The sequence below is a fragment of the Kitasatospora sp. NPDC048296 genome (assembly GCF_043201815.1).
Lineage (GTDB): Bacteria > Actinomycetota > Actinomycetes > Streptomycetales > Streptomycetaceae > Kitasatospora.
Genome location: NZ_JBICZB010000006.1, coordinates 57672 through 173014 on the forward strand (window position 1 = coordinate 57672; position 115343 = coordinate 173014).

The 115343-nt window shown below is 71.8% G+C and carries 105 protein-coding genes (1 of these 105 only partly in view); 69 read left to right on the forward strand and 36 right to left on the reverse strand.

The window, feature by feature from the left end; translation table 11 throughout:
* The 8 genes from murG to ACGF12_RS06745 all read left to right on the forward strand — a co-directional run.
* A protein-coding gene (gene murG, locus ACGF12_RS06710; protein ID WP_380609295.1) for an undecaprenyldiphospho-muramoylpentapeptide beta-N-acetylglucosaminyltransferase crosses the window boundary here: on the forward strand, positions 1–914 show its 3' portion. It extends 193 nt beyond the left edge of the window; the window shows 914 of its 1107 coding nt (coding positions 194–1107); its start codon lies off the left edge, out of view; its stop codon occupies positions 912–914.
* Entirely contained in the window at positions 907–1683 is a 777-nt protein-coding gene (locus ACGF12_RS06715) for a cell division protein FtsQ/DivIB (protein ID WP_393026476.1), read from the forward strand. The genes murG and ACGF12_RS06715 overlap by 8 nt, the downstream gene beginning before the upstream one ends.
* 364 nt (positions 1684–2047) lie before the next feature.
* Entirely contained in the window at positions 2048–3268 is a 1221-nt protein-coding gene (gene ftsZ / locus ACGF12_RS06720) for a cell division protein FtsZ (RefSeq protein WP_393026479.1), read from the forward strand.
* Positions 3265–3996: a peptidoglycan editing factor PgeF gene (gene pgeF / locus ACGF12_RS06725; RefSeq protein WP_393026482.1), complete on the forward strand. Its 732-nt coding sequence runs from the start codon at positions 3265–3267 to the stop codon at positions 3994–3996. The genes ftsZ and pgeF overlap by 4 nt, the downstream gene beginning before the upstream one ends.
* Complete coding sequence (locus ACGF12_RS06730; RefSeq protein ID WP_393026485.1) at positions 3996–4805, forward strand: YggS family pyridoxal phosphate-dependent enzyme; 810 nt, start codon at positions 3996–3998, stop codon at positions 4803–4805. Before pgeF ends, ACGF12_RS06730 begins: the two co-directional genes overlap by 1 nt.
* Positions 4806–5109: 304 nt before the next feature.
* Positions 5110–5730 carry a cell division protein SepF gene (locus ACGF12_RS06735; RefSeq protein ID WP_393026488.1) on the forward strand — a complete coding sequence of 207 codons (621 nt, stop codon included), beginning with the start codon at positions 5110–5112 and terminating at the stop codon, positions 5728–5730.
* Positions 5731–5828: 98 nt separating this feature from the next.
* Positions 5829–6110, forward strand: a complete 282-nt coding sequence (locus ACGF12_RS06740; RefSeq protein WP_030282903.1) for a YggT family protein — start codon at positions 5829–5831, stop codon at positions 6108–6110.
* Between the two features lie 59 nt (positions 6111–6169).
* Positions 6170–7510 (forward strand): DivIVA domain-containing protein, encoded by a 1341-nt coding sequence (locus ACGF12_RS06745; RefSeq protein ID WP_393026491.1) that lies wholly within the window; start codon positions 6170–6172, stop codon positions 7508–7510.
* Between the two features lie 343 nt (positions 7511–7853).
* Here the strand turns inward: ACGF12_RS06745 and ileS are convergent, their stop codons facing one another.
* Complete coding sequence (gene ileS, locus ACGF12_RS06750; protein WP_393026494.1) at positions 7854–10985, reverse strand: isoleucine--tRNA ligase; 3132 nt, start codon at positions 10983–10985, stop codon at positions 7854–7856.
* 639 nt (positions 10986–11624) lie between these two features.
* Between ileS and ACGF12_RS06755 the strand changes: the two genes are divergently transcribed.
* The 4 genes from ACGF12_RS06755 to ACGF12_RS06770 all read left to right on the forward strand — a co-directional run bounded on the left by ACGF12_RS06755 (position 11625) and on the right by ACGF12_RS06770 (position 14370).
* A complete protein-coding gene (locus tag ACGF12_RS06755; protein WP_387620579.1) occupies positions 11625–12089 on the forward strand; it encodes a TraR/DksA family transcriptional regulator in 465 nt (154 codons plus the stop codon).
* A 163-nt stretch (positions 12090–12252) separates the two neighbouring features.
* Positions 12253–12900, forward strand: coding sequence for a signal peptidase II (lspA, locus tag ACGF12_RS06760; protein WP_387620636.1), 648 nt, complete (start codon positions 12253–12255; stop codon positions 12898–12900).
* 68 nt (positions 12901–12968) lie between these two features.
* The gene (locus ACGF12_RS06765) at positions 12969–13907 is read left to right on the forward strand and encodes an RluA family pseudouridine synthase (RefSeq protein WP_393026497.1); all 939 of its coding nucleotides are present in this window, start codon (positions 12969–12971) and stop codon (positions 13905–13907) included.
* Position 13908: 1 nt separating this feature from the next.
* Positions 13909–14370, forward strand: coding sequence for a GNAT family N-acetyltransferase (locus tag ACGF12_RS06770; RefSeq protein ID WP_393026500.1), 462 nt, complete (start codon positions 13909–13911; stop codon positions 14368–14370).
* Positions 14371–14480: 110 nt separating this feature from the next.
* Here ACGF12_RS06770 and ACGF12_RS06775 read toward each other — a convergent pair whose 3' ends face one another.
* Positions 14481–15500 (reverse strand): mechanosensitive ion channel family protein, encoded by a 1020-nt coding sequence (locus tag ACGF12_RS06775; protein WP_393026503.1) that lies wholly within the window; start codon positions 15498–15500, stop codon positions 14481–14483.
* Positions 15501–15627: 127 nt separating this feature from the next.
* Here ACGF12_RS06775 and ACGF12_RS06780 point away from each other — a divergent pair, with 127 nt between their 5' ends.
* On the forward strand, positions 15628–18411 hold the full coding sequence (locus ACGF12_RS06780) for an alpha/beta fold hydrolase (protein ID WP_393026506.1): 2784 nt from the start codon (positions 15628–15630) through the stop codon (positions 18409–18411).
* The gene (locus ACGF12_RS06785) at positions 18408–19262 is read left to right on the forward strand and encodes an ABC transporter permease (RefSeq protein WP_393026509.1); all 855 of its coding nucleotides are present in this window, start codon (positions 18408–18410) and stop codon (positions 19260–19262) included. The genes ACGF12_RS06780 and ACGF12_RS06785 overlap by 4 nt, the downstream gene beginning before the upstream one ends.
* A 6-nt stretch (positions 19263–19268) precedes the next feature.
* Here the strand turns inward: ACGF12_RS06785 and ACGF12_RS06790 are convergent, their stop codons facing one another.
* From ACGF12_RS06790 to ACGF12_RS06855, 14 genes are all read right to left on the reverse strand, one after another.
* Positions 19269–20363 (reverse strand): MBL fold metallo-hydrolase, encoded by a 1095-nt coding sequence (locus ACGF12_RS06790; protein WP_393026512.1) that lies wholly within the window; start codon positions 20361–20363, stop codon positions 19269–19271.
* Positions 20364–20448: 85 nt separating this feature from the next.
* Complete coding sequence (gene ppc / locus ACGF12_RS06795; protein WP_393026515.1) at positions 20449–23160, reverse strand: phosphoenolpyruvate carboxylase; 2712 nt, start codon at positions 23158–23160, stop codon at positions 20449–20451.
* Between the two features lie 34 nt (positions 23161–23194).
* Positions 23195–24055, reverse strand: a complete 861-nt coding sequence (locus ACGF12_RS06800) for a DUF6282 family protein (protein ID WP_393026518.1) — start codon at positions 24053–24055, stop codon at positions 23195–23197.
* Positions 24048–25829, reverse strand: a complete 1782-nt coding sequence (locus ACGF12_RS06805; RefSeq protein ID WP_393026521.1) for an isocitrate/isopropylmalate family dehydrogenase — start codon at positions 25827–25829, stop codon at positions 24048–24050. Before ACGF12_RS06805 ends, ACGF12_RS06800 begins: the two co-directional genes overlap by 8 nt.
* Positions 25826–26602, reverse strand: a complete 777-nt coding sequence (locus tag ACGF12_RS06810) for an alpha/beta fold hydrolase (RefSeq protein WP_393026523.1) — start codon at positions 26600–26602, stop codon at positions 25826–25828. Before ACGF12_RS06810 ends, ACGF12_RS06805 begins: the two co-directional genes overlap by 4 nt.
* Positions 26599–27534: a hypothetical protein gene (locus ACGF12_RS06815; protein WP_393026525.1), complete on the reverse strand. Its 936-nt coding sequence runs from the start codon at positions 27532–27534 to the stop codon at positions 26599–26601. Before ACGF12_RS06815 ends, ACGF12_RS06810 begins: the two co-directional genes overlap by 4 nt.
* 37 nt (positions 27535–27571) lie before the next feature.
* Complete coding sequence (locus tag ACGF12_RS06820) at positions 27572–29002, reverse strand: FAD-binding protein (protein WP_393026528.1); 1431 nt, start codon at positions 29000–29002, stop codon at positions 27572–27574.
* A 113-nt stretch (positions 29003–29115) separates the two neighbouring features.
* The gene (locus tag ACGF12_RS06825; protein ID WP_393026530.1) at positions 29116–29706 is read right to left on the reverse strand and encodes a YciI family protein; all 591 of its coding nucleotides are present in this window, start codon (positions 29704–29706) and stop codon (positions 29116–29118) included.
* Between the two features lie 105 nt (positions 29707–29811).
* A complete protein-coding gene (locus ACGF12_RS06830; protein ID WP_387620537.1) occupies positions 29812–30801 on the reverse strand; it encodes an NAD(P)H-dependent flavin oxidoreductase in 990 nt (329 codons plus the stop codon).
* A gap of 415 nt (positions 30802–31216) precedes the next feature.
* Complete coding sequence (locus ACGF12_RS06835; RefSeq protein ID WP_393026534.1) at positions 31217–32257, reverse strand: LysR family transcriptional regulator; 1041 nt, start codon at positions 32255–32257, stop codon at positions 31217–31219.
* 131 nt (positions 32258–32388) lie between these two features.
* On the reverse strand, positions 32389–33042 hold the full coding sequence (locus ACGF12_RS06840; protein WP_393026537.1) for a TetR family transcriptional regulator: 654 nt from the start codon (positions 33040–33042) through the stop codon (positions 32389–32391).
* 83 nt (positions 33043–33125) lie between these two features.
* The gene (locus ACGF12_RS06845) at positions 33126–33824 is read right to left on the reverse strand and encodes an HAD family hydrolase (RefSeq protein WP_393026540.1); all 699 of its coding nucleotides are present in this window, start codon (positions 33822–33824) and stop codon (positions 33126–33128) included.
* Positions 33825–33850: 26 nt separating this feature from the next.
* Complete coding sequence (locus ACGF12_RS06850) at positions 33851–35092, reverse strand: oxidoreductase (RefSeq protein ID WP_393026543.1); 1242 nt, start codon at positions 35090–35092, stop codon at positions 33851–33853.
* 56 nt (positions 35093–35148) lie between these two features.
* On the reverse strand, positions 35149–36111 hold the full coding sequence (locus ACGF12_RS06855) for a ScbA/BarX family gamma-butyrolactone biosynthesis protein (protein ID WP_393026546.1): 963 nt from the start codon (positions 36109–36111) through the stop codon (positions 35149–35151).
* 234 nt (positions 36112–36345) lie between these two features.
* Here ACGF12_RS06855 and ACGF12_RS06860 point away from each other — a divergent pair, with 234 nt between their 5' ends.
* Positions 36346–36993, forward strand: coding sequence for a ScbR family autoregulator-binding transcription factor (locus tag ACGF12_RS06860; RefSeq protein WP_393026549.1), 648 nt, complete (start codon positions 36346–36348; stop codon positions 36991–36993).
* A gap of 166 nt (positions 36994–37159) precedes the next feature.
* On the opposite strand, the gene ACGF12_RS06865 is transcribed toward ACGF12_RS06860, so the two are convergent.
* Positions 37160–38446, reverse strand: a complete 1287-nt coding sequence (locus tag ACGF12_RS06865) for an MFS transporter (RefSeq protein WP_393026552.1) — start codon at positions 38444–38446, stop codon at positions 37160–37162.
* 122 nt (positions 38447–38568) lie between these two features.
* On the opposite strand from ACGF12_RS06865, the gene ACGF12_RS06870 reads away from it, so the two are divergent.
* A complete protein-coding gene (locus tag ACGF12_RS06870; protein WP_393026555.1) occupies positions 38569–38946 on the forward strand; it encodes an ArsR/SmtB family transcription factor in 378 nt (125 codons plus the stop codon).
* 103 nt (positions 38947–39049) lie between these two features.
* On the opposite strand, the gene ACGF12_RS06875 is transcribed toward ACGF12_RS06870, so the two are convergent.
* Positions 39050–40813 (reverse strand): IS200/IS605 family accessory protein TnpB-related protein, encoded by a 1764-nt coding sequence (locus ACGF12_RS06875; protein ID WP_393026558.1) that lies wholly within the window; start codon positions 40811–40813, stop codon positions 39050–39052.
* A gap of 94 nt (positions 40814–40907) precedes the next feature.
* Here ACGF12_RS06875 and ACGF12_RS06880 point away from each other — a divergent pair, with 94 nt between their 5' ends.
* Positions 40908–41486, forward strand: a complete 579-nt coding sequence (locus ACGF12_RS06880; RefSeq protein WP_393026561.1) for a dienelactone hydrolase family protein — start codon at positions 40908–40910, stop codon at positions 41484–41486.
* A 110-nt stretch (positions 41487–41596) separates the two neighbouring features.
* On the opposite strand, the gene ACGF12_RS06885 is transcribed toward ACGF12_RS06880, so the two are convergent.
* Complete coding sequence (locus ACGF12_RS06885; protein WP_393026563.1) at positions 41597–42043, reverse strand: Lrp/AsnC family transcriptional regulator; 447 nt, start codon at positions 42041–42043, stop codon at positions 41597–41599.
* Positions 42044–42136: 93 nt separating this feature from the next.
* On the opposite strand from ACGF12_RS06885, the gene ACGF12_RS06890 reads away from it, so the two are divergent.
* The 3 genes from ACGF12_RS06890 (at position 42137) to ACGF12_RS06900 (ending at position 44114) form a co-directional block, all read left to right on the forward strand.
* Positions 42137–42961 (forward strand): LLM class flavin-dependent oxidoreductase, encoded by an 825-nt coding sequence (locus ACGF12_RS06890; RefSeq protein WP_393026566.1) that lies wholly within the window; start codon positions 42137–42139, stop codon positions 42959–42961.
* On the forward strand, positions 42958–43395 hold the full coding sequence (locus ACGF12_RS06895; RefSeq protein ID WP_393026569.1) for a nucleoside deaminase: 438 nt from the start codon (positions 42958–42960) through the stop codon (positions 43393–43395). The genes ACGF12_RS06890 and ACGF12_RS06895 overlap by 4 nt, the downstream gene beginning before the upstream one ends.
* A 176-nt stretch (positions 43396–43571) precedes the next feature.
* On the forward strand, positions 43572–44114 hold the full coding sequence (locus tag ACGF12_RS06900) for an SMI1/KNR4 family protein (RefSeq protein ID WP_393026572.1): 543 nt from the start codon (positions 43572–43574) through the stop codon (positions 44112–44114).
* A gap of 8 nt (positions 44115–44122) precedes the next feature.
* On the opposite strand, the gene ACGF12_RS06905 is transcribed toward ACGF12_RS06900, so the two are convergent.
* The gene (locus ACGF12_RS06905; RefSeq protein WP_393026574.1) at positions 44123–44440 is read right to left on the reverse strand and encodes a DUF6191 domain-containing protein; all 318 of its coding nucleotides are present in this window, start codon (positions 44438–44440) and stop codon (positions 44123–44125) included.
* 90 nt (positions 44441–44530) lie between these two features.
* Here ACGF12_RS06905 and ACGF12_RS06910 point away from each other — a divergent pair, with 90 nt between their 5' ends.
* Positions 44531–44914 (forward strand): VOC family protein, encoded by a 384-nt coding sequence (locus ACGF12_RS06910; RefSeq protein WP_393026577.1) that lies wholly within the window; start codon positions 44531–44533, stop codon positions 44912–44914.
* Between the two features lie 303 nt (positions 44915–45217).
* Positions 45218–45784, forward strand: coding sequence for a lytic polysaccharide monooxygenase auxiliary activity family 9 protein (locus ACGF12_RS06915; RefSeq protein WP_393026580.1), 567 nt, complete (start codon positions 45218–45220; stop codon positions 45782–45784).
* A gap of 88 nt (positions 45785–45872) precedes the next feature.
* Here ACGF12_RS06915 and ACGF12_RS06920 read toward each other — a convergent pair whose 3' ends face one another.
* Positions 45873–46277, reverse strand: coding sequence for a nuclear transport factor 2 family protein (locus tag ACGF12_RS06920; RefSeq protein ID WP_393026583.1), 405 nt, complete (start codon positions 46275–46277; stop codon positions 45873–45875).
* Positions 46278–46420: 143 nt separating this feature from the next.
* Here ACGF12_RS06920 and ACGF12_RS06925 point away from each other — a divergent pair, with 143 nt between their 5' ends.
* Complete coding sequence (locus ACGF12_RS06925) at positions 46421–47257, forward strand: MerR family transcriptional regulator (protein WP_393026586.1); 837 nt, start codon at positions 46421–46423, stop codon at positions 47255–47257.
* Between the two features lie 68 nt (positions 47258–47325).
* Here the strand turns inward: ACGF12_RS06925 and ACGF12_RS06930 are convergent, their stop codons facing one another.
* Positions 47326–47673 (reverse strand): VOC family protein, encoded by a 348-nt coding sequence (locus tag ACGF12_RS06930; protein WP_393026588.1) that lies wholly within the window; start codon positions 47671–47673, stop codon positions 47326–47328.
* Positions 47674–48063: 390 nt separating this feature from the next.
* Complete coding sequence (locus tag ACGF12_RS06935) at positions 48064–48936, reverse strand: helix-turn-helix domain-containing protein (protein WP_393026591.1); 873 nt, start codon at positions 48934–48936, stop codon at positions 48064–48066.
* 141 nt (positions 48937–49077) lie between these two features.
* On the opposite strand from ACGF12_RS06935, the gene ACGF12_RS06940 reads away from it, so the two are divergent.
* Positions 49078–49827, forward strand: a complete 750-nt coding sequence (locus ACGF12_RS06940) for a dienelactone hydrolase family protein (RefSeq protein ID WP_393026594.1) — start codon at positions 49078–49080, stop codon at positions 49825–49827.
* A 297-nt stretch (positions 49828–50124) separates the two neighbouring features.
* On the forward strand, positions 50125–50550 hold the full coding sequence (locus ACGF12_RS06945; protein ID WP_393026597.1) for a hypothetical protein: 426 nt from the start codon (positions 50125–50127) through the stop codon (positions 50548–50550).
* 10 nt (positions 50551–50560) lie between these two features.
* Here ACGF12_RS06945 and ACGF12_RS06950 read toward each other — a convergent pair whose 3' ends face one another.
* The 3 genes from ACGF12_RS06950 to ACGF12_RS06960 are packed head-to-tail and all read right to left on the reverse strand — an operon-like array spanning position 50561 to position 52536.
* Positions 50561–50956, reverse strand: a complete 396-nt coding sequence (locus tag ACGF12_RS06950; protein WP_393026600.1) for an Imm50 family immunity protein — start codon at positions 50954–50956, stop codon at positions 50561–50563.
* The gene (locus ACGF12_RS06955; protein ID WP_393026603.1) at positions 50949–51677 is read right to left on the reverse strand and encodes a DUF397 domain-containing protein; all 729 of its coding nucleotides are present in this window, start codon (positions 51675–51677) and stop codon (positions 50949–50951) included. The genes ACGF12_RS06950 and ACGF12_RS06955 overlap by 8 nt, the downstream gene beginning before the upstream one ends.
* A gap of 10 nt (positions 51678–51687) precedes the next feature.
* Entirely contained in the window at positions 51688–52536 is an 849-nt protein-coding gene (locus ACGF12_RS06960) for a helix-turn-helix domain-containing protein (protein WP_393026606.1), read from the reverse strand.
* Positions 52537–52725: 189 nt separating this feature from the next.
* Between ACGF12_RS06960 and ACGF12_RS06965 the strand changes: the two genes are divergently transcribed.
* From ACGF12_RS06965 to dnaE, 10 genes are all read left to right on the forward strand, one after another.
* Positions 52726–53088 carry an ATP-binding protein gene (locus tag ACGF12_RS06965; protein ID WP_393026609.1) on the forward strand — a complete coding sequence of 121 codons (363 nt, stop codon included), beginning with the start codon at positions 52726–52728 and terminating at the stop codon, positions 53086–53088.
* A 17-nt stretch (positions 53089–53105) separates the two neighbouring features.
* The gene (locus tag ACGF12_RS06970; RefSeq protein ID WP_393026612.1) at positions 53106–53339 is read left to right on the forward strand and encodes a hypothetical protein; all 234 of its coding nucleotides are present in this window, start codon (positions 53106–53108) and stop codon (positions 53337–53339) included.
* 156 nt (positions 53340–53495) lie between these two features.
* The gene (locus ACGF12_RS06975; RefSeq protein ID WP_393026615.1) at positions 53496–53951 is read left to right on the forward strand and encodes a hypothetical protein; all 456 of its coding nucleotides are present in this window, start codon (positions 53496–53498) and stop codon (positions 53949–53951) included.
* A complete protein-coding gene (locus tag ACGF12_RS06980; protein ID WP_393026618.1) occupies positions 53884–54564 on the forward strand; it encodes a hypothetical protein in 681 nt (226 codons plus the stop codon). The genes ACGF12_RS06975 and ACGF12_RS06980 overlap by 68 nt, the downstream gene beginning before the upstream one ends.
* A gap of 68 nt (positions 54565–54632) precedes the next feature.
* Complete coding sequence (locus tag ACGF12_RS06985; protein ID WP_393026621.1) at positions 54633–55844, forward strand: hypothetical protein; 1212 nt, start codon at positions 54633–54635, stop codon at positions 55842–55844.
* A gap of 134 nt (positions 55845–55978) precedes the next feature.
* Positions 55979–56338 carry a hypothetical protein gene (locus ACGF12_RS06990; protein ID WP_393026624.1) on the forward strand — a complete coding sequence of 120 codons (360 nt, stop codon included), beginning with the start codon at positions 55979–55981 and terminating at the stop codon, positions 56336–56338.
* A gap of 80 nt (positions 56339–56418) precedes the next feature.
* Positions 56419–56550, forward strand: coding sequence for a hypothetical protein (locus ACGF12_RS06995; protein ID WP_393026627.1), 132 nt, complete (start codon positions 56419–56421; stop codon positions 56548–56550).
* Positions 56547–57788, forward strand: coding sequence for a hypothetical protein (locus ACGF12_RS07000; RefSeq protein ID WP_393026630.1), 1242 nt, complete (start codon positions 56547–56549; stop codon positions 57786–57788). The genes ACGF12_RS06995 and ACGF12_RS07000 overlap by 4 nt, the downstream gene beginning before the upstream one ends.
* 84 nt (positions 57789–57872) lie before the next feature.
* A complete protein-coding gene (locus tag ACGF12_RS07005; protein WP_393026633.1) occupies positions 57873–58973 on the forward strand; it encodes a hypothetical protein in 1101 nt (366 codons plus the stop codon).
* 180 nt (positions 58974–59153) lie between these two features.
* On the forward strand, positions 59154–62687 hold the full coding sequence (gene dnaE, locus ACGF12_RS07010) for a DNA polymerase III subunit alpha (protein ID WP_393026636.1): 3534 nt from the start codon (positions 59154–59156) through the stop codon (positions 62685–62687).
* Positions 62688–62950: 263 nt separating this feature from the next.
* On the opposite strand, the gene ACGF12_RS07015 is transcribed toward dnaE, so the two are convergent.
* From ACGF12_RS07015 to ACGF12_RS07025, 3 genes are all read right to left on the reverse strand, one after another.
* The gene (locus ACGF12_RS07015) at positions 62951–63829 is read right to left on the reverse strand and encodes a hypothetical protein (RefSeq protein WP_393026639.1); all 879 of its coding nucleotides are present in this window, start codon (positions 63827–63829) and stop codon (positions 62951–62953) included.
* A complete protein-coding gene (locus ACGF12_RS07020; RefSeq protein WP_393026641.1) occupies positions 63765–64142 on the reverse strand; it encodes a hypothetical protein in 378 nt (125 codons plus the stop codon). The genes ACGF12_RS07015 and ACGF12_RS07020 overlap by 65 nt, the downstream gene beginning before the upstream one ends.
* A gap of 645 nt (positions 64143–64787) precedes the next feature.
* Positions 64788–71579: an RHS repeat-associated core domain-containing protein gene (locus ACGF12_RS07025; RefSeq protein ID WP_393026644.1), complete on the reverse strand. Its 6792-nt coding sequence runs from the start codon at positions 71577–71579 to the stop codon at positions 64788–64790.
* A 550-nt stretch (positions 71580–72129) separates the two neighbouring features.
* Here ACGF12_RS07025 and ACGF12_RS07030 point away from each other — a divergent pair.
* Complete coding sequence (locus tag ACGF12_RS07030; protein WP_393026647.1) at positions 72130–75747, forward strand: ricin-type beta-trefoil lectin domain protein; 3618 nt, start codon at positions 72130–72132, stop codon at positions 75745–75747.
* A 91-nt stretch (positions 75748–75838) separates the two neighbouring features.
* Here the strand turns inward: ACGF12_RS07030 and ACGF12_RS07035 are convergent, their stop codons facing one another.
* Positions 75839–76726 (reverse strand): LysR family transcriptional regulator, encoded by an 888-nt coding sequence (locus tag ACGF12_RS07035; protein ID WP_387620463.1) that lies wholly within the window; start codon positions 76724–76726, stop codon positions 75839–75841.
* Between the two features lie 71 nt (positions 76727–76797).
* Here ACGF12_RS07035 and ACGF12_RS07040 point away from each other — a divergent pair, with 71 nt between their 5' ends.
* The 6 genes from ACGF12_RS07040 (at position 76798) to ACGF12_RS07065 (ending at position 83369) form a co-directional block, all read left to right on the forward strand.
* Positions 76798–77685 carry a dihydrodipicolinate synthase family protein gene (locus tag ACGF12_RS07040; RefSeq protein WP_393026651.1) on the forward strand — a complete coding sequence of 296 codons (888 nt, stop codon included), beginning with the start codon at positions 76798–76800 and terminating at the stop codon, positions 77683–77685.
* A gap of 114 nt (positions 77686–77799) precedes the next feature.
* Positions 77800–78828 (forward strand): aspartate-semialdehyde dehydrogenase, encoded by a 1029-nt coding sequence (locus tag ACGF12_RS07045; protein WP_393026654.1) that lies wholly within the window; start codon positions 77800–77802, stop codon positions 78826–78828.
* Between the two features lie 276 nt (positions 78829–79104).
* A complete protein-coding gene (locus ACGF12_RS07050; RefSeq protein ID WP_393026657.1) occupies positions 79105–80391 on the forward strand; it encodes an NYN domain-containing protein in 1287 nt (428 codons plus the stop codon).
* A gap of 90 nt (positions 80392–80481) precedes the next feature.
* Positions 80482–81483 (forward strand): ABC transporter ATP-binding protein, encoded by a 1002-nt coding sequence (locus ACGF12_RS07055; protein ID WP_393026660.1) that lies wholly within the window; start codon positions 80482–80484, stop codon positions 81481–81483.
* A 241-nt stretch (positions 81484–81724) separates the two neighbouring features.
* Positions 81725–82534, forward strand: coding sequence for an ABC transporter permease (locus ACGF12_RS07060; RefSeq protein ID WP_393026663.1), 810 nt, complete (start codon positions 81725–81727; stop codon positions 82532–82534).
* Positions 82535–82589: 55 nt separating this feature from the next.
* Positions 82590–83369, forward strand: a complete 780-nt coding sequence (locus ACGF12_RS07065) for a hypothetical protein (protein ID WP_393026666.1) — start codon at positions 82590–82592, stop codon at positions 83367–83369.
* A gap of 93 nt (positions 83370–83462) precedes the next feature.
* Here ACGF12_RS07065 and ybaK read toward each other — a convergent pair whose 3' ends face one another.
* The 3 genes from ybaK to ACGF12_RS07080 all read right to left on the reverse strand — a co-directional run bounded on the left by ybaK (position 83463) and on the right by ACGF12_RS07080 (position 86367).
* Entirely contained in the window at positions 83463–83957 is a 495-nt protein-coding gene (gene ybaK / locus ACGF12_RS07070; RefSeq protein ID WP_393026669.1) for a Cys-tRNA(Pro) deacylase, read from the reverse strand.
* A 16-nt stretch (positions 83958–83973) separates the two neighbouring features.
* A complete protein-coding gene (locus ACGF12_RS07075; RefSeq protein WP_393026672.1) occupies positions 83974–84702 on the reverse strand; it encodes an LON peptidase substrate-binding domain-containing protein in 729 nt (242 codons plus the stop codon).
* Positions 84703–84789: 87 nt separating this feature from the next.
* Positions 84790–86367 carry an oxidoreductase gene (locus tag ACGF12_RS07080; RefSeq protein ID WP_393026675.1) on the reverse strand — a complete coding sequence of 526 codons (1578 nt, stop codon included), beginning with the start codon at positions 86365–86367 and terminating at the stop codon, positions 84790–84792.
* 91 nt (positions 86368–86458) lie between these two features.
* On the opposite strand from ACGF12_RS07080, the gene hisD reads away from it, so the two are divergent.
* The 8 genes from hisD to hisF are packed head-to-tail and all read left to right on the forward strand — an operon-like array spanning position 86459 to position 92243.
* Positions 86459–87766 carry a histidinol dehydrogenase gene (gene hisD, locus ACGF12_RS07085; protein WP_393026678.1) on the forward strand — a complete coding sequence of 436 codons (1308 nt, stop codon included), beginning with the start codon at positions 86459–86461 and terminating at the stop codon, positions 87764–87766.
* A complete protein-coding gene (locus ACGF12_RS07090) occupies positions 87763–88863 on the forward strand; it encodes a histidinol-phosphate transaminase (protein ID WP_393026681.1) in 1101 nt (366 codons plus the stop codon). Before hisD ends, ACGF12_RS07090 begins: the two co-directional genes overlap by 4 nt.
* A gap of 6 nt (positions 88864–88869) precedes the next feature.
* Entirely contained in the window at positions 88870–89463 is a 594-nt protein-coding gene (hisB, locus tag ACGF12_RS07095; protein ID WP_360505447.1) for an imidazoleglycerol-phosphate dehydratase HisB, read from the forward strand.
* Positions 89460–89612, forward strand: a complete 153-nt coding sequence (locus ACGF12_RS07100) for a hypothetical protein (protein ID WP_393026760.1) — start codon at positions 89460–89462, stop codon at positions 89610–89612. Before hisB ends, ACGF12_RS07100 begins: the two co-directional genes overlap by 4 nt.
* Positions 89613–89651: 39 nt before the next feature.
* Positions 89652–90287: an imidazole glycerol phosphate synthase subunit HisH gene (hisH, locus tag ACGF12_RS07105; RefSeq protein ID WP_393026685.1), complete on the forward strand. Its 636-nt coding sequence runs from the start codon at positions 89652–89654 to the stop codon at positions 90285–90287.
* A 20-nt stretch (positions 90288–90307) separates the two neighbouring features.
* On the forward strand, positions 90308–91033 hold the full coding sequence (priA, locus tag ACGF12_RS07110; protein ID WP_380609355.1) for a bifunctional 1-(5-phosphoribosyl)-5-((5-phosphoribosylamino)methylideneamino)imidazole-4-carboxamide isomerase/phosphoribosylanthranilate isomerase PriA: 726 nt from the start codon (positions 90308–90310) through the stop codon (positions 91031–91033).
* On the forward strand, positions 91033–91476 hold the full coding sequence (locus ACGF12_RS07115) for a RidA family protein (protein ID WP_393026689.1): 444 nt from the start codon (positions 91033–91035) through the stop codon (positions 91474–91476). The genes priA and ACGF12_RS07115 overlap by 1 nt, the downstream gene beginning before the upstream one ends.
* Positions 91473–92243 (forward strand): imidazole glycerol phosphate synthase subunit HisF, encoded by a 771-nt coding sequence (gene hisF, locus ACGF12_RS07120; RefSeq protein ID WP_393026692.1) that lies wholly within the window; start codon positions 91473–91475, stop codon positions 92241–92243. The genes ACGF12_RS07115 and hisF overlap by 4 nt, the downstream gene beginning before the upstream one ends.
* Positions 92244–92309: 66 nt before the next feature.
* Here hisF and ACGF12_RS07125 read toward each other — a convergent pair whose 3' ends face one another.
* From ACGF12_RS07125 to ACGF12_RS07135, 3 genes are all read right to left on the reverse strand, one after another.
* The gene (locus ACGF12_RS07125; RefSeq protein ID WP_393026695.1) at positions 92310–93089 is read right to left on the reverse strand and encodes a VOC family protein; all 780 of its coding nucleotides are present in this window, start codon (positions 93087–93089) and stop codon (positions 92310–92312) included.
* Positions 93090–93305: 216 nt separating this feature from the next.
* A complete protein-coding gene (locus ACGF12_RS07130; RefSeq protein WP_393026698.1) occupies positions 93306–93950 on the reverse strand; it encodes a TIGR03085 family metal-binding protein in 645 nt (214 codons plus the stop codon).
* A gap of 9 nt (positions 93951–93959) precedes the next feature.
* A complete protein-coding gene (locus tag ACGF12_RS07135; protein ID WP_393026701.1) occupies positions 93960–94541 on the reverse strand; it encodes a hypothetical protein in 582 nt (193 codons plus the stop codon).
* A 133-nt stretch (positions 94542–94674) separates the two neighbouring features.
* Here ACGF12_RS07135 and hisI point away from each other — a divergent pair, with 133 nt between their 5' ends.
* From hisI to ACGF12_RS07230, 19 genes are all read left to right on the forward strand, one after another.
* On the forward strand, positions 94675–95046 hold the full coding sequence (hisI, locus tag ACGF12_RS07140; RefSeq protein ID WP_393026703.1) for a phosphoribosyl-AMP cyclohydrolase: 372 nt from the start codon (positions 94675–94677) through the stop codon (positions 95044–95046).
* A 39-nt stretch (positions 95047–95085) separates the two neighbouring features.
* Entirely contained in the window at positions 95086–96609 is a 1524-nt protein-coding gene (locus ACGF12_RS07145; RefSeq protein ID WP_393026706.1) for an anthranilate synthase component I, read from the forward strand.
* A 20-nt stretch (positions 96610–96629) separates the two neighbouring features.
* The gene (locus ACGF12_RS07150; RefSeq protein WP_393026709.1) at positions 96630–97121 is read left to right on the forward strand and encodes a Uma2 family endonuclease; all 492 of its coding nucleotides are present in this window, start codon (positions 96630–96632) and stop codon (positions 97119–97121) included.
* On the forward strand, positions 97118–97723 hold the full coding sequence (locus ACGF12_RS07155) for a TIGR02234 family membrane protein (protein ID WP_393026711.1): 606 nt from the start codon (positions 97118–97120) through the stop codon (positions 97721–97723). The genes ACGF12_RS07150 and ACGF12_RS07155 overlap by 4 nt, the downstream gene beginning before the upstream one ends.
* A 138-nt stretch (positions 97724–97861) precedes the next feature.
* Positions 97862–98134: an HGxxPAAW family protein gene (locus ACGF12_RS07160; protein WP_393026713.1), complete on the forward strand. Its 273-nt coding sequence runs from the start codon at positions 97862–97864 to the stop codon at positions 98132–98134.
* Between the two features lie 90 nt (positions 98135–98224).
* Positions 98225–98665, forward strand: a complete 441-nt coding sequence (locus ACGF12_RS07165) for a DUF2752 domain-containing protein (RefSeq protein ID WP_393026716.1) — start codon at positions 98225–98227, stop codon at positions 98663–98665.
* Positions 98666–98888: 223 nt separating this feature from the next.
* A complete protein-coding gene (trpC, locus tag ACGF12_RS07170) occupies positions 98889–99695 on the forward strand; it encodes an indole-3-glycerol phosphate synthase TrpC (protein ID WP_393026718.1) in 807 nt (268 codons plus the stop codon).
* A 9-nt stretch (positions 99696–99704) separates the two neighbouring features.
* A complete protein-coding gene (trpM, locus tag ACGF12_RS07175; protein WP_355673186.1) occupies positions 99705–99854 on the forward strand; it encodes a tryptophan biosynthesis modulator TrpM in 150 nt (49 codons plus the stop codon).
* Between the two features lie 52 nt (positions 99855–99906).
* Entirely contained in the window at positions 99907–101157 is a 1251-nt protein-coding gene (trpB, locus tag ACGF12_RS07180; protein ID WP_393026721.1) for a tryptophan synthase subunit beta, read from the forward strand.
* A gap of 2 nt (positions 101158–101159) precedes the next feature.
* Entirely contained in the window at positions 101160–101972 is an 813-nt protein-coding gene (trpA, locus tag ACGF12_RS07185; protein WP_393026724.1) for a tryptophan synthase subunit alpha, read from the forward strand.
* 274 nt (positions 101973–102246) lie between these two features.
* Positions 102247–102492 (forward strand): hypothetical protein, encoded by a 246-nt coding sequence (locus tag ACGF12_RS07190; protein WP_380609370.1) that lies wholly within the window; start codon positions 102247–102249, stop codon positions 102490–102492.
* 138 nt (positions 102493–102630) lie between these two features.
* On the forward strand, positions 102631–103149 hold the full coding sequence (locus ACGF12_RS07195; protein WP_393026727.1) for a MauE/DoxX family redox-associated membrane protein: 519 nt from the start codon (positions 102631–102633) through the stop codon (positions 103147–103149).
* A 51-nt stretch (positions 103150–103200) separates the two neighbouring features.
* Positions 103201–104064, forward strand: a complete 864-nt coding sequence (locus ACGF12_RS07200) for a DsbA family protein (protein WP_393026730.1) — start codon at positions 103201–103203, stop codon at positions 104062–104064.
* Between the two features lie 120 nt (positions 104065–104184).
* The gene (gene lgt, locus ACGF12_RS07205) at positions 104185–105183 is read left to right on the forward strand and encodes a prolipoprotein diacylglyceryl transferase (protein WP_393026733.1); all 999 of its coding nucleotides are present in this window, start codon (positions 104185–104187) and stop codon (positions 105181–105183) included.
* 150 nt (positions 105184–105333) lie between these two features.
* Entirely contained in the window at positions 105334–106068 is a 735-nt protein-coding gene (locus ACGF12_RS07210) for a VIT1/CCC1 transporter family protein (protein ID WP_393026736.1), read from the forward strand.
* 440 nt (positions 106069–106508) lie between these two features.
* Positions 106509–111095 (forward strand): glutamate synthase large subunit, encoded by a 4587-nt coding sequence (gltB, locus tag ACGF12_RS07215; RefSeq protein WP_393026757.1) that lies wholly within the window; start codon positions 106509–106511, stop codon positions 111093–111095.
* The gene (locus ACGF12_RS07220) at positions 111088–112548 is read left to right on the forward strand and encodes a glutamate synthase subunit beta (protein ID WP_393026739.1); all 1461 of its coding nucleotides are present in this window, start codon (positions 111088–111090) and stop codon (positions 112546–112548) included. The genes gltB and ACGF12_RS07220 overlap by 8 nt, the downstream gene beginning before the upstream one ends.
* A gap of 338 nt (positions 112549–112886) precedes the next feature.
* Entirely contained in the window at positions 112887–113759 is an 873-nt protein-coding gene (locus tag ACGF12_RS07225) for a helix-turn-helix domain-containing protein (RefSeq protein WP_393026742.1), read from the forward strand.
* Positions 113760–113807: 48 nt separating this feature from the next.
* Positions 113808–115265 (forward strand): aldehyde dehydrogenase family protein, encoded by a 1458-nt coding sequence (locus ACGF12_RS07230; protein WP_393026745.1) that lies wholly within the window; start codon positions 113808–113810, stop codon positions 115263–115265.
* Positions 115266–115343 lie beyond the last annotated feature (78 nt).

Here is a 115343-nt window from a genome sequence, read left to right on the forward strand (position 1 = left end):
AGCCCACCCCCGAGCTGATCACCGTCCCCGGCCGGCTGCGCGGCACCGTCCGGGCCGCCCAGGAGATCATCGAGCGGGTCAACGCCGACGCCGTGGTCGGCTTCGGCGGTTACGTCGCGATGCCCGCCTATCTGGCCGCCAAACGGGCCGGCGTGCCGATCGTGGTGCACGAGGCCAACGCCCGCCCGGGCCTGGCGAACAAGATCGGTGCCCGGTACACCGACTTCGTCGCCGTCTCCACCCCGGACAGCAAGCTGCGCGACTCCCGGTACATCGGCATCCCGCTGCGCCGGACCATCGCCACCCTGGACCGCAACGCCACCCGGCCGGAGGCCCGCCAGTACTTCGGCCTCGACCAGCGGCTGCCCACCCTGCTGGTCTCCGGCGGCTCCCAGGGCGCGCGCCGGCTGAACGAGACGGTCACCGCGATCGCCCCGCGGCTCCAGCAGTACGGCGTGCAGATCCTGCACGCGGTCGGCCCGAAGAACGAGCTGCCGCAGGTCGCGGACGTTCCCGGGATGCCGCCGTACCGCCCGGTGCCGTACATCGACCGGATGGACCTCGCCTACGCGGCCGCCGACCTGATGCTCTGCCGGGCCGGCGCCATGACGGTGGCCGAGCTGGCCGCGGTCGGCTTGCCCGCCGCCTTCGTGCCGCTGCCGATCGGCAACGGCGAGCAGCGGCTGAACGCCCAGCCGATGGTCAAGGCCGGCGGCGGTCTGCTGGTGGACGACGCCGAGCTGACCGCGGACTGGGTGCTGCAGAACGTGCTGCCGGTGCTCACCGACCCCCAGCGGCTGTGGGACATGAGCCGGGCCGCGGCCGAGTTCGGCCGCCGGGACGCCGACGACCTGCTGGTCGGCATGGTGTACGAGGCGATCCAGGCACACCGGGGCGGCCGGCGCCGTGGCTGACGGTCGGCTCGCCGACCCTCTGGACGAGGAGCTGGAGGGGGAGGAGTCCGCTCCCCGCCTCCGGCTCTCCCGGCGGGGCATCGTGGTGCTGAGCGTGCTCGTCGCCGTGGTGCTGGGCGGGCTGGCCTGGCTGGTGTTCTACTCCCCGGTGCTGGACGTGCGCGATGTCGCCGTCCAGGGCACGAAGGACGAGAAGCTGACGTCGGACCAGGTCCGCGACGCGGTCGGCGGGCTGGCCGGCGGCCCGCTGGCCCGGGTGGACCTGGACGAGGTCAGGCACCGGGTGGAGGCGATCCCCCGGGTGGCCAAGGCCGAGGTGTGGCGGGGCTGGCCGCACACCCTGCAGGTCAAGGTGGTGCAGCGGACCGCCGCGGCCGCCGTCAAGGGGGAGGACGGCCAGTTCACCCAGGTGGATGCCACCGGCGTGAGCTTCGCCACCGAGGCGGCTCCGCCGGACGGCGTGCCGGTGGTGGAGCTGCGGCTCAGTCAGCAGGCGAAGGACGTGTCCGGGGTGATCTCCCGCGCCCAGCTGGTGCAGGGCGCGGTGGCGGTGGCCGCCGGCCTTCCGCCGGAGATCGCCAAGCGGGCCGGATCGGTCCTCGTACACTCCTACGACGACATCGAACTGCAGCTCAGCGGGGGTGCGACGGTGCGTTGGGGGAGCCCGGAGCAGAACGACCGCAAGGCCCGGGTACTGCAGGCGCTGATGGCCCAGAAGGGCGCCAACTTCGACGTGAGTGCGCCGGAGGCGCCGGCGGTGTCCGGCTGATCCGCTAGATTCTGTGCCTGAGGGAGGGGTTGACGCCTCGAAGTGTCGGCCCGACCCTTGGTGGTCACCCCGGTTTCCATTGCCGGCCGATGATCACATAGGCTCAAAAGAAAAAGGGAAGCTCGGCGTGTTCGTTGAAACGCGTGCCCGGGGCCACCTAGTGTCCTGTGTCACCAGACTGTGTCCCTTGGAGATGTGACGGAGGCACAGGACTAACCCTAAAGGTCAAGTTTAGGGTTGGGGTCGGTGGTCGGCATTTCGGACATTCAGTCAGAAACCAGGCTCCCTACCCATCGACATCCGTCGGTACGGCCCCTCGCCCGGGCCGGGCCGACCCGGAATCTCGAGGCGAGAGGCCTTCGACGTGGCAGCACCGCAGAACTACCTCGCAGTCATCAAGGTCGTCGGTATCGGCGGCGGTGGTGTCAACGCCATCAACCGGATGATCGAGGTCGGTCTCAAGGGCGTCGAGTTCATCGCGATCAACACCGATGCGCAGGCCCTCCTCATGAGCGACGCCGACGTCAAGCTCGATGTGGGCCGTGAACTCACCCGGGGCCTCGGCGCCGGCGCCAACCCTGAGGTCGGCCGCAAGGCCGCCGAGGACCACCGCGAGGAGATCGAGGAGGTCCTCAAGGGGGCCGACATGGTCTTCGTGACCGCCGGTGAGGGCGGTGGCACGGGCACGGGCGGCGCGCCCGTCGTCGCCAACATCGCCCGCTCACTGGGCGCCCTGACCATCGGCGTGGTCACCCGCCCCTTCACCTTCGAGGGGCGTCGCCGGGCCAACCAGGCCGAGGACGGCATCGCCGCCCTGCGCGAAGAGGTCGACACCCTCATCGTGATCCCCAACGACCGACTGCTGTCCATCTCGGACCGCCAGGTCAGCGTGCTCGACGCGTTCCGCTCCGCGGACCAGGTCCTGCTCTCGGGTGTCCAGGGCATCACCGACCTGATCACCACCCCGGGTCTGATCAACCTCGACTTCGCGGACGTCAAGTCCGTCATGTCGGAGGCCGGTTCGGCGCTCATGGGCATCGGCTCGGCCCGCGGCGAGGACCGCGCCAAGGCGGCCGCCGTGATGGCGATCTCCTCGCCGCTGCTGGAGGCCTCGATCGACGGCGCCCGCGGCGTGCTGCTGTCCATCTCGGGCGGCTCCGACCTCGGCCTGTTCGAGATCAACGAGTCGGCCCAGCTGGTCAGCGAGGCCGCCCACCCCGAGGCCAACATCATCTTCGGTGCGGTCATCGACGACGCGCTCGGCGACGAGGTGCGGGTCACCGTCATCGCGGCCGGCTTCGACGGCGGCCAGCCGCCGGCGATCGTCCGCGACCCGGTGGTCAAGTCCACCACCCCCGCCTCCCCGGCCACCCCGGAGCGCCCGGCCGGCCGGCCGTCCTACGGGAGCATCGGCTCGGTGACGTCCCGTTCGGAGGGGGAGGCCCCGGCCGCCCCGTCGCGTCCGGCCGAGACCCAGGCCACCACGACCGCGACCGCCCCGGTGCCGCCGCAGGTGCAGCCGGTCCGGCAGCCGTTCGTGGAGAGCCCGGCCGAGGAGCTCGACGTCCCGGACTTCCTTAAGTGATCGATCACGCGGTACACGCGGGTGCTCACTTCGCCTTCACCGACAGGTGGGGCGGGGTGAGCACTTCGCCGTACGGGGAGCTCAACCTCGGCGGTGCCGTGGGGGACGACCCGGAGGCCGTCCGGGAGAACCGGGCGATCGCCGCCCGGGAGCTGGGGTTGAACCCGGCCGACGTGGTGTGGATGAACCAGGTGCACGGCGCCGAGGTCGCCGTGGTGACGGAGCGCCAGCCGCCGGGGGAGGCTCCCGCGGTGGACGCGGTGGTCACCGACCGGCCGCTCGCGCTCGCGGTGCTGACCGCGGACTGCACCCCGGTGCTGCTGGCCGACCCGGTGGCGGGCGTGGTGGGCGCGGCCCACGCGGGCCGGCCCGGGCTGGCGGCCGGGGTGGTGCCCGCGGTCGTCAAGGCGATGGTCGAACTGGGGGCCGAGCCGACGCGGATCACCGCCGCGACCGGCCCCGCGGTCTGCGGCCGCTGCTACGAGGTGCCGGCCCGGCTGCGCGCCGAGGTCGCCGAGGCGGTCCCGGCGGCCTTCGCCGAGACCTCGTGGGGCACCCCGGCCCTGGACGTGCCGGAGGGGGTCGCGGCCCAGCTGTCCGCGGTGGGGGTCACCGAGCTGGTGCGATCATCGGTCTGCACCCTCGAATCCGCCGATCACTTCTCCTATCGTCGCGAGCAGCGTACGGGCCGGCTCGCGAGCTATGTCTGGTTGGGCTCTGATCACTGATGACGAACGACATCTACGGACCGTTCCCGGGGGGTCCTGGCCCCTTCTTCCCGGACAAGAGCTGGCTGGGGGCCCTGACGGACGGCCAGCGGGCCCGGTTCGAGGAACTGGGGACCAACCTCGACGTGGTCGAGCGCCGGATCGTGGACGCCTGTGCGGCCGCCGGGCGCCCGCGCGAGGACGTCACCCTGATCGTCGTCACCAAGACGTACCCGGCCGAGGACACCGCGCTGCTGGCCGGACTGGGGGTGACGGACGTCGCGGAGAACCGCGACCAGGACGCCGCGCCCAAGGCGGAGCAGTGCAGAAACCTTCCTCTTGACTGGCACTTCGTCGGACAGCTGCAGACCAACAAGGTCCGCTCGGTCGTCGGGTACGCGAACCACGTGCACTCGGTGGACCGGCTGCGGCTGGTCGAGTCGCTCTCGGCGGCGGTGCTGAAGTCCGAGCGCCCGGAGCTGGGTTGCCTGGTACAGGTGGCGCTGGACAAGGAGCACGGTGAGGGCGCGCACCGCGCCGGGGTCGCCCCGGAGGACGTCGCGGAACTCGCCGACGCGATCGCCGACACGCCCGGGCTGCGACTGGACGGTGTGATGACCGTCGCTCCGCTGGCCGGTCCACTGGCCGGCGACCCGGTGCGCTCCTTCGACCGGCTGGCGGAAATCGCAACCGCCGTACGGGCGGCCCATCCGGCTGCCACCATGGTCTCCGCAGGGATGAGCGGCGACCTTGAGCAGGCGATTGCCGCCGGGGCGACACATGTGCGCGTCGGAACGGCGGTACTCGGAGTGAGGTCACCCCTCGGGTAACGTCACCGGGTAAGTAGATCAGACTGCAGGACAAAATAGGACAGAATCTAGCAGCTCTCCGGAGCGCTAGCGAACCGTGGATCGCAGCTCCGCGGCCCCTACCCACGAACCCTGACGGCGCGTCGCCTTGACGGGCCGTCGTGGGCGGACTGCGGTATCCGCAGGCGGGGCCGTGGCCCGGCCGTCGAGTCGGAGCCGGTGGTCCGCACGGAGCGAGCGAAGCGAGCGACCATCGGAAGGTGCGCGTTTCGCGAAGCAGCCACCGAGCGTCAGCGAGGTGGCCATGAGCGGAGGAGACAGGAGCATGGCCGGCGCGATGCGCAAGATGGCGGTCTACCTCGGCCTCGTGGAGGACGAGACGTACGACGGCCAGGGGTACGACCCCGACGACGACTACGACGCGGACCCCGAGCCGATCCGTACCGGGCAGCGGACCGAGCGGACCGAGGACATTCCCCGACCGGCCGCCCCCGCAGCAGCACCCGCCTCGGTCTCCTCGATCGCCCCGCAACCGGTCCCGGCGGCGGTGCCGATCCGGCAGGAGACCCCGAGGATGGCCCCCGTGTCGTCCATCACACCCGAACGCCGCCACAATCTGGAGAAGAGCGCCCCGGTGATCATGCCCAAGGTAGTGAACGAACGAGAGCCCTACCGCATCACCACGCTGCACCCTCGGACCTACAACGAGGCCCGTACCATCGGGGAACAGTTCCGTGGCGGTACCCCCGTGATCATGAATCTGACCGAGATGGACGACACCGACGCGAAGCGGCTCGTAGACTTCGCCGCTGGACTCGTCTTCGGTCTGCACGGCAGTATCGAGCGCGTGACACAGAAGGTGTTCCTGCTGTCGCCTGCTAACGTCGATGTCACGGCGGAGGACAAGGCTCGGATCGCCGAGGGTGGGTTCTTCAACCAGAGCTGACCCGGCCACGACTTTACGTGTGGATCTGATCGACAGTGGTTGGCGACAGGTGACGAGCGGCAGGCCCTAGGGCCCTGGACCGGGGAGAGGGAAACGCGATGGACATCGTGTGGGCGGTGCTCTACTACGCCCTGACCGTCTTCCTGGTGTTCCTGCTCGTGCGACTGGTCATGGACTGGGTCTTCCAGTTCGCGCGTTCGTGGCGGCCCGGCAAGGCCATGGTTCTGGTCCTGGAGGCCACGTACACTGTCACGGATCCGCCGCTCAAGCTTCTTCGGCGGTTCATTCCGCCGTTGCGTTTCGGGGGCGTGGCGCTCGACCTGTCCTTCTTCGTACTGATGATCATTGTGTATGTCCTGATCTCGCTTGTGCACCCCTAGTCGTAGGTGAGCGATGCGACAGGATGCCGGTGTGCCGACGATCACGTTGAGGTGAAGAGATGCCATTGACCCCCGAGGACGTTCGGAACAAGCAGTTCACGACCGTCCGCCTGCGTGAAGGCTATGACGAGGACGAGGTCGATGCCTTCCTCGACGAGGTCGAGGCGGAGCTGACCCGCCTCCTCCGGGAGAACGAGGACCTGCGGGCCAAGCTGGCCGCCGCGACTCGCGCCGCCGCGCAGAACCAGGCCAACATGCGGAAGGAGCCGCCGCAGGACGCGCAGCGTCCCGCCGCTCCCGTCCCGGCCGCCATATCCGGCCCGCCGGTCCCCGGCCAGCAGGGTCCGGGCGGCCCGCAGCAGATGGGCCCCGGTGGTCCGCAGCAGATGGGCCCGGGTGGTCCCCAGCAGCAGATGGGCAACCAGCCCCTCGGCCTGCCCTCCGGCGCCCCGCAGCTCCCGGCCGGTCCGGGTGTCCCCCAGCAGATGGGCGGCCCGCAGCAGCAGATGAACCAGACCATGGGCGGCCAGCAGCAGCTGGTCCAGCCGATGGGCGGTCAGATGCTCCAGCCCATGGGCGGTCCCGGTGGCCCGCAGCAGATGGGCAACCCGATGGGCCAGGGCATGGGCCAGCAGCAGATGCAGCCGATGGGCGGCCCGATGGGCGGTCCGCCGCAGCAGATGGGTGGCCCGATGGGCGGCCCGATGCAGCAGCAGGGCCCCGGCGGCGACAGTGCCGCCCGCGTCCTGGCGCTCGCCCAGCAGACCGCCGACCAGGCGATCTCCGAGGCCCGCTCCGAGGCCAACAAGATCGTCGGCGAGGCGCGCAGCCGGGCCGAGGGCCTGGAGCGCGACGCCCGTGCCAAGGCCGACGCCCTGGAGCGGGACGCGCAGGAGAAGCACCGCGTCGCGATGGGCTCGCTGGAGTCCGCGCGGGCCACGCTGGAGCGCAAGGTCGAGGACCTGCGGGCGTTCGAGCGTGAGTACCGGACGCGTCTGAAGTCGTACCTGGAGACCCAGCTGCGTCAGCTGGAGTCGCAGGCCGACGACTCGCTCGCCCCGCCGCGGATCCCCGCCACCGCGTCGCTGCCGCCGGCGGCCTCGTCGATGGCTCCGGCCGGTGCCGGTGCGATGACCTCCGGTGCACCGTCGTTCGGTGGGAACCAGCCGTCCTTCGGTGGCAGCTCGCCGTCGTTCGGTGGGCAGAGCTCCTTCGGCGGGAACCCGCCGGCGCCGAGCTTCGGCGGGCAGCCCGCCGGTGGCAACAGCGGGGCTCCGCAGATGCAGCCGGCCGGGATGACCCAGCCGATGGCGGCGGTCCGGCCGCAGCCGCCGCAGCCGATGCAGCAGGCTCCGGCGCCGATGCGGGGCTTCCTGATCGACGAGGACGGCGACAACTGAGGTTGTCGTAGCAGGGCTCTTTGAGGGCGTCCCCTTTCTGACCTTCGGGTCGGGGAGGGGACGCTCTTTTTGCGTCGGGGGTGGGAGGGGGGACGGGGAGGGCCGGATTGCGGGAGGGGCTTGCGGGTGCGGGAGGGGGGCTTGTGCTGTGCGAAGCTCCCCGTGCCCGTGCCCGTGCCCGTGCCCGTGTCGGGGCGCAGGGGCACGGGATGGGGAGGGCGCGCGGGCGTGCGGGGGTGCGGGGGAGGCGTGGGGTGCGGGGAGGGTGCCGGGAAGTGTCGAGGGTGGACAAAGCGGAACCGCCGCCCGGCTCGGGAGCGGGGCGGCGGTTCGGGTGGGGTGGTCAGGCCTTGCGGAGTTGGAAGGCGAGGCCGAGGGATTCGTCGGTGAAGGTCTCGGAGGTCCAGTCGGCCGTGCCGGCGGCGAAGTCGGTGGCGAGGACCTCTTCGGCGACGAGGGGGCCGTGTTCGGCGATGGCCTCGGCGGTCTCCTCGGAGGTGGCGCGCCAGCGGAGGACGATGCGGTCGGCGACGTCCAGGCCGGAGTTCTTGCGGGCCTCCTGGATCTGGCGGATGGCGTCGCGGGCGATGCCGAGGCGCTTGAGCTCCGGGGTGATGGCCAGGTCGAGGGCGACGGTGGCGCCGGACTCGTTGGCGACGGCCCAGCCCTCGCGCGGGGTCTCGGTGATGATCACCTCATCGGGCGACAGGGTGATCGTCTCGCCGTCGAGCTCGACGCCGGTCGCGCCGTCGGCGCGCAGTTCGGCGGCCAGGCGGGCGGCGTCGGTGGCGGCGACCGCCTTGGCGACGTCCTGCACACCCTTGCCGAAGCGCTTGCCCAGCGCGCGGAAGTTGGCCTTGGCGGTGGTGTCGACCAGCGAGCCACCGACCTCGGCGAGGGACTCCAGGGTGGTGACGTTGAGCTCCTCGGCGATCTGCGCGCGCAGGTCGGCGGGCAGCTCCTCCCAGCCCTGGGCGGCGACCAGCGCGCGGGACAGCGGCTGACGGGTCTTCACGCCGGACTCGGCGCGGGTGGCCCGGCCCAGCTCGACCAGGCGGCGGACCAGCGCCATGTGCCGGGAGAGCTCGGTGTCGATCAGGCTCTCGTCGGCCACCGGCCAGGAGGCCAGGTGCACCGAGGCCGGGGCGTCCGGGGTGACCGGGACGACCAGGTCCTGCCAGACCCGCTCGCTGATGAACGGGGTGAGCGGGGCCATCAGGCGGGTGACCGTCTCCAGCGCCTCGTGCAGCGTGGCGAGCGCGGCGGCGTCGCCCTGCCAGAAGCGGCGGCGGCCACGGCGGACGTACCAGTTGGAGAGGTCGTCGACGAAGCCGGAGAGCAGCTTGCCGGCGCGCTGGGTGTCGTACGCCTCGAAGGCCGCGTCGACCTCGCGGACCAGGGTGTTCAGCTCGGAGAGCACCCAGCGGTCCAGCTGCGGGCGGTCGGCCGGGGCCGGGTCGCCCGCCGAGGGGGCCCAGTCGGAGGTGCGGGCGTACAGGGCCTGGAAGGCGACGGTGTTCCAGTAGGTGAGGAGGGTCTTGCGGACCACCTCCTGGATGGTGCCGTGGCCGACCCGGCGGGCCGACCAGGGCGAGCCGCCGGCCGCCATGAACCAGCGCACGGCGTCGGCGCCGTGCTGGTCCATCAGCGGGATCGGCTGCAGGATGTTGCCCAGGTGCTTGGACATCTTGCGGCCGTCCTCGGCCAGGATGTGGCCCAGGCAGACGACGTTCTCGTAGCTGTTCTTGTCGAACACCAGGGTGCCGACCGCCATCAGCGTGTAGAACCAGCCGCGGGTCTGGTCGATCGCCTCGGAGATGAACTGCGCCGGGTAGCGCTTCTCGAACAGCTCCTTGTTCTGGTACGGGTAGCCGTACTGGGCGAAGGGCATCGAGCCCGAGTCGTACCAGGCGTCGATGACCTCGGGCACACGGGTGGCGGTGCCGCCGCAGTCGCGGCAGGCGAAGGTCACCTCGTCGATGAACGGGCGGTGCGGGTCGAGGCCGCTCTGGTCGGTGCCGGTGAGCTCGGTCAGCTCGGCCAGCGAGCCGACGCAGGTCAGGTGGCCCTCCTCGCAGCGCCAGATCGGCAGCGGGGTGCCCCAGTAGCGGTTGCGGCTGAGCGCCCAGTCGATGTTGTTGTTCAGCCAGTCGCCGAAGCGGCCGTGCTTGACCGTCTCCGGGAACCAGTTGGTGGCCTCGTTCTCGCGGATCAGCGCGTCCTTGACGGCGGTGGTCCGGATGTACCAGGACGGCTGCGCGTAGTAGAGCAGCGCGGTGTGGCAGCGCCAGCAGTGCGGGTAGCTGTGCTCGTACGGCACGTGGCGGAAAAGCAGGCCGCGCTCCTTCAGGTCCGCGACCAGGGCCTCGTCGGCCTTCTTGAAGAACTGGCCGCCGACCAGCGGGACCTCGGGGGCGAAGGTGCCGTCGGCGAGCACCGGGTTGACCACCGGCAGGCCGTACTTGCGGCAGGTCGCGAGGTCGTCCGCACCGAAGGCCGGGGACTGGTGGACGACACCGGTGCCGTCCTCGGTGGTGACGTAGTCGGCGTTGAGGACGAAGTGGGCGTTCTCGATCTCGACCAGCTCGAACGGGCGCTGGTAGTTCCAGTGCTCCATCTCGGCGCCGGTGAAGGACTCGCCGGTCGGCTCCCAGCCCTCGCCGAGGGCCTTGGCGAGCAGCGGCTCGGCGACGACCAGCTTCTCGTTGCCGTCGGTGGCCACCACGTAGGTGACCGTCGGGTTGACCGCGAGGGCGGTGTTGGAGACCAGGGTCCACGGGGTGGTGGTCCAGGCGAGCAGGGCCGCCTGGCCGGCCAGCGGGCCGCCGGTGAGCGGGAAGCGGACGTAGACCGAGGGGTCGACCACGGTCTCGTAGCCCTGGGCCAGCTCGTGGTCGGACAGGCCGGTGCCGCAGCGCGGGCACCAGGGGGCGACGCGGTGGTCCTGGACCAGCAGGCCCTTGTCGAAGATCTGCTTGAGCGACCACCAGACGGACTGGACGTAGGACGGGTCCATCGTCCGGTAGGCGTCGTCGAGGTCGACCCAGTACCCCATGCGGGTGGTCAGCTCGGCGAAGGCGTCGGTGTGGCGGGTCACCGACTCGCGGCACTTGGCGTTGAACTCGGCGATGCCGTACGCCTCGATGTCCTGCTTGCCGGAGAAGCCCAGCTCCTTCTCGACGGCCAGCTCGACCGGCAGGCCGTGGCAGTCCCAGCCGGCCTTGCGGGCGACGTGGTAGCCCTTCATCGTCCGGTAGCGCGGGAAGACGTCCTTGAAGACGCGGGCCTCGATGTGGTGGGCGCCGGGCATGCCGTTGGCGGTCGGCGGGCCCTCGTAGAACACCCACTCGGGGCGGCCCTCGGACTGTTCCAGGCTGCGCTGGAAGATCTTGTTGTCCTGCCAGAACGACAGGATCTGGTGCTCCAGGGCAGGCAGGTCCACCTGCGCCGGGACGGGGTTGTAGGAGCTGCTCATCGCGGGCGTCTACCTCCGGCGGATGCTGGGACTGGATCCTCCGGAGGGACGAGACGGCCTGGCCGCCCCGCGGTACCACCCTCCTTGGCCGCGATGGTGCGTTGCGGCCCTCTTGTTTGGGCTTGCTGCCGGGTCTAGTGGGCCGCCGCGGGCTGCGCGGTGGCCGTTCTTCCGGCGGCTCCGGGGTGATCTTCCCGTCGTGCACACCCCCGGGCTCGCACCGTCCCCGGGTCGCTGGTGGCTGCGTACGTCGGTACTCGTCCCATCTGCGCCTTGCAGGCCCAGTGTATCGGCCGGGCGAGTCGGTTTGTCCAAACCGTTTCCGCGGGGGTGGTTTCGGGCATGGACGGGCTGGTCGGCGGGGGTGGTTAGGCGGGGGTGAGGTGGGCACAAGTCTGTCAGCGCGCGGGGCGTGGCGGTTGGGGCGGCTGCCTGGGTGGGATCATCGCGAGGCGCCGGTATGTCATGTTGTGACCGGTTTTGATCGGGATTATCGTTCCGGCACTGGAAGCCGCCGGGAACCGGCGGCTCGATTCGTTCGTAGATGGGGTCGAAGCCATGGCTGAGAAGGCATCCGGCGCGGGTACCGCCACCAAGCGGGCACGCAAGGCCGTGGCGGCCGATCCAGGGGAGGGGACCGTGACCACTACCGCACCTCAGAACAGCACCGACATCGTCACCGCGCCGCGCGGAGCCGAATCCGTCGACCCGGCCACCCTGCCGGTCCGACCCGGCGAGGACCCGTGGACCTCGGCGGAGGTCCACGAGCTCCACGACGAGCTGATCAGCGACCTGGAGCGGCTGCGCGGCGAGATCGACGCCGCCGACGCCGCCATCGCGGGCCTGATGCGGGACTCCAACGACGGGGCCGGCGACGACCAGGTGGACGCCGGTACGAAGAACATCTCGCGGGAGAGCGAGCTGGCGCTCGCCAACAACGCCCGGGACAGCCTCGCCCAGACGGAGCGCGCCCTGGAGCGGCTCGAAGGCGTCGGCTTCGGCATCTGCGAATCCTGCGGCCAGGCCATCGGCAAGGCCCGGATGCAGGCCTTCCCCCGGGCGACGCTCTGCGTCCAGTGCAAGGCCAAGCAGGAACGCCGCTGAACCGCGCCGTCGCGGCGACGCGGGGGGTCGGGCTTGCCGTACGCTCGACCCCGTAACGTCGCCTGACGTGTCCGGAGCGGTTCCTCGACGGATTCCAGGGCGGCATCGGCCCACCACCCTCCCCCACCTCCTGCCCGGGGGAGCTCCATCGGCAGCGGAGCGGATCATCAGTACGCAAGGTTCCCCCCAGACCCGGGACGACGCCGTCCCGTACCCCGCCGATGCCGTGGAGGTGGCCGTGGCCGATCCCACCGACCCCGCGGAGGCGGCCTCGACCGACGGCGGGACGGCGGTGGAGAAGCCCAAGGGCCGGCGGCGGGTCGGCGTGCTGCTGGTCGTCGCGGTGCTCGCCTTCCTGATCGACCTCGGCAGCAAGCTGCTGGTCGTCGCCAGGCTGGAGAACCACGCCGCGATCAAGGTGATCGGCGACGTCGTCACCCTCCAGGTGATCCGCAACTCCGGCGCGGCCTTCGGCATGGGGCAGGCGCTGACCGTCGTCTTCACGATGATCGCCTCGGCCGTCATCGTGGTGATCTGGCGGATCGCCCGCCGGCTGTACAGCCTCCCGTGGGCGATCGCGCTCGGGCTGCTGCTCGGCGGGGCGCTCGGGAACCTCACCGACCGGCTGTTCCGCGCGCCGGGCGTCTTCCGCGGGCACGTGGTGGACTTCATCTCCGTCCAGCACTTCGCGGTGTTCAACCTCGCCGACTCGGCGATCGTCTGCGGCGGGATCCTCGTGGTGCTGCTCTCCTTCAAGGGCAGCAACCCGGACGGGACCGTCCACCAGCAGACGGACAAGGGCGACAAGTAGGGACCTGCCCTCCCGGTCGCAACCGCCGGCGGGAGGGGCTGGGCCGCGTTTCCGGCATACTCGTACGGGTGAGTACCGCAGCGCAGAACCGCAGCCTCCCCGTACCCGACGGCCTGGAGGGCGAGCGCCTCGACGCCGCCCTCGCCCGGATGTTCGGCTTCTCCCGGACCAAGGCCGCCGAGTTGGCCGCCGAGGGCAAGGTGACGCTCGACGGCGCCGTGGCCGGCAAGTCGGACCGGGTGACCGCCGGTTCCTGGCTGGAGGTCGAGATCCCCGCCCCCGCCGCCCCGGTGCAGATCGTGGCCGAGCCGGTCGACGGCATGCGGATCGTCCACGACGACGAGGACATCGTCCTGGTCGACAAGCCGGTCGGCGTCGCCGCGCACCCGAGCCCCGGCTGGTCCGGGCCCACCGTCATCGGCGGGCTCGCCGCGGCCGGCTACCGGATCTCCACCTCGGGTGCCGCCGAGCGGCAGGGCATCGTGCACCGGCTCGACGTCGGCACCTCGGGGCTGATGGTGGTCGCCAAGTCCGAGCGGGCGTACACCGACCTCAAGCGGCAGTTCCACGACCGGATCACCGAGAAGCGGTACCACACCCTGGTCCAGGGGCACCCGGACCCGATGAGCGGCACGGTGGACGCGCCGATCGGGCGGCACCCCAGCTCGGACTGGAAGTGGGCCGTGACGCGTGACGGCAAGGCGTCGATCACCCACTACGACCTGATCGAGGCGTACCGGGCGGCCTCGCTGCTCGCCATCAAGCTGGAGACCGGCCGCACCCACCAGATCCGCGTCCACATGTCCGCGCTGCGGCACCCCTGCGTCGGCGACCTGACGTACGGCGCCGACCCGACGCTGGCGAAGCGGCTCGGGCTGACCCGGCAGTGGCTGCACGCCGTCTCGCTCGGCTTCGAGCACCCGGCGGACGGGCAGTGGGTCGAGTTCAGCAGCGAGTACCCGGTGGACCTGCGGAAGGCGCTGGACATCATCGCGGCGGAGAGCTGACGTGCCGGTCTCGGTCCGGGTCGCCGAGGGGGAAGCGGACCTGGCGCTGGTGCGGGAGGTTCGGCGTGAGGTGTTCATCGTCGAGCAGAACGTGCCGGAGGAGCTGGAGTACGACGAGTACGACGGGACCTCGGTGCACCTGCTGGCCGTCGGGGCCGACGGGGCCGCGCTGGGGACCGGGCGGCTGATCTTCGGTGAGCACGCGCTGAAGCTGACCGGGGGCGTCGAGGGGCGGGTGCTGCTCGGGCGGCTCGCGGTGCTCGCCGCCGCGCGGGGGACCGGGCTCGGGGCCGGGCTGGTCCGGGCGATCGAGGCGGCGGGGCTTGAGCGCGGGGCCGTCGAGGTCGAGCTGCACGCGCAGGTGCAGGCGCTCGGGTTCTACGAGCGGCTGGGCTACGTGGCCGAGGGGCCGGTGTACGACGACGCGGGGATTCCGCATCGGACGATGACTCGGGTCCTGTAGACGGCCGGGAGGCTCGTGCGGGCCCGGCCTCATGCTTCGCGCGGTTCCCCGCGCCCCTTTCGGGGCGCGGGGAACTTTGTTTTCGGGGAGTGGGAGAGGGGCGCGGGGTGTCAGCCGTCGGTGGTGCGGAGGCGGGGGAGGGCGTGGGGGTGGTGGTCGCGTAGGTGGGCGATGAGGTGTTCGCGGATGTCGAAGCGGAGCTGGGCGGCGTCGTCGGGGGTGCGGGCGGTCATGGTGGCGCGGACGACGATGGTGCTGGGGGTGGTGTCGGTGACGTTGAGGGCCCACTCGGTGCCGTCCCAGAGGGGGTGCTGCTCCAGCCGGGTGTGCAGGGCGGTGCGCAGCTCGTCGACCGGGGTGGTGTGGTCGAGGTGGAGCAGCACGGCGGCGAGCAGGCCGGGGTCGCGGCGGGTCCAGTTCTCGAAGGGCTTGTTGACGAAGTAGGAGACCGGGACGATCAGCCGGCGTTGGTCCCAGAGCCGGATCACCAGGTAGGAGAGGGTGATCTCCTCGACGGTGCCCTGCTGGCCGTCCACCACCACGGTGTCGCCGATCCGGACGGTGTCGCCGAAGGCGATCTGCAGGCCGGCGAAGAAGTTGCCCAGGGTGCTCTGGGCGGCGATGCCGGCCACGATGCCGATGATGCCGGCCGAGGCGAGCAGGCTGGCGCCGACGGTGCGCATGGCGGAGAAGGTCAGCAGCATCACGGCGGCGGTGACCACGACGATCACCGCGCTGACCACCCGGCGCAGCATGCTGATCTGGGTGTGCACCCGCTGCACCCGGGCCGGGTCGCCGGTGACCGTCTCGTAGCGGCTGAGCACGGCCTCCAGGACGGCGGCCACCACCCGGACGGTGAGCCAGCCGAGCGAGGCGAGCAGGAGCAGCAGGACCAGGTGGTGCGCGCCCTCGTCGTCCTTGAGGTGGAGGATCCGCTTGAGCGGGTCGGCGGCGAGCAGCAGGGCCGTCACGACGGTGAGCTGGAGCGGGATCCGGCAGCGGCGGAGCAGTGACCAGAGCGGGGCGTCGGGGTGGCCCGCGCTGATCCGTTGGAGGGCCTGGTCGACGATCCAGCCGATCGCCAGGGTGGCGGCGACGGTGGCGAGCAGGGTGATCAGCGGCCAGAACACGGGACCTTCTCGGAGTGGGGAGAGCCGGGTGAGCCGTACGATACCGTCGCGTACCGGACTGAACCGGGCGAAAAGGGGTGGTGGCTTTATCGGACGCCTACCCGGGCGGCGGATACGATCTGCCCCCATGGAGTTCGGTGGGGCATGGCGTCGCTGGCGCGGCCGCGGCAGGTCGGTGCGGCGCAAGGTGCTGGCCGGGGCGGTGGCCCTGGTGGCGGTCGCCGGGGTCGGTACGGTGGCGGTGGCGGTGGCGTCGGGCGGCGAGCAGGCGGTTCGCCAGGAGGATCGTTTCCTCAGCATGCCGGAGACTCCCGGCAGCACTCAGCAGGTCCAGCTGGACACCTCGTTCTTCACCACCGGCAGCAGCCCGCGGCCGGCGGTCCTGCTGGCGCACGGCTTCGGCGGCTCCAAGGACGGCGAGCGGGAGCGCGCCCAGCAGCTGGCCCGGCAGGGGTACGCGGTGCTGACCTGGTCGGCGCGCGGCTTCGGGAACTCGGGCGGGAAGATCGGGCTGAACGCGCCCGACCGCGAGGTCGAGGACGTCAAGCACCTGGTCGACTGGCTGGCCCAGCGGCCCGAGGTGAAGCTCGACGGGCCCGGTGACCCCCGGGTCGGCATCACCGGCGCCTCGTACGGCGGGGCTATCGCGCTGCTGGCCGCCGCGTACGACCACCGGATCGACGCCGTCGCCACCCAGATCACCTGGTGGAACCTGGCCGACGCGCTGTTCCCGCAGGGCGTGCAGGGCTCGGCCGCGGCGGACGGCGTGTTCAAGAAGCTGTGGGCCGGGATCTTCTTCACCACCGGCGCGGCCGGGGACCTCGGGCCCTCCGGCGGGGCGCCGCGCGGCGGGGCCGGGGCCAAGCCGCAGGCGGACGGACAGGTGGGCTGCGGGCGGTTCCTGGACTCGCTCTGCCAGATGTACGACCGGGTCGCCACCGCCGGGCACGCCGATCCGGAGGCCGTCGCGCTGCTGGAGAAGTCGAGCCCGTCCTCGGTGGCGACGCAGCTCAAGGCGCCCACCCTGGTGGTGCAGGGGCAGCAGGACTCGCTGTTCCCGCTGGACCAGGGGGACAAGATCGCGAAGGCCGTGGCGGCCAACGGCGCGCCGGTCTCGGTGGACTGGTTCGCGGGCGGGCACGACGGCGGGACGGACACCAGTGCCCGGGTGGACGACCGGGTGACCGCCTGGTTCGACCACTACTTGCGGGGGCGTGGCAACGACACCGGCCCGGCCTTCCGGGTGACCCGGACCGGGGGCGTGGACTCCACCGGCTTCCAGGCCGTGCTGCGCGGGGCCTCCGCCGACCGGTACCCGGGGCTGGGCGGGACCGGTACCCGCTCGATCGAGCTGGCGGGCGGGGAGAAGTCGCTCGCCAACCCGCCCGGCGGGGCGCCGCCGGGGATCTCGACACTGCCGGGGATCGGCGCGCTGAGCCAGGCGGCCTCGCTCGGGGCCGGGCTGTCGCTGGACTTCCCGGGCCAGAACGCCGCCTTCGACTCGGCGCCGCTGGACACGCCGCTGCACCTGACCGGGCAGCCGACCGTACCGGTGACGGTGACGGCGGACCGGCCGGACGCGGTGCTGTTCGCGAAGCTGTACGACGTCGGGCCGGACGGCAAGTCGGTGCTGCCGCAGCAGCTCGTGGCCCCGCTGCGGGTGACCGGCGCCGACGCGGGCAAGACCGTGACCGTCCAGCTGCCCGCCGTGGACCACACCTTCCCGGCCGGGCACCGGGTGCGGCTGGTGCTGGCGTCCACCGACCTGGCGTACGCCTCGCCGGCCGAGCCGGCCACCTACCGGGTCGCGCCGGCCGGGGCGCTCACCGCGCCTACCGACGAGGAGCTGGTCACCGAGGCGGCGCCGCTGCCCGCGCGGACCTGGCTGCTGCCGGTGGCGGCCGTGCTGGTGGCCGCCGCGCTGGTGCTGGTGCCCGTGCTGCGCCGACGGCGTTCGGCGGCCGCCGGGCCCGGGTTCGACCCGGAACTGGCCGGGGTGCCGTTGCAGATCAGCGGGCTGAGCAAGCGCTACAAGGGCGCGCAGGACCGGTACGCCGTACGGGACCTGAGCCTCCGGGTGGAGCAGGGCCAGGTGCTCGGCCTGCTCGGACCGAACGGCGCGGGCAAGACCACCACGCTGCGGATGCTGATGGGCCTGATCCGGCCGGACGCCGGGGAGATTCGGATCTTCGGGCACCTGGTGCGGCCCGGGGCGCCGGTGCTCTCGCGGGTCGGGGCCTTCGTCGAGGGCGCGGGCTTCCTGCCGCACCTGACCGGCCGGGCCAACCTGCGCCTGTACTGGCAGGCCACCGGACGGCCGGAGGAGGACGCCCGCTTCGGCGAGGCGCTGGCGATCGCCGGGCTCGGCGAGGCGCTGGACCGCGCGGTGCGGACGTACTCGCAGGGCATGCGGCAGCGCCTGGCCATCGCTCAGGCGATGCTCGGGATGCCGGACCTGCTGATCCTGGACGAGCCGACCAACGGGCTGGACCCGCCGCAGATCCGCGAGATGCGCGAGGTGATGATCCGGTACGCGGCCGGCGGACGGACCGTCATCGTGTCCAGCCACCTGCTGGCCGAGGTCGAGCAGAGCTGCACGGACCTGGTGGTGATGGACCGCGGGCAGCTGGTGACGGCCGGGCCGGTCGGGGAGATCGTCGGCGCCGGTGAGCTGCTGATGATCGGTGTCGCCGACTCCTGCGACCCGGAGTCGGTGGTCGCCAAGGTCGGCGCGCTGGCCGGGGTCGGTTCGGCGGAGGCCGTCGAGGGCGGGCTGCTGGTGCAGCTGGACGGGCTCGCGGCGAGCGAGCTGCTGGCGGAGCTGGTGCGGCTGGGGGTGCCGGTGGAGAGCGCCGGACCGCAGCGGCGCCTGGAGGACGCGTTCCTGTCGTTGATCGGAGGTGCGGCGTGAGCGCCGTCTCGACGGACCATGCCGAGGGGTACCGGGCGAGCCGGACCCTGCCGCTGCGGGTGGAGGCGATGCGGCAGCTGCGCCGGCGCCGCACGCTGGTGATCGGCGGGGTGCTGGCGGCCATGCCGTTCGTCATCCTGGCCGCGTTCCAGATCGGCGGCACCCCGGGGCGGCCGGACCGGACCACCTTCATCGATCTGGCCACCGCCTCGGGGGCCAACTTCGCCGTCACCATGCTGTTCGTGGGCACCGGCTTCATGCTGGTGATCCCGGTCGCGCTGTTCTGCGGGGACACGGTGGCCTCGGAGGCCAGCTGGTCCTCGCTGCGCTACCTGCTGGCCGCGCCGGTGCCCAGGGCCCGGCTGCTGGCCCGCAAGTTCGCGGTCGGGCTGGCGTTCTCGGCGGCGGCGGTGGTGATGCTGCCCGCGATCGGGCTGGCCGTCGGCACCGCCGCGTACGGCTGGGGCGACCTGAAGCTGCCCGCCGGGGCGAGTCTGCCGGCCGGGCAGGCGCTGCCCCGGATCGCGCTCGCGGTGGCGTTCGTGTTCCTGAGCGAGCTGGTGATCGCCGCGCTGGCCTTCTGGCTGTCGACGGCGACGGACGCGCCGCTGGGGGCGGTCGGCGGGGCGGTGTTCATCTCGATCATCACCGGGGTGCTGGACGCCGTCACCGCGCTCGGCGACCTGCGGGAGTGGCTGCCGGCGCACTGGCAGTACGCGTGGGCGGACGCCCTGCAGCCGCAGTTGGAGTGGGGCGGCATGCTGCAGGGCGTCTCGCTGTCGCTCTCGTACGCGGTGGTGCTGCTCGCGCTGGCGTTCCGCGGGTTCGCGCGCAAGGACGTGGTGTCGTAACGCCGACTACGGCAACTGGATCGGGGTGGGCAGCAGGGCCCGGGCGGGCACCGGGTGCCAGCGGCCGTCCTCCCCGACCCGGCCGAAGGCCTGGTCGCCGAAGTGGAACGCGAAGCCGTAGGTGTGCGGCTTGCGCAGCTCGGCCAGCAGGGTCCGGCGGGCCTTCAGCACCTTGTCGACGTTGGTGTCCGGTCCGGACGGCCACTCGGGGTGGGCCACCTGGGCCGGGGTGTGGAAGGCGTCGCCGAACACCAGGATCCGCCGCCCGCCGCCGGCCGAGACGACGAAGGTGGTGTGGCCGGGGCTGTGGCCGGGGGTGATCAGCGCGGTGACGCCGGGCCACACCTGGGCGCCGTCGTCGAAGCGGCGCAGCACCTTCGACATCGGCACCATGAAGCTGTCCCAGGACGGCGCCCCGACCTTGACCTGGTGCTCCCAGAACGGCTCCCACTCGGCCCCGGCCACCAGGTAGCCGGCGCGCGGGAACGCCTTGCGCGGCGCCCGGCCCGGCGCGGTGACGAAGCCCATGCCGGTGTGGTCGGTGTGCAGGTGGGTGAAGGCCACGGTGTCGATGGTCTCCGGCCGCACCCGCAGCGCCCGGAGGGTGCGCAGCAGTGCCCCGCCGCGGGAGACACCGAGCGACGGCGGGAGCATGTTGGCGCCGAGGCCCACGTCGATCAGCAGCCGGCGGTGGCCCCGCTCGACCAGGACGCCGCCCGCCGAGGTGGCGATCCGGCCGGAGGGCGCCACCTCCTCGGGGTGCTCCGCCCAGTAGGAGGAGGGGACGGCGGGCAGGAAGCCGGTGCGGTCCAACTCCATGGCGGCGTCGACGACATAGGTGAGCCGGACGTCGCCCAGGGTGAAGGTGCGGACGGCGGACTGGTCGCCGAGCGAGCCGATCCGGTCGGAGGGCTGTGACGGCTTCCGGGGCTGGGCTTCTGCCCGGGTCCGGGCTTCTTCCCCGGCCGGCGTCCGCTCCCGGGCCTCGGCCTGGGGGAGTCCGCCGGCGAGCGGGACGGCCAAGGCCGCGCCGGCGACGACGGCGCTGCGCAGCACGCCGCGCCGGGAGGGGGCGCCTGGGTGTTCGGGTGGCTCTGTCATGGCTGGGCCTTCTTGTGTGGGAGGGGCCTTCGTGGGGAGTTCGTGGGGGGGTGGCTTCGTGGGGCCGGCTTCGTGGGGGTGGGGATCAGCCGGTGTTGCGCAGGCCGGCGGCGACCCCGTTGACGGTCAGCAGCAGGGCCCGGCAGAGCGTGCGGTCCGGCTCCTCGCCCGTGGCTGCCGCGTCCCGTTGGCGCTTGAGCAGGGAGACCTGGAGGTAGGAGATCGGGTCGAGGTAGGCGTCGCGGATCTCGAAGGTCTGCTTCAACCCCGGTTGGGCGTCCAGGAGTTCGCTTTCACCGGTGATCCGCAGCAGCTCGCTGACGGTCAGGTCGTGCTCGGCCTCGATCGCTGCGAAGACGTGCTGGAGCTCGGTGGGCACCAGCGTCTCCACGTAGTGCCGGGCGATCCGCAGGTCCGTCTTGGCCAGTGTCATCTCCACGTTGGAGACGAAGTTGCGGAAGAAGTGCCACTGTTCGTGCATCTCCTCCAGGACACCGCCGAGACCCGCCTCGCGCAGCGCCTTCAGCCCGGAGCCGACGCCGTACCAGCCCGGCACGATCTGCCGGGACTGGGTCCAGCCGAACACCCAGGGGATGGCCCGCAGGCCGTCCAGGCCGGCGCCGGAGTCCGGGCGGCGCGAGGGCCGCGAACCCAGGTGCAGGTCGGCGAGCTGGTCGACCGGGGTGGAGGCCAGGAAGTAGGCGGGCAGGTCCGGGCCGTCCACCAGCGCGCGGTAGGCCGCGTGCGCGGCGTCGGAGACCACGTCCATCGCGGCGTCCCAGCGGGCCAGTTCCTCGGGGGCCTGGCGCGGGGCGGTGTGCAGCGCGGAGGCCTGCAACGTGGCGGCGACCGTCAGCTCCAGGTTCTCCCGGGCCAGCGACGGCACCAGGTACTTGTCGCTGATCACCTCGCCCTGCTCGGTGACCTTGATCTCGCCCTCCAGGGTGCCCCAGGGCTGGGCGAGGATCGCGTCGTGCGAGGGGCCGCCGCCGCGGCCGACGGTGCCGCCGCGGCCGTGGAAGAGGCGCAGCCGCACCCCGTAGCGGTGGGCGACGTCGCGCAGTCGGCGCTGGGCCCGGTGGATCTCCCACTGGGAGGTGGTGATACCGCCGAACTTCGAGGAGTCGGAGTAGCCGAGCATGACCTCCTGGACGTCCCCGCGCAGGGCGACCAGGGCCCGGTAGGACGGGTCGGAGAGCATGTCCTCCAGGATCGTGTCGGCGGCCTTCAGCTCGTCGGTGGTCTCCAGCAGCGGCACGATGCCGATCTTGGCGATGCCGGCGTGCAGGTCGACCAGGCCGGCCTCGCGGGCCAGCACGGTGGCGGCGAAGACGTCGTCGGCGCCCTGGCACATCGAGATGATGTACGACTCGATGACCTCGGGCCCGAAGGAGTCCAGGGCCCGGCGGACGGTGTGGAAGACCCCGAGGGTCTTCTCCCCGGCCCGGTCCAGCTGCGCCGGGCCGAGCAGCCGGCGGGAGGTGAGCTCCTTGGCGAGCAGCCGCTGCCGGTAGTCGCGGGGCATGTCGGCGTAGCGCCAGGACTCCTCGTCGAGCCGGTCGAAGAGCTGGCCGAGGGCGTGGTGGTGGGCGTCGGCGTGCTCGCGCACGTCCATGGTGGCCAGTTGCAGGCCGAAGGCGGCGAGGGTGCGGATCGTACGGTCCAGCCGGCCCTCGGCGAACAGGCCGCCGCGGTGCTCGCGCAGCGAGGTCTGCACCAGGGTGAGGTCGCGCAGCAGTTCGGCGGTGCCGAGGTAGTCGCGGCCCTCCTCGTGCCTGCCGCCCTCGGCGAGCCGGTGCTTGGTGTTCACCAGCTTCTGGCGGATCGCGGTGACCTTGAGGCGGTACGGCTCCTCGGAGTTGAGCCGCTTGTAGCGGGGGCTGATCTCGGGCAGGCGGGCCAGGTCGTGCTCCAGCGAGCCGAGCAGCTCGTCGGTGGCGCCGGTGTAGCGGATGGAGTTGGAGAGCAGGCCGCGCAGCTCGTCGACCATCGCCAGGGCGTCGTTGATGCCGTGCTCGTGCTGGAGGATCAGGACGTCCCAGGTGACCTCCGGGGTGACGTTGGGGTTGCCGTCGCGGTCGCCGCCGATCCAGGTGCCGAAGGTCAGCGGCCGGGTGCCGTCGGGCAGTCGGACGCCGACCCGCTCCAGCTCGGCGGCGAGGTCCTCCAGGACGTCGCCGACCGCGTTGGCGTGCAGCTCGTCCAGGTAGTAGACGGCGTTGCGGGCCTCGTCGGTGGGCTCGGGGCGGACCACCCGCAGCTCGTCGGTCTGCCACATCAGGTCGATGGTCTCGGCGAGCCGCGCGTCGTGGCGGCGGCGGTCCGCCTCGGGGACCGGGGTCTCCAGCAGTTCGGCGATCCGGCGCAGTTTGGTGAGGACCGAGCGGCGGGCCGCCTCCGTGGGGTGGGCGGTGAAGACCGGGCGGACGTTCAGGTGCTCGACCGCCCGGGTCAGGGCCTCCGGCGCCTCCCTCGCCGCCTGCTGGACGACGCGGGCGAGGGCGGCGCCGGCCCGTTCCCGGACGGCGCGCAGTTCGCGGCCGCGGTGCACCTGTTCGGCGACGTTGGCCAGGTGGAAATAGGTGGCGAGGGCGCGGACCAGGTTGGCCGCGGTCGCCGGCCCGATGCCGCGCAGCAGTTCGGCGGTGGCCTCTCCGTCGGTGCGGCTGAGCAGGCGGACCTGCTCGACCAGGCCGAGCAGCTCGGGGCCCTCCTGACGGACCAGGGTCTCGTCGAGCAGGTCCGCGAGGTGTCGGAGGTCCGCGTGCAGCGCGGCATGGTCGGTACGGGCGTTCATGACTGCTCCTGATCGGGGAGTGTTGAAGGTCCGTTCACGGCGTCAGCAGGTTCACCGGGTTGGCCCAGGTGATGGCCCGGATCTCCCGGTTCGTCAGGCCGGCGGCCCGGAACCACTGCGTGCTCAGGTCCAGCCATTCCTTCACGTCCGGCTGGTCGGGCTGTCCGAGGTCGGAGCTGAACAGCACCCGGGGGTGGGCGTGCACCAGCTCGCTCAGGTGCCCGGCGTCGCGATGGCCCAGCAACAGGGTCAGCGCGGTGATCTCGACGTACAGGCCGGGCACCTGGGACAGGTCGGTCAGGTTGTCGGGGGTGAAGCCCGACATGGGGTGGGTCGCGTGGGTGAGGAGCAGCCGGGGCAGTTCGAGCCGCACCGCCTCGTCCACGATGCGCAGCGCCGACTCCCGGTCGCTGTGCCCGGTGGCCACCGCGACCGGCAGGTCGCGGGCCGCCCGGAGCACCTCGCGCACGTCCCGGCGCAGCCGGCCGTCGTCGTCGAGGACCGGGCGGGTCCGCCACCGTTCGGGGTCGAGCAGGGGGTGGAACGGGGTGCGGCGCAGCGGTGAGCAGTGGGTGTGGCCGACCAGGGTGGGCAGGTGGACGACCAGGCGGGCCGGGCTGTCCGGGCCGTGGGCGTAGACCGCCTGCTCCACGGCCCGGGGCCGGACCCCGCCGGCCAGCTCGTTGAGGACGAGGGTGCCGGAGACCGGCAGCCCCTCCTGGCGGGCCTCCCAGGCGCGCGCGGCGGTGGAGCTGAGGTGGCTCTTGAGCACCACCCACCCGCCGACGTCCTGGTAGGCCCGGCCCGCGCCGAGGGAGGTGAGGCGGCGGCGGTAGAGGTCGGGGCCGGCGTGGTAGTGGAGGTCCACCACCACGCTCCCCGCCGGGTCACGCATGGGACTGCTGGGCGCCGCCGTCGTCCCAGGGCTTGGCGTAGCCGTACCGGCGGCGGGCCTCGTCGAGCCGCAGGCCGGCGTCGACGGCCTCGGCGATGGCGCTCTCGGTCCGCTCGACGCGCTCGGCCCGCTCGGCGACCTCGGCGGCGTGTTCGGCGGGGACCACCAGGGCGCCGTTGTCGTCGGCGACGACGATGTCGCCGGGCCGTACGGTGACCGCGCCGATGACGACGTCCCGGCCGGTGGCGGCGAGTTCCACCCGGTTCTTGCCGCTGACCATGGTGGCGCCGGTGCTGAACAGCGGGTACCCGGCGGCGCGGATCTCGGCGATGTCGCGGGCCGAGCCGTGCAGGGCGGTGCCGCGCACGCCGCGGCGCTGGGCCAGCTTGGTCAGCAGCGAGCCCCAGTTGGTGCAGCTGGTGTCGCCGGCGTTGTCGATCACCACGAAGGAGCCCTCGGGCACGTCGTCCAGGTAGTTGGCGGCGTTGCGGAAGCCCTCCGCGGTGCTGTCGACGGGCTGGTAGGTGACGGTGAAGGCGCGGCCGGCGGCCCGGGTGCCGGGCACCCGGGGGGCGATGCCGGCCAGCACGCCGCCGACGCCGAGGCTGTCCAGCGCGTCGGAGACGGAGGCGGTGTCGAGGCGGGCGAGCCGGTCCACCACGCCCTCGGGGGACTCGGGGGACTCGTCCGCGGTGAGCTCCTCGGCGACCGCCAGGGCGACCTCGCGGGTGCCGCTGGTGCCGCCCATGTCGTACGTGACGGTGGTGCGCCGCTTGGCGACCGCCCGGACGGCGGCCCGGAGTTCGCCGCCGGGGACGGGCAGGCCCAGGTGGTCGAGCATCTGGGCCACGGTGAGCACCATCGCCATCGGGTTGGCGCGGTTCTGCCCGGCCATGCCGGGGGCGCTGCCGTGGACCGGCTCGAAGTAGCTGCCGTGGTCGCCGATGTTGCCGCTGGGGGCGAGGCCGAGGCCGCCCATGACGCCGGCGCCGAGGTCGGAGAGGATGTCGCCGAACATGTTCTCGGCGACCAGCACGCCGAAGCGCTCGGGCCGGCGGACCAGCCACAGGGCGATCGCGTCGACGTTGAGGATCTCGGTCTCGATCTCGGGGTACTCGCCGGCGATCAGTTCCAGGCGCTCGCGCAGGTGGTTGCTGCTGTGGCGCAGCACGTTGGGCTTGTCGACCAGGGTGAGCCGGTCGTAGCCGTGCGAGCGGGCGTACTCGAAGCCGTGGCGCAGCAGCCGGTCCATGCCGAACCGGGTCTGCAGCCGCAGTGTGACGCTGCTCGAATCCGGGCCGGAGGCCTGGGCGTTGGGGTGGTCGCGGACCACGTTCCAGAGCGCGTCGTCCAGGCCGTGGAAGTCGTAGCCGGCGTACAGGCCCTCGGTGTTCTCGCGGATCACCGTGAAGTCGAAGCGGCCGTCGACCAGGTCGATGACCGGGCGGATGTTGGCGTACAGGCTCAGCCGCTGGCGCAGCTGGATGACCGGGGAGACGAAGGTGCGCCCGGTGCCGCGCAGTTCGGCGGGCAGTTCGGCCTCGGCCTCGCGCAGCGGCTTGCTGGTGATGGCGCCGAGCAGGCAGGTGTCGGTCTCCTCCAGCAGCTTCCAGGTCCGCTCGGGGACCGGGTTGCCCTCCTGGCGCCAGCACTCCCAGCCGATCTCGCCGAAGCGCAGGTCGAGTTGGAGGCCGAGCTTGTCCACGACGTCGAGGGCCGCGGAGGTGACTTCCGGTCCGATGCCGTCGCCGGGGAGTACCGCGACGCTCTTCATGTGCTGAGTCCCTTCTCCTGCAGGAAGGTGCCGACCAGGGCGGACACCTCTGCGGTGCGTTCGAAGTGGGGGCGCATGCCGGCCCCCGGGATGACGTGCACCCGGTGGTGGTCGGCCGCCGCGGTGTGGCGGTGGCCGACCAGCTGGGAGTGACCGCCGACGATCTGCAGCAGCGGGCCGGGGTGGGCGCGCACCGCGTCGGTCAGGTCGATGCCGCACAGCATCCGCATCCCGGCGGCGAGGCGGCGCCCGGCCTCCGGGTCGTGCGGTTCGGGGGTGTCGGCCCCCGGTTCGAAACGGCGGTCGTGCGGCTGGACGCGCCGGTTGAGCAGGGCCAGGGCCTCGCCGGAGCGGCCGCTGGCGGCCAGGTCGGCGATCTCGGTGAGCCTGGCCTCCAGGACGGTGGAGCTGCGGGCCGGGCCCGAGACGAGCAGCGCCGCGGTGTGCGGGGCGAGGTGGGGGAGCAGGGCCTGGGCCACCGCTCCGCCGAGGGCGTTCCCGCAGAGCAGGTCCACCGGGCCGTACTGGGGGAGGAGCTGACGCCAGCGGTCGGCGAGCGCGGCCAGCGAGTCGATCTCCTCGTCCCAGGCGGAGAGGGTGTCCACCACCGTCACCCGCAGGCCGGCCTCGGCCAGCGCCTGGGTGACGGGGGTGAAGAAGGCTCCGCCGTCCCAGCGGGGGGTGACGGGGGCGAGGACGAGGGCGTGTGCCGCGCCGGCGGCGGTCTCCGGTCCGAAGACCGCCGCCGGCACAGTGCGTCCGGTGGTGGTCACCGGACGGTGGCGAGGGTGCGCGCGGTGGCGATGCCCTCGTGGTGGCTGCCGCCCACCACGTCCTTGCGGTGCTCGACCGGCAGGTCGTAGCGGCCCAGGACCAGGTCCGGCAGCGGGAGGGAGGGGGTGCCCTCCGGGACGGTGGCGAGCAGCAGCTCCGCCAGCTCCAGGGCGTGGCCCAGGTGGAGGCGGGCGGAGGCCTCGGCGTCGGTGCGGTCGAGGTGCGCCAGCCACTGCTCGGCGATCAGGTTGCCCGGGCCCTTGCCCATGCCCTGGATCGAGGAGTCCATCCAGGTGGCGCCGGCGGCGACCGCGCTGATCGCGTTGGACAGGGCGAGGCCCAGGTTGTTGTGGGCGTGCAGGCCGACCGGGCCGCCGGTGACCGACTTGGTCAGGGTGGTGAGGTCGGTGGTGTCCACCGGGGAGAGGCTGCCGTTGGAGTCGGCCAGGTAGACGAACTCCGCGCCGGCGTCGGTGGCGGCGGTGGCCACCTCGACGACGCCGCGGCCCGACCACTGGCTTATTCGGGCGAAGTTGACGCCGACGGTGTACCCGATCTCCTTGGCCTGGCGGATGTACTCCAGGCCCTTCTCGTAGCCCTTGGACGGCAGGATGATGCGGACCAGGCGGGCGCCGGCGGCGTACATCGCGGGCAGGTCCTGCTCGGTGATGTTCTTCGGGTGCAGGATCATCGCGACCCGGTCCGGGCCGACCTCCTGGGCGACGGCGGCGATGAACTCGTCGTCGCCGCGGCCGGTGAGCCCGAGGTTCGGGATCGGCACCAGCGAGCCCTTGCGGTAGGCGATCTCGACCCAGTCGAAGCCCGCCTCGACGCTGAGCTTGGCGTGCCTCAGCGCGTATTCCAGGGGGAAGTTGAAGCCGTTGCGGTAACCGCCGTCACGGAGGGTGACGTCGATGTTGACGATGCTCACGGTTCCTCCAGGTGCAGTGCAGTGGATTGGGGGTGGATCAGGCCTGCTGGGCGGCGGCGTGGTGCGCGGCGAGCCGGCCGAAGATCAGCGAGCGCAGGACCGAGGTCGCCGGCGGGTAGGCGTGGTAGAAGAGGCCGGTGGCCTCGCCCGCCGCGTACAGGCCGGGGATGGCGGTGCCGGAGGGGGTGACGACCCGGCCGTCCATGTCGGTGCGGATGCCGCCGTAGGTGAAGCAGATGGCGGAGGTCACCGGGACGCCGATGAACGGCGCGGTGTCCAGCGGGGTGGCCCAGTTGGACTTCTTCGGCTCGATGCCGACGGTGGCCTTGCCGTCCATCCGGGTCGGGTCGAACTCGCCGGGGCCGACGGCCGCGTTGAACTCGGCGACGGTCTTCTCCAGCGCCTCGGCGTCGATGCCGAGCTTGCCGGCCAGCTCCTCCAGGCTGTCGGCCTGCTCCGGCGGCACATCGCTGAGCAGCGAGGTCATGATGCCGGGGATGGCCAGCGTCTTGGCGTCGGCGATCCAGTACGCCTCCTGGTCCTGGTTCTTCCAGATCTCGTAGCCGACGTGCTCGAAGGTGTTGTCCCAGGTGTCGCGGCCCTCGTCGAAGAAGCGCTCCATCTTGCGGTTGACGAAGATGCCGGTGGCGAAGCCGTACAGGACCGAGTCGGCCTTGTTGGTACGGGTGTCGACGGGCTCGGCGTGGATGCCGTCGAACTGGCCGGCGGTGTCGGCGCCCAGCTCCAGGGCCATCCGCAGCGCGTCGCCGCGGTTGTTGGTGATGCCGGGGGCGATCAGCGGCAGGTCGCAGGCCTTCTCGCCGACGTAGCGGGTGAGCATCTCCGGGTTGCCCTGGAAGCCGCCGCAGGCCAGCACGACGGCGCGGCCGGTGAGCCGCTGGGTGCGGCCGTCGGCGCCGCGGACCAGGACGCCGTCGACGGTGCCGTCCTCGGTGGTGGTCAGGCGCAGCGCCTCGGTCCGGTAACGGATGTCGACGCGCGTGTCGTTCTCCAGGGCGGAGCCCAGGTGCTCGACGATCGAGGCGCCACCGCCGCGGGGGCTGGCCGGCTTGGCCATGGACGGCTGGCCGGCGGCGAAGGTGTGCGGCAGCGGGAAGTGCTCGAAGGCGATCTCGACGCCGTGCTTCTCGACGAACTCCAGGGTCTGCTTGGTCTCGCGCTCGACGGTGCGGCAGTACTCGATGTCGGCGAGGCCGCCGGAGACCCGGCTGACGTGCTCGGCCCAGTCGGTGTCCAGCTGCTTGTCCTCGTTGATCCGCAGGAACGCGCCGGTCCAGCGGGTGGCACCGCCGCGCTCCTCCTCGCTGGAGCGCTCCAGGATCGCGATCTTCGCCGGGGTCTCGCGGCCCTCGGTGGCCTCGGCGTAGGTCAGCGCGGCGGACAGGCCGGCGGCGCCGAAGCCGATGACGATGAGGTCGTACTGGGCCTGGGTGTTCGCGTCGGACATGTGCTTCTCCTCCAAGTGGGGTGGAAGGCAACGGGGGTTGCTGAAGGGGTTCCTGCGGGGGCCTCGCGAGTCGCCTGAGGGTTCGCTCGGGGCCCTCGCGGGCTGGTGCGGGGTCAGCGGTTGGGCGTGATGACCCGACTGGTGCGGTAGAGCCGGAACTTGGCGCCGGTGGTGGTCTCGGCGAAGGCCTGGTAGCGACGCATGAACTCCTGGTCCTGGAAGATCGCGTCGAACTCCGCCTGGCTCGACCAGGCCGCGAAGTTGACCATGGCGTCGCCGTCGACGCTGGTCAGCAGGCGGGAGCCGCGGAAGCCGTCGGCGGTGGCGGCGACGTGGTCGACGGCCGAGGCGAGCGCGTCCACGCTGGCGGCCGCGTCGTCGGTGGTGGCCACGTTGATCAGCAGGACGCCGTCGTCCTGCACCGGGGAGGTGATCACGCCGGGGCTCGCGTTGCGGCCCTCGAAGGAGAGCTGGGCGTAGGAGGCGATGCCCAGCTTGTGCCAGGGGTCGCTCTCGATGAGCTCGCGCACCTGGATGTCGTCGAGGTCGGCGGTGATGATGACGGCGCCGCCGTCGGGGCGGGGGCCGCTGAGCAGGATGCGGCCCTGGTCGCCGTGCTCGCGCAGCCAGGCCTTGTGCTCGGCCATGTGGGCGAGGACGGTCTCACGCGGGGTCAGGTACGTGAGGGTCAGTACGTGGATCAAGGGGTTCTCCGGGTTGTGTGGATGGATCTGGTGGCCGGGGGTGTGGGGGTGTGGGGGAGGTGCCGGGTGCGGGCCCGGCGGGGGTACGGGGGAGGGGCGGCGGGCTCAGGCGGTGGGGGCGCCGAGGTGCCGGGAGAGCCCGGAGAGGATCCGCTCCGCGTCGGCCACGACGCTGTGGACGACCTGGGCGGCGGGCTGGATGTCCTGGATCTGGTCGAGGTTCTCGCCGACGAGCATGGCGCGCTGGGTGGTGTCGTCGCGGGCGACGGCGGCGTTCCACGCGGGCTCGATCTCGCCCCGGCGGGAGGCCAGTTCGGTGTCCCGGCCGGTCCAGGTGCGGGTGAAGTCGTTGACGACGGCGCGGGCGGTGTAGACCTGGTCCCACGGGATGCCGCGCACGACGTCGAAGGAACGGGTGTTGACGGTGTCCGCGGTGCTCGCGGAGACCAGGTGGGACCTGAAGCCGGGGGAGGCCATCGACTCCTCGGTCGCGGCGAAGCGGGTGCCCATCATCACGCCGTCGGCGCCGAGCGCGAGGGCCGCCGCGAGGCCGCGGCCGTCCGCGAAACCGCCCGCCGCGACCACCGGCACCCGGCCCCGGGTGACGTCCAGGACGGCCGGGATCAGGGGCAGGGTGGCGCGGGAGGCGTGGTGGCCGCCGGCCTCGGCGCCCTGGGCGACGATCACATGGGCCCCGGCCCGCAGGGCGATGGCGGCCTGGGCGGGGTCGTGCACCTGGACGACGACCTTGGAGCCGGCCTCGGTCGCGGAGGCCACGTACTTCTGTACCTGGGTGGCGCTGCCGAAGGAGAGCTCGACGACCGGCGGGGCGTAGCCGAGCACCTTGTCCCACAGGCCGGGCCGCTCGTCGAAGGTGAACATGACGCACCCGACGCCCCAGACGCCGCCGGTCTCGGCGGCCTGCGGCAGGTGCTCGTCGATGAACGCCGGGTCGCCGTAACTGACGCCGACGAGGCCGAGGCCGCCCGCCGCCGTCACGGCGCCGGCGAGTCGGCCGCCGGTCACTCCGCCCATCGGGGCGCAGACGACCGGGTGGTCGATGCCGAGCAGTTCCGTCAGCTTGGTCGAGATCACGATGCTCCCTTGGTCCGGTTCGTTTGTCTGGCCCGGCCCGGCGGGCCGAGGAGGACGGGTGGCGCGGCGAATTCGACGCTGAATTCCGCGCGGTGGGGGCGGGGGTATTCCACGGATCGGAACCGTTCCGGAAGGGGGCCCGCGTTGTACTGAGTTGTACTGAGCTGCTTCGTACTGGGCTTCATTGCCCGGTGCTGCTCGGTGCTGCGCTCTGGTGAAGACATTAGCCAGGGGATTCGAACGGCGTCCAAGACGTAAACCGTGTGACCGCCATAAGGCGGTGCTATACCGGCTGGACACCGGGGGGTTGACGGAAACGCGAAAAGGCGTGTGATCCGGGTAGGGGGAGACCCGGATCACACGCCGGCCAGGGGCCGGGGCGGCGCGGGGCGCGCGCCGGACCGGCGGGGGGGGGCTACTCGGCGAGGAACAGCCAGCCGCGCTCGGCGGACACCTCCTGCAGGACGCGGGCGGTGTGGCTGCCCCGCACCGCGGTGACGGCGAGGCGCTCGCGCGGCGGTCTGGGGGTCGGCAGCGGCCGCCACACCAGGTGCGGCTCGCGCTCCACGGCGCGCCGCGGGCGCAGGGCGACCAGGTCCGCGGTGGTGCGCAGGGCGTGCAGGAACAGCGCGGGCTGGTCCTGGTCGGCCGGGTGCAGCACGGTGTTCCAGCCGATCCGGGCCAGGTGCGCGGGCACGGACTCGGCGAACCCGGGCGCGCAGCCCTCGTCGTACCAGAGCAGGCGCTGCCGGGAGAGGTCCCGCAGGGTCAGCTCGGGCCGGGTCGCGAGTGGGTGCTCGCGGGCCATGACGACGCCGAGCGGCTCGTCCCGGACCACGGCGCAGACCACGTGCGGCACCGGGATGGGCAGGCGCACGATGCCGAAGGAGATCTCGCCGTGCCGCAGCAGCTCGCCCTGGTCGGCGGCGTCCACCGAGCGCATCCGCAGTTTCGCGCCGGGCTGGTGGGCGGCCTGGTGACCGCTGTGGACGCGACGCCCGGAAAGGCCGTTCTGGACCTCGATCAGGACCTCGGCCGGCACTCCGCCGCACACCCCGACGGGCCACACCTGTGGCGCCGGGGCGACGGCGGCGATGGCCGAGCGGAGCTGGCCGGGAATTCCCTGGATTTCCCGGAGGAATGCCCGGCCGCCGGCGGTCAGTTCAACACCGCGGGAACTTCGGATGAACAGTGCCGCACCGATTCTCTGTTCCAGTCGACGAATTTGCTGACTGAGGCTCGGCTGGGAAATCCGGAGTTCCTGGGCGGCGGCCGAGACGGTGCCGGCGCGGACCACGGTCAGGAAATACCGGAGGTGTCGCATGTCGAAATCGTCGACGTCCCGGGCGTCGGCCATCGCGCGGAGCAGGGCGTCGTCGGCCGGATCTGGTCCGGGCGCGTCGGGGCTCATGTGTGCCGAGGTGCGTCGGTCCGTCCACTCGTCCAGCACGCTCATCCGCTCCTCCAAAGCGTCGTACCAAGCGGTGTCGCCCCTGCCCCGCGCAGGGGTTGTGCGCCCGGTGGGCCCCGCGCGAGTCGGGGCCCACGGTGCAGCATGACACAAGAATTCGTTCCAGAAGGTATTTTTTACGGGCCTGAAACAGGGCCCGAGGCGGGGCCTGTCGTGGAACCGCCCTCCGGGCAGGCGGAGTCCGCCCCTCCGTTCCCCGTCAGTGCCGTGAACAGCAAGCGCCACAGCGGCTGCCCGCCGGGTGCGCCCGCGATCTCGGCGCACCCGGCAGGAGCGTTCAGCAGCCCGTACATCACGATCATCAGCAAGGCGGCGACCAGCTGCGGCGAGTAGCCGGGGAAGCCGCTGCCGCGCTGGGCTCGGCGGACCAGTTCCGTCAGGGCGTTGTGCATCTCGGCGAGGACGCCGGAGAGTGACTGCGCCAGGTTCGGGCATTCGGCGGCGAGCCGGAGCGCGGCCCGCAGCCGCACGTCCGACTGCAGCCGGCCGGCGAAACCCACCACGACGCGTTCGAGGACGGCCCCGGGCTCGGCGTCCGGGGCGTCGTGCTCGGCCCGCAGACTCGCCCAGGTGTGCCGGGACTCGTTGATCAGGGCCCCGGCCAGCGACCTCTTCGAGGGGAAGTGCCCGTACAGCGCGCCCTTGGTCATCCCGATGCGCTCGGCCACCGCGTTCAGCGTGGTGCTGCTGTAGCCCTGCCCGGCGAAGACCTCGGCCGCAGCCGTCAGAACCTTCTCCCGTGTGCGTCGTGCCCGTTCCTGTTTCGCCACGTTCGTACCCTCCATGATGAGCGAGAGCACATACATACCATCGGGACGGAATGTTGTCTCAACCTTCCGGTCCGCCGAGCTGATCATGCGCGTCCCGCCTCCAACGGACCCCGACGGGCCGGGGTCACCGGCCAGCCGGAGCGTTTCGCTTCCTGGTTCAGCAGCGGGGAGTCCCCCACCACCACCGGCCGCCCCACCGCGCGCAGCAGGGCGAGATCGCTCTCGTGGTCCCCGTACGCGAAGCAGTCGGCCGGGTCCGCGCCGTGCTCGCGCATCAGCCGGACCGCAGCCTCGGCCTTGGCCTGCCCGATCATCGGGCGCGGCACCTCGCCGGTCAACACCCCGTCGGCGTCCACCAGCAGCTCGGTGCAGACCAGGGCCGCGCCCAACTCCTCGGCCAGTGCGGCGAGGAGAGGGCGCATCGAGCCCGAGACCAGCACCACCGCGCGGCCCGCGGCCCGGTGTTCGGCGAGGGCGGCGAGGGCGGGCAGCACGAAGGCCGAACCGCCGCGGCGGTACTCCTCGTACCAGCTCCGCCCGGCCGCCTCCAGCTCGGCCAGCGGCACGCCCGCGTAGCGCCGGTAGTACCGGCGGTTCAGCGCCTCCCGGTCGGGGGTCGCCGCGACCTCGGACGACAGGTCCGGGAGGTCGGCGGCGACCCGGTCGGGGTGCCGGTCCCGCCAGTACTGCCAGAACGCGACCGGGCTCTTCTCGGCGATCACGGTCTCGTCCACGTCGAAGAAGGCGAGCGCGGGGCGTACCCGCAGGGCCGGTGCCGTCATCGCCCGCCCCGTCATCGCCCGCCCCGTCATCGCCCGCCCCGGCTCGCCAGGGCCGCTTCCGCGTACGCCCCGGCCGCCGTTTCGAGGTCCAGGGCGCCGTGCCCGGCCGCGGTCGTGACGTCCCGCCAGGCGCGCTGCACCCGGCTGTCCGAGGACTGGCCGCGCATGCCCGAGGCGTGGAAGAGCTCGTCCACCGCGTCCCGGCACATCGCGGCCGCGGTGGCCGCGTCCCGGCGGTTCTCGGCCACCGAGAGGGGGGTGACCGCGCCGTGGTCCGCACGGTCGGCGGCGCACTCCAGCAGCAAGCCCGCCGCGTGGATCCGTGCGGATGCGGCGGCCAGTAGCAGGCTCCGGCCGGGCTTGCCCGGCACGGTCGGCCCGCACTCGTCCGTCCAGGCCTGCAGCGCAGCCCGGGCCGCCCCGAGCACCGGCGCGGCGAAGATCGGCCCGGCGACCATCGGGTAGGGGACCCGGTGGCAGCGGGCCGCGTCGGGCAGCGGGCTCAGCAGCGCGCTCAGGGTGAACGAGCGGTGCCCGGGGACGACGATGCCGTCGCCCGCCACGCTGTTGCTGCCGCTGCCCCGCAGGCCGACCGGGTCCCAGGTGTCGAGGACGGTCAGCTCGGCGCGCGGCACGGCGAAGATCCGGTGCTCCCGGAGGCCGTCCGGCCCCAAGGTCCAGGAGGCCAGCAGCACCCACTCCGCGTGGTCGACCCCGCTGGCCGTGCGCCACTCGCCGTCCAGCCGCCAGCCGCCGGCCACCTCGGTGGCGCGGCCCTGCGGCGGGACGATCGAGGCGGCGATCCGGACGTCCGGGCCCTGCGCCCACAGGTCGCGCTGCCCCTGCTCGGGCAGGTAGGCGGCGAGCCGGCCGTGCGCCGCGAACAGGGCGGAGCACCAGCCGGTGGCGGCGCAGGCCTGCGCGACGGCCGAGGCGTCGGCGAGCAGCCCGGCGAAGCTCCCGGCAGTGCCGCCCCACCGGGACGGGACGAAGTGGCGCGGGAAGCCCGCGTCGACCAGGGCGGCGGCGACCTGCGGGGTGAGCCGGCGCTGCTGCTCGGCGGTGGGGGCGTCGTGCAGCGCGAGCTTGGTGAGCAGGCTGACCACCTCCCGGGGGCCGGCGGTGTTCCGGCCGTCCAGCGGTTCGGCGGCGGCCGGCAGGTCGGTGGTCAGCGGGGTGGTCAGGTCGGTGGCCCCTTGGGTCGCCCGGGAGGTGCTCCGGGGGGTGGTCAGGTCGGTGAGCGCTCGGACGGCCCCTTGGGCGGCCACTCGGGTCGTCGGGGGAGCTGTCCGGGAAGTGACCCGGGAAGTGGTCCCGAGGGTGGTCAGCACGCCGCCCCCAGCAGGGTGCGGGCGGGCTCGGCCGCGCCGCAGCGGACCGTGGCGTGGGCGAGTTCCCGCTCGCCCTGGTGGGCGCGCAGGGTGAAGACGCCGAGGCCGGTCGGCTCGGCGGTGATCGCCACCGGCGCGTCCAGCTCGCCGAAGGCCGTGAACTTCACCGTGAGCAGTGTCACGCCGCTCGCGCCCGCCCGGCGGTCCGCGGCGGCGACCCGGCCGGCCTGCCGGAAGGCCTCGACCAGCGCCATGCCCGGCACGTGGTCGGACTCGTGGTCGAACAGCACCGGGTGGTCCTGGTTCAGTCGCAGCCACCAGGCGTTGGCCCGCATCGGGTCGGCGGCGATCAGTACGTCCCGCTCGGCGAGCTGGCCGACGGTGGCCGGCGACAGCGGGATCCGGGGCGGCTCGGGCAGCGGCGACGGCAGGGGCTCGCCGCCGCCGCGCCGGCGCAGCATGGCGTAGCGGCTGGGTTCCATCGGCTCCCAGCGCAGCCGGGTTCTACCGATCACGCGGTGCCGGACCAGGACGTCGGCCTCCAGCTCCAGGCGCAGGCGCCGGGCGCCCTCGGCGGGGCCGCGGCAGATGACGTCGAGTCCGACGGAGAGGTGCTCCGGCCCCGCCGGGGGGAGCGTTTCGGACAGGTCGACGGAGGCTTCGCTCAGCACGAACGGCATGCCGAACGGAATGTCGAGGAAGCGGTGGGACAGGTGGATGGCGGTCTGGCGGGTGGTCTCCACCAGCATCACCGGGTCGGCCGCGGGGCCGCCGTGGTGGGCGAGGTAGTGGTCGCGGTCCCAGCGGGCGGCGACCGCGAATCGGTCGGGGCCGAGCCGCTGCGCGTCCGTGAGCAGGACTTCCGCGTCGGCCGCCTTGTGGACGGACGTCCGCGGGACGCAGCGCTCGAACTCCATGGTCTTCCAGTGGTGCTCCGACCCCGGACGGTCGGTCATCAGTTCAAGTCCAGGCATGACATGCATGTGCAGATCCCCCTCCTGGCTCGCCGTGCCAGCCCATGCGCCGGTATCGTCCCGACGCGGCACGTGGCGACGCCGAGAAATATACCTTCAGGAAGGAATCTTGAGGGGTAAGTTTTTTGTCATCGAACACGACCGAACACGATCGACCCGCGACACCCTGCCCACCCGACACGGCGCCATGCCGACCGACGACGGAGAATTGCCTACATGCCGGAGCCGCAAGCCATCGTCTTTGCCCCACCCAAAGCCCCAGTTCGGAGGGGTTCCGACCCCAAGCAGGAGCGTTCTGCCAGAACCCGGCAGCGGGTCCTGATGGGGGCCGCCGAGCTGTTCACCGAGCGGGGCTTCCGCCAGACGTCGGTCAAGGACGTCGCCGACCGGGTCGAGATGACCAAGGGCGCCGTGTACTTCCACTACCCGACCAAGGAAGCCCTGGCCGTGGCGATCGTGGAGGAGCACTACGCGCGTTGGCCGAAAATGCTCGATGAGGTCGCCCGGGAGGATCTCGGTCCGCTGGAGACCGCCGCCCGGATGCTGGACCGGGCGTCCGTCGCGTTCCAGGACGACGTGATCGTTCAGGCCGGTGCCCGGCTGCAGATCGAACGGCCGCAGATCGACGTCGCGTTGCCCACCCCGTACGTGGACTGGGTCTCCCTGCTGGAGTCCCTGCTGACCTCCGCGCAGGAGGCGGGCGAGGTGCGTGCCGACGTCGTGCCGGGGCACGCGGCGCGCTCGCTGGTGTCCGCGTTCTTCGGTTCGCAGCATGTCTCAGACGTTCTCAGTGGACGGGCCGACGTGGTAGCGCGTTGGCGGGATCTGAGCGATCTCTTGTTCCGGGCTTTGCGGACGGAGTGAGCCGGCTCCGTCCGCAAAGCCCGTCTGCCGTGAACGGCGGACGTCCGCCCTCCGTGGACGCGGTGGGCGGACGTCGGCCGGAAACGGCAGACGCCCGGGGGGCGGTGCACCGCTGGGCAGCCGGTGCACCGTCCCCCGGGAGGGCGTGCTGTCTCGTACGGGCCGGTCAGGCCGGGTCGGTCACGTCGCGCTTGGTGGACAGGACCACCAGGCCGCCGATCACCGCGATGGCGGTCAGCACGGCGCCGAAGATCGTGGCACCGTTGGTCAGGCCCACCGCGTCGCTGAGGTAGCCGGCCGAGACGGGCAGGATGCCGGCCGGGATGTAACCGCCCACGTTGAGGGCGGCGTTGGCCTCGGCGAGCCGCTGCGGCGCGACGGTGGAGTTGAGCAGCGACAGGCCGCCGAGCTGGCCCATGCCCTGGCCGGCGCCGGCCAGCAGCGCGGCGATGACGAGGACCGCGACCGCCTGGGAGTGCACGGCGATGATCAGCGCGACCATGCTCAGCATGGTGCTCACCGCGCCGGCCGTCAGGATGGTGCGGCGGCGCAGCTTCTGGACGGCGAACTGCACGCCGGTGGCGGTGAGGAACATCACGAAGGCCATGGCGCCGGCGACGATCCGGTTGGTGGTGCCGAGCAGGCCGGACAGCAGCGACGGGCCGAGCGAGAGCACGAACGAGGTGGCGGTGATGCCGGGGGCGAAGACCGCGATGCCGAGGGCGAGCTGACGGCCGTTGCCGCTGGGGACGCCGGGCACCCGGATCCAGGCGCCCTTGCCGCGGTTCTCGGGGCGGCGCACCGGCATCCGCAGGACGACCAGGACGGCGCTGGCCAGGATCACGGCCTCGACGACGAACACGGTGACCGTCGGCCCGGGGGCCAGCTCGGAGAGCACACCGGCGAGCAGCGGGCCGAGGCCGGCGCCGAAGACCATCGCGCAGGAGGCGAGCAGGGCGGCGACCCGCTTGCGCTCGGGCCCGGCGACGTCGGTGACCGCGGCCATGCCGGCCGAGACGACCGCGCCGACCGCGATGCCGGTGAACAGCCGCGCCACGATCAGCGCGGCGACGCTGGTGGCCGTTCCGAAGATCAGGCAGGCGGCGAGTCCGAGTGCCAGTGCCGGGAGCAGGACGGGCTTGCGGCCGATCCGGTCCGAGACCACGCCGGAGACCAGCAGCGAGCCGATCAGGCCGACGATGTAGAACGCGAACACCACGGTCAGGGTGCCCTTGGAGAAGCCGATGTCGTGCTGCCACAGCACGTACAGCGGCGTGGCCGCGTTCGAGAGGACGAAGACGGCGGTGACCGGCCAGGCGGCCAGCCACACCCACCACAGCGGGGCGGTGGGCTTGGCAGCGGCAGCGGCAGCGGCGGCGGGGGTGGCGGTGGTCTTGGCGGTGCGCTGCACCTCCTCGACGGCCTGGACGGGTGCGGTCCTGGTCTCGGACATGACGGTTCCTCCCGGTCTGACTGTTGGCTCTCCAGCAGTACGAGTCGAGTCGAACTTAGCATGCAGTACGATGAAAGTCGTACAGCATAGGAACCGGGTTATGAGGAGTTGAGGAGTTGCCTATGACCACGACCACGGCCGACGCACCCGCCTTCAAGGTGCTTCCGGAGCCGTCCGACCTGCCCGAACCGCTCGCCGAGCCGGCCGTCGAGGAGCTGCGCCTGGAGAACGTGATGGGCGCGCTCAGCGACCCGCTGCGGCTGACCATCGTCCGCAAACTCCTGCTGGAGTCGGAGGACTTCGACCACTCCTGCGGCTGGTTCGGCTTCGACCGTCCCAAGTCCTCGCTCACGCACCACTTCAAGGCGCTGCGTGAGGCGGGGGTGACGCGCCAGCGCCAGTACGGGCTGGAGCGCCGCAGTCACGTGCGGGTGGACGACCTCAACGCCCGGTTCCCCGGGCTGCTCGACCTGGTCGCGGCCTGGACCCCGCAGTCCTGACCGGCGCTCGGCCCCCGGCGGCGTAGGGCCGCCGGGGGCCTCTGCGTGCCGTGCGTTTACCGGTCGGTCGGATGGGGTGCGGGATCATGGGTGGGTACCGTTCCTAGGGGCTGAGCGGGAGTGGGTCCTGTTGCCAGGACCTTTGCTCAGCCGAACGCCCCGAACGGTCTTGGGTGTTCTGGTCCACCGCGTTCCTGCCACGTTCAGCGCCGACGGATCGTGTCCGTGGTCCGGGTACGCGGGGGCGGTTTTCCTCACGCCCCCGGTCACCGGGTCGGGCCTGGGCGGTCCGATGCCCGTGCACATCGCTCTGGTGTGCACGGGGCGGTGCCGTCCGTCGCCTGATCCGGTGTCCGAGGGCGCGTCGTGCGATCGCCACGCTCGCCGCCTGGTGGCGGCTCGCGGGGCGTTTCGGTGTGGTGAGGGGCTTCTGCCAGTGCTCGGCTCCCCATGTCGAGGTGTAGGCGGGATCGACCGCGATGACGGAGATTCCGGCTTCGGCGGTCATCGCGAGGAGCCGGGTGCGCAGCTTGGCGGTGGGCATGCCGTTGACGAGCTGGCGGAAGCGGCGTTTGCGGCCGTGTTTCTCGCGGGTCCTGGAGTCGGTGAAGTCGAGGTCCTCGATCGCGAGAGCCTTGACGCCGGTGTCGTTGGCCCAGTGGAGCAGGCGGGTGATCGCGTGCCGGAGCTGTGCGTCGCGGTGCTCGGCGGTTCCGGACAGGTCGTAGTCGAAGCGGCGTGGCCGGCCGGTGGGGTTGCCGTGGGTGTCGAGCTGCCAGGCGGCGAGGTGGTCGGCGTTCATGTCCACGCCGATCACTTCGCCGGCCCGCAGGGTTTCCAGTGGTACGACGGGCAGGTCTTTGCGCTGCCAGCTCGCGTCCAGATACCAGCGCCCGCGTTCGACGTCGAGGTGGATGCGATAGGCGACGGCCCGGTTCGCTTCAATACGGTCGCGCCATTCCTCGCCCCGGTGCGGAAACGACACCGTGGAGGCCAGGACGTACCGGCCGTGCGGGGTGTTGGCGAGATGTGCGAGCGGCGCGGGCAGCCTGATGCTGATTCCGCCGCCTGGGGTGACCCGGATGGTCTCGTTCCCGTAGCGCTTGCCCGACTCCCCGTCCGCCGCGAGGAACCAGCGGGCGGCCTGCCACCGGGCGCGCCACTGCTCGACGCTCTGGCCAGTCGCTTGGAGGTTGTGCCGGTTGTTGAGGAGCTTGCGGCCACCGCGCACCACCGACACCCGGCCCGCCTCGCGCTCCGCCCTGACCCGCTCGTACTCGCGCTCCAGGTGTGCCAGTCGGCGGGACTTGGCGTGCCACTCCCGCCGTGACCGGTAGCCGCCGGGCTGCCGCCTGGTGCCTTTCTCGCCGAGCGGCAGCGCGAGGCGGTGGCGGATCGTGGCGATTCCCACCTCCAGCCCCTGGAGGTGCTGCCACTGCGCGCGCCGGGACAGGCCCCATTGATCGTGCGTGGCCTTCGTGACGGACCCGGCCCAGCGCGACGACGCCTGTGGTGTGAGGTCGCGCTTGCGGGCCGCCCAGGTCTCAGCCGAGTGCTCCAGGCCGTCGGCGACGCGCCGGGCCAGATCCCGCGAGGCGAGAGACCCGAGGTGCCCGCCCAGCAGGCGCAACACCGCATCGTCCTCGGCCGTGAGGCCCCTGAGTCGGTCCCGTATGCACACGCCCGACGCGGGATCGGCGACGAACGGCCGAGCGATCTGCCGCAACACAGCCAGCCCGACCCCCAACCCCACTGCGATTCCTTCGACCACGCACAGGGTGGCACACGCAACAGCATCAACGGCCCGAAAATGGTCAAACGAAAGCATCTCGACGACACTTCGGCAGAGACCGACAAACTCACTCATGAACACCAGAGATCACTCAACAACACTCAACCCTCAGCAGCTCACCACCCCTGATCCCATTCGCTTGATCCCATTCGCCGAAGGAGCCCGAACCGTGGCCCAGATCGTCCTCTTCCACTCCGCCGACGGCCTGCGCCCGGTCGTGCACGCCGCCGCCGACCGGCTGCGCGCCGCCGGGCACACCGTGCACACCCCGGACCTGTTCGAGGGGCGGACCTTCGACGACTCCGAGGCCTCGCGTGCCTACCAGGAGGAGATCGGCGGCAGCGAGGAACTGCTGAAGCGCGCGGTCATCGCCGTCGCCCCGCTCTCCGAGGGCGGGCTGGTGTACGCCGGCTTCTCGCTCGGCGGCGCGATCGCGCAGAACCTGGCCCTCGCGGACGAGAAGGCGCGCGGACTGTTGCTCCTGCACGGCACCTCCGACCTGCGGGAGGACGCGGCCACCTCGATCCCCGTCCAGCTGCACATGGCCGACCCGGACCCGTACGAGCCGGAGGACTGGCTGAACGCCTGGTACCTGCGGATGCGGCGCGCGGGCGCGGAGGTCGAGGTGCACCGCTACCAGGGCGCCGGGCACCTGTTCACCGACCCGGAGCTGCCCGACTACGACGAGGAGGCCGCCGAGCGCGCCTGGGCGGCGGCGGTGGACTTCCTCGCGGACCTGGAGGACTGATCCGGCGTCGGGCCGGCCGGTTCGGGATCCGCTCCCGGTGCCGGCCGGTTCGGGATCCGCTCCCGGTGCCGGCCGGGGCGGTCGCACCGGTCGTACCGGCGGGGTGACCGTCAGGGGCGCGAGGGGCCGCGGCGGGGGAGGGTCTGGCTGTAGACGACGCTGGTGGTGGTGCTGCCGAAGCCGGCGAGCTCGTCGACGAGGGTCTCCAGGTGTTCCATGGAGGTCGCGGCCACCTTCAGGGTGTAGCAGTCGTCGCCGGTGGTGCGCAGGCACTCCAGGATCTCGCGGCGGTCGGCGAGCACGCGGTGCAGCGGCTGGTGGTGGTTGCCCGGGTACTTCAGCCGGACGACGGCGAGCACCGGGTAGCCGACCTTGGCCAGGTCGACGGTGGCGTGGTAGCCGGTAATGACGCCCAGCGACTCCAGGTTCCGCACCCGTTCGGTGGTGGCGGAGGGGCTGAGGTTGACCCGGCGGCCCAGCTCACTGAGGGAGATCCGGGCCTCCTGCTGGAGCTGGTCGATGATCGCCCAGTCGGTGTCGTCGAGGTTCGCGGTCACCGGGCGATATTACCGGGAGATTCGCGGCGGACGGCAGTGATCACCGGGAGGATCTTGTTCCGGGCGCGGTGTGCCCGGGAATAGCCTCGGGGCATGCAACTTGGCGTCAACGTACCGAATTTCGGACCGGGCACCGACCCCGGCGTGCTGCGCGCGTGGGCGGTGGTGGTGGAGGACCTCGGGTTCGACCTGCTGATGGTCTCGGACCACGTGGCCGTGACCGCGGACGTGGCCGAGCGCTACCCGGAGCCGTTCTACGACCCGTTCGCGACCCTGTCGTGGCTGACGGGGGTGACCGACGGACGGCTGAGGATCGGGACGACGGTGCTGGTGCTGCCGTACCGTCACCCGCTGCTGGTGGCGCGGATGGCGGACAGCCTGCACCGGCTCAGCGGCGGGCAGTTCGTGCTCGGCGTCGGAGTCGGCTGGGCGCGGCAGGAGTTCGACGCGCTCGGGGTGCCGTTCGCGGCGCGGGGGCGGCTGGCGGACGAGTACCTGGGGGCGATCCGGGAGGCCTGGCAGGGGCGGGACACCGCCGCGCCGCCGGTCTGGATCGGGGGGCACAGCGAGGCGGCGCTCCGTCGGGCCGTGAAGTTCGGCGACGCCTGGCACCCGCTGCGGCTGCCGATCGCGCGGATGCGCTCGGTGCTGGCGGAGCACGAGCTGCCGGGGTTCGCGCCGCGGATCGCGCTGCGGCTGACGGACGCGCCGGTGGACGATCCCGAACGGCCCGCCGGGGTCGGCGACTTGGCGCAGGTGATGGGCGACCTCGCGGAGCTGCGCGAGCTGGGCGCCGAGGCCGTGGTGCTGGACCCGTACCACGGAGACCCGGAGGAGACCCGTCGGTACGACGTGGCGTGGCAGGCTCTGGCGACGGTTTCGGAACACTGGAAGGCCCACGGGAAGGCACAGTCATGATCACGATTGCCGACGAGGCGCTGCTGCGGCGCGCGATCGCCGTCGCGGCCCGGGCGGTCGAACTGGGCGACGCGCCGTACGGCTCACTGCTGGCCGCACCGGACGGGACGGTCCTGGTCGAGGCCCACAACACCGTCCGGCGGGACGACGACATCACCGCGCACCCCGAACTCAAGCTCGCCCGCTGGGCCGCCCGGGAGCTGAGCCCGGAGGAGGCCGCCGGTACGACCATGTACACCAGCTGCCAGCCCTGCGGCATGTGCGCGGGGGCGCTCGTCCGCTCCGGGCTCGGGCGGGTGGTGTACGCGCTGGCGACCGAGCAACTCGTCGAGCTCAACCCGGAGTCGGGCGCCTGGCCGGTGGTGCAGCAGGACGGTCCGGCGCTGTTCGAGGAGGCGCGCCGGCCGATCGAGACGTACTACCGGTCGTCCTGACGGCGGGGAGGTGCGGGCGCTCGCTCCGAGGACGGGCGGCGCCGCGATCAGGGAACCCGACGGGACGGGGGTCTGTCGGGCCGAATGGCGGTCGGCGGGGCGCGAGTTCGCGCCCCGCCGGTCTGCGAGGGGCTGCCGCAGTCCGGGGTGTCGGTGGCCTCTGCGAGCATCGTGCCGTGACTCGCACCCCAGACCAGCGTCCCGACGAAGCCGTCCTCGATGCCCTGCGCACCGCCTTCCCACCGGAGTGGCGGGAACCGGCCCTGGGTGGTGAGGGCGTCGCGCGTTGGGAGGCGGTGAACGGCGTCGTCCTGCCGGAGCCGTACCGGACCTTCGTCGCGGAGATCAGCAACGGCTGCAGCCTCGGCCCGGCGGAGGACGGCGGCCTCCAGCCACTGGGGTGGCTGCCCGACGGCTGGCCGGACCTGGGTGAGCGGCGGCTGGGGGAGTCGTTCCCGCTGGAGGCGGCCTGGCTGTGGGAGGACGACGAGGACGTCGACCCGGACGACCCCCGGATCGACGCGGTGTTCCTGCACGGGTCGGTGGTGCTCGGCTCGGACGACGGGCAGTCGTTCTGGTTGCTGGTGACGACCGGGCCCCGGCGGGGCGAGGTCTGGATGGTGTCCGACGTCGCCGCCCTGCCGGTGCCCGGGCCGGAGGCCTGGGGCTTCGCGGAGTGGGTGCGGAACTGGCCCTCGGACGAGGAGTGGCAGGTCTGAGGCGACCTTCAACGCTTGACGACGGCGGTGCCGCCGTCCAGGTCGATGCCGGTCCGGGGCGGGGCGCCGGCGTGGCCGTCGTCGGGCAGGGTGAGCTGGGCCTGGCGCTGCTCGATCTGGACGCGCTTGTTGGCGTTGAAGAACGCGTGCAACTCCTCGGTCGCGGCGGCGCCGAGGCCGAGACTGCCGGAACGGGACCGGGCGTTCAGGCGACGGGAGAGCCAGGCGGGGTGGCCGGAGCGCACCACGAGGTGGCGGATCGAGGCCAGCGTGAAGGGCACGATCACCAGCACCGCCATGAAGAGCAGACCCGCCATCATCACCATGCCGACCCAACGTGCGTGGGTGGCCGATCCGTTCCTAGTCTGGCATCAATTCGGTGTGGCGAATGGATACTTGATGCTTTGGTGGTGCGCATGAGCGATGAGAGTGCGGCGCCCGCGCGGTTCAAGGACCTGGCACTGGATGCGACCGATCACCAGGGGTTGGCCGACTGGTGGTGTGCGGCGATCGGATATGTGCGCAGGCAGTCGATCGACGGAGTGGAGCTACCGGACGGGTGGGGGGTTCCGATCGTCGATCCGACCGGGAACGGTCCGTTGATCTGGATTAATCCGGTGCCGGAGCGGAAGACGGTCAAGAACCGGATGCACCTTGACGTGTGGGGCGATGCGGGCCGGCTGGCGGCCCTGGGGGCGACAGTGCTCCGGGCGCCCGACGACGAGATCCGGTGGCACGTGCTGGCGGACCCCGAGGGGAACGAGTTCTGCGTGTTCGCCCCGCAGGGCGAGGCTGACTGATGGCGCAGGAAGTCGGATGGTCCGACTTCCTGGGCGGCAGGGAGTCGTCCTGGCCGATGGCGGCTCCGATTCCCGGACGGTGGTCACAACACGACGGCCTCGTGTGGGTGGCGTGCGCGCTTTAGCCGTTGACAGTAAGTAGCCTACGAATCACCAATCTCAGCCGGGCAAACGGCGGCTGCTCATGTGTTGGGCCTGATCCGGCCCACTGAGCAGCCGTGACCTTGCCCTGCGCATCGACTCGGAGAGGAGATGGAAATGGCTGCGAAAAATCACGGCGAGGCGGCTCCCAGGCACGGATGGATGACGAATCCCCGCTCTCGCGCCGACATCCACTTCAACGGCGGCTGGCCGTCCAACGGTCTGGAGGCGGGCAAGTTCTTCCCGGGGAAGCAGGTCGGGCTGACGGACCCGGACGTGCCGACGGATGTCGTGAGCGGGCCCAAGCCGGTGCCGCCGGACGGCAAGATCGCCAGCGGTGGAAGTGAGCCGGCCGGCGCGGTGCTCGATGAGGTACGGGACTGGCCGAAGGTCGATCTTCCGTCGGACACGGAGGTGCCCTTCCAGTGGAACTTCTCGATGAAGCACCGGACGCGCCGCTACAACTACTTCGTGACCAAGGAGGATTGGGACCCGCGCGCTCCGCTGAGCCGCGCCCAGTTCGAGCCTGAGCCGTTCGCGACGTACAAGCCGTACGACGACCTCCCGTACTGGGACATGCCGGAGGCCAAGGACGACCCGCACCTCGACAAGCCGCACTCGGTCAAGCTGCCGGTGCGTTCCGGTTATCACGTGATCCTCGGTGTGTGGGAGGTGGCCGACACCGGTCACGCCTTCTACCAGGTGATCGATGTGAACTTCACTCGGTAACTCCCCAGGGGAGGTTGCCCGTTGTGGACGGGCAACCTCCCCACCGCTGTCTGGACGCGGCGGCAGCGGCGCTTCCTCCTGCGCGGGGCTACGCCTCGGGCAGCGGCTGGACGGTCAGGTGGTAGTCCTGCAGGATCCGGCCTTCCTCGTCCAGTACGAGGAAGGCCCGGGCGGCCCAGGCGACCTCGTCGAGGCGGGGGCCCTTGGCGTACGTCAGCTGGAGGGTGAGCATGACGACGTCGTCGTGAACGGTGACGTGGCCGTCGTCCGTGACGTGGTAGTCGCCGGAGGCGACGAACAGTCCGTACGCCTCCGCGACCCGGCCGGTCAGCCCGTCGTGTCCGCAGAACCGGATTCCTTCGACGAACTCGACGCCGTCCGGAGCCCACAGCTCGGCGACGGCGCGCTGGCGCGCGGCCGGATCCGGCTCGTTCCAGACGGCGACGTAGCGCTGCACGATCCGGTCGACATCGGTGACGGTGGTCTGCGGCATGACGGGCCAACTCCCTTGTTCGGCAGGTGATCGACGGCCTCGGTTCCGGCCGTGGGCACCAGGCTTCCGGCGGCCGTCGCGGGAGGGTCAAGGGCGAGGGCGCCGCCGAACCCTCCCCCTGGGGGAGAGCGCACAATCGACGGGTGACGAGCTACCTGTCGATCGGCGACTTCTCCCGCGCCACCCACATGACCGTCAAAACCCTGCGCCACTACCACGAGCGAGGGCTGCTGGAACCGGTCGACGTCGACCCGCAGACCGGCTACCGGCGTTACTCGCCCGAGCAGATCCCCGTGGCCCAGGTCGTGCGCCGCTTCCGCGACCTCGGGATGCCCGTGGAGGAGATCCGTACGGTTCTGGCCGCCCCGGATGTCCCCGCCCGCAACCGGCACATCAGTGCGCACCTGCACCGGCTGGAGGAGGAGTTGGGCCGCACCCAGTGCGCGGTCGCCGCACTGCGGGACCTGCTGTCACCGCCCGGCGACGGGGAGACACCGAGGATCGAGCTGCGCAGCGTCGGCGAGGTCCAGGCGGCGGCGATCACGGCGACGGTCGGGGCGGAGGAGGTCGGAGCCTGGTTCCAGGGCGCTCTCGGTGAGCTGTTCGCGACCGTGGCGAGCCAGGGGCTGCGGGAGACGGGCGAGGCCGGCGGCGTGTACGCGGACGAGTTGTTCACCCTGCACCGGGGGCAGGCCACCGTCTTCGTGCCCTGCGACGGCCCGGTCCGGCCGGTCGGTCGGGTCGAACCCCTGCTCGTGCCGCCGGTCGAACTCGCCGTGATCGAGCACTGCGGGCCACCCTCCGAGGTCGACCGGGCGTACGGTGCGCTGGCGGCCTACGTGGCGCGCCACGCGCTCGCCGTCGACGGTCCGATCCGCGAGTACTACCTGGTCGGGCAGCGCCACACCCCGGACAGCACCCGGTGGCGGACCGAAGTCTGCTGGCCGGTCTTCCGCACCGGTGTCGCTGAGCACGGATAGCGGAATCCGGGAGAGCGACGGGCCGCGAGGGAAAGGCGTCGGCCCGTCGCGGTGGCGCGGCACAGGCGTCAGTGGTGGCCCAGCACGTTGACCACGCGGCCGTTGGGGTCGCGGACGAAGAACCGCCGCACTCCCCACTCCTCGTCCTGCAAGGGGTAGACGATCTCCGCGCCGCTCTCCTGCATGACCGCATAGGCCGCATCCACGTCGTCCACCTCCACGCTCATGTCGGGGGCGAGCGGTGCCGTCTTGTCGCCGGCCATGATGCTGACCTGCGCCGCCGGACTGGACGGGGAGGCGAGTGTCATGATCCAGCCGTGGTTCATGACCTCCTCGAATCCCAGTAGGCCGTAGAACTCCCGGCTCTCCTGCGCAGCCTCTGACTGGATGTTGGGCACGACGCGACGGACGGACATGGGGCGACTCCAAGAGAGAACAACAGACGTGTCTTCGGAACTTCCCAGGAGTGCGACGGCACATCCGCCACCGCGCGCACCTTCGCAACAGGCCCCGCGCCGGGGCCACCGGGGCGTGGTCCCGGCGGACGTAGCCCCGGTCGGCCCTCGGTAGTTCCCGGACGAGCAGTTGCGGCCCCTCGCGCGAACGAGCGCGAGGGGGCGGGGGCGACGGAAGGGTGGGTATTGCGGCGCCTCGTGCGGGTGCGCGCGAGGCGCCGCAACTGCGTAGGAAGTCGGACGGGCGACTTCCCGTGCGGTGGGGTTGGGACGCTGGGCGTGGTGGTCGAATGCGCGGAGGTCGGCTGCTGGATTGACAGCCCGGACCTCAGTGCAGGCGTTGGAAGCGCCTCAGACACCCAAGGACTGACGAGCGGCCGGCACCGGCGACTCCGCCGCCCACGCGGCGAGCAGGTGCAGCGCGGCCTCGGTCGGGCCGTCCGGGACCGGTGTGAGGGTCACGAGCCGCTGGCGTTCGTCCCCGGAGAGATCGAGGGTCTCGTAGGTGAACGTGAGCGTCCCCACTGCCGGGTGCCGGAAGCTCTTGGTCCCGTGCGTCCGGACCTCCACGTCCGCCCGGGCCCAGAGCCCGCGGAAGGTGTCGCTCTCCGCGCGCAGCCGGGCGACCAGCTCCGTCAGTTCCGGGTCGTCGGGGTAGCGGCCGGCGGTCGCCCGGAGTTGACCCACCGTGTCCGCCGCGATCTGGTCCCACTCTACGTAGAACTCCCGCCCGTCCGGAGCGAGGAAGAGGAACGCCGCCAGGTTCCACGTCCCCGGCGGGGCGGCCGCGCCGTGGACGAACAGCCGCTTTGCGATCGGGTTCAGGGCGAGGACGTCCAGACGGTCGGTCAGAACCATCGCCGGGACCCTCACGTGTTCCAGCAGACGCACCAGTTCCAGGCGGACCACCGGCCCGTCCGGAGCCGGCGCGGCGGATCTGCGCCGCCGGCCGGGCCGGGCCAGGACGTGCAGGTGCTCGTGCTCCACCTCGTCCAGGCGGAGCACCTCGGCGAGCGCGTCCAGGACCTCATCGGACGGATGCTTCGCCCGGCCCTGCTCCAGCCGCTGGTAGTACTCGACGCTGATCCCCGCGAGCTGCGCCAGTTCCTCCCGCCGCAGGCCCGGTACCCGGCGTCGTCCCCCGCCGCGCAGTCCGGCGCTCTGCGGAGTGATCAGGGCCCGACGGGCCTGCAGAAACTCGCCCAAATCCTGGTGATCTCCCATGCCGGCCAGTATGACCGGCGACAAAGGTGGGCCTGTCAGTACCCGTAACAGCAGGTGTCTGGATACGCCGGACCGGTCGCGACAGGCTGGGGCGCGTCCGAAAAGCACCAACGCAACCATGAGAACCCCGAAGGATTCCCCATGTGCCACCCCACCGACAGCCGCCCGCCCGCCGCCCCCGTCACCACGGGCTCGGTCGCGGAGGAGGGCCGGCTGGAGATCACCGCAGCCGACGGGAACCGGTTCGGCGCCTTCCGCGCGGCCCCGACCGCTCCCAACGGCCGCAGCGTCCTTCTGCTGCCCGACCGGCGTGGCCTGCACCCCTTCTACGAGGACCTCGCCCGGCGGTTCGCCGAAGCCGGCTTCCGCACCCTGGTCCTGGACTTCTACGGCCGCACCGCGGGCCTGGGTTCCCGGGATTCCGCCTTCGACTGGGCGACTCACATGCCGCTGCTGGAGCCCGCCCACGTCGAGGCCGACTCGGCGGCGGCGGTGGCCAAGCTGCGGGAGTGGAGCAACGACCCGGTGTTCAGCGTCGGCTTCTGCCTGGGCGGCTCGTACTCCTGGCGGCTGGCTTCCGCCGGCCTCGACCTGGCCGGAGCGGTGGGCTTCTACGGGGTCCCGCGGTTCTTCGGTGACCGCGCCGAGCAGCTGTCCGCACCCCTGCTGATGCTGCTGGCCGGGGAGGATGTGGTCACCACGACGGACGAGTTCGAGGCCTTCACCAACGGTCTCGACCGGGCCGGGAAGGAGCACGAGATGCACGTCTACGAGGGAGCCCCGCACTCGTTCTTCGACGACGCCTTCGCGGACTGGCAGGACGCCTGCACCGACGCCTGGCACCGCCTGCTCGACTTCACTGCCCGGCACGGGCGCGGGGCGGCGGGTTGAACGAGCGGTACGAGCGGGGCTCGGTCCGTCGACGTGAACTGGGCGGGCCCAGCCGGCACCGGCCCCGGCCGGCTGCGGCCGTCCTGCGGCCCGAGCTGACGGTATGCATGCGTTCCTGCTGCCGACGTACATGAGGGACCCCGGTTGCGTAGGAAGTCGGACGGGCCGACTTCCTGTGCCTGGCTGGTCGATTCAAAATGATCAGCAGACAGGGCAAATGGAGGTCATGCTGTGACGGAGCCGCTGATGCAACACGAGTGAACGGAGCCGGCCCGGGTGGCAACACGTCCTGCCACAATGCAGTCGGTCACCTTCGCGGCCTGGCGCGAGGACGGTGCCGGTCGGCGCTACGTCACGCTGGCCGAACTCCTGGTGCGCCTGGGGAGTTTCGGGCTGGATCTCCAGTGGCGGGCCCGGATCTATGAGGCTCCTTCGTGTGCCAAGTTCGCTCGCATCGAGGAGGCTTGCGTCGACGCTCCCATCGGCACGCTGGATCTGCTGGCCATGGTTGCGCCGGACCTGCAGACCGTCGACGGGGACTTCGCGGGCTATGCGGACGGTGAGCTGGCGGTCGTGTTGCGGGAGTTCGACAGTACGAGCTGGGACTTCTGGACTGCTGACGCCGGCGCCATGCGGGAGATCCTTCGGCACTACCCGGACGCGGCGCCGACTTCTGAGGATCTGCTCCAGGAGCTGCCGTGGGGGACTGGGTTGATGAGGTAGGGCGGTCGGGTCATTGCGCTCGGCTGGCTAGGCGGCCGATGGGGGCTTCGGCGCGAATCTCGGCGGCCTCGAAGGTGATCCGCTTGTCCCGGCCGGCGAGGACGACGGCCTTGCCGGTGAGGGTGACGGTGGTCGTAGGCCAGCCGGACCAGCCGTCCACTTCGAGGTTCGTCACGCCGGTGCAGACCAGGACGAACTCGACCGCGTTGTGTCCTCGCGCCTGCCACAGCTCTGCGGCGGCGGTCGGGACGGTGAAGGCGAAGAACCTCAGGGTGACGGAGGTTTCGCGTTCGTCGATGAGGACGGAGGTCAGGTCGAAGTCGGTGAGGGGAGGCGGGGGTGAGCCGAAAACCGTGCGGACGGGGGCGGGGTCGGTCAGCTCGGCGGACCAGTCGAGGTCAGGCATAGAAGGTCTTCGTGGTGGTGGGCGGCAGCGTTTGGTGGTGGAGGCGCTGGTCGAGGGGGCTCTCGAACCATCGCTGGTTCGGATCGTTGGAGCGGTAGGCGTTGAGGTGGATGGCCTTGATCGCGGCGTACGCGGTGAAGGCCAGGAGGAATTCGGGCCCGCGCACTGCGACTTCGACCCGGCGCTCGTAGATCTGGGGGAGGGCGGCGAGGTCGATGTCCACAACAGTGTTGTTGGGGACACCCCGCATCCGGAGGTCCTCGCCCACTGCCATGAACTCGATCTGGGCCTCGAACCGGTCGCAGCCGGCCTCGATCCAGGCGGTGGGGGCGAGGTCGGGGAAACGCGGAAGCTCTACGCGTAGCTTCACACCTTGCCCGTAGGGACTCAGGTGGACCGATCTGAGGATCAGGCGCTCCAGGGGTGGCAGCTCGGTGTAGAGCGCGGTCAGCCGCTCGGACTGGACCAGCAGCTCCGGCCACAGGGCGGCTGACATGGATGGTCTCCTGCGGTGAGAGGACGAGGTGCGTTGGGCGTGGTGGTCGAACTCGCCGGCCTTGATACCGTGGAGGAGGGCGGCGAAGGTGGTGGGGGTGGTGCGGAGGATGGTTTCGCCTTCGTCGGACTCACGGAGTTCGACCACGCTGTCGGCCTTGCGGACCTCCACGCACTCGCTGCCGGATCCGCTGAAGGATGACTTCTGCCACTCGGTGTAGGTCATGTTCGGCCTTTCATAGGCTCTGTTCGATCTTGCGAATCAGGCTACGAGACTTGCTCTCGCTGAGCGCCATCGATTCGGTGCGGGCGAAGATGGATCGATAGCTGGTGAGCTCGTTGACGGCATCCATGTAGACGGGGCCACGGGAGGACTCGATCTCTACGGTGTCGAGTTCTGACACCTTGCCGAATGCATAGGTGAGGTTCTCAACAGCTCCGGGGAAGGTGTCGACGTCGAACGGTACGACTCGGACGGTCATCCATCCTTGCTCGGAGTCTTCGAGTAGGGATGCGAGCTGTTCCCGGAGGATCTCGACGCCTCCGAAGCGGGTCCACAGCGCGGACTCATAGATGAAGAAGGTCATCGGCTTCTGGTCGCGGCGCAGATCGGCCTTGCGATGCATTCTGAACGCGGTCCGGGCCTCCAGCTCGTGCCGAGGAATCGGAGGGATCGAGCGTCCGAACATCGACGATGCATAGCTGATCGTCTGACAGGGGCCGGGCATATGAGTGAGGACCCACAGCATGAGGCTGTCCGCGCTCTTCTCAAGCTCGGCGACTTCGAGGAAGCCATCCGGGATGGTGCCTCGGTATTCCTCCCACCAGCCTTTGGAGCGGTCCTGAACCATGGACCCCAGGGCTTCGATCAGGGGCTCGTTCATGCACTTGCAGGCAGCGGCGAAGGAACGGAGCCGCTCCGGGCTCACGCCGACCTTGGCCGCCTCTATCTGGCTGACCTGAGTCCTGTCGATGCCGAGGTCCCTGCTCAGGGTGTTGGTCGACAGGCCGGCGGCCTCGCGCATCTTCCGAAGCTCAGCACCGATTCGGCGTTGACGGAGCGTCGGGTTGATTCGTGGCGGCATGGGTCCCTTCCTTGCCGATGTGCCCCAAGTCTGCCGCGCTGCCGTGCGCGGGGTCCACTTGAGGGTGAACCCATCCGGATTGGAATCACATGTGACGTCGACTGCTGTATGGTCGATGTCATAGCGATCCGATGGATCGTCAACTCCGGCTGTTGTCACGCCACTTCATCGCATCTAGGGAGCTTTCCCATGCGTCACTGCAACACGCCCTCGATCGCCATCTCCCGGCAGTCCCTCCGGGACGCCATGGGCCGGGTCGGGTACCCGCCCTCCTCCATCGCGGACGCGGAGCTCGCGCTCGTCGAACTCCTCGTCAACGCCTGGCGGCACGGCGCCACCCCCGCGCCGGTCGTCCAGATCCTCGCGATCCACCGCACGCTCAGGGTGGCCGTCGCGGACGAGAGCCCGATCATGCCGGAGCGGTGCATGCCGGGCCTCCTCGCGGAGTCCGGCCGTGGGCTCCAGCTCGTCGAGGGCCTGACCCACCGCTGGGGCGTGGACCTCCAGGAGAGGGGCAAGCTCGTCTGGTTCGAGCTGGACTCCGTCGCGTGAAGCGCCGGCGTCGGCCGATGACGCCGACGGATCCGCGCATCCGGGGCTACCGGGACGAGCAGGTCCTCGCTCTCCTCGGTGAACTCCACGAGCGCGGCAAGAAGTTCGGCCTGGTCTGGCCGTCGGCCTCGACGGACAAGACGCTCGACGGACGGGTGCTCGTCCGGTTCAACACGGCGCCGGTCTCGACGCTCCTCAGCCTCCTCACCCTGCTCCTCGACGCCGAGCGGGACCGCCCGTGCGATTCCTGATCGGGGCGGCCTTCGCCGCCCTCCTGGCCCTCGCGTTCGCGACCGTCGCCCTGGGCGTGATCACCGCCCTCCGCGCGACCCCGCCGGACGAGGACGCCTGACCCCCGCCAGCCCCCGCCGCCCCCGCGCGCCGGGGGCTGCGGCACGATGGGGCCCGTGGCAGAGCGGAGATACGAGTACGCACCGGCGGGGACGCTGCCGGGGTTGTTGCAGCGCGGTCGGGGGCTCGGCGCGCTGATGGCGGCGGAGGATCCCGCCTCGGCTGCCGACCTGATCTACGGGTGCATTCGCTGGGAGTGGCGCTGGGATTCGACACTCGACGACCGGGACGTCTATCTCGCCCGGCTGATCCGTGACCTGGAGTTGCCGCTCGGGCCGGTGATCGAGATGTTGGCCGGGGACGAGGGTGTCCGTGAGCGGGCCACCGGAGTGCTGGAGCTGCTGGCGGCCGCCGGCTCGGTGGAAGCCAGGGATGCCTTGCCGCCGGAGGCCGAGGAGGAGGACGAGGACTGGGGGGGACCCCCCGAGGAGTCAGCCCGATCCGATGGCCGAGTTGGCGAGCAGCGCGCTGCTGGAGCTGCTGGCCGACCCCGCCGAACCGGAGAACCGTAAGGTCGGCGCGCTGAACGTGCTCTACGACCGGGATCCGGAGCCCGGGCTCGTCCCGCTCGTCCCCTCGCTCGGCGAGGCGGACGGTGAGTACCCGCTGCCGATGTTGTCCCTTGTCGTTCACAGGCTCGGCGCCCTCGCCGTGCCGGCCGCCCGGGACTGGGCCACCTCCGACAGCCGCTGGCTGGCCAGCGAGGGCCTCACCGTGCTGCATGCGCACGGCGAAGAGGAGGACATCCCGACCCTCGTCGCCGAACTGGAGCGGGACTGGATGGATCGCACCTGGTGTGGCCCGATGTACACGGCACGAGGGCTGGCGCGGTTCGGGCCGAAGGCCGCCGACGCGATCTCCCTGCTGCGCCGCTTCTGGCTGTGGACGCCGCACTCCTATGAGCGCCATGGCTACCTGGAGGCGCTGGCGGCGATGGGGGCGGCCGGGATGGCCGAGGCGTACACCGAGTCGCTCTGGGACTGCCAGTCCGAAGCCCGTCGGCTCGGCGTCGCGCATGCGCCCGATCGGCCCGAAGTGAGAGACCGCCTGGCCTACCTCCGGGACGACCCGATGGAGGACCCGGAGATCAAAAGAGCCGCCGCGGCGCGACTGGCCGGGCAATAGGAGCCCCGCACGCCCGGCCCGGAAAAAATCACCCGCCGCACACCGGCAGCTGCGGCACGATGGCGCCCGTGGCAGAGCGGAGATACGAGTACGCACCGGCGGGGACGCTGCCGGGGTTGTTGCAGCGCGGTCGGGGACTGGGGGCGTCGATGGCGGCGGAGGATCCGTCGTCGGCCGCCGAGCTGGTGTACGGGTGCATCCGCTGGGAGTGGCGCTGGGACCGGAAGGCCGACGAGCGGCACCGCTATCTCGCCCGGCTGGTCCGGGACCTGGAGCTGCCGCTCCAGCCCGTGATCGACATGCTGGCGGCCGACGAGGACACCTGCGCCCGGGCGACCCGGGTCCTGGAGCTGCTGGCACTCGGCGGCTCGGCCGAGGCCCGCGACGCGCTGCGGGCGTACGTCCGGGACGGCGGGCACTGGGTGGACGTCCTGCAGTCGCTGGCCGCCCGCTGGCCCCGTGAGTGGTGGGACGACCTCGAAGGCATCGCGGCGGCACGCCTGCGGGAGGGCGTGGAGGACCCGGCGCCGTGGGAGTTCCCCTGGATGCTCTGGGGCCTGAAGGGGCAGGTGCCGAAGCCTCCGGCCGAGAAGCTGGAGCCGACGGAGGGGCTGACCGGTGCGGAACTGCTGGAGCTGCTCGCCGACCCGGGGGAGTCGGAGATCCGGAAGATAGCTGCGCTGATGCGGCTGGCACAGCGTGAGCCGGAGCCGGGCCTGGTTCCGCTGGTGCCCTCGCTCGGGTGGCCGGGCGGCAGGTACGCCCTGACGTCGCTGGGTCGGACGGTCTGGAAGCTCGGCGCTCTGGCGATGCCCGCCGCGCGGGAGTGGGCCGCCTCCGACACGCGCTGGCTGGCGCAGCTCGGGCACGACGTGCTGGAGAGGCACGGCGGGAAGGGGGACCTGCCCGTGCTGCTGGCCGAGCTGGAACGGGACTGGGTGGAGCAGGCCTGGTGCGGGCCGATGTACACCGCCCGCGGGCTGGCCCGGTTCGGGCCGGAGGCGGCGGACGCGACGTCCCTCCTCCGCCGCTTCTGGCTGCAGACCCCGCACTCCTCCGAGCGCGCCCTGTACCTGGACGCGCTCGCCGCGATCGGCGCCGCCGGCCTGCCGGAGGCGTATCAGGAATCCCTCTGGGACTGCGAGGCGAACGCCCGCCTGCTCGCCGTCGAGCACGCTCCCGACCGTCCGTACGCCCTCAGCCGGGTCGCCGAGCTACGGGACGATCCGATGGAGAAGCCGGAGATCCGCAAGGCTGCCGAGGCGCGGCTCGCCAGCTGACCGACCCCCTCGTCACAGTCCATCAACCAATCGCGAACTTCGAGGTTTCGTGGCGGCGTTGGGCCCTATTGTGATCCCCGAGTGTGCACCGGGTGGCCAGGCCGACCCGGATGCCGACGACGTTTGGGGGGCACATGCGTGAGTGGGACGGATTCCTGGCGGCGGACGACTACGGCGTGACGGAGAGCAGTGCCTCGCTCGGCCACTCCGAGACCGAGGCCGTCGCGGTCTCGGTCGAGGCCGAGGTGAACGAGGTGTACGTGGCGGAGGCCGTCGAGGTGGTGGCGGTCTCGGAGGTCAGCTTCGAGAGCTACCTCTCCGTGGCGGAGACCTGCAGCGCCGCGGGATCGTACGAGTCCGAGGCCTCCCTCGGCCATACCGCGCACGGCGGCGACCACGCCTCCGACGACAGCGGCCTCTCGCACGCCCACGACTACGGCCACGACTACGGCCACGACGGCGACGCGGCGTTCGACGGCCCGGATCTGTTCTGACCACTCCCCGGACACCCGGCGTCCGGCGTCGGGTGGGCTGATCCTCCCTGCCTGCCGCCACTGGAAGGGCTGTGCCCTCGATGCCCTTGATCACCCTGGACGCCGAACGCCGGATCGCGGCTCCGCCGGACCAGATCCACAACGCCGTGGTGGCGGTGCTCCACCGGGCCCACGCAGTCGGCCGACGCCTCGTCGACGGGGCGCCTCGATGATCCCCGGCCGTCCCCCGGGCGGGGCGAGGGCCAACGGCCTGGCGGGCTGGGCGGGCACCACCTACGTCCGGTTCGTCTCGGACGCGGGCCAGGCGGTGCTCGACATGCCCGCGGTCGGCGCGATGCTGGCGATCGCCGCGCTGATCGGCTCCGAGCGGGTGCCCGCGGGCCAGGCGCCCTCGCTGCCGGACACGCTCCGGGCGAAGGTGTTCGACCTCGCCGCGCTGATCGAGACCAGGCTCTCCCGGGGCGCCTACGAGGTCGAGACCGTCGAGGTCCCGACCGAGCACAAGCTCACCTTCCAGTTCCTGCACCAGCAGGCGGCGATCCGCTCCCAGCTGCCGGTGCGCACGCTCTGCGTCTGCCGGGACTGCAAGCACGCCAAGGTCGTCAACCTGGACCTGAAGCGGCTGCAGACGAGGAACCGCCGCATCAAGATGCTGGTGGCCGTGCTCGGTGTGACCGCCGGGCGCAACGACCCCAATCCCTTCCAGGTCTTCAGCACAGTGTTCCGCCAGGCCAAGCTGGAGCCCGACTTCATCTGCGCGCGCTGCGAGAGCACCGAGGCGTACGAGCGCCCGGTGACCTTCTGCCCCGGGTGCGGCGACCAGCGCGAAGAGGCCGTGCTCACCACCTGCGGCAAGTGCCGGCACGACTTCCGGGCTCTGGTGCGCGGTGCGCGCATCTGGGACGACACGCCGCCGGCGCCGCCGATGCCTCCGCTACCGCCCCCGCCCGCGGCACCCCCGATGCCTCCGTCCCCACCCGCGGCCCCGGTGCCGCCCCCACCTGCGCCGCCGCCCGCGCCCCCGGTGCCTCCGCCCTCACCTGCGCCGCCGCCCGCGCCCCCGGTGCCTCCGCCCCCGCCCGCGGAGCCGCCCGCCACCGGGTTCGGACCTCCGCCCGCCGACTACCCGGCGCCAGCCGTACCCGCGCCCGCGCCCGTGCCCCAGCCGGTGCCGCCGCTGTCCCGGCCGTGGTCCTCCGCGCCGCCGGTCAACCCGTACGCGCAGCCTGCCGACGTGGCGCCCGCCGACGCGCAGCCTGCCGACGCGCAGCCCGCCGACGCGGCGCCCGCCAGCGCAGCGCGCAGACGATACTGCACGATCTGTGGCCAGCCGAACGAGGTGCTGTGGAGCGTGCAGGTCCTGCGCGACGGGGCCTCGCAGCAGTTGACCGTCTGCGCCACCACCCCGGCCTGCTCCCCGCCGTCCGCCACCGGAGCCGTCCGGGTCTGAGCGGCTGCCTCAGGCGGTCGCGGGCGGTCCCGGACGGAAAAAATCACCAGCCGCGCCGCCGGTACCTGCGGCACGATGAGCCGCATGCCCGAGGAGACCGAGGACGAAGACCGCTACGCACCGCCGAAGACCCTCCTCGGCCTCCTCCAACGCGGTCGGGGAGCGGGTGCCATCCGAGCGGCCCGGAAGCCCGCCGAAGCGGCCGACCTGGTCTACGCCTGCGTCCGCCGCGACTGGAGCTGGGACAGCCTCGTCGACGAGCGCTCGCTCTACCTCGCCCGGCTGCTCCGTGACCTGGAGCTGCCGCTCGACCCGGTGGTCGAGGTGCTGAGCACCGGCGACGAGTACGACCACGACCGGGCCGCCGAGATCCTGCGCCTACTGGCACGCGGCGGATCCGAGGAGGCCCAGGAGGCCGTGCGGCTGCACGTCCGCGAGCCGGAACCCTGGTCGGACGTCCGAAAGACGCCGCAAGAGCCCAACCCCCTGGCCGAGTTGGAGACCCCGAAGCTGCTCGCCCTGCTGGCCGACCCGGACGCCCCGGAGGACGACAGGACCGAGGCCCTGCGGGTCCTGCGCCGCCGCGACCCCGACCCCGGCCTCGTCCCGCTCGTCCCCTCCCTCACCACGGCGGACGGCGAGCGCCCGCTGGTCCTGCTGATCGGCAACATCGGCAAGCTCGGTGCTCTCGCCATGCCCGCCGCCCGCGAGTGGGCCGCCTCCGGCACCCGCTGGCTGGCGTGGCAGGGCCTGACTGTCCTGGCCGAGCACGGCGAAGCCCAGGACGTCCCCGCCCTCCTCGCCGAGCTGAAGCAGGACTGGGCGGACGGCGTCTGGTGCGGCCCGGAGCGGATGGCCCGCGGCCTCGCCCGCTTCGGCGCGCAGGCCGCCGAAGCCGTCCCGATCCTGACCCGCTACTGGCTGCGCACCCCGCACTCGTTCGAGCGCCCCGCCTACCTCGAAGCCCTGGCCGCGATCGACCCGACCGGCCCGGACATGCTCGGCCTCGACCTGGCACACACCGAATCGCTCTGGGACTGCCAGGAGGACGCCCGCCTCCTCGGGATCGAGCGGGCCCCCGACCGCCCCCACGTCCGGGAGCGCCTGGCCGAGCTCCGGGACGACCCGATGGAGGAGCCCGAGGTCAGGAACGCCGCCGCCAGGCGACTCGCCGGGCCGACCTGACGGCCCTCCTCCCGGGCGGGGGAACGGGGCGCGGCGGGCTAGAGTAGACGCGTGAACGTGTGAGTGATGGTCCGGACCCCGCGAGGCGGTTCGGACCACATCCATTTCCAGGGGTAACACCTGTGACCTGCACGTTCGCCGGCCCACCAGACCAGCACCAGAGCCTCCGGAGGCCCCGCCTTGAGCGACCAGCCGTTCGCGCATCTGCACGTCCACACCGAGTACTCGATGCTGGACGGTGCCGCCCGGCTGAAGCAGATGTTCAAGGAGGTCGAGCGGCTGGGCCAGACCCACGTCGCGATGACCGACCACGGCAACATGTACGGCGCCGCCGAGTTCCACCGGCAGGCCACCGACGCGGGGATCGTTCCCGTCATCGGCATCGAGGCGTACGTCGCCCCGGAGTCCCGCTCGAACACCAAGCGCATCCTGTGGGGCCAGCCGCACCAGAAGCGGGACGACGTCTCCGCGTCCGGCGCGTACACCCACAAGACCATCTGGGCCCGGAACAAGGAGGGCCTGCACAACCTCTTCAAGCTGACCTCGCGCTCCTACGCCGAGGGCTGGCTGGTGAAGTGGCCCCGGATGGACAAGGAGCTGATCTCCGAGCTGTCCGGCGGCCTGATGGCGACCACCGGCTGCCCGTCCGGCGAGGTGCAGACCCGCCTGCGGCTCGGCCAGTTCGACGAGGCCGTCAAGTCCGCCGCCGACTACCAGGACATCTTCGGCAAGGAGAACTACTTCCTGGAGCTGATGGACCACGGCCTCGACATCGAGAAGCGGGTCCGCGACGGGCTGCTGGAGATCAGCAAGAAGCTGAACATCCCCCCGGTCGTCACCAACGACTCGCACTACACCACCGAGGCCGACGCCGGCGCCCACGACCTGCTCCTCTGCGTCCAGACCGGCAAGAACCTCTCCGACCCGGACCGCTTCCGCTTCGACGGCACCGGCTACTACATCAAGTCCGCCGCCGAGATGTACGCGCTGGACTCCTCGGACGCCTGGCAGGAGGGCTGCCGCAACAGCCAGCTGCTGGTCGCCTCCCGGGTCGACACCGAGGGCATGTTCAAGTTCAAGAACCTGATGCCCCGCTTCCCGATCCCGGAGGGCTTCGAGTCCGAGGCGGACTTCTTCAAGTCCAAGGTCTGGGAGGGCATGGACTGGCGCTTCCCGGGCGGGTACGACGAGGAGCACAAGAAGCTCGCCGAGTACGAGATGGACACCATCATCCAGATGGGGTTCCCGGCGTACTTCCTCGTGGTCGCCGACTTCATCATGTGGGCCAAGAGCCAGGGCATCGCGGTGGGCCCCGGCCGTGGTTCGGCGGCCGGTTCGCTGGTCGCGTACGCGATGGGCATCACCGACCTCGACCCCATCCCGCACGGCCTGATCTTCGAGCGCTTCCTCAACCCCGAGCGCATCTCCATGCCCGATGTCGACATCGACTTCGACGAGCGCCGGCGCGGTGACGTGATCCGCTACGTGACGGAGAAGTGGGGATCCGACAAGGTCGCCATGATCGTCACGTACGGCACCATCAAGGCGAAGGCCGCCATCAAGGACTCCTCCCGAGTCCTCGGCTACCCGTACGCGATGGGCGACCGGATCACCAAGGCGATGCCGCCGGACGTCATGGGCAAGGGCATCCCGCTGTCCGGCATCACCGACAACTCCCACCCGCGCTACGGCGAGGCGGGCGAGATCCGCGGGCTGTACGAGACCGACCCGGACGTGAAGAAGGTCATCGACACCGCGCGCGGCATCGAGGGCCTGATCCGCCAGCCCGGCGTGCACGCGGCCGGCGTCATCATGTCCGCCGAGCCGCTGACCGACCACATCCCGGTGTGGACCCGGCACACCGACGGCGTCACCATCACGCAGTTCGACTACCCGACCTGTGAGGGCCTCGGCCTTCTCAAGATGGACTTCCTCGGCCTGCGCAACCTGACGATCATGGACGACGCCGTCAAGGCGATCGAGAAGAACAAGGGCGAGAAGATCGAGCTGCTCAAGCTGCCGCTCGACGACAAGCCGACCTACGAACTCCTCGCCCGCGGCGACACGCTCGGCGTCTTCCAGCTCGACGGCGGGCCGATGCGCTCGCTGCTGCGCCTGATGAAGCCCGACAACTTCGAAGACATTTCGGCCGTGCTGGCGCTGTACCGCCCCGGCCCGATGGGCGTCAACTCCCACACCAACTACGCGCTGCGCAAGAACGGGCAGCAGGAGATCACCCCGATCCACCCGGAGCTGGAGAAGCCCCTGGAGGAGGTGCTCCGGCCGACGTACGGCCTGATCGTCTACCAGGAGCAGGTCCAGAAGGCCGCACAGATCCTCGCCGGCTACTCGCTCGGCCAGGCCGACCTGCTGCGCCGGGCCATGGGCAAGAAGAAGAAGGAGATCCTGGAGGCGGAGTTCGTCCCCTTCCAGAAGGGCTGCCGCGAGCGCGGCTACTCCGACGCGGCCATCCAGGCGGTGTGGGACGTCCTCGTCCCCTTCTCCGGCTACGCGTTCAACAAAGCGCACACCGCCGGGTACGGGCTGGTCTCGTACTGGACGGCCTACCTCAAGGCCAACTACCCGGCCGAGTACATGTCCGGCCTGCTCACCTCCGTCAAGGACGACAAGGACAAGTCGGCGGTCTACCTCAACGAGTGCCGCAAGATGGGCATCAACGTCCTGCCGCCGGACGTCAACGAGTCGGACTCGGACTTCACCCCGCACGGTGACGACACCGTCCGCTTCGGCCTCACCGCCATCCGCAACGTCGGTGGGCCGGTGGTCGACTCGATGATCCGGACCAGGAAGACCAAGGGGAAGTTCAGCTCCTTCCCCGACTTCCTGGACAAGGTGGAGTCGGTGGTCTGCAACAAGCGGACCGTCGAATCGCTGATCAAGGCGGGTGCCTTCGACTCGCTCGGGCACACCCGCAAGGGCCTGAGCGCCCAGTTCGAGCCGATGATCGACAACGTGGTCGGCGTGAAGCGCAAGGAGGCCGAGGGACAGTTCGACCTCTTCGGCGGCGACACGGCCTCGGACGAGCCGAGCTTCGGGCTGGACGTCGTGTTCTCCGAGGAGGAGTGGGAGAAGTCCTTCCTGCTCACCCAGGAGCGGGAGATGCTCGGCCTGTACGTCTCCTCGCACCCGCTGCACGGCATCGAGCACGTGCTCGCCGACAAGGCGGACTGCGCGGTCGCGGACCTCGCGGAGCGGCCGGACGGGACGATCATCACCATCGGCGGCATCATCTCGGGCCTCCAGCGGAAGATGACCAAGCAGGGCAACGCCTGGGCGATCGCCACCGTCGAGGACCTGGCGGGCTCGATCGACTGCATGTTCTTCCCGGCGAGCTACCAGCTGGTCTCCTCCCAACTGGTCGAGGACGCCGTGGTGTTCGTCCGCGGCAAGCTGGACAAGCGGGAGGACGTGCCGCGGCTGATGGGCATGGAGCTCTCCGTCCCCGACCTGTCGAACGCCCACGCAGAGGCGCCGATCACCATCAACATCCCGAGCGGGAAGGTCACCCCGCCGTTGGTGGCCCGGCTCGGCGAGGTGCTCGGCAGCCACCGGGGCACCACCGAGGTGCGGGTGCGGCTGGAGAGCCGCAACAAGACGACGGTGCTGCGGCTGGACCGACACCGGGTGAAGTCGGACCCGGCGCTGTTCGGCGACCTGAAGCAGCTGCTCGGGCCGAGCTGCCTGGTGGTCTAGCTGCATGTAGGGTCCGCGAGTTGACGTGCAACGAGGAGCCCGGAAGGCGTACACGCCTTCCGGGCTCCTCGGGGTCGGGCGGTCGTCTACCGCGGGAGGGGCAGCGGGAGGACGGTGCGGTGCGGTGAGGTGCGGGGCGGGGCGGGGTGGGGCCGGGGCCTAGAGCCATCGGCCGAAGATCAGCCGAGGGCTTACCGATACTTTCGAATGGGCGCAAGAACCACCGAGAGGTGATCTCGGATCGAGGGTTTCGTCAGTGCCGCTCACCGGGATTTTGCCGGGTCCTTGCGGATGAGCTCTTCAGCAGCGCAGGTCTGGTCATCGTCCAGGGTGAGGCAGATGTTGAAACCTCGGTCCTCACGCTGGACCGCGGCTTCGAGGTCGCACCGGCTGGTCGGTTCGCCGGTGTTCGCCGACACTCTGAACGAATTGCCTTCGGTCGCCGAGTCCGAGGCTTTGAAGCTGTGAGACGAGCCGTTCTGCACCCAGAACCGCCACCTACCGCCTGTCATACTCGTAGAGCACTTGTAGTCGGGCACTGCATGGTTGATCCCACTGGCTGTCAAGCTGTGATCGGCCGACAGGTGCACTTTGGCGCCGGCCGCATTGGCCCAGTCCCCGACCAGATCGACCTGTTTGATCACGGCCGTGTCGCCGCCGGCGTCGGCGCACGATGCGCACGCGAGAACCAGGCACCCGAGAATCGCTGCCACCCGCCCGAAAGACCTGTTGAGTCGGTAAGTCGGGCGGCGCACCCTGTCGCGTGGCCGCAGTGACGACTGCCCGCCGCAGCCAGGTTCGGCCGGGTCCTTGCGCGCTGAATCCATGTCCCACCCCATCGGTTGAGAGGGTCGCCGCACGTAGTCCGCAGCGACCGTCCAGTGCCAGTTCGGACCCTGCAGCGCCGCTTGCGGGATCTGTCCTCGCGGGTCGGGGTCATGCTCACTGACCCGGAAGCCACCAGCGCGACGCTGGAGGAACTGACGCGCGGTGGGTAAGTCGTTGTCGAGTGGGAAACCGGCCGCCGGCGGCGCCCCGTTGGGGAACGAGCCGCCCGGCGGCTGGCGTCGGCACCACTCACTGGGCTTGCGCAGGGTCCTTGCGGAGAAGCTGTTCAGCGGTGCAAGTCTCGTCAGGGTCATGGACGAGACAGATGTTGAAGCCCCGGTCATCATGCTGGACCTTGGCTACCAGGTCGCACTTACTGGGCGAGTCTCCGGTGTTCGCTGTCACGGAGAATGCCTTGCCTTCGGTTGCCGAGTCCGAAGTCGTGAGGCTGTGCGGGCCGTCCTGCACCCAGAACTGCCACTCGCCGGCCGTCATGCTCGTAGAGCACTTGTAGCCGGGCACCGCATGGTTGATCCCACTTGCTGTCAAGCTGTGGTCGGCCGACACGTGCACTTTGGCGCCAGCTGTATTGCTCCAGTCTCCAACCAGCTCGGCCTGCTTGATCACGGTTCTGTCGCCGCCGGCGTTGGCGCACGAGGTGACCGCGAGAGTCAGGCATCCGAGAACTGTTGCCACCCGCCCGAGGGACCTGGTGAGCCTGCGGGCCGGGTGGCGTGCCCTGTCGCCTGGCCGCGGTGCCGGCTTCCCCCCACGGCTGGCTTCGGCCGGGCCTTTGTGCGTTAAATCCATGCCCCACCCCGTCGTTCGAGAGTGTCGCTGCATGCGCCCGACAGGCTGTAGGCCGCAGCGACCACCCAGTGCGAGTTCGGAGCCAGCCTGCCACATCTCCTGAACGCGTTCAATTAATCGGCCCGGCGCTCGTAGCTGATGCGGATGTGCTTGAAGTGATGGAGCAAGGCGAAGGTCCTTTCAGTCATCAGCGGGTGTGGCCGAGGCCTGGGTCGCGGGCGACGCCGCGGCGGGCGATGAGCGGTCCGATGCCTTGCTCCACAGCAGGCGGCGGGCTTGTCGTGGTCGTATCCCTGGACCCGCCGACCAGGGGGACGTCCGGCGGCGCGCCTTGGTGGTCGACGGCCACATGGTGATTCGACCGGGACGGCCGCAGTCAACCGGCGGATATGTCTCCGCCGACGGACGGGCCTCGGCTGCCGAGGAGGCTCGACGGCCGAGGTCCGTCCTGTCGGGAGGGGATCAGTCTCCGGTCGGGGAGAGGATGGTCCGGTATCCCCACTCGAAGTGGCCGGTTATCGGCTTTCCGGGATTCCATCCGAGGCCACTGGGAGTCGGGATGGTCGGGTACCAGTCAGGGGGGAGGACCTTGGTCGCCGAGTTCCAGTTCCAGTCGTTGTCCACCCTGAGGTGCATGTTCACGATGCGGTATCCGTTCCGCGCCGACTCGACGCTGTCAATCGTGCCATGCACGACGAACGATCCGAGGACGGCCTTGGCCTCAGGGGAGCCGACGTGCCCGTTGGTCAGCGTGCCGAGAACGTCGGAGCCGATTCCGACCATGTGTCCGACGAAGTTGTCGACCGGCCCCACGTCCTCGTACGGGGTCGTGAGATCCTTGCCGATCGCCTTGTCTCCCTCCTTCTTGTATTTCGTGAGTAGCTTCGACGTGAGGTCGTGGACCTCGTCCGTCTTGGTGAGGTCCATCAGCAGCGGGTCGCCCGCGCCGAAGTTCACCACGTCGGGGTTGTCCCAGGCGTTGAGCAGCCACGCACGGAGGATGTCGTGAGAGCTGTCGTTGTTGTGGGGGTAGTTCGTCACGCTGTAGACCCCGCACCCGACCTCCGCGCAGACCTGAACGGTTTCGGCGAGCGAGTTGGATATGTCGCAGACCTTCTTACCCGCCGGGCAGGGGTCGTCCGTCTGCTCGGGCTCGGGCCACCACTTCTTGAGGGAAGGGATGCCGATGCCCGAGTTCCGTGCCGGAGGCCGGTAGGACGGGCGCGATTTGCGGATGGTGTCGGTCCAGACGCCGTGGTTCGAGGTCCAGGTCTCCTGGACGTTCCGGCCATCCGGGGTCTGGCAGGGGCCGAAGCCGCCACAAGTGCCTTCTGGGTGCAGGCCGCTGGGGTCGGCGAGGTTGACGGGGTTGTTGTCGCTGTAGGCGTAGCCGTTCCACTGCTGGGGATCGGCCTGGTCGAGGATCGGGTCGGGGCTGACGAAACGGCCGGTGGTCGGGTCGTACTCGCGGGCGCCGAGGTTGGTGAGGCCGGTGGTGTCGTCCTTGCTGCCGCCGATGAAGCCCTTGGTGCCGGCCCATTGGCCTGCCGCGGGCTGGGTGCCTCGCGGGTTCCCGAACGGGTCGGTGGGTCGGCGGGTGACGGTCATCGCCGGGTCGGTGCCGATCTGGACACCGTTGGTACCGTGCGGGTCGGCCGCCTGGATCAGGACGGTGCCGCCGCCGATGGGCGCGGTGACGCGGGTGTAGGTCAGGCCGCCGGGGGCGGCGAGGGAGCGGACGTTGCTCGTGGTGCCGCTGGCCGTGTCGAGGGTGAGTTCGTCGGTGGGCAGGTTGAGCGTGGTCTTGCCGGGGTTGCGGCGGATGAGCTGGTTGCCGTCGGCGTCGTAGAGGTAGCGGGTGGGTCCGGCCTGGCCGGTCTTGGTGAGGGAGTCGAGCTTGTCCTCGCCGTTCCAGGTCAGGGTGGTGGTGCCGCCGGTGTCGGTGATGGCGGTGGTGTTGCCCTTGGCGTCGTACTGGTAGCTGACGGCCTTGGTGCCGGCCGGGCCGGTGGTGGTGGAGGTGAGCAGGGCGTGGGGTCCGCCGGTGCCGCCGTCGGCGGTGGTGGTGGGGGTGTTGGTGGTCTTGGCGGCTCCGAAGGTCTGGGTGGTGGTGGTGTCGTTGAGGCTGTTGCCGGTGATGTCGTGCTGGACGAGGCCGGTCCGGTTTCCGGTGGCGTCGTAGCTGTAGGTGTTCCAGTAGGGGGCTGGGCCGCCGATGGTGCGTCCGCCGGGGCTGACCGTCGCCGGGCCGGTGGCGTTGTTGCAGGTGCCGACGCCGGGGACGGTGGTGGAGCTGCCGGTGCCGTGCGTGGTGCCGGAGGAGTCGGTCCAGTCGGCGGTGGTCTGCGTGCCGCCGGTGTCCGTCCACGCGCCGGTGAGGCGGCTCAGGTAGTCGTAGGTGAAGCACTGGGTGTCGGTCGCCGCCGCGTCCTGGATGTCCGTCGCTGAGGTGAGCTGGCCGGCCTGGGTGTAGGTGTAGCTGGTCTGGTCGGCGGAGACGGTGCCGCTCTGCCGGTCGACGAAGTTGTTGATGAGCCGTCCGGTCGCCCAGTCGTACTGCTGGGTGGCGACGACCTGGGTGCCGTACGGGCCGACGGTCGTGCGGACCGGGCGGGCCAAGGCGTCGTAGGCGACCTGGGCGACGACGGCCTTGTTGAGGCTGGCGGCCGAGGTCAGGAGGCCCGTGATGGTGTGGCCGTAGCTGACCGATTCGGCCGGCAGGCCGCCGGAGGCCGGGATGTCCGTCCCCTTGAGGACGCCGAGCACCCCGCTGTAGGTGAAGCCCGTGGTGTAGGTGCCGGCGAGCGCTCCCTCCGCGGACGGGATGGTGATGGAGCTGCCCTGCGGGCGGTAGGCGGTGTCGTAGCCGGTGACGGCCTTGGTGTAGGCGGCGCCGTTCGCCCCGTCCACGTACCGGGTGGACGAGGTGGGCTGGCCCTTGGCGAGCGTGTCGTACGTCCAGGAGGCCAGTTGGTTGGCGGGCGTGACGCTGCCGCTGTAGCTGCCGGTCCTGCGATTGAGCAGGTCGTATGTGTAGGCGATGGTGCTGTTTCCGGCATCGACGGTGTGGTCGATGCGCCCCTGGGCGTCGTAGAACGTCTTGGTGGTGCCGGTGTCCGGGTCGGACATCGAGGTCTGGCGGCCGCGCAGGTCGTAGCCGTAGGTCCAGGTGTTGCCGCTGCTGTCGGTCCGGGACGCGGTCAGGCCACCGGGGGTGAATGCGTAGCCGGTGACGTCCGCGTCGGCCGGGTTGCCGGTCGGGCTGGGCGTCCTGTACCGCCAGGTGGCGGTGGTGCGGCCGCGGGCGTCGGTGACGGTCGAGGTCGCGGTGCCGCCGTTGGGCGGGGTGGTGTCGACGCGGTCGGCGCCGGGGTAGGCGGTGGTGCTGGCCCACTGGAGGTTGCCGTTGGAGCGGAACTCCGCGCGAACGACGCGCCCGTTGCCGTCGTAGGTGTTCCAGGTCTGGCCGGGGACCTGCCCGTCGGCCGTCGGGACGAAGATCGCCTCGGTGGGGAAGGAGGTCTGCTCGTAGTACGGGGCGGAGGTTTTGATCACCCAGCCGTGCGTGTCGTACACGGTGTCGGTGATCAGCCGCCCGGTGGGCTTGGCTGCGCTGGTGCTCTGGATCTGGCGGGGGCGGCCGAGGCCGTCGTAGATCGCGATGCTTGCCGAGAAGGTGGAGGCGTCGTCGTTGAGCGACTCGGTCTTCACGGTGGACGGCGCCTTGGCGCCGTACAGGCCGTAGGTGTACCGCTTGCTCGGCAGGTCGGTGGTGGGCCGGTCGGGCGCCCAGACCGCGGTGATGCGGCCGAGCGGGTCGTACTGGGCGGTGGTGACGCGGCCGTTGACGTCGGTGCTGGTCAGCGGCGAGCCACGGGCCGGGTCGTGGGTGGAGACGCTGGTCCAGCCGGAGCCCAGCGGGCCGGTGGTGCGGACCTCGGTCGGCAGCTGGCCCGAGGCCGGGTTCAGCGTGGTGGTGGTGACGGCGGGCGTGACCGAAGGGGTGCTCAGCTGGGAGCCGCCCCGGTCGTAGGTCGAGCCGTCGGTGGTCGCGGTGGTGAGCGAGCGCCCGTAGGCGTCGAAGGTGCCGCTGCCGGTCTGGGCGTAGACGGGGTTGCCGGAGGCGTCGAACTGGTCGAGGGCCTGGGAGCTGGTCGGGTCACCGGTGGTGCCGGCCTGCTTGGACGGCCTGCCGTCGTAGAGCGTCCGGGTGGCCGAGAGGGTGTTGGCTGCGGTGGCGGTTCCGCCGCAGGAGCCCTGGAAGACGGTCTTCTCGGCTGCCAGGCTCAACAGCATGGGATTGTCGCTGGTCGCGTAGGTGATGGTGGTGCAGGTCTCGGGGGTGGCGGCGGTGCCGTCGCCCTGGTCGTCGACCTTGATGACGCGGTTGCCGTTGGCCGGCTCGGTGGTCGTCACCGTCGTGGTCGTGCGCCAACTGTTGTCCGCGAGCTTGGACTTGGCGATCGCCGTGGTCTGCGAGTCCGGCGGCCAGGCGAAGATCTTCGGCGCGCCCGCGCTCTGGACGTGGGTCGCGGAACTCTGCTGCCCGTTGTAGGTGGCGCCGGATATCGCGGTGACGTTGCCGCCGGCCTGGTCGAAGGTCTCGGTGGCCACGACCCGGCCGGCCAGCTGGGCGCTGTCGGGAACCGTGCCACCGAGGGGGTTCGCCACGTCCGGGACGGTGCGCAGGGTGGTGCCGTCGGCGAGGTGGTCGCCGACCATGCCGCGCAGGTAGGTGGTCCGTGTCTGGGTCTTGGGGGCCTCGCCCTGGTTGGCGCTGCCGGTGGTGGTGGTCACCGTCTGGTAGCCGCGGAACTGGTCCCAGGTGCGGACCTTGGGGTCGACGAACTCGGCGTCGTTGCGGTGCCAGGCGGCGCCGCCGCCGTACGTGTACTCGGTGTTGCGGGCGACGGCCGGGGTGCTGACCAGGTCCTGTTCGATGACGGTCTTGACCAGTGGCTTGTCGAACCAGTCGCTGACCGGGTCCTTGGCGGACTGGCCGGGCAGGTACCAGTGGACGGGGATGCAGGCCATGGAGTTGGTGTCCTCGGAGGCCGGCATGTGATTGTTGGCCCGGGAGCACTCGGGGTCGGTGTAGACGACGTCGATGCGCTCGCCGGTCTCGGTGGTGATGCTCTGGATGCGCGGGCGCATGAACTGCGGCGAGGCCGGGACGAGGCCGTCGACGCGGTTGGCGCGCATCTTGTACTGGAACTGCACCGCGGGCAGGTCCGAAATCGGCGACTGGCCGTTGCTCGGCACCCGCTGGACCGAGTCGAGCTGGAGCAGGTGCTTGGTGCTGTCGCCCGGGTCGGCGAGCTCCTGGGTGAGGTTGTAGGTGTCGACGGTACGCGGCGCGCCGTTGACCTGGATCTGGGTGCTGATCGAGGTCAGGCGCTTGGTGGTGAAGAACGTCGGCGCGCCGTTGACGCAGCTGTTGTCGGTGCAGATCTGGTCGATCGGCGTGTCCGGCCAGGCGTCCGCGTTGGCGGTGGTGCGCTGGTCCTCCGAGCAGGTGATCGTGCCGCTCGCCAGGCAGCGCTCGGCGGTGTTGAAGACGACCTTCGCGGCCGGGGTGCCGGCGCCCTTGGCCGCCAGCTGGTCACTCAGCCGCTGGCCGTAGTCGATCTCCTGGAGGTAGCCGGCCCGCTGGTAGTCGGTGAGGGTGCCGGCGCTGCCGCCCTGGATCCGGCCGCGCTGGTACTTGTTGCCCTCGGTGGCGTACTTGTAGGTGGTCAGGTTGTTGTGCGGGTCGACCACGTAGTCGAGCTGCCAGCGCCACGCCATCTGGCACCAGGAGCCGTTGCCCTTGCCGGCGTCGTAGCACGAGTCCCCGCTGTTGGGCGAGTACACCGGCACGGTCAGCACGGAGTTGGCGGCCGGGTCGGTGCCGTCGCCACCCGGAAGGTGGTTGGCGCCGAAGTAGTACTGGACGCCGTCCGGCGTGGTGATCCGCCAGTACTCGCGGCCGTTGTAGTCGACGTCACCGCTCCCCTTGGGCGAGCCGGTCAACTGCTCGACCTTCGTGCCGTCGTCATTGGCGAGGTGCCAGACGCCGGTGGCGTCGTCGCGCACGATCGGGCCGGAGTGGCCGCCGAAGGCGAGGGTGGCGTTCTGGCCGCCCCAGCACTGGTCGCCGGAGCCGGTGATCCCGTCCTTGTCGCAGCTGCGGTAGCTGCGCTCGATGAAGCCGGGCTCGTAGCCCCAACCGTCACCGACCCATGAGGGCTGGGCGTTGGAGGCGGAGGTCTTGCCGTCCACGTCCGCCGAGTTGTAGCTCAGCGCGACGGACGGAGCCGCACCACCGAGTGCCGGCGGCACCTGGATCGGGTAGTTGTAGCTGAAGCTGCCCGCGTTGGAGCCGCCGGCCCAGGCCGCCGAGGGGGACAGCGAGGTCGCGGTGTAGTTGCCCAGCGGACCGGACGGCGAGGGGGTCGTAGCCAGGACCACCGAGCCGCCGCCAGAGCTGTCGGAGACCGACGCCGGGGTCGCGGTGGTGGTGAACGACGCCTTCACGGCGCCGTTGCCGTCCTGCGCCTGCGTCTGGTTCTGCGCTCCGGCGGCCCGCTTCGCCGGCAGGGTCACCTGCGCGGTGATCGTGCCGGAGCCGTCGCTGGTGGCAGCGACCGGGGTCTGGGTGCGGCACTCGGGCTTGTCCGGCGTGGTCAGCGCACAGGCGGGCAGTGCGACCAGCCCTGCGCGCTCCGACCAACCGCCGGCCTGCAGCGCCTTCAGGTCCAGGGTGACGCGGGCCCCGCGGCCGGGGCCGCCGGGGGGCTGCGCCTCCGCGTCGGTCAGCGCGACCAGCGGCCCGCCGACGCCTGCGGCCTTACCCTTGCCCGGGTCCGTCACCTGAACGGTCACGGAGTGCGCCGCCTCGGTCTGCGCGTTCCCTGGCGCGACCCGAACCGCCAGATTCCCGGCCTTCGTGCCGGTCTGGCCGTCGGAGGCAGGCGCCGCGCCGCCAGTCGTCTTGCGCGCCGCCTCCGCCCCCGCACCGTCGACGCCGACGACGACCGTAGCCGTGCCGGCGACCACCGGTGGTGCCGTCTCCGGCTTCCAAGCGGCGGGCTTCGGAGCCGACTTGGCGCCCGGGGGCTGGGCGTCATGCCCCTGGACAGGCGTGGCCGCCGCCCCCAGCGGGGTGTTCGGGGGGGTCCAGACCTCCCCCTCCGGGGCGGGGAACGTCCACGCCGCCGCCGGAGGCGCCGCCAACCCGGACACCGCCAGTGCGAGGACGACCGTGTACAGCACCGGCCGCGATCGTCTCCCGCCCGAACCCCCTCCGCCTCCCGCTCCCGAAGTCCGATTCCGAGCACGCCAAACCCCCACGGCTGATCCTCCCCGCGAAGAGACATGAAAGTGACTGAACATCAGATAGGCGCAGGTGCGCCGATGTTGAGGCAGACGATAGGCAGGTTCGGAACTTGTTCGACAGGAGGTTTCGAGGCCGGCCGTCGCTCTTTGCAAAGACTTGACCGGTCGCGCGGGAACCATTCCGGACATGTCCCGGTAAGGCGGCTGCCGGTTTGACCAATTCCCTGTGGGGGCCGCATCGTTCCCCTCCGAACGTCGTGTCGACCGCGGCACGGCGATAGGGAGGGAAGAGTCAACTGACATGTCCCATAAGCCAATTGCGTCTCAATCAGCGAAACCGTCACGATCGGTGCGATCGGTACGCAAACGAGTGATCCGGCTAACTTCGTTAGGCGTCACCGGCGCACTCGGCCTCGCGCTGCTGTCCGCGCCCGCCGCGGTCGCGGCGGATTCACCGTCAAGCTCGTCACACGGCCCCACGTTCCCGTTGCCGCCGCTCACCCCGTCCAAGCCCGCCCCGAAGCTCACGGAGCAGCAGCAGGCGATGGTGGACGCGATCACCAAGGCGAAGTCGTCGGGCAAGCCGGTCGTCGTCGACGCGATGACCGACGCGGCCTCGAAGACCGTCGCCAACCCGAACGGGACCCTGAGCACCACCGACAACGCCCAGCCGGTACGCACCAAGCGCGACGGTAAGTGGGCCGACCTCGACCCGACCCTGAAGGCCGGCCCGAACGGCACGGTCACCCCCGCGGTGGTCGGCACCGACGTGTCGTTCTCCGGCGGTGGCACCGGCCCGATGGCCACCGTCACCACCGAGGACGGCAAGAAGCTGGCCGTCAGTGCCCCGTTCGCGCTGCCGAAGCCGACGCTCAACGGCGCCACCGCCACGTACACGGACGTGCTGCCCGGCGTGGACCTGCAGCTGACCGCGCTGACGGTCGGCGGCTGGCGCGACGTGATCGTCGTGCGGACGCCCGAGGCGGCGGCCAACCCGGCGCTGAAGACCCTGCGCTTCCCCGTCGCGGCGAACGGGCTCACCGTCGCCGCCGATGACAAGGGCGCCATCAGCGTCAAGGACGACAAGGGCGGGAAGGTGCGCTTCCAGGCTCCCGCGCCGATGCAGTGGGACTCCTCGAAGCCCGCCGCCACCACCCCGCCCAAGGCGGGCAAGGCGGTCGCCGCTCCGGCCGCCGAGGACGCCGGCACGCAGGGTGCGCCGTCGACGGCCGAGGCGCCGGGGGACGGCGCGAAGGTCGCTCCGATCGGCACCAAAGCCACCAGCGAGGCCATCGAGCTGACCCCGGACCCGGCGGCCCTCGGCTCCGGCACCGGCCCGTGGTACCTGGACCCGACCCTGATCGCCGTCACCAACGCCGTCCAGAGCTCGGTCGAGGTCCAGGAGAACCACAAGGACGCGAAGAACTTCAACCTCAAGTCCAACCTGGCGACCGGCTACTGCGGTTACCACAGCTCGGACCCGAGCCAGGACTGCGGTAGCGAGGGCCGCCAGCGCGCCTACTTCCAGTTCACCATCAACCCGGCGATCTACACCGTCCCGGGCGGCGCGGAGGTCCCGCCCACGCTCTACACCTCCACTCTCAACGCCCAGGTCACCGGCGCCTCCAGCCCGGGCACCGCGACCAACCTCGGCGTCTACTCGGCCCCGAGCCCGATCGACGGCAACACCAACTGGAACGCGCAGCCGTGCGGCCTCGACGGCGCCCAGGTCATGAGCGGGTGCGGCTACGTCGGCGGGCAGCCGATCACCGGCACCGGGCCGATGTCCGTCGACGTCACCGGCATGATCAACCAGGCGGCCGCCGGCCACTGGCCCTGGTGGACCCTCGGCATCGCGCCCAGTGACAGTGAGTCGAACAAGCTCTTCCGCCACTACATCGGCAGCAACCCGAGCATCACCACCAACTACGACATCACGCCCACGATCTGGTACCCGCGCACCAGCCCCGCCCCCGGCTTCGCCGACACCGGGGCCACGGCCGAGTGCAACAGCGGTGGCGCCCACCCCTGGGACAACCCGGGCTGGGTCGGCAGCAACCAGAACATCTACCTGACCGCCAACAGCTACTCCCCGGCCGGCCAGCCGCTCCGCACCGACTACGTCATGTGGGACGACCAGGACCCCAACTTCCACCTCGAACAGGGCGGTTGGGGTGGCTCGTACAACAACCCGGCTCCGTCGACCTCGGTCGGCTCACTGACCGACGGCCACCAGTACGGCTGGCTGGCCCGCTCGACCGACAACCTGCTCACCTCGCCCAACAGCGCCTGGTGCTACTTCCGGGTCGACAAGACCCCGCCGCGCGTCAGCATCAGCTCCACCGACTTCCCGCCGTCCGGCACCCCGAACCCGACCCCGGCCAAGTACGCCGGCGACTCGGCGACGTTCACCATCAACGCCGACGACCCGGCCCCCGGCCCGAACCTGTACGCCTCCGGCGTCGCCTGCATCCGCGTCACCACCGACCCGACGCCGGTCGTCGGCTGGGGCTGCAACCGCTCCGACACCGTCAAGCCCGGCCAGCCGTACACCTATACGCCGCGCCAGTGGGGCACCAACACCCTGTACGCGTGGGCGATGGACGTCGCGGGCAACTACAGCCAGGCCGCGTTCTACAACTTCTACGCGCCCTGGAAGCCCGGCACCCAGCCGGTGTTCGGGGACGTGAACAACGACCAGAAGCCCGACATCGTCGTCACCGACAAGACCGGTGACCTGCGGGTCATCGGCGACGCCGACCCGTCGACCTCGCTGGCCGCCCCGGCCGCGGCCGCGCCCGGCGCCCGTGACTACGGCACCACCTGGGCCGACTTCCAGATCAGCCACCACGGCACCTTCGCCGTCGGCCAGGCCGTGGACGAGATCGTCGCGCACTTCAACAACCCGGCCAAGGCCGCCGACAAGTCCGCGATCCTGAAGAACTCGATGTACCTGATCCCGAACGACGGTGCGGGACGCCTGGACACCCTCACGCCCATCGCGCTCACCCGTCCGTCCTCCTGCAAGACGTACGGCAGCGGCGCGGCCTGTGCCGGCTACAACGCCACCGACTGGAGCGGCGTCTCCCAGGTGATCGCCTTCGGCACCCCCGAGGGCGAGGCCACCGCAGCCAAGCCCGGCGGCACCGCGGGCCAGCAGATCATCTCCACCCAGACCACCCTGCTGACCCTGGAGAACAACAACCTCTACCTCTACACGCCGGACGGCCTGGCGGACAACGTCAACAGCGCGACGCTGATCCCCACCGCCTCCGGCAGCTGGACCGACCTGGAGCTGCTCAACCCCGGTGCCGCCAACGGCGCCACCGCCAGCACCGACAAGACCAACCCGGGCCAGGTCAACCAGGCCACCCTGTGGGCCCGCAACCGCACCACCGGTGACGTCTTCGCCTACCCGCTCGGCTGGAAGGCGGACGGCACCGTCGACTACACCGCGCTCACCAAGCCCGACGCGGGCATCAAGCTCAACACCGGCGTCGCGCTGACCGCGGCCGACTACCCGCGCATCGGCGCCGGGGACATCAACGCGGACGGCTACCCCGACCTCTGGACGGTCGACAACAACAACGCCATGACCGTCTACCCCGGCCAGAGCAGCACCGCCACCTCGGGCAAGGTCGACGGCTTCGGCGCCGCCAGCATGATCGGCTACGCCGACGCCAGCACCTCGCTCCACCCCAACCTGGCCTCCTGGCAGTGCATGGACGCCATCAACGGCCCCCGCGAGGGAGCCCAACTGGGCATCTACGGCTGCTGGAACACCCCCAGCCAGCGCTACAACCTCGGCACCGACGGCACCATCCGGGTCGGCGCCTACTGCGTCTCCGCCGCCGGCGGGGCCACGGACGACGGCACCCTCGTCCAGCTCGCCCGCTGCGAGGGCAAGCCCACCCAGAAGTGGACCACCCGCCCGGACGGCCGCATCGTCAACCAGGCCACCATCACCAACGGCGACCCCAACACCGGCCGCTGCATCGAACTGAACAACTGGCACACCGAACAGGGCACCTGGCTCGACATCTGGGACTGCCCCAACCTCCAGGACAACGTCCGCTGGACCCTCCAGCCCGAACGCACACCGTGACTCCGGTGGCCTGACCGGCAGTTGAGTCGCGGACCCCGTGAGAAGGGGTCGGGGCCCGGGGCGCCGCGCGGCGACCCGGGCCCCGACGTATTCAGGACCCGCTGCCCAGCCCCGGTGGCACCGCCGTGTGCAGCGCCGAGACGAAGGCCGAGATGGCCGGGTGGGAGCCCGCGCCCGCGCGGAACGCGGCCCGGGTGCGGCGGTACATCGGCAAGCGGGTGAGGACGACCCCCGGTGGCTGCTGGGCCGTGCCCAGGTGGGGGACCAGGGCGACGCCCTGGCCGGCGGCCACGAGTGCCAGCACCGTGGTGAAGTCGTCGATCTGGTGCCGGATCCGGGGCGCGAAGCCCGCCGCCTCGCAGGCGCGGACGGCCATGGTGTGGCACAGCGTGCCGGGCGGGGACATGATCCAGGGCGCGCCGCGCTGCTCGGCGACCGTGGCCGGGGTACGGGCGGCCAGGTACATCGGCTCGGTGAAGACCGGGCGGGTGACCGCGAGGCCCGGCTCCGGGTCGGTCGGGACGAGGTCGTACTCGTGGACCAGCGCGACGTCCAGCTCGCCCGCGCGCAGGGCCGCGCCGACGGCCGCCGGGTCGACCTCGGTGACCATCGGCTCCAGCCCCGGGTGCCAGGAGGCCAGCTCGGCGAGCACCGCGGGGATGATCGCGCGGGCCGCGGAGGGGTAGGTGCCGATCCGCAGCGGGCCGGCCAGTCCCCGCTTGGCGTGGGCGAGTTCGGCGCCCGCCTGCTCCAGCAGGGCGAGGACGGACTCGGCGTGGCGGACCAGGTTGCGGCCGGCCGGGGTGAGGGTGACCCGCCGCCCGGTGCGCTCCAGCAGCGGGACGCCCGCCTCCTTCTCCAGGACGGACAGCTGCTGGGACACCGCCGAAGGGCTGAAGGACAGCGCCTCGGCGACGGCGGCGATGGTGCCGAGGTGGGCGAGTTCGCGAAGCAGGCGCAGGCGTCGGACATCGAGCATCGGCTCAGCTTACGAGAAGCGTCAGAAATGTGAACTGGACCTGCGCTATCCGCGGCCGCAGGATCGTCGGTATGGAACTCAAGGGCATCTACGTCCCCCTGATCACCCCCTTCGCCGCCGACGGTTCGGTCGCCCTCGACGCGCTGGAGAAGCTCGCGTACGAGGTCCTGGACGCCGGGGCGGCCGGGCTGGTCGCGCTCGGCACCACCGGCGAGCCCGCCGCGCTGACCGCCGAGGAGCGGGACGCGGTGGTGGACGTCGCCGCGGCCGCCTGCGCGGCGCGCGGGGCGCAGCTGATCGTCGGCGCCTCCGGCGGCGACACCCGGGCCGTCGGCGAGGCGCTGGCCGCGCTCGCCGCGCGGGTGCCGCGGGCGGCGGCGCTGGTGACCACGCCGTCCTTCGTCCGGGCGGGCGAGGCCGGGACGGTCGCGCACTTCCGGGCGCTGGCCGCGAGCAGCCCGCTGCCGCTGGTCGTCTACCACATCCCGTACCGCACCGGGCAGCAGCTCTCCACCGCCGCGCTGCGCGAACTGGCCGCGATCGAGGGCGTCGTGGGCGTCAAGTACGCGACCGGCGGGCTGGACCAGGCGGCCGCCGAGCTGCTCGCCGACGCCCCCGAGGGCTTCGCGTTCCTCACCGGGGAGGACGCCTTCCTGGCGCCGATGCTGGCGATCGGCGCGGCCGGCGGCATCCTCGCCTCCGCGCACCTGGCGACCGCCCGCTTCGTCGAGCTGCACGAGGCCTGGCGGGCCGGGGACGTGGAGCGGGCCCGGGCGCTCGGGCACCGGCTGACCGCTCTGGCGCTGTCCGCGTTCACCGCGCCCAACCCGACGGTGACCAAGGGCGTGCTGCACGCCCAGGGCCGGATCCCGACCCCGGACGTCCGGCTGCCGCTGCTGCCGGCGGGCGGGGCGGAGGTCGCGGCCGCGCTTGAGCTGACGAGTGGTCTGGACCAGTAGCGGCCTGTCCGGGTCCCCTCTCACACCGTGGAACAGCAGGTCGTACGACGCCCGTGACAAGGCATGATGGGCAGAGTGCGGCTGTAGACAGCACCATTCAGAGGAGTAGTCGGAATGAAGATCGGCATTGTCGGGGCCACCGGCCAGGTCGGCGGCGTGGTCCGCGAGATCCTGGCGGAGCGCAACTTTCCGGTGGAGCAGCTGCGGCTGTTCGCCTCGGCGCGCTCGGCCGGGCGCACGCTGCCCTGGCAGGGCACCGAGATCACCGTCGAGGACGCGGCCACGGCCGACTACACCGGCCTGGACATCGTGATCTTCTCGGCCGGCGGCTCCACCTCCAAGGCCCTGGCCCCCAAGGTGGCCGCGGCCGGTGCCGTCGTCATCGACAACTCCTCCGCCTGGCGCCGCGACCCCGAGGTCCCGCTGGTCGTCTCCGAGGTCAACCCCGAGGCCGTCGCCGACCGCCCCAAGGGCATCATCGCCAACCCGAACTGCACCACCATGGCCGCCATGCCCGTGCTGCGCCCGCTGCACGAGGAGGCCGGGCTCGCCGCCCTCGTCGTCTCCACCTACCAGGCCGTCTCCGGCAGCGGCGTGGCCGGCGTCGCCGAGCTGCAGGACCAGGCCGCCAAGGTCGTGGACGGCGCCGCCGCGCTCGCCCACGACGGCGGCGCCGTCGAGTTCCCCGAGCCCAAGGTCTACCGGCGGCCGATCGCCTTCAACGTGGTGCCGCTGGCCGGCTCCATCGTGGAGGACGGCTCCAACGAGACCGACGAGGAGCAGAAGCTCCGCCACGAGAGCCGCAAGATCCTCGGCATTCCCGCTCTGAAGGTCTCCGGCACCTGCGTGCGCGTACCGGTCTTCTCCGGCCACTCGCTGCAGATCAACGCCCGCTTCGAGCGCCCGATCAGCACCGAGCGCGCCGTCGAGCTGCTCACCGGCGCCCCCGGCGTCGAGCTGTCCGAGATCCCGACCCCGCTCCAGGCGGCCGGCCAGGACCCGAGCTACGTCGGCCGCATCAGGGTGGACGAGACCGTGGAGAACGGCCTGTCGCTGTTCGTCTCCAACGACAACCTGCGCAAGGGCGCCGCGCTCAACGCCGTCCAGCTGGCCGAGCTGGTCGCCGCGGAGCTCAAGGGCTGACACCCGGCCGAGCCCGAAGGCTCGACCGGGACCAACCGTCCGTGACGTTTGGCGGGCCCCGTCGTTGAACGGGGCCCGCCTTCGTGTTTCTTTGCGACTCATTGGGGCGGCTGTTGCGGGACCGGGACATCTGCCGAGGTTCGGGGCGCGAACCAAGGGGAAAAGGTGACCCAACGATCGGGCGGTCACGGGGGCCCCTCACCCCACCACGCGCGGACGACGGGCGGACCGCCCACCCTGACTGACCTTCGAGGGCGAGCGGAAAGAGGTGCGCAGATGGACCGCTGTGTCGTCCTGGTGGACGCCGGATACCTGCTGGGCGCCGCCGCCAGCCTGCTCGCCGGTGACCCGTCCCGCTCGAAGGTCACCGTGAACCACACCGCGCTGATCAGCGCCCTGCGCGAGCGCGCCGAGGACGAGACCGGGCTGCCCCTGCTGCGGATCTACTGGTTCGACGCGGCCCCCGACCGCCGCCCGATGCCCGAGCACCGGCGGCTGCGCGTCCTGCCCCGGGTCACCGTACGGCTGGGCGCCCTCACCCGGGCCGAGGGGCGCTGGGTGCAGAAGGGCGTCGACGCCGCGATGCACGCCGAACTCTCCGAACTCGCCCGCAACCGGGCCTGCGCGGACGTCGTACTGATCACCGGCGACGGGGACCTGCTGCCCGGGATGATGACCGCCAAGGAGCACGGGGTGGCCGTGCACCTGTGGGCGCTGCAGGCCGCCGACGGGGACTTCAACCAGTCCGAGGACCTGGTCGGCGAGGCCGACGAGCGGCGGGTGCTGGACCGCGAGTGGATCGAGGGGTCCTTCTCGCTGCGGGACAGCTCCAGCGTGTTCCCCGCGCCCGGGGCCGGCGGCGCCCGGCAGGAGATCGCCAAGATCCTGGCCGCCCCGCCCGCCTCGCTGCCGACGGTGGTGCCGCCGGGCGCCCGGCCCGCCGCCGGAGCCCCGGAGCCCGAGGCGCCCGCCGCGAACGGGGGGTCGCAGCCCGCCGCGGCACTGCGGGTGGTGCCCACCCCCAAGGACCTCGCCGGACGGGTCTCCGCCGTCACGCCGACCACCCCGGCGGCCAACGGGCACACCAACGGCACCGCCAACGGACACGCCAACGGCACCGCCGCCGGACACGCGGCGGGCGGGCCGGTGCTGCGGTGGTCCTCCGACCGGGGCTGGGTGGACCGGCCCGCACCGGAGCCGTCCGTCACCGCCGGGGACGGCCTGCCGACCCTGGCCCAGCTGACCACCGCCGAGCAGCGCTGGGCCGACCGGGAGGAGGACATCACCTCCATCGGCGGCGACGCCCACGAAGTCGGGCAGGTCTTCGCCCGGCGCTGGAGCGACCGGCTCGGCGACCTCGAACGGCTCACCCTGCTCTGGCCCGACTACCCGCGCATCCCGCACCGGGTCGACGGCGAGCTGCTGCGCTACGCGGCCCGCTTCGGGCTGCTCGCGCACAAGGACGACCAGATCGACGAGCACGACCGCTACGCCATCCGGGCGGGCTTCTGGAAGGAACTCGCGGCCCGGGTGCCCGGCGGCTCCATGGTCGTGGACGACTGAGGCCGGTGCACGACCGGGCCGAACCGGAGGTTTCCGGCGATCAGGCCCCCTTGTCCGGTTCGCCCGTGTGAGCGCGTAGAGTCTCCGGTCGTGAAAGAGACGGCCGGGCGAGCACCCCAGGACACCTCGCCGTGCGTCGCCGTACGCGACCTGGTCCGCACCTACCGCACCGGGCGCGGCGCCGCCACCACCGAGGTCCGGGCCAACGACGGGATCAGCCTGACCGTCCGGCAGGGCGAGGTCTTCGGGCTGCTCGGACCGAACGGGGCCGGGAAGTCCACGCTGGTGCGCCAGCTCACCGGGCTGCTGCGCCCGGACTCCGGCTCGGTCGAACTGCTCGGCCACGACATCGTGCGGCACCCCGAGCGGGCGGCGCGGCTGCTCGGCTACCTCGGGCAGGAGTCCACCGCCCTGGACGAGCTGACCGTGGTGCTGGCCGCCGAGACCACCGGGCGGCTGCGCGGGCTCGGCCGGGCGCAGGCCCGCGCCGAGACGGCGGAGGTGCTCACCGAACTCGGGCTGGAGCCGATCGCCTCGCGGCCGCTGGCCAAGCTCTCCGGCGGGCAGCGCAGGCTCGCCTGCTTCGCGGCCACCCTGGTGGGGGAGCGGCCGCTGCTCGTGCTGGACGAGCCGACCACGGGCATGGACCCGGTCGCCCGGCGGGCCGTGTGGTCGGCCGTGGACCGGCGCCGCGCCGAGCGCGGGACGACGGTGCTGCTGGTCACCCACAACGTGATCGAGGCGGAGACCGTGCTCGACCGGGTCGCCGTGGTCGACGAGGGCCGGGTGATCGCCTGCGACACGCCCGGCGGGCTCAAGGCGCTGGTGGACGGCGACGTCCGGCTCGACCTGGTCTGGCGGGACGAGGCGCCGCTCGGCGTCCCCGCCGTCGCCGCGCTGGCCGAACGGGCCGAGCGCACCGGGCGCCGCTGGACCGTCCGCACCACCCCCGAGCAGGCCCGCGAGCTGGTCGCCGCCGTCACCACCGGCCCGGCCTTCGCGGCGCTCGACGACTTCACCCTCGCCACCCCGAGCCTTGAGGACGCCTACCTCAAGCTGGGCGGCCGCCATCACGGAGGACTCGCCAATTGAACCCTCCCCCGGCTGAACGCAGGGGGATTCCTGGCTCACGCTGCTCGGCCGTCCAGCGAACGATCAAGTCCTACGCGATCAGCACCAGCCGGGATGGAACCAACCCGGTGACGACAAACTCAAGGAGGTAGCACGTGCTTGGTTCTCGCAACGCGCCGCTCACACGCTACCCGACCGCCTGGGCAGCGGTCCGCGGATTTTCTCTTCCCGCCCCTGCGCCACGCATCCTCGGAGGACTTCGGTGACGCTGCTCTCGGTGCCCCCGCGGACCGACCGGTCGACGGTCGGGCCCGCCCCGCTCGCCCCCGCCGCCCGGCTGCTGCCCTCGCTCGCCGCGGTGTACCGGGCGCAGCTCGCCCGGGCCAAGGTGGCGCGGATCCCGCTGCTGTTCGTGGCGACCTTCCAGTCCGTCGGCATCCTGGTGATGATGCGGGGTGTCGTGGAGGCCGGGCAGACCTCGGCGGCGCGGTCGGTGGTCGCCGGGTCGAGCGTGCTGGTGGTGGCGTTCGTCGCGCTCAACCTGCTCGCCCAGTACTTCGGGAAGCTGCGGGCCAACGGGGGCCTGGACCACTACGGGACGCTGCCGGTGCCGGCCGCCTCGGTGGTGCTCGGCACGGCCGGCGCGTACGCCTCGTTCACCCTGCCGGGGACGCTGGTCACCGCGGGCATCGGCGCGGTGATGTTCGGGCTGCCGCTCGGGCAGCTGTGGGTGCTGCTGGCGGTCGTGCCGCTGGCCGGGGCCGCGCTGTCCGGCCTGGGCGCGGCCTGCGGGCTGCTGGCGCCGCGCCAGGAGATCGCGACGATGCTGGGGCAGCTCGGCATGTCGGCGGCCCTGCTGCTGGGCGTGCTGCCGGTGGACCACCTGCCGCAGCCGGTGCTGTGGCTGCGGGACCTGCTGCCCTCGACGTACGGGGTGGAGGCCTTCGCTCGGACCTTCGCGCCGGACCCGGACTGGGCGGTGGTCGCGGCGGACCTGGGGGTCTGCGCGGCGGTCGGCGTGGTGTCGCTGGCGCTGGCCACCTGGGCGTACCGGCGGGCGGTCGCGCGGTAGGCCGGTGCCCGGCCGGTGGGGCCGTTCGGGCGGCCGTCGTGAAACGATGGGGCCTGTGACCGTACCGAACACACCTCCGGATCCCGCCCACGCCGACGTGGAGGCGGAGCAGGGCGCCGCGCCCGACCCGTTCGCGCCGCCGCCGGTCTCGGACGAGGAGCCGCCCCCGGGTATGCCGGAGGCCCCGCCCGTGGCGGAGCACCCGCTGCCGGCGGAGCTGCGGATCGGGGCGGGCGTCGTGGTCGCCTGCCTGCTGGTCGGAGTGCTGATGGCCGGGCTGTGGGCCTGGCTGGCGCCGAAGGTCCCGCTGCTGGTGGACGGCGACCGGATCCTCTACGCGGACCCCGAGGGCGAGCAGCGGGCGGGCGCCGACGCGGTGTTCGTGCTGATCGCGCTGGGCGCCGGGATCGTGACGGCGCTCGGGGCCTTCCTGGTGACCCGCAAGCGCGGCGGCGGCATCTCGGTCGCACTGGGGCTCGCCGTCGGCGGACTGCTCGGGTCGATCGGCGCCTGGCGGATCGGACGCTGGCTCGGGCCCAGCAACAACCTGATCGCGGAGGCCCGGCGGGTCGGCAACGGAGGGCACTTCGACGCGAGTATCGACCTCGGGGCGCTGGGGGCGCTGCTGGTGTGGCCGATGGTGGCGATGGTGGTGCTGCTGGCGCTGTCCGCGGCGTTCGGCAAGCGGGAGGAGGACCCGCCGCCGTACTGGGGGGCTCCGGCGGGGACGTACGGGGCCCCTGAGGCTCCCCCCGCAGCTCCTCCGGTGGACGCGGCTCCGGCGGACGCGGTTCCCCCGGCGGACGCGGCCGCGCGGGAGCACGGGAAGGGCTGAGGTTCTCCCGGCCGGGCCGGGTTCCCCGGCGAGGCGGAAGGTCGGCGGTCCGGTACGGGCCGGGCCTTCCGCCTCGTGCCGTTTCCCGGGCCCTCAGCGGGCGATGGCGGCCGTGCGGGCCCGGGTGAGGGCGATCAGGTCGGCGGGGGCCAGCTCGACCTCCAGGCCCCGCCTGCCCGCCGAGACGTAGACGGTGGGGTGGCCGAGGGCGCTGGCGTCGATCACCGTGCGAAGCGGGCGGCGCTGGCCGAGCGGGGAGATGCCGCCGAGGACGTAGCCGCTGCTGCGCTCGGCGGCGGCCGGGTCGGCCATGGCGGCGCGCTTGCCGCCGACGGCGGCGGCCAGGGCCTTGAGGTCGAGCTGGCCGGCGACCGGGACCACGCCGACGGTGAGGGTGCCGTCCACGTCGGCGACCAGGGTCTTGTAGACCCGCTCGGGGGCGACGCCCAGGGCCTCGGCGGCCTCGCCGCCGTAGGAGGCGGCGGCCGGGTCGTGCTCGTAGGCGTGGACGGTGAAGGCGACGGCGGCGGTCTCCAGGGCGACGGTGGCCGGGGTGCCCTGGCCGCCCTTCTTGGGCTTCTTGGCCATGCGGGGGTGCCTTGCGTCAGTTGGGGCTGAAGGACTGGCGGGTGAGCTCGACCGCGGGGAGCGAGGGCAGCCAGCTGAGGACGGCGCTCTCGCGGCGCAGCAGGTCGAGTTCGGTGCGCAGCCGCTGGGCGGTGTCGGGGCAGGCGAGCAGCCGCTGCTTGACCGGGGTCTCGAACACCGAGGCGGCGGCCACCAGGTAGGAGAGCACCTGCGGGTCGTCGGGCAGCTGCGGGCGGCCCATGGTGGTGGCCTCCTTCGCCCCGGCCAGGCGTTTCTGGTAGACCCGGAACGCCCGCTCGACCTCGGAGGCCAGGGCGCCGGAGCCCTCGCCGGACTGCTCCTCGATCGGCTCGATCTCGCCGGTCAGGTACGGACCGGCGACGTCCACCGAGCGCAGCCAGAACCGGGTGGTGCCGGTGACCAGCAGCTCGTAGCGGCCGTCGGACTGCTTCTGGGCGGAGGAGACGTCGGCGACGCAGCCGACGTGGAACAGCGCCTCCAGCGGGTCGCCGGTGGCGGTGCCCAGGCCGTCGAGCGGGCCGGCCGGGCCCTCCTCGGGGCGGACCGGGGCGACCTCGCGGCCGTCCTTGATGGCGAGCACGCCGAAGCGGCGCGGCGCGTCCTCGGGCTGTTCGAGCAGGTCGGCGACGAGACGGCGGTAGCGCTCCTCGAAGACGTTCAGGGGCAGCACGAGGCCCGGGTAGAGCACGGTGTTCAGCGGGAAGAGCGGCAGCCGTTCTGTCACGGCGGACAGCGTAGTTCCCCGGGCCCCGTCCTTGTCGCCCGGTTAACGCCGTCCACGGTGTCGGGCCGTCCGAAGCCGTCCACGGTGTCAGCCCCGCTGGAGCAGCCTGCTGGCGCCCGTCACGACGGTGGAGGCGAGCAGCCAGCCGACCACGACCAGCCCGGCGGAGATCCACTGGGAGGTCCCGCCGGGGTTCCAGGCGCCCTGGTTGAGGTCGACGATCGGCAGCAGCTTGTCGAGGGTGAAGAGCACCGCGTTCCAGTGCGGGCGCTCGTCGGCCTTGAGCGGCTCCGGCTGGTGGGTGGCGAACCAGACGCTGCCGAGCGCCCAGGCGAGCAGCAGCCACAGGCCGGCCCGGCCGGGGCGGTAGCCGTAACCGACGGTGACGTCCTGGACCCGGCCCCAGATCCGGGCGGGCAGTGGCAGGGTCTCCCGGCGGCGGCGCTGCTTGGCGTACAGCACCTGCCGGGCGTCGTCGTCGGCGCCGTCGCGGCGCAGGGCGCCGGCGAGCTGCTCGTAGGACTCCGGCTGGAACTCCACCGCGGAGCCCTCCAGCCAGGCGATCCGCTGCTGGGCGGTGAACTGGCCGACCGGGCGCAGGTTCTCGTAGACGAAGCCGGTCAGCCGCAGGTGTTTGCCGAGTGGCCAGGCGTCCGGGGAGTCGACCAGGTTGCCGACCCGGGCGCGGGACAGCGAGACCATGCCGGTCGGCCGGATCTTGCAGGTGAAGCGGAGCTCGGGGGTGTGGATGCGGCGCAGCGAGAGCTCGTCGTCACCCTCCAGGTGGAATTCGCCGGAGATCAGGCAGGCGGCCTCGAAGCGGGCGTCGGACAGCCGGACCTGGCCGTAGGCGCGGAAGGGGGTGCTGGGGGCGTCGGGCGGGGGGCTCTGGCCGTAGCCGGAGCCGTAGTAGCTGCGGGAGCCGAACCAGCCGCCGTCGGCGGAGCTGGTCAGGTACAAGGTGTGGCCGACGTTGAGCCGGACCGCGTTGAGGCAGACCCGGTTCCGCGGGTCGGCGTACAGCTGGGCGCCGCGGAGCGAGAAGCGGCCGCCTATTCGGGCCGTCCGGACGCTCAACTCGCCGTGGGTCTCCAGGCGTTCGGCCTCGAAGTCCTGGTGGACGGTCATCCCGTCGGCGGACACCGCGCGGCCGTAGCGGTCGCCGCCGATGACGGCCAGGTTGAGCAGCAGGTCGGTGCCGATCTTGGCGTCGGTGAGCCGGACGCCGTCGGGGATGCGGCAGCGGGCCAGGTGGAGGTCGCCGGTGGTGGCGAGCCGGGAGGCCTCCAGCCGGGGGATCAGGCAGTCGACCATGCGCAGGGTGGTGGCCGAGGCCTCCGAGATGAGGATCTTGTGCTCGAAGCGGCAGCCACGCAGTTCGACGTAGCGGTCGATGTGGCCGCCGGCCAGGTTGAGCGCGCCGGTGACCGTCACCCCGCTCATCCGCAGCGAGGCGACCCGCCCGGGCGCCGGCTCCGGGCCGACCAGCAGCAGGTGGGCGAGCGCCTCGGCGCTGACCGTCCGCCCGGGTCCCCACGGGGTGTCCCCGAAGGGGTCGTCGATGTCGGATTGGCCACTTCGGCGGTCGAATACATCCCCTTGGCGGAAGGCCTCCCAGAGTTCCTGCTCGGTGTCGGTCCAGCCCTCTGGAGCGCATTCCGCCATGGTCTACCCCGTCCCCCCGGTCGTCTCGCCTTTCGTATCACGGACTGAAATGCGGGACCAGTGGTTCCGGCCACTCCTTACACTGGGTGGCGTGATCTCTCGAATCGACCTCCGCGGCTCGCTCGACGACCCGCGTGACCTGCTGCCCCGTGCCGAGTTCGACGTGGCGGCCGCGCTGGAGAAGGTACGGCCGATCGCCGAGGACGTACGCCATCGCGGGGTCGCGGCGCTGATCGAGATCACCGAGCGCTTCGACGGCGTCCGGCTGGAGTCGACCCGTGTCCCGGCCGAGCAGCTCACCGAGGCCCTGGAGACGCTGGACCCGAAGGTGCGGGCCGCGCTGGAGGAGTCCATCCGCCGGGCCCGGGCCGTGCACGCGGACCAGCGCCGCACCGGGCACACCACCCAGGTGGTGCCGGGCGGCACGGTCACCCAGCGCTGGGTGCCGGTCGAGCGGGTCGGCCTGTACGTGCCGGGCGGGCTGGCGGTCTACCCGTCCTCCGTGGTGATGAACGTGGTGCCGGCCCAGGAGGCGGGCGTCCAGGGCATCGCGGTCACCTCCCCGCCGCAGAAGGAGTTCGATGGTCGGGTGCACCCGACCATCCTGGCGGCCTGCGCGCTGCTCGGCGTCGACGAGGTCTACTCGGTCGGCGGCGCCCAGGCGGTGGCGATGTTCGCCCTGGGCACCGAGGAGTGCGCCCCGGTCACCATGGTCACCGGCCCCGGCAACATCTACGTGGCCGCGGCCAAGCGGCTGTTCGCCGGCCGGATCGGCATCGACTCCGAGGCCGGCCCGACCGAGATCGCCGTCCTCGCCGACGACAGCGCGCTGCCCAGCGACGTGGCCGCCGACCTGATCAGCCAGGCCGAGCACGGCCCGACCTCCGGCTCGGTGCTGGTCACCGACTCCCCGGCGCTGGCCGACGCGGTCGAGGCCGAGCTCGCCGTGCAGGTCGCGAAGACCAAGCACAGCGAGCGGGTCGCCGAGGCGCTCGGCGGCCGGCAGTCCGGCATCATCCTGGTCGACGACCTGACCCAGGGCCTCGCCGTGGTCAACGCCTACGCGGCCGAGCACCTGGAGATCCAGACCCGCGACCCGCACGCGGTCGCGGCCAAGGTGGTCAACGCCGGCGCGATCTTCATCGGCCGCTGGACCCCGGTCTCGCTGGGCGACTACGCGGCCGGCTCCAACCACGTGCTGCCGACCGGCGGCTGCGCCTGCCACTCCTCCGGGCTGTCGGTGCAGACCTTCCTGCGCGGCGTCCAGGTCGTCGAGTACGACCGGGACGCGCTGGCGGACGTCGCCGCGCACGTGGTCAACCTGGCCAACGCCGAGGACCTGCCCGGTCACGGTGACGCCATCAAGGCTCGGTTCGATTGGACGGTTCCCGGCTCGTGACCGCTATTGACGACCTCCCGATCCGGGACGAGCTGCGCGGCCAGTCCCCGTACGGCGCACCGCAGTTGGACGTGCCCGTCCAGCTGAACACCAACGAGAACCCGTACCCGCTCCCCGAGGAGCTGGTGGCCCGGATCGCCGAGCGGGTCGCCGAGGCCGCCCGCAACCTCAACCGCTACCCCGACCGGGACGCGGTCGAGCTGCGCGAGGGCCTGGCCGCGTACCTGACCCGCACCACCGGCCACCCGGTCGCGCGCGAGCAGGTCTGGGCCGCCAACGGTTCCAACGAGGTGCTCCAGCAACTGCTCCAGACCTTCGGCGGCCCCGGCCGCAGCGCGCTGGGCTTCGAGCCCTCGTACTCGATGCACGCGCTGATCTCCCGGGGCACCGGCACCGCCTGGATCTCCGGCCCGCGCAATGACGACTTCACCATCGACGTGGACGCCGCGCTCGCCGCCATCGCCGAGCACCGGCCGAACGTGGTGTTCATCTGCTCGCCGAACAACCCGACCGGGACGGCGGTGTCGGCCGACACCGTGCTGCGGCTCTACGAGGCCGCGCAGGCCGCCCGGCCCAGCCTGGTCGTGGTGGACGAGGCGTACGTCGAGTTCTCGCACCGCGCCTCGCTGCTGCCGCTGATCGAGGGCCGCCCCAACCTGGTGGTCAGCCGCACCATGTCCAAGGCCTTCGGCGCCGCCGGCCTGCGCCTGGGCTACCTGGCCGCCGACCGGGCGGTGGTCGACGCCGTCCAGCTGGTGCGCCTGCCGTACCACCTGTCGGCCGTCACCCAGGCCACCGCGCTGGCCTGCCTGGAGCACACCGACACCCTGCTCGGGTACGTCGGGCGACTCAAGGAGGAGCGCGACCGGCTGGTCGACGCGCTGCGGGCGATGGGCCTGGAGGTGACCGACTCGGACGCCAACTTCGTCCAGTTCGGCCGCTTCGCCGACACCCGCGCCGTCTGGCAGGCCATCCTCGACCAGGGTGTCCTGGTCCGTGACAACGGCGTCCCCGGGTGGCTGCGCGTCACCGCCGGCACGCCCGCCGAGAACGACGCCTTCCTGGACGCCGTCCGCACTGTGATCAAGGAGCTGTAACCCCGTATGTCCCGCATCGGACGCGTCGAGCGCACCACCAAGGAGACCTCCGTCCTGGTCGAGATAGACCTCGACGGCACCGGCAAGACCGACATCTCGACGGGCGTCGGGTTCTACGACCACATGCTCGACCAGCTCGGCCGGCACGGTCTGTTCGATCTCACCGTCAAGACCGACGGCGACCTGCACATCGACACCCACCACACCATCGAGGACACCGCCCTCGCGCTCGGTGCCGCCTTCAAGCAGGCGCTCGGCGACAAGGTCGGCATCTACCGCTTCGGCAACTGCACGGTGCCGCTGGACGAGTCCCTCGCCCAGGTCACCGTGGACCTCTCCGGCCGGCCCTACCTGGTGCACACCGAGCCCGAGGGCATGGCGCCGATGATCGGCAGCTACGACACCACGATGACCCGGCACATCCTGGAGTCCTTCGTCGCCCAGGCCCAGATCGCGCTGCACGTGCACGTCCCGTACGGGCGCAACGCGCACCACATCGTGGAGTGCCAGTTCAAGGCGCTGGCCCGGGCGCTGCGCTACGCCGCCGAGCGTGACTCGCGCGCGGCCGGAATCCTCCCGTCGACCAAGGGTGCGCTGTGAGCAAGTCCACGATGATCCTCCTCTTCGTCGGCCTCTTCCTGGCCGGCGGAGTGATCTCCTTCTGGAAGCAGAAGCTGCCGAAGGGCGTCATCCTGGTGCTGGCCTTCGGCTCCGTGATGTGCCTGGCCTCCGGCCTCATGCGCCTGTAGACCCGCCGCCCGCCGCTGAGAGACTGGACACCTGAACACATGGGCAAGAACGTCGTCGTCCTCGACTACGGCTCCGGCAACCTGCGCTCCGCGCAGCGCGCCCTGGAGCGGACCGGGGCGAACGTCACGGTCAGCTCCGACTACGACACCGCGATGGCCGCGGACGGCCTGCTCGTCCCCGGCGTCGGCGCCTTCGAGGCCTGCATGCGCGGGCTGAAGTCGGTCCGCGGGGACTGGATCATCGGCCGCCGGCTCGCCGGGGGCCGCCCGGTCATGGGCATCTGCGTCGGCATGCAGATCCTCTTCGAGAAGGGGGTCGAGCACGGCGTGGAGACGGCCGGCTGCGACGAGTGGCCGGGCACCGTCGAGCCGCTGGACGCCCCGGTCGTCCCGCACATGGGCTGGAACACCGTGGACGTGCCCGAGGGCAGCCGGATGTTCGCCGGCCTGGACCCGGAGACCCGCTTCTACTTCGTGCACTCCTACGGGGTGCGGCACTGGGAGCTGGAGATTCACAGCGCGCGGATCAACCCGCCGCTGGTCACCTGGGCCACGCACGGCCGGCCCTTCGTCGCCGCGGTCGAGAACGGCCCGCTGTGGGCCACCCAGTTCCACCCCGAGAAGTCCGGCGACGCCGGCGCCGCCCTGCTGACCAACTGGGTCAACACCCTCTGACGAGCTGAAAGTTGTCACTGATGAGCCGCCTCGAACTGCTTCCCGCCGTCGATGTCCGGGACGGCCAGGCCGTCCGCCTGGTCAAGGGCGCCTCCGGCACCGAGACCTCCTTCGGCGAGCCGCTGGCCGCCGCGCTCGCCTGGCAGAACGCCGGCGCCGAGTGGCTCCACCTGGTCGACCTGGATGCCGCCTTCGGCACCGGTTCCAACTACGAGCTGCTGCGCGAGGTCACCGGCCAGCTGGACATCAAGGTCGAGCTGTCCGGCGGCATCCGCGACGACGAGTCGCTCGCCCGCGCCCTCGCCACCGGCTGCACCCGGGTCAACCTCGGCACCGCCGCCCTGGAGGCCCCCGAGTGGGTCGCCAAGGCCATCGCCGAGCACGGCGACAAGATCGCCGTCGGCCTCGACGTGGTCGGCACCACCCTGCGCGGCCGCGGCTGGACCCGCGACGGCGGCCAGCTCTTCGACGTGCTGGAGCGCCTCAACCAGGAGGGCTGCGCCCGCTACGTCGTCACCGACGTCAACCGCGACGGCACCCTGACCGGCCCCAACCTGCAGCTGCTGCGCGACGTCTGCGCCGCCACCGACCGCCCGGTGGTCGCCTCCGGCGGCGTCTCCTCGCTGGACGACCTGCGCGCCATCGCCACGCTCGTCGGCGAGGGTGTCGAGGGCGCCATCGTGGGCAAGGCACTCTACGAGCAGAAGTTCACCCTCGAAGAGGCCCTGGAGGCGGTTTCAGGATGATGGATGGTCGGATCGTACGCGGTCAGGTCGTGCGCGGCCGGGTCGGTGGCTTCTCCCCCTGGGAGGAGGAGTTCGGCTACTCCCGGGCGGTCGCCGCGGGTGACCATGTGCACGTGGCCGGCTCCACCGCCTGGGTGGACGGCCGGATCGAGCACGAGGGCGACCCGTACCGGCAGACCCTCGCCGCGTTCGGCGTCGGGCTCTCGGCCCTGGCCGCGTACGGTCTGACCGCGGACGACGTGGTCCGCACCCGGATGTACATCACCCACGCCCGCGACGCCGAGGAAGTGGGCCGCGCCCACCGCGAACTCTTCGACGCCGCACGCCCGGTGGCCACCATGGTGGTGGTCGAGGGGCTGATCGACTCCCGGATGCTGGTCGAGGTCGAGATCGACGCGTACCGTGCCGGGCTGGCAAAGACCCTGGAAGGCAAACAGCCGTGACCCTCGCAGTACGAGTCATCCCCTGCCTGGACGTGGACGCGGGGCGGGTGGTCAAGGGCGTCAACTTCCAGAACCTGCGCGACGCCGGCGACCCGGTCGAGATGGCCAAGCTCTACGACGCCGAAGGCGCCGACGAGCTGACCTTCCTCGACATCACCGCCTCCTCCGGCGACCGGGAGACCACCTACGACGTGGTCCGCCGCACCGCCGAGCAGGTGTTCATCCCGCTCACCGTCGGCGGTGGCATCCGTGCCGTCGAGGACGTCGACAAGCTGCTGCGGGCCGGCGCCGACAAGGTCGGCGTCAACACCGCGGCCATCGCCCGGCCGGAGCTCGTCCGTGAGATCGCCCAGCGGTTCGGGCGGCAGGTGCTGGTGCTCTCGGTGGACGCCCGGCGCTGCCCCGAGGGGACGGAGACCGCTTCGGGTTACGAGGTCACCACCCACGGCGGACGCCAGGGCACCGGCCTGGACGCCGTCGAATGGGCGGGCCGCGCCGCCGAGTTGGGGGCGGGCGAGATCCTGCTCAACTCCATGGACGCGGACGGCACCAAGGACGGCTACGACCTGGAGATGATCCGGGCGGTGCGCAAGGCCGTCTCGGTGCCGGTCATCGCCTCCGGCGGGGCCGGCAAGCTCGCCGACTTCGCGCCGGCCGTGGAGGCGGGCGCGGACGCGGTGCTGGCGGCCAGCGTGTTCCACTTCGGGGACCTGCGGATCGGCGAGGTCAAGAACGCGCTGCGGGAGGCCGGGCACCCGGTCCGGTGATTCCTCGAACGGTGCTTGTTCGTGTTCGCGAACACGAACAGGCACCGTTTCCTCTTGTTCCTCTTCTCAGGACTCGCGCGGCTCGCCCTTGATCAGAGCGAACGGGGCGCCGTTCAGGTCCGCCAGCCAGGCGATCCGGCCGACGTTGTCCACGTCCGCGGCCGGCATCAGCACCGAGCCGCCGGCCGCCGTCGCCTTGGCGATCAGCGCGTCCACGTCGTTGGCGGCGAAGTACGGCGTCCAGGCGGAGGGCTGGGCGGCGTCCATCGTCGGGGCGATGCCGCCGAAGCCGGTCTGCCGCTGGTCGCCCTCGGCGGTGGAGATCACCCGGTAGCTCATGCCCGGGGACGGCTCGAAGTTCTCGACCCGCCAGCCGAACAGGGACTTGTAGAAGTCGTAGCTGCCGTCCTGGTCCTTGGTGTGCAGCTCGGACCAGCACAGCGTGTTGTCCTCGGAGACGGCGTCCAGGCCCCGGGTGTCGCCGGCCTGCCAGACGGCGAACTCGGCGCCCTGCGGGTCGGTGAGGGCGGCGAACCGGCCCTCCTGCATGACGTCCATCGGCGGGACCCGGACCGTGGCGCCGGACTGCTCGGCGGCCTTGACGGTCGCGTCCAGGTCGGGGGAGAGGAAGTACGTGGTCCAGGCGGACCGCGCGCCCTGGTCCAGCTTGCCGAGAGCCCCGACCGTCCTGCCGTCCAGCTGCAGGAATCCGTAGCCGCCGGCCTCGGGGACCTCCTGGAAGGTCCAGCCGAAGACCTTGCGGTAGAACTCGGCGGTGGCCGGGATGTCCGGGCAGCCCAGGTCGATCCAACAGGGCGAGCCGGTGGGGAAGTCGGTGGTGAGCATGTCGTGGTGCCCCTTCGACGGAGAGTGACCGAGGCGGTTCCGTCGGGCGCGCACACGCCCCTCCCCGGCCACCTGCGAGTCTGCACCCGGGGACCGACATCCGCAGCGCGGGCGCGCGGTGACCCGTGGACCGAACCGGCTCACTCCGTAATCCGGTTGGGGCCGCGTCCCACGGCCCGGGCCGGAACCTCGTGTCGTGGGACGCCCTCTTCGGAGCTATTTCGGCGGCAGCGGCAGGACGTGGCGCAGGGCCTCGATGGCGTCCGGGGCGCCGTCCACGTCCAGGGTGGTGCGGGCGCCGCGGCCGTAGGTGAAGAGGACGAGTTCGCCGGGCTCGCCGGTGAGGTGGACGGTGGGGGCGCCGGCGGGGCCGACGGTGAGGGACTGGCCGTCGGGGCGGCTGAGGGTGAGGCGGACGGGGGAGCGGCGGCCCGCTTCGAGGCGGGCGATCAGGGGGAGGCGGCGCCACAGGGCCTCGGCGCGGCCGGGCGGGACGGGCTGGGCGGTCCAGTCGTCGCCGGCCCGGGCGACGTCCTCGGCGTGGACGAAGTACTCGATGGTGTTGGCCGCTTCGTCGGCGCCGGGCAGGGCGAAGAGGGAGAACAGCGGCGGCCCGGCGCGGAAGAGTCGGACCAGCTCCTCGTACGGCCGCTCGGCGTAGCCGTCCTGCACCCGCTGGGTCCAGCCGGCCAGGGCGCCGACCCGGATGCCGGCCGCCGCGTCGGCGCGGCGCTCCCGGACGACCAGGTGGGCGGCGAGGTCCCGGGCGGTCCACCCGGCGCAGAGGGTGGGGGCGTCCGGCCCGGCGGCGGTGAGGAGTTCGGCGAGGCGATGACGTTCGGCGAGGGCGTGGTTCGACATGGTGTCACCCTATGGGTGGAGCTGTCCGGTCAGCTTGGGGCCACCCTGCTTGTTGCCGGCGGTCAGGGTGCAGGTGTAATCCCGCCAGCCCTGCTGGTAGTTGACCATGGCCGGGCCGAACTGCCGCGGATAGTAGGTCTTTCCGTCGTTCTGCCGGGCCTTGGCGGCGGTCTCGGCGTCCTTGCAGCCGTCCCGCATGGCGAGGGCGATCGCGATCTCGCCGGTCAGCCCGTCGGCCAGCTTGAGGTTGGCGATGACCTCGCCGTCGTGCTCGCCGGCGCAGGGCCGTTGTTCGGCCTTGGTGATCACCGGGCTCAGCTGGGGGTGGTCGAAGCAGGTGCCCACCGGGAAGAAGGCGTACGGCGGTTGCGGCCTGGTGGGGGTGGGCGTCGGGGTGGGGGTCGGTGTCGGAGTCGGCGTCGGGGTCGCCGAGGGCGGGGGCGGCGCGGCGGCCGGCTTCTTGTCCTCCGGCCAGAGCAGCACGGTGGCCACCACCGCGAGCAGCACGGCCAGGACGGCGGCGACGGCGATCACCAGGCCCCGGGACGGACGGGAGGCGGCGGCTTCGGGCGGCTGCTGCTCGGAGGTCATGGCCACGAGGATGGCCCACCGGGGCCACGCCCGGCAGGCGGTTGGCGGAACTGCCCCCGAACGGGCCGCGCCCGAACCGTTCGCCCCCCGGACGGGACGCCGGGGGCGCCGGACGGACTGACACAATGGCCCCATGTCCACCACACCCGCCGCCCCCGGTACCACCGCCCTCGACCCCGCGATCGCCGCCCGCCTCAAGCGCACCGAGGACGGCCTGCTCCCGGCCGTCGCGCAGCAGTACGACACCGGCGAGGTACTGATGCTCGGCTGGATGGACGACGAGGCGCTGCACCGCACCCTCACCACCGGCCGCTGCACCTACTGGAGCCGCAGCCGCCGCGAGTACTGGGTCAAGGGCGACACCTCCGGCCACGTGCAGGCGGTCAAGTCGGTGGCGCTCGACTGCGACGGCGACACCCTGCTGGTGAAGGTCGACCAGAGCGGCGCGGCCTGCCACACCGGCGACCGCACCTGCTTCGACGCCGACGTGCTCCCGCTCGCCTGATCCCACCCCCGTCCACAACTCCAGAAGGTGCCGCCCCGCATGGACCTCGAAGCCTTCCGCAAGCTCGCCGTCGACACCCGGGTGATCCCGGTCACCCGCAGGCTCCTCGCGGACGGCCTCACCCCGATCGGCCTCTACCGCAGCCTCGCCGAGGAGCGGCCCGGCACCTTCCTGCTGGAGTCCGCCGAGCAGGGCCGCAGCTGGTCGCGCTACTCCTTCGTCGGTGTGCGCAGCGCCGCCGCGCTGACCGTCGGCGAGGACGGCGACGCCCGCTGGCTCGGCACCCCGCCGGTCGGCATCCCGACCACCGGCGACCCGCTGCAGGTGCTGCGCGCCGCCCTGGAGACGCTGCACACCCCGCGGCACGCCGACGACGGCCTGCCGCCGCTGACCGGCGGCCTGGTCGGCTACCTGGGCTACGACGTCGTCCGCCGGCTGGAGAAGCTGCCCGACCTCAACCCGGACGACCTCAAGCTGCCCGAGCTGACCATGCTGCTGGCCACCGACCTGGCGGTGCTCGACCACGCCGACGGCACGGTGCTGCTGATCGCCAACGCCGTCAACCACAACGACCTGGCCAGCGGCGTGGACGAGGCCTACGCGGACGCGGTGGCCCGGCTGGACGCGATGGAGGCCGACCTGCTCAAGCCGGTCGACCCGGGCCTGGCCACCTTCACCCCGGCCGGCCCCGGCGAGGTGCACTCGCCGTTCGGCGGGGCGCCGTACCGGGCCGCGGTGGAGGAGGTCAAGGAGCGGATCCGGGCCGGCGAGGCCTTCCAGGTCGTGCCCTCGCAGCGCTTCGAGGCGCCCTGCCCGGCCTCCGCGCTGGACGTCTACCGCGTCCTGCGCACCACCAACCCCAGCCCGTACATGTACCTGTTCCGCTTCCCCGGGCCGGACGGCGGCGCCGAGGGCGGCTTCGACGTGGTCGGCTCCAGCCCGGAGGCGCTGGTCAAGGTCACCGACGGCGAGGCGATGGTGCACCCGATCGCCGGCACCCGGCACCGCGGCGCCACCCCGCACGAGGACGCGGCGCTGGCCGCCGAGCTGCTCGCCGACCCCAAGGAGCGGGCCGAGCACCTGATGCTGGTCGACCTTGGCCGCAACGACCTCGGGCGGGTCTGCGAGCCGGGCAGCGTCGAGGTGGTCGACTTCATGCAGATCGAGCGCTACAGCCACGTGATGCACATCGTCTCCACCGTCACCGGCAAGGTCGCCCCCGGGCGGACCGCCTTCGACGTGCTGACCGCCTGCTTCCCGGCCGGCACCCTCTCCGGCGCGCCCAAGCCCCGGGCGATGCGGATCATCGAGGAGCTGGAGCCCACCCGGCGCGGCCTGTACGGCGGCTGCGTCGGCTACCTGGACTTCGCCGGGGACTCGGACACCGCGATCGCGATCCGCACCGCGGTGCTGCGCGACGGCACCGCGTACGTGCAGGCGGGCGCGGGCGTGGTGGCCGACTCCGACCCGCACGGCGAGGACACCGAGTGCCGCAACAAGGCGGCCGCCGTGCTGCGGGCCGTCGCCACCGCCAATACGCTGCGGAGGCCGGAACTGTCCTGAGGCGTGAGGAGGCGGCCGGGATGCCCGAGGTGCCGTACGACGAGTTGCGCTGGGGGGTCGTGTTCGGGGCTGCCGTGCAGTTCGAGGAGCAGCAGGTCGGCCCCGGCCGGGTGCTCTCCGGCGTGGTGGTCGACTTCCCGGCCGCGTCCGGCCCGATCGCCCCGGACCTCGTGGTGCTCGACCCGGGGGCCGGCCGCGGCGCCCGGGGCCGGTACGGCGCCGCCGACGTGGCGGCGGTACTGGAGGTCGCGCACCCCGGCCGGGACCACGCCTGGGCGCGGGCCTGCGCGCAGAGCGGTGTGCCGCTGTACGTGGTGGTCGACCCGGCCGCCGCCGACTGCACCGTGCACACCGCGCCGGATCCGGGCGGGGTGTACCGGGAGGCCGAACGGGTGCCGTTCGGCAACGACCTGTTCCTGCCGCTCGGCGGCCGGACGGTGGTGCTGCGGACGGACGAGTTCCCGACCCCGGGTACGGACCCGGGCGTCGGCCGGGGGATAGTGGACGGGTGACCGCTGCAGACCACACCCCCGCCCCCGCCGCTCCCGCCACGTCCACGGCCGGCCGCCGCACCCTCGGCGTGATGCTGCTGCTGACCGTGCTGGGCGCCGTGCTGGTGCTGACCGCGGCCGGGCGGGACTGGGCCGAGGGCCGGGCCGGCACCCTGGACGTGTCCGTCACCGGCGGCAAGATCTCCGAACTGCCCGGCGGGCTGGCCCTGGTGGGCCTGGCCGCGGCCGTCGCGGTGTTCGCGGTGCGCGGCGTCGGTCGGCTCGCGGTCGGCGCGCTGACCCTGCTGGCCGGGCTCGGCGCGGCCGCCGCCTCGGTGGCCGGGGCCTCGGACACCGCCGCGCTGGACTCCGCCGCCTCCGGCAAGCTGGCGCTGGCCGGCTCGACGGCCACCGAGGTCTCGCACAGCGCCTGGCCCTGGGTCGCCCTGGCCGGCGGGTTGCTGCTGGCCCTGGCCGGGCTGGTCACCCTGCGCTACGGCCGCGGCTGGCCGGCCATGGGCAGCCGCTACGAGGCGCCCACCCGCAAGGCCCCGGTGAAGGCCGATACGCCGGGCGACCTGTGGAAGGCCCTGGACCGCGGCGAGGACCCCACCGCCGTCTGAGCCCGAGCGGCACATGTGACGCGATAGACCCGCCACCCGCTTTGGGCCGCCCGTGTGTGGCCCGGCACAATGGAACCCGTCAACCCGCCGGCGGCCCCGCAGGCCCGGCTGGGCCCCGAGAGCCTAGGAGCACCATCGATGGCAGCAGCAGCACACGGCCACAACCCCGCCGCCTGGACCGGCGTCGTCATCTCCTTCGTCGGCTTCGGCATCGCGGGTGTCGCGATGATCCTGCCGTCGCCGCTGCTGGTCGTGGCCGGTCTGGCGGTCGTCCTGGTCGGCGGCATCATCGGCAAGGCCATGTCGATGGCCGGCATGGGCAAGCAGCCGAGCACCAACGTGTACAAGTCGGTCGAGGAGCAGACCGCGGCCCGCAAGGCGGCCCTTGAGGCCCGCGCCGTCGCCGCCTGACGACAGGTACTCCTTTCGCACAACCGAACGGCGGGCGCGCCACGCCCGCCGTTTCGTTCTGTCCGGGCCCGGCGCGGGCACAATCGGGGCGTGAACGCCGCCCCCACCGCCTCCGCCCCGCCGCCCGTACTGCGCCGGCTGGGCCCGCCGCTGGCCGCGTTGGCGGCGGTGGCCATTCCCGCCGGGTACGTCGCCGTGGTGGACCCGAACACCCACGGGCACTACCCCGACTGCCCCTTCCTGACCGCCACCGGCTGGTGGTGCCCCGGCTGCGGGGGCCTGCGCTGTGTCCACGCGCTGGCCCACGGGGACCTCACCGGCGCCCTGCACGACAACGCCGTGGCCGTGCTGCTGTTCGGCGTCCTGGCGGTGCTCTGGCTGCGCTGGGGCTGGGCCGCGCTGACCGGCGGGCCGTCGCCGAGGGTCTCGGTCGGGGCCCGGCGCTGGGCGCTGATCCTCCTGCTGGTGCTGGTGTTCACGGTGGTGCGCAACCTCCCGGTCGGGGCGGGGCTGGCACCGCAGCCGGTCTGAGCCGGTCCGCGCGGGGACGTCCGCCGCCGCAGCCGGTCTGAGCTGGGACGTAGGGCCGGCGGGGGAGGAGGTCGACGGCCGCCGGAGGGAGCGTCCCGTTCCGCGAGACGCGGTTCGGGCGGATGCGCGGCGGACGAGTGGGTGCCGATACCATCGAAGAGCGGACGGGCCGCAGCCCGTCCGGCTCGGATGAGCGAACTGCAGAAACGATGGGGGCTCCTGAGTGAGTGTGCTCGACTCGATCATCGAAGGGGTCCGTGAGGACCTCGCCGAGCGGCAGGCCCGGGTCTCCCTGGACGAGCTGAAGGCCCTGGCGGCCAAGGCCCCGGAGGCCAAGGACGGCGTCGCCGCCCTGAAGGGCGACGGGGTGCGGGTGATCTGCGAGGTGAAGCGCTCCAGCCCGTCCAAGGGCGCGCTGGCGGCCATCGCCGATCCGGCCGCCCTGGCGCGCGACTACGAGGCCGGCGGTGCCGCCGCGATCAGCGTGCTGACCGAGCAGCGCCGGTTCGGCGGGTCGCTGGCCGACCTGGACGCCGTCCGCGCCGCGGTGGACACCCCGGTGCTGCGCAAGGACTTCATCGTCACCGCCTACCAGCTGTGGGAGGCCCGCGCGCACGGCGCCGACCTCGCGCTGCTGATCGTCGCCGCCCTCGACCAGCCGGCCCTGGTGTCGCTGATCGAGCGCGCCGAGTCGATCGGCCTCACGCCGCTGGTCGAGGTGCACGACGAGGAGGAGATCAAGCGCGCGGCGGACGCCGGGGCGCGGATCATCGGCGTCAACGCCCGCAACCTCAAGACCCTTGAGGTGGACCGCAACACCTTCGAGAACGTCGCGCACGCCATCCCGGCCGGCATCGTCCGGGTCGCCGAGTCCGGTGTGCGCGGCCCGCTCGACGTGATCAACTACGCCAACCTGGGCGCCGACGCCGTGCTGGTCGGCGAGTCCCTGGTGACCGGCAAGGACCCGCGTGCCGCGGTGGCCGACCTGGTCGCGGCCGGGACCCACCCCGCCGTCCGGCACAAGGACTGACACAGCCCGATGAAGATCGCCACCCGACTCGCCCCAGGTTGCCGCCCGCGCGGCTGCCGCGCGCCCGCACGCCGGGTGCTGGGGCGTCGGGTGCGGTACGTGATCGGTTGCGAGCCGGGGCAGGTGCCGGGGCGGCGATGGCGCGTGACGCTCGGCTGAAGTCAGCCGATCGGACGTCACAGTCATCCATATCTCCCCGAGGGAATCCACCATGTCCGAGAAGGACTACCTGCCCGGTGCCCAGGTGCCGGACGCCCGCGGCTACTTCGGCGCGTACGGCGGCCGCTTCATCCCCGAGGCGCTGGTCGCCGCGGTCGAGCAGGTCGCCGAGGAGTACGAGAAGGCCAAGGCCGACCCGGCCTTCGCCGCCGAACTCGACGCGCTGCTCAAGGACTACACCGGCCGCCCGAGCCCGCTGACCGACGTGCACCGCTTCTCCGCCGAGGCGGGCGGCGCGCGCATCCTGCTCAAGCGCGAGGACCTCAACCACACCGGCTCGCACAAGATCAACAACGTGCTGGGCCAGGCGCTGCTCACCCGGCGGATGGGCAAGACCCGGATCATCGCCGAGACCGGCGCCGGCCAGCACGGGGTGGCCACCGCCACCGCCTGCGCGCTGTTCGGCTTCGACTGCACCATCTACATGGGCGAGGTCGACACCCAGCGCCAGGCGCTCAACGTCGCCCGGATGCGGATGCTCGGCGCCGAGGTGGTGGCCGTCAAGTCCGGCAGCCGGACGCTGAAGGACGCCATCAACGAGGCCTTCCGGGACTGGGTCGCGAACGTCGACTCCACCCACTACCTGTTCGGGACCGTCGCCGGGCCGCACCCCTTCCCGATGATGGTCCGCGACTTCCACCGGGTCATCGGCGTGGAGGCGCGGCAGCAGGTCCTCGACCGCACCGGGCGGCTGCCCGACGCGGTGGTCGCCTGCGTCGGTGGCGGCTCCAACGCGATGGGGATCTTCCACGAGTTCATCCCGGACGCCGGCGTGCGGCTGATCGGCTGCGAGGCGGCCGGCGAGGGTGCCGACACCCCCAAGCACGCGGCCACCCTCACCAAGGGTGACCCGGGTGTGCTGCACGGCTCCCGTACGTACGTCCTGCAGGACGAGGACGGGCAGACCATCGAGTCGCACTCCATCTCGGCGGGCCTGGACTACCCGGGCGTCGGGCCGGAGCACGCGTGGCTGAAGGACACCGGGCGGGCCGAGTACCGGCCGGTGACGGATGACGCCGCGATGCAGGCGCTGCGGCTGCTGTCCCGTACCGAGGGCATCATCCCGGCCATCGAGAGCGCCCACGCGCTCGCCGGGGCCCTGGAGCTGGGCCGCGAGCTCGGACCGGAGGCCACCATCCTGGTCTCGCTCTCCGGGCGCGGCGACAAGGACATGCACACCGCGGCCCAGTACTTCGGGCTGTACGACGAGGCGGCCGGCGACGCGGCCGATGGGGGTAAGTGACCATGGCGAGCAAGCTCAGTGCCATCCTGGCGGCCGCCAGGGCCGAGGACCGCGCCGCGCTGATCGGCTACCTGCCGGCCGGCTTCCCGACCGTCGACGGCGGCATCCGGGCGGTCAACGCGCTGATCGAGGGCGGCTGCGACGTGGTCGAGGTCGGCCTGCCGCACTCGGACCCGGTCCTGGACGGCGCCGTGATCCAGACCGCGGACGACATCGCGCTGCGGGGCGGTGTGCGGATCAAGGACGTGCTGCGCACCGTCCAGGAGGTCGCCGCCGCGCACCCCGAGGCGGCGGTGCTGGTGATGACGTACTGGAACCCGGTCGACCGCTACGGCGTGGCGCGCTTCGCCGCCGACCTGGCCGCGGCGGGCGGGGCGGGCTGCATCCTGCCGGACCTGCCGGTGGAGGAGTCCGAGGAGTGGCGCAAGGCGGCGGACGCGCACGGGCTGGACACCGTGTTCGTGGTCGCCCCCAGCAGCAAGGACGCCCGGCTGGCCGAGGTCACCGCGGCGGGCAGCGGCTTCGTGTACGCGGCCGCCGTGATGGGGGTGACCGGGACCCGGTCGGCGGTCGGTTCCCTGGCCGAGGACCTGGTCGCCCGCACCCGGGCCACGACGGACCTGCCGGTCTGCGTCGGGCTCGGGGTCTCCAACGCCGAGCAGGCGGCCGAGGTCGCCCGGTTCGCGGACGGGGTGATCGTCGGGTCGGCCTTCGTCAAGCGGATCCTGGAGGCGGGGGAGGACGAGGCGGCGGCGCTGGACGCGGTGCGGGGGCTCGCGGGCGAGCTGGCGGCGGGGGTTCGGCGGGGGCGCTGACGCGCGGTAGGAACGGTTGGCTGACGGCCTGCCACCCCTTCGGGGGGTGGCAGGCCGTCGGTGTTCGTGGGGGGTGAGTGAGTGGGTGGGTGAGTGGGTGGGTGGGTGGGGGCGGGGCGTAGGCGGTTCGGGGGAGGCGTCAGCGTGGGGGTGGCCCCGAACGGGTGAAGAGCGGGGGCGACACGCACCAGTGGGGGTTGACCGGCGTTGAGTGGAGGGATGAGTGCACGAACGAGGTGCGCGGGGGTTGCCGGGCGAGCGAAGGGGTGAGTCGGTGGCTGGTCTTCATCGGGCCGTGCTGCTGCGGGCGGCGGCCGCCGCGCTGGCTCTGGGTGCGGCCGTCGGGGCACACACCGCGGTGGGACACGCGCTGGCCAAGCGGGGGGCCGAGCGCGCGGAGCGGGAGGCGGTCGCCTGTGCGGAGGCGGCGCGGTGGGACGCGGCCGAGCGGGCGGCCCGGGTGCCGCGCGAGGGGCGGCTGGAGCTGTTCGACCCGGGGCGGATGCCGGGCTGCCGCTGACGTACGGGCGTTCGCCGGATTAGGACAGAACACCATGTTGCGTCACTCATACGGCGTAATTCGTGAAAACGGAGGAACCGCCCTTCAGCCCTTACGGTTCATCAGGAAGTGAACGAGTTTCCCGAGAGGGGTTCCCTGATGGCCGGCCCGGCAGCGCAGCCCGGTGACTCGGCGCCCGCGTCGGCGGCGTGGCGGGCGGTACCGGCCTGGAGCGAGTGGCTGGGCACCGCCGTGCGGCTCGGCCTGGCGGTGGTGTGGGGGTGGGCCGGGCTGGCGAAGATCGCCGATCCGGCGGAGGCGGCCCAGGCCGTCCGCGCGTACGAGATCCTGCCCGAGAGCCTGGTCAAGCCGATCGGCTACGGGCTGCCCTTCCTGGAGCTGGCGCTCGCGCTGCTGCTGCTGATCGGCCTCGGCGTCCGGCTGGTCGCCGGGGTCTCCGCGCTGCTGCTGCTCACCTTCATCGCCGGGATCGCCTCGGCCTGGGCGCGCGGCATCTCGATCGACTGCGGCTGCTTCGGCGGCGGCGGGCACGTCGACGCCTCGCAGACCGAGTACCTGCAGGAGATCCTGCGCGACACCGGCTTCCTGCTGCTGGCCGGGTGGCTGTTGTGGCGGCCCCGTACCCGGCTCTCGGCCGACGGCTGGCTGGCCAGCTGACCCCCGTCCCCCGCACCCGACGAAGGCTCCCAGACCGTGGATGTCAAGGCAATGAGCGAGAAGAACCGAGAAGGCAAGCGCACCGCCCGCGAGCGGATGCTGGAGCAGCGGGCGGCCGATCAGGCCACCTCCAAGCGCAGGAAGAAGCTGATGGTGGGCGGGGCCGCGCTGGTGGTGATCGCCGCCGCCGTGATCACCGGCGTCGTGGTGCAGAACGAGCGCTCCAAGCCCGAGACCCCGACCGCCGCCCCGGCCGGCACCATCGGGGACAAGAACCTGGTCGTCCCGGTCGGTGCGAGCAACGCCCCGTCGGTCCTCACGGTGTACGAGGACCCGCGTTGCCCCGCGTGCGGCATCTTCGAGCGCGAGTTCTCCTCGACCATCGACCAGCTGGAGGACGCCGGGAAGATCTACACCAACGTCCACGTCGTGTCGTTCATCGACCGGGCCATTCCGGGCAAGGGCTCCAAGAACGGCGCCAACGCGCTCGCCTGCGCCCAGGACGCCGGGCACTTCCGGGACCTCCACGACGTGATGTACCGCAACCAGCCGGACGAGACCAACGACGCCTTCGGCAACAAGGCCGTCCTGCTGAACCTGGCCAAGCAGGTCGACGGCCTGGACACGCCCGGGTTCCGGGCCTGCGTCAACGACAACAAGTTCGGCGGCTGGGTGTCCGCGGTGCAGCAGGACTTCGACAAGTCCAGCTACAAGTCGACGCCGACCGTGCTGCTCAACGGCCAGCCGATCTACCCGAAGAACGGCAACGAGGAGATCACCCCGGCCAACCTGATGAAATGGGTGGACGCCGCGAACCAGGGCAAGCAGCTCGGCACGGCGGGCTCGCACGGGCAGACCCCGGCGCCGACCAGCACTGCTTCGGAGGCAAACAACCCGTCGCCCACGGCCGGCTGAGCAGCCCCGGCCGCGCCGCCGCCCGTTCCCCGTCCGGAGGGGGCGGCGGCGCGTTGTTCGGTTTCTGTGACCCCGGGGGTGTCCGACCGGGGCGCCGGACCCTGTAGCGTCGGAACTGCCATGGATATCGCCTACATTCCCAGCCCGTCGCGGGGCGTCCTCTACCTCGGACCGATCCCGCTGCGCGCCTACGCCTTCTGCATCATCCTCGGTGTCGTCGCCGCCGTCTGGCTCGGCAGCAAGCGCTGGGTCGCCCGGGGCGGTGCCAAGCACACCGTCGGTGACATCGCCGTCTGGGCCGTGCCGTTCGGCCTGGTCGGCGGTCGGCTGTACCACGTGATCACCGACCACCAGCTGTACTTCGGCGAGGGGAAGAACCCCTGGAACGCCTTCAAGATCTGGGAGGGCGGCCTCGGGATCTGGGGTGCGGTCGCGCTGGGCGCGGTCGGCGCCTGGATCGGCTGCCGCCGCCGGGGCGTGCCGCTGCCCGCGTACGCCGACGCCATCGCGCCGGGCATCGCGCTCGCGCAGGCGCTGGGCCGCTGGGGCAACTACTTCAACCAGGAGCTGTACGGCCGGGAGACCACGCTGCCGTGGGGCCTGGAGATCCACAAGACGCTGCCCAACGGTGAGGTCGTGAGCGGGGTCTACCACCCGACCTTCCTGTACGAGTCGCTCTGGTGCGTGGGTGTGGCGCTGCTGGTGCTCTGGGTCGACCGGCGCTGGAAGCTGGGGCACGGCCGGGCCTTCGCGGTGTACGTGGCCGCGTACACGGTGGGCCGGTTCTGGATCGAGTACCTGCGGATCGACGAGGCGCACCACTACCTGGGCCTGCGGCTGAACGACTGGACGTCGATCGTGGTGTTCGTCGGCGCGGTGGCGTACTTCGTGATCGTCGGCAAGCTGCGGCCCGGCCGCGAGGACCCGGCGAGCATCGACCCGGCGGCACACGAGGTGGCGGAGCAGGCCGAGGCGAAGGCGGAGGGCGAGAAGCCGAGCGAGAAGGTGGACGGGGAGAAGCCGTCCCGGATCGTGGATGGGGAGGCGGACGCGGAACCGGTTGCCGAGCCAGCCGAGCCGGCCGAGAAGTCCGGCAAGGACGCCAAGAACCCGATCTGAGCAGGCACTTTCCCTGACTGAGGCTGCCCTTCGCGAGACCTGCGAAGGGCAGCCTCAGCATCGTTCGGGAAGCCTTATCTTGCTGGAAATGCCCAGGTCAAGCGGGCTACGTTCCTGGGGAGACGAACGTAGGACGAGGGGAACAAGACCGTGAGCGCGACCATTCTGGAAGCCGAGCCCGCCCACCCGCGGATACCCGCCGCGGACCACCACCGCGACGTCAACGGCGGCTGGCTGCGGCCCGCGGTGTTCGGGGCCGTGGACGGCCTGGTGTCCAACTTCGCGCTGATGACCGGTGTGGTCGGCGGGGCGGCGTCCAACGGCACGGTGATCCTGACCGGGCTGGCCGGCCTGGCGGCCGGCGCCTGCTCGATGGCGGCGGGGGAGTACACCTCGGTGGCCTCCCAGCGGGAGCTGGTGCAGGCCGAGATCGAGGCCGAGCGGCTGGAGCTGAGCCGCAACCCGCAGGGCGAGCTGGCCGAGCTGGCGCAGCTGTATGTCTCGCGCGGGGTGGACCCGGAGCTCGCCCACGAGGTGGCCCGCCAGCTGTCCCGCGACCCGGAGCTGACGCTGGAGATCCACGCCCGCGAGGAGCTGGGCATCGACCCCAACGACCTGCCCTCGCCGCTGGTCGCGGCGGGCTCGTCGTTCCTGTGCTTCGCGCTCGGCGCGCTGCTGCCGCTGCTGCCGTACCTGCTCGGGGCGACGTCGCTGCTGCCCGCGCTGCTGCTCGCCGCGCTCGGCCTGTTCGCCTGCGGTGCGGTGGTGGCCCGGGTGACGGCGCGCAGCTGGTGGTTCAGCGGACTGCGGCAGCTGGTGCTGGGCGGGGCCGCGGCCGGGGTGACGTATCTGCTGGGGTGGCTGATCGGCGGGCACGTGGGGTGATCCCCGCCCCCGGCCCGGCGGCGGGGAGCAGTGCATGACTATGCCGGGCACTGCGTGACGTTTCACACACGGACGTCTCGCAGTGCCCGGCATCGTCTCATCATCCGGGTCTCGCAGCCGCGGATTCGCATCCGTCGGCCGGGCTCTCGGAATGGATTCCCAGGCGCTCATGATCGGCTTGTGTGGCGATCGGATTTCGCCCCTGTTTCAGGCCCGGGGTGGTTGGGCACAATCGTCGGGACGCGCACTGTGGCGCGTCCTCCCCTTCGCCCCCCTTGACCTGCGCATCCGTCCGCGATGTGGACGGGATATTCCGCTTCTCGGGATTCTGGGCATCATGTAACTTGCACGACCGCACCACCGCATCAGGGCCAACGTCGTCCCTACTTGCACCAACTTGCCGAAAGACGACGACGGGAGAGCCGATGCTGCCTGCATCCATGCACTCCGCCAACGAGCCTCAGGCCGGCGCCGCCCGCCAGCCCTACGCGCTCGTGCCGGATGCGCGACCTGCTGCTCAGGGCCTGTACGACCCGCGAAACGAGCACGACGCCTGCGGCGTCGGTTTCGTCGCCACGCTGACCGGCATCGCCGACCACACCATCGTCGAGCAGGCGCTGAACGTCCTGCGCAACCTGGAGCACCGCGGCGCCACCGGCGCCGAGCCGGACTCCGGTGACGGTGCGGGCATCCTGACCCAGATCCCGGACGCCTTCCTGCGCGGCAAGGTCTCCTTCGAGCTCCCGGCGGCCGGCTCCTACGCCGTCGGCATCGCCTTCCTGCCGGACGAGGACGCCGCTGCCGCCGCCGCCGTCGGACAGATCGAGGCGATCGCGGCCGAGGAAGGCCTGACGGTCCTGGGCTGGCGCGACGTGCCGGTCACCCCGGACCTGCTCGGCGCCACCGCGCGCAGCGTGATGCCGCGCTTCCGGCAGCTCTTCCTGACCAAGGACGGCCTGGCCGGCGTCGAGCTGGACCGGATCGCCTTCGTGGTCCGCAAGCGCGCCGAGCGCGAGGCCGGGGTCTACTTCCCGTCGCTGTCCGCCCGCACCATCGTCTACAAGGGCATGCTGACCACCGGCCAGCTGGAGCCCTTCTTCCCCGACCTGTCGGACCGCACCTACGCGTCCGCCATCGGCCTGGTGCACTCGCGGTTCTCCACCAACACCTTCCCGAGCTGGCCGCTCGCCCACCCGTACCGCTTCGTCGCGCACAACGGCGAGATCAACACGGTCAAGGGCAACCGCAACTGGATGCGCGCCCGCGAGTCCCAGCTCGCGACCGACCTCATCCCAGGCGACCTGTCGCGGATCTTCCCGATCTGCACCCCGGACCACTCCGACTCGGCCTCCTTCGACGAGGTCCTGGAGCTGCTCCACCTCGGCGGCCGCTCGCTGCCGCACTCGGTGCTGATGATGATCCCGGAGGCGTGGGAGAACCACGCCACCATGGACCCGGCCCGCCGCGCCTTCTACCAGTACCACTCCAACCTGATGGAGCCCTGGGACGGCCCGGCCTGCGTCACCTTCACCGACGGCACCCGGATCGGCGCCGTGCTCGACCGCAACGGCCTGCGCCCGGCCCGCTACTGGGTCACCGAGGACGGCCTGGTCGTGCTCTCCTCCGAGGTCGGCGTCCTCGACATCGACCAGCACAAGGTGGTCCAGAAGGGCCGCCTGCAGCCCGGCAAGATGTTCCTGGTCTGCCTCAACGAGAACCGGATCGTCCCGGACGAGGAGATCAAGGCCGGCCTGGCCGCCGAGCACCCCTACGAGGAGTGGGTCACCGGCGGGCAGATCCAGCTCGCCAAGCTCCCCGAGCGCGAGCACATCGCCCACACCCACGCCTCCGTCACCCGCCGCCAGCAGACCTTCGGCTACACCGAGGAGGAGCTGCGCGTCATCCTCGCCCCGATGGCCAGGACCGGCGCCGAGGCGCTCGGCTCGATGGGCACCGACTCGCCGATCGCCGCGCTCAGCGAGAAGCCGCGCCTGCTGTTCGACTACTTCGTGCAGCTCTTCGCGCAGGTCACCAACCCGCCGCTGGACGCCATCCGCGAGGAGCTCGTCACCTCGCTGCTGTCCAACCTCGGCCCCGAGGGCAACCTGCTGACCGCCGAGGCCGCCTCCTGCCGCTCGGTCGGCATCACCTTCCCGGTGATCGACAACGACGAGCTGGCCAAGCTGGTCCACATCAACGCCGACGGCGACCAGCCCGGCCTCAAGGCCGTCACGCTGTCCGGCCTCTACAAGGTCGCCACCGGCGGCGCGGGCCTGGCCGCGCGCCTGGCCGAGATCGCCGCCGAGGCCGACGCCGCGATCGCCGACGGCGCCCGGATCATCGTGCTCTCCGACCGGCACTCCGACGCCGAGCACGCCCCGATCGCCTCGCTGCTGCTCACCTCGGCCATCCACCACCACCTGATCCGCACCAAGCAGCGCACCCAGGTGTCGCTGCTGGTCGAGGCCGGCGACGTCCGCGAGGTGCACCACGTCGCGCTGCTGATCGGCTACGGCGCCGGCGCGGTCAACCCGTACCTGGCCATGGAGTCGGTCGAGGACCTCGTCGCGCAGAACGTCTTCATCCAGGGTGTCGAGGCCGACAAGGCGATCAAGAACCTGATCAAGGCGCTCGGCAAGGGCGTGCTCAAGGTGATGTCCAAGATGGGCATCTCCACCGTCGCCTCCTACCGCGGCGCCCAGGTCTTCGAGGCCATCGGCCTCTCCCAGGAGCTGGTCGACGGCTACTTCGCCGGCACCACCACCAAGCTCGGCGGCATCGGCCTGGACGAGATCGCCAAGGAGACCGCCGCCCGGCACGCCAAGGCGTACCCGGCCTCCGGCATCCCGGCCGCGCACCGCGCGCTGGAGATCGGCGGCGAGTACCAGTGGCGCCGCGAGGGCGAGCCGCACCTGTTCGACCCGGACACCGTCTTCCGGCTGCAGCACGCCACCCGCAACCGCCGGTACGACATCTTCAAGCAGTACACGGACCGGGTGAACGAGCAGTCCGCCCGCCTGATGACGCTGCGCGGCCTGTTCCAGCTGGACGGCCTCGGCCGGGAGCCGATCCCGGTCGAGGAGGTCGAGCCGGTCACCGAGATCGTCAAGCGCTTCTCCACCGGCGCCATGTCGTACGGCTCGATCTCCCGCGAGGCGCACGAGACCCTCGCCATCGCGATGAACCGCCTCGGCGGCAAGTCCAACACCGGTGAGGGCGGCGAGGACCCGGACCGCCTGTACGACCCCGAGCGCCGCTCGGCGATCAAGCAGGTCGCCTCCGGCCGGTTCGGCGTCACCTCCGAGTACCTGGTCAACGCGGACGACATCCAGATCAAGATGGCCCAGGGCGCCAAGCCCGGCGAGGGCGGCCAGCTGCCCGGCCACAAGGTCTACCCGTGGGTCGCCAAGACCCGGCACTCCACCCCGGGCGTCGGCCTGATCTCGCCGCCGCCGCACCACGACATCTACTCGATCGAGGACCTGGCGCAGCTGATCCACGACCTCAAGAACGCCAACCCGGCGGCCCGCATCCACGTGAAGCTGGTCTCCGAGGTCGGCGTCGGGACGGTCGCGGCGGGTGTGTCGAAGGCGCACGCCGATGTCGTCCTGGTGTCGGGGCACGACGGTGGCACGGGTGCTTCGCCGCTCACCTCGCTGAAGCACGCCGGCGGCCCCTGGGAGCTCGGCCTCGCCGAGACCCAGCAGACCCTACTGCTGAACGGGCTGCGCGACCGCATCGTCGTCCAGACCGACGGCCAGCTGAAGACCGGCCGCGACGTCGTGATCGCCGCGCTGCTCGGCGCCGAGGAGTTCGGCTTCGCGACCGCCCCGCTGGTCGTCTCCGGCTGCATCATGATGCGTGTCTGCCACCTGGACACCTGCCCGGTCGGCGTCGCCACCCAGAACCCGGTGCTGCGCGAGCGCTTCTCCGGCAAGCCCGAATTCGTGGTCAACTTCTTCGAGTTCATCGCCGAGGAGGTCCGGGAGATCCTGGCCTCGCTGGGCTTCCGCTCGATCGAGGAGGCCGTCGGCCACGCCGAGCACATCAACGCCCAGGCCGCGATCGACCACTGGAAGGCCGCCGGGCTCGACCTGGCCCCGCTGTTCCACGTGCCGACGCTGCCCGAAGGCGCCGCCCGGCACCGCACGACCACCCAGGACCACGCGCTCGACAAGGCGCTGGACAACCAGCTGATCGAGCTCGCCGAGGACGCCCTGGAGCGCGGCGAGACCGTCCGCATCCAGCTGCCGATCCGCAACGTCAACCGCACCGTCGGCACCATGCTCGGCCACGAGGTGACCAAGCGGTACCGCGGCGAGGGCCTGCCGGAGGGGACCATCGACGTCACCTTCACCGGCTCCGCCGGGCAGTCCTTCGGCGCCTTCGTGCCGCGCGGCATCACCCTGCGACTGGAGGGCGACGCCAACGACTACGTCGGCAAGGGGCTCTCGGGTGGTGTGGTCGTCGTGCGCCCGGCGCGCGAGGCCGCCGCCATCGGCAACGACGCCCAGAACCACGTGATCGCCGGCAACACCATCGGCTACGGTGCCACCTCGGGCCGGATCCACCTGCGCGGCAAGGCCGGCGAGCGCTTCGCCGTCCGCAACTCCGGTGCCACACTGGTCGTCGAGGGCGTGGGCGACCACGGCCTGGAGTACATGACCGGCGGCCGGGTCGTCATCCTCGGCGAGACCGGACGCAACCTCGCGGCGGGCATGTCCGGCGGCATCGCGTACGTCCTCGACCTGCGCCCCGCCAACGTCAACGACGGCATGGTGGGCATCGAGGCCCCCACCGCCGCCGACCGCGAGTGGCTGCGCGCGACCGTGCAGCAGCACTACGAGGAGACCGGCTCCACCGTCGCCGCCGAACTCCTGGCCGACTGGGGCAGCGGGGTCTCCCGCTTCTCCAAGATCATGCCGACCGACTACAAGGCAGTGCTCGCCGCCAAGGACGCCGCTGAGCGCGATGGCCTCTCCGAGGCCGAGACCACTCGCAAGATGATGGAGGCGGCACATGGCTGACCCCAAGGGCTTCCTGACCACCGGTAAGCAGCTGGCCGAGCGACGGCCCGTGGACGTTCGCATCCGGGACTGGAACGAGGTCTACGTCGAACGCAGCCTCCTTCCCATCATCGGCAAGCAGGCCGGCCGCTGCATGGACTGCGGCATCCCGTTCTGCCACAACGGCTGCCCGCTCGGGAACCTCATCCCCGAGTGGAACGACCTGGCCTACCGGGACGACTGGAGCGGCGCCATCGAGCGCCTGCACGCCACCAACAACTTCCCGGAGTTCACCGGGCGGCTGTGCCCGGCGCCCTGCGAGTCGGCCTGCGTGCTCGGCATCAACCAGGACGCGGTGACCATCAAGAACGTCGAGGTCACCATCATCGACAAGGCCTGGGACCGCGGCGGGGTCACCCCGCAGATCCCGGAGCGGCTCTCCGGCAAGACTGTCGCCGTCATCGGCTCCGGCCCGGCCGGCCTGGCCGCCGCCCAGCAGCTCACCCGGGCCGGCCACACCGTGGTGGTCTACGAGCGCGCCGACCGCATCGGCGGGCTGCTGCGCTACGGCATCCCCGAGTTCAAGATGGAGAAGCGCCACATCAACCGCCGCATCGAGCAGATGCGGGCGGAGGGCACCCGCTTCCGCACCGGCGTGCACGTCGGCGACGACATCACCGGGCAGCAGCTGCGCGAGCGCTTCGACGCCGTCGTGGTCGCCGCCGGTGCCACCACGGCGCGCGACCTGCCGGTGCCCGGACGCGAGCTCAAGGGCGTCCACCAGGCCATGGAGTACCTGCCGCTGGCCAACAAGGTGCAGGAGGGCGACCTCGTCGAGTCGCCGATCAGCGCCAAGGGCAAGCACGTGGTCGTGATCGGCGGCGGCGACACCGGCGCGGACTGCGTCGGCACCGCCCACCGGCAGGGCGCCCTCTCGGTGACCCAGCTGGAGATCATGCCGCGGCCCGGCGACGAGCGCCCCGGGCACCAGCCGTGGCCCACCATGCCGATGACCTACAAGGTCACCTCCGCTCACGAGGAGGGCGGCGAGCGGATCTACTCCGTGAACACCACCCACCTCACCGGCGACGAGCACGGCAACGTCCAGGAACTGCACCTGGTCGAGGTCGAGTTCAAGGACGGCCGGTTCGAGCCCGTCCCGGGCACCGAGCGGGCCATCCCCGCCCAGCTGGTCACCCTGGCCATGGGCTTCACCGGGACGGACGTGAAGAACGGCCTGGTCGAGCAGCTCGGCGTGGACCTCGACGCGCGCGGTAACATTGCCCGCGACGGCCGGTTCGCCACCAATGTCGATGGCGTGTACGTCTGCGGAGACGCCGGCCGAGGCCAGTCGCTGATCGTCTGGGCCATCGCGGAGGGCCGCTCGGCCGCTGCCGCGGTGGACAGGTACCTGGGCGGCAAGACCCCGCTTCCCGCCCCGATCCGACCCACGGACCGCCCCCTGGTGGTCTGACGGTCCGACCGGCCCCTGAACCCCCGGCGCCGCATCGCCGGGAGCTCAACCCGCTGCCCCCGCCAGCGTCGCCGGGCCAACGCGGTCTCCTGGCGCCTGCCCTCTTCCCCGACCAGTTGGAGGGCGGGCGCCGTCGCGTTCCCCGGGCTCCCCCGGGCGACTTCTCACCCGGCTCTCACCTGCGCTTCCCTCCGCGCACCGAGGGACGGCTCACAGCTTTCTCCCAGCCTTCGCACAGCGGCCGGAATGCGTCCCGGCGCGGGCTGTTGTTCGTCGGTGCCAGGTGGCAGACTGCCGCCGACGGCCGGGGGGCTGCGCGAGTGCGGAGGTTGACTTCGATGGGCACGACTCAGGCAGGCGGGGGCGCCACCGTACGGCGCATGCTGCTCGGCACCCAGCTGCGCAAGCTCCGCGAGTCCAGAGGCGTCAGCCGCGAGGAGGCCGGCTACTCGATCCGCGCCTCCGAGTCGAAGATCAGCCGGATGGAACTCGGCCGGGTCGGCTTCAAGGAACGCGACGTCGCCGACCTGCTCACCCTGTACGGCGTCGAGGCCGAACAGGAACGCGCCACCGTCCTCGGACTCGTCCGGGACGCCAACGCCAGCTCCTGGTGGCACGAGTACGGCGACGTGCTGCCCGCCTGGTTCCAGAACTACCTGGGACTGGAGGAGGCCGCCACCGAGATCCACAGCTACGAGGTCCAGTTCGTCCACGGGCTGCTCCAGACCGCCGACTACGCCCGCGCCGTGATCACCGCCGGCTGCCAGGGCCAGGGCGTCTCCGCCGAGGACATCGAACGCCGGGTCGAGGTCCGCCTCAGGCGCCAGGACCTGCTCACCGCCGAGCACCCGCCCCGGATGCTCGCCGTCCTGGACGAGGCCGCGCTGCGCCGCCCCTGGGGCGGCCCCGGGCTGATGCGGGGCCAGCTCGACCGGCTGCTCGAACTCGCCGAACTGCCCCACGTGCACCTGCAGGTGCTGGCGCTCGGCACCGCCGGGCTGGCCGCCGAGAGCGGCGCCTTCAGCGTGCTGGGCTTCGCCGAGGCCGAGCTCACCGACGTGGTCTACCTGGAGCAGTTCACCACCGCGCTCTACGTGGACAAGCCCGCCGAGGTCGCCTCGTACCGCCAGGCGATGGAGGGGCTCCAGGCCGAGAGCCTCAGCCCCGAACAGACCTGCGATCTTCTGCACTCCGTACGCCAAGAGCTGTGACACGTCAGTACGATGAGCTCCCATCAGGTCGGGCACGAGAGGGATCAGATGTCGTACTTCTCCGAGTTGGCGCTGCAGTACATCGACGGCGAATGGTGCAGCGGCAGCGGCTCCTGGGACATCGTCGACGTCGATCCCTACACCGGCGACAAACTGGCCACCATCACCGTCGCCACCGTCGCCGAGGTCGACCGGGCCTACCGCGCCGCCGAGCGCGCCCAGCGCGCCTGGGCCGCCACCAACCCGTACCAGCGCCGACTGGTCTTCGAGCGCGCGCTGCGGCTGTTCGAGGAGCGCGAGGGGCAGATCGTCCAGGCGATCATGGCCGAGCTCGGCGGTACCGCGCTGAAGGCGGGCTTCGAGCTGTCCCTCGTCAAGGACATGCTGCGCGAGTGCCTGCACCTGTCGGTGGCCTCGGAGGGCCGGCTGCTGCCCTCGCCCGCCCCCGGCAAGGAGAACCGGCTCTACCGGCTGCCGGTCGGCGTGGTCGGCGTGATCAGCCCGTTCAACTTCCCGCTGTTCCTGGCCCTCAAGGCCGTCGCCCCGGCGCTCGCACTCGGCAACGGCGTGGTGCTCAAGCCGCACCAGGAGACCCCGGTGGTCGGCGGCTCACTGATCGCGAGGATCTTCGAGGACGCGGGCCTGCCGCCCGGCCTGCTGAACGTGGTGATCACCGACATCGCCGAGATCGGCGACAGCTTCATCGAGCACCCGGTGCCCAAGGTGATCTCCTTCACCGGCTCCGACCAGGTCGGCCGGCACGTCGCCACCGTGGCCGCAGCCCACTTCAAGCGGTCGGTGCTGGAACTCGGCGGCAACAGCGCGCTGATCGTGCTGGACGACGCCGACCTCGACTACGCCGTGGACGCGGCCGTGTTCAGCCGCTTCGTCCACCAGGGCCAGGTCTGCATGGCCGCCAACCGGGTGCTCGTCGACCGCACCGTGCTGGCCGAGTTCACCGAGAAGTTCGTCGCCAAGATCGCCACGCTGACCGTCGGCGACCCCAAGGACCCGGCCACCCACATCGGCCCGCTGATCAACTCCGTCCAGGCCGACGCGATCACCAGCCAGGTCGACCAGGCCATCGCCGGCGGCGCCACCGCGCTGCTGCGCGGGACCACGACCGGCAGTCTGATGGAGCCGACCGTGCTCACCGACCTGGCCGAGGACGCGCCCATCCTGCAGCGCGAACTCTTCGGCCCGGTCGTGCTGCTGGTGCCCTTCGACGGCGAGGACGAGGCCGTCCGGCTGGCCAACCACACGCCCTTCGGGCTCAGCGGCGCGGTGCACACCGCGGACCCCGAGCGCGGCGTGCGGGTCGCCCAGCGGATCGAGACCGGCATGATCCACGTCAACGGCGGGACCATCGCGGACGAGCCGGGAGTGCCCTTCGGCGGCGAGAAGAACTCCGGCGTCGGACGGCTCAACGGGGAGTCCACGGTGGACGCCTTCACCACGGTGAAGTGGATCTCGGTGCAGCACGGGCGGGCGCCGTTCCCGTTCTAGGCCCAACGCCGTGTAGATAGAGCCTGCGGGTTCCGGTCACGGGTCTGGTGTCGTCAGGATGTCGATGCTGATGGTGGC

Bases quoted from the DNA above. Each gene is read 5' to 3' on its own strand.
- ACGF12_RS06730 (WP_393026485.1), top strand. From the start codon at position 3,996: ATGACGAACGACATCTACGGACCGTTCCCGGGGGGTCCTGGCCCCTTC.
- ACGF12_RS06735 (WP_393026488.1), top strand. From the start codon at position 5,110: ATGGCCGGCGCGATGCGCAAGATGGCGGTCTACCTCGGCCTCGTGGAG.
- ACGF12_RS06740 (WP_030282903.1), top strand. From the start codon at position 5,829: ATGGACATCGTGTGGGCGGTGCTCTACTACGCCCTGACCGTCTTCCTG.
- ACGF12_RS06745 (WP_393026491.1), top strand. From the start codon at position 6,170: ATGCCATTGACCCCCGAGGACGTTCGGAACAAGCAGTTCACGACCGTC.
- ileS (WP_393026494.1), bottom strand. From the start codon at position 10,985: ATGAGCAGCTCCTACAACCCCGTCCCGGCGCAGGTGGACCTGCCTGCC.
- ACGF12_RS06780 (WP_393026506.1), top strand. From the start codon at position 15,628: ATGGAGTTCGGTGGGGCATGGCGTCGCTGGCGCGGCCGCGGCAGGTCG.
- ACGF12_RS06790 (WP_393026512.1), bottom strand. From the start codon at position 20,363: ATGACAGAGCCACCCGAACACCCAGGCGCCCCCTCCCGGCGCGGCGTG.
- ppc (WP_393026515.1), bottom strand. From the start codon at position 23,160: ATGAACGCCCGTACCGACCATGCCGCGCTGCACGCGGACCTCCGACAC.
- ACGF12_RS06800 (WP_393026518.1), bottom strand. From the start codon at position 24,055: ATGCGTGACCCGGCGGGGAGCGTGGTGGTGGACCTCCACTACCACGCC.
- ACGF12_RS06805 (WP_393026521.1), bottom strand. From the start codon at position 25,829: ATGAAGAGCGTCGCGGTACTCCCCGGCGACGGCATCGGACCGGAAGTC.
- ACGF12_RS06820 (WP_393026528.1), bottom strand. From the start codon at position 29,002: ATGTCCGACGCGAACACCCAGGCCCAGTACGACCTCATCGTCATCGGC.
- ACGF12_RS06835 (WP_393026534.1), bottom strand. From the start codon at position 32,257: ATGAGCGTGCTGGACGAGTGGACGGACCGACGCACCTCGGCACACATG.
- ACGF12_RS06845 (WP_393026540.1), bottom strand. From the start codon at position 33,824: ATGACGGCACCGGCCCTGCGGGTACGCCCCGCGCTCGCCTTCTTCGAC.
- ACGF12_RS06855 (WP_393026546.1), bottom strand. From the start codon at position 36,111: ATGACCGACCGTCCGGGGTCGGAGCACCACTGGAAGACCATGGAGTTC.
- ACGF12_RS06860 (WP_393026549.1), top strand. From the start codon at position 36,346: ATGCCGGAGCCGCAAGCCATCGTCTTTGCCCCACCCAAAGCCCCAGTT.
- ACGF12_RS06865 (WP_393026552.1), bottom strand. From the start codon at position 38,446: ATGTCCGAGACCAGGACCGCACCCGTCCAGGCCGTCGAGGAGGTGCAG.
- ACGF12_RS06870 (WP_393026555.1), top strand. From the start codon at position 38,569: ATGACCACGACCACGGCCGACGCACCCGCCTTCAAGGTGCTTCCGGAG.
- ACGF12_RS06875 (WP_393026558.1), bottom strand. From the start codon at position 40,813: ATGAGTGAGTTTGTCGGTCTCTGCCGAAGTGTCGTCGAGATGCTTTCG.
- ACGF12_RS06890 (WP_393026566.1), top strand. From the start codon at position 42,137: ATGCAACTTGGCGTCAACGTACCGAATTTCGGACCGGGCACCGACCCC.
- ACGF12_RS06895 (WP_393026569.1), top strand. From the start codon at position 42,958: ATGATCACGATTGCCGACGAGGCGCTGCTGCGGCGCGCGATCGCCGTC.
- ACGF12_RS06905 (WP_393026574.1), bottom strand. From the start codon at position 44,440: ATGGTGATGATGGCGGGTCTGCTCTTCATGGCGGTGCTGGTGATCGTG.
- ACGF12_RS06910 (WP_393026577.1), top strand. From the start codon at position 44,531: ATGAGCGATGAGAGTGCGGCGCCCGCGCGGTTCAAGGACCTGGCACTG.
- ACGF12_RS06915 (WP_393026580.1), top strand. From the start codon at position 45,218: ATGACGAATCCCCGCTCTCGCGCCGACATCCACTTCAACGGCGGCTGG.
- ACGF12_RS06920 (WP_393026583.1), bottom strand. From the start codon at position 46,277: ATGCCGCAGACCACCGTCACCGATGTCGACCGGATCGTGCAGCGCTAC.
- ACGF12_RS06930 (WP_393026588.1), bottom strand. From the start codon at position 47,673: ATGTCCGTCCGTCGCGTCGTGCCCAACATCCAGTCAGAGGCTGCGCAG.
- ACGF12_RS06935 (WP_393026591.1), bottom strand. From the start codon at position 48,936: ATGGGAGATCACCAGGATTTGGGCGAGTTTCTGCAGGCCCGTCGGGCC.
- ACGF12_RS06940 (WP_393026594.1), top strand. From the start codon at position 49,078: ATGTGCCACCCCACCGACAGCCGCCCGCCCGCCGCCCCCGTCACCACG.
- ACGF12_RS06945 (WP_393026597.1), top strand. From the start codon at position 50,125: ATGCAGTCGGTCACCTTCGCGGCCTGGCGCGAGGACGGTGCCGGTCGG.
- ACGF12_RS06950 (WP_393026600.1), bottom strand. From the start codon at position 50,956: ATGCCTGACCTCGACTGGTCCGCCGAGCTGACCGACCCCGCCCCCGTC.
- ACGF12_RS06955 (WP_393026603.1), bottom strand. From the start codon at position 51,677: ATGACCTACACCGAGTGGCAGAAGTCATCCTTCAGCGGATCCGGCAGC.
- ACGF12_RS06960 (WP_393026606.1), bottom strand. From the start codon at position 52,536: ATGCCGCCACGAATCAACCCGACGCTCCGTCAACGCCGAATCGGTGCT.
- ACGF12_RS06965 (WP_393026609.1), top strand. From the start codon at position 52,726: ATGCGTCACTGCAACACGCCCTCGATCGCCATCTCCCGGCAGTCCCTC.
- ACGF12_RS06970 (WP_393026612.1), top strand. From the start codon at position 53,106: ATGACGCCGACGGATCCGCGCATCCGGGGCTACCGGGACGAGCAGGTC.
- ACGF12_RS06980 (WP_393026618.1), top strand. From the start codon at position 53,884: ATGGCCGAGTTGGCGAGCAGCGCGCTGCTGGAGCTGCTGGCCGACCCC.
- ACGF12_RS06990 (WP_393026624.1), top strand. From the start codon at position 55,979: ATGCGTGAGTGGGACGGATTCCTGGCGGCGGACGACTACGGCGTGACG.
- ACGF12_RS06995 (WP_393026627.1), top strand. From the start codon at position 56,419: ATGCCCTTGATCACCCTGGACGCCGAACGCCGGATCGCGGCTCCGCCG.
- ACGF12_RS07000 (WP_393026630.1), top strand. From the start codon at position 56,547: ATGATCCCCGGCCGTCCCCCGGGCGGGGCGAGGGCCAACGGCCTGGCG.
- ACGF12_RS07005 (WP_393026633.1), top strand. From the start codon at position 57,873: ATGCCCGAGGAGACCGAGGACGAAGACCGCTACGCACCGCCGAAGACC.
- ACGF12_RS07015 (WP_393026639.1), bottom strand. From the start codon at position 63,829: ATGACCCTGACGAGACTTGCACCGCTGAACAGCTTCTCCGCAAGGACC.
- ACGF12_RS07035 (WP_387620463.1), bottom strand. From the start codon at position 76,726: ATGCTCGATGTCCGACGCCTGCGCCTGCTTCGCGAACTCGCCCACCTC.
- ACGF12_RS07040 (WP_393026651.1), top strand. From the start codon at position 76,798: ATGGAACTCAAGGGCATCTACGTCCCCCTGATCACCCCCTTCGCCGCC.
- ACGF12_RS07045 (WP_393026654.1), top strand. From the start codon at position 77,800: ATGAAGATCGGCATTGTCGGGGCCACCGGCCAGGTCGGCGGCGTGGTC.
- ACGF12_RS07050 (WP_393026657.1), top strand. From the start codon at position 79,105: ATGGACCGCTGTGTCGTCCTGGTGGACGCCGGATACCTGCTGGGCGCC.
- ybaK (WP_393026669.1), bottom strand. From the start codon at position 83,957: ATGGCCAAGAAGCCCAAGAAGGGCGGCCAGGGCACCCCGGCCACCGTC.
- ACGF12_RS07080 (WP_393026675.1), bottom strand. From the start codon at position 86,367: ATGGCGGAATGCGCTCCAGAGGGCTGGACCGACACCGAGCAGGAACTC.
- hisB (WP_360505447.1), top strand. From the start codon at position 88,870: ATGTCCCGCATCGGACGCGTCGAGCGCACCACCAAGGAGACCTCCGTC.
- hisH (WP_393026685.1), top strand. From the start codon at position 89,652: ATGGGCAAGAACGTCGTCGTCCTCGACTACGGCTCCGGCAACCTGCGC.
- priA (WP_380609355.1), top strand. From the start codon at position 90,308: ATGAGCCGCCTCGAACTGCTTCCCGCCGTCGATGTCCGGGACGGCCAG.
- ACGF12_RS07115 (WP_393026689.1), top strand. From the start codon at position 91,033: ATGGATGGTCGGATCGTACGCGGTCAGGTCGTGCGCGGCCGGGTCGGT.
- ACGF12_RS07125 (WP_393026695.1), bottom strand. From the start codon at position 93,089: ATGCTCACCACCGACTTCCCCACCGGCTCGCCCTGTTGGATCGACCTG.
- ACGF12_RS07130 (WP_393026698.1), bottom strand. From the start codon at position 93,950: ATGTCGAACCACGCCCTCGCCGAACGTCATCGCCTCGCCGAACTCCTC.
- ACGF12_RS07135 (WP_393026701.1), bottom strand. From the start codon at position 94,541: ATGACCTCCGAGCAGCAGCCGCCCGAAGCCGCCGCCTCCCGTCCGTCC.
- hisI (WP_393026703.1), top strand. From the start codon at position 94,675: ATGTCCACCACACCCGCCGCCCCCGGTACCACCGCCCTCGACCCCGCG.
- ACGF12_RS07145 (WP_393026706.1), top strand. From the start codon at position 95,086: ATGGACCTCGAAGCCTTCCGCAAGCTCGCCGTCGACACCCGGGTGATC.
- ACGF12_RS07150 (WP_393026709.1), top strand. From the start codon at position 96,630: ATGCCCGAGGTGCCGTACGACGAGTTGCGCTGGGGGGTCGTGTTCGGG.
- ACGF12_RS07160 (WP_393026713.1), top strand. From the start codon at position 97,862: ATGGCAGCAGCAGCACACGGCCACAACCCCGCCGCCTGGACCGGCGTC.
- trpM (WP_355673186.1), top strand. From the start codon at position 99,705: ATGAAGATCGCCACCCGACTCGCCCCAGGTTGCCGCCCGCGCGGCTGC.
- trpB (WP_393026721.1), top strand. From the start codon at position 99,907: ATGTCCGAGAAGGACTACCTGCCCGGTGCCCAGGTGCCGGACGCCCGC.
- trpA (WP_393026724.1), top strand. From the start codon at position 101,160: ATGGCGAGCAAGCTCAGTGCCATCCTGGCGGCCGCCAGGGCCGAGGAC.
- ACGF12_RS07195 (WP_393026727.1), top strand. From the start codon at position 102,631: ATGGCCGGCCCGGCAGCGCAGCCCGGTGACTCGGCGCCCGCGTCGGCG.
- ACGF12_RS07200 (WP_393026730.1), top strand. From the start codon at position 103,201: ATGAGCGAGAAGAACCGAGAAGGCAAGCGCACCGCCCGCGAGCGGATG.
- lgt (WP_393026733.1), top strand. From the start codon at position 104,185: ATGGATATCGCCTACATTCCCAGCCCGTCGCGGGGCGTCCTCTACCTC.
- gltB (WP_393026757.1), top strand. From the start codon at position 106,509: ATGCACTCCGCCAACGAGCCTCAGGCCGGCGCCGCCCGCCAGCCCTAC.
- ACGF12_RS07220 (WP_393026739.1), top strand. From the start codon at position 111,088: ATGGCTGACCCCAAGGGCTTCCTGACCACCGGTAAGCAGCTGGCCGAG.
- ACGF12_RS07225 (WP_393026742.1), top strand. From the start codon at position 112,887: ATGGGCACGACTCAGGCAGGCGGGGGCGCCACCGTACGGCGCATGCTG.
- ACGF12_RS07230 (WP_393026745.1), top strand. From the start codon at position 113,808: ATGTCGTACTTCTCCGAGTTGGCGCTGCAGTACATCGACGGCGAATGG.